General features: G+C 54.7%; 85 protein-coding genes, 1 tRNA gene, 1 pseudogene and 1 CRISPR repeat array (1 of these 88 running past the window's edge). Of the genes and pseudogenes, 45 read left to right on the top strand and 42 right to left on the bottom strand.

Going from position 1 to position 115,343, the window contains the following annotated elements:
• Positions 1–89 precede the first annotated feature (89 nt).
• Genes aroC through Q1K76_RS00015 form a run of 3 tightly spaced genes read left to right on the top strand, consistent with a single transcriptional unit; the run spans position 90 to position 3,471 of the window.
• The gene (gene aroC / locus Q1K76_RS00005; RefSeq protein ID WP_289540319.1) at positions 90–1,163 is read left to right on the top strand and encodes a chorismate synthase; all 1,074 of its coding nucleotides are present in this window, start codon (positions 90–92) and stop codon (positions 1,161–1,163) included.
• Between the two features lie 14 nt (positions 1,164–1,177).
• Positions 1,178–2,536, top strand: a complete 1,359-nt coding sequence (locus Q1K76_RS00010) for a dipeptidase (protein ID WP_300130112.1) — start codon at positions 1,178–1,180, stop codon at positions 2,534–2,536.
• Positions 2,537–2,538: 2 nt separating this feature from the next.
• Positions 2,539–3,471 (top strand): TIGR01212 family radical SAM protein, encoded by a 933-nt coding sequence (locus Q1K76_RS00015; RefSeq protein WP_300130114.1) that lies wholly within the window; start codon positions 2,539–2,541, stop codon positions 3,469–3,471.
• A 12-nt stretch (positions 3,472–3,483) separates the two neighbouring features.
• Here the strand turns inward: Q1K76_RS00015 and Q1K76_RS00020 are convergent, their stop codons facing one another.
• Entirely contained in the window at positions 3,484–5,319 is a 1,836-nt protein-coding gene (locus tag Q1K76_RS00020) for a tetratricopeptide repeat protein (protein ID WP_300130116.1), read from the bottom strand.
• Between the two features lie 345 nt (positions 5,320–5,664).
• Between Q1K76_RS00020 and Q1K76_RS00025 the strand changes: the two genes are divergently transcribed.
• Together Q1K76_RS00025 and Q1K76_RS00030 are read left to right on the top strand one after the other, a co-directional pair.
• Complete coding sequence (locus tag Q1K76_RS00025; RefSeq protein WP_300130118.1) at positions 5,665–9,363, top strand: choice-of-anchor J domain-containing protein; 3,699 nt, start codon at positions 5,665–5,667, stop codon at positions 9,361–9,363.
• A 72-nt stretch (positions 9,364–9,435) separates the two neighbouring features.
• A complete protein-coding gene (locus Q1K76_RS00030; RefSeq protein WP_300130121.1) occupies positions 9,436–11,184 on the top strand; it encodes a choice-of-anchor J domain-containing protein in 1,749 nt (582 codons plus the stop codon).
• A 152-nt stretch (positions 11,185–11,336) separates the two neighbouring features.
• Here Q1K76_RS00030 and queF read toward each other — a convergent pair whose 3' ends face one another.
• From queF to Q1K76_RS00045, 3 genes are all read right to left on the bottom strand, one after another.
• Positions 11,337–11,792 carry a preQ(1) synthase gene (gene queF / locus Q1K76_RS00035; RefSeq protein WP_087408240.1) on the bottom strand — a complete coding sequence of 152 codons (456 nt, stop codon included), beginning with the start codon at positions 11,790–11,792 and terminating at the stop codon, positions 11,337–11,339.
• 9 nt (positions 11,793–11,801) lie between these two features.
• Entirely contained in the window at positions 11,802–12,485 is a 684-nt protein-coding gene (locus tag Q1K76_RS00040; RefSeq protein WP_258326621.1) for a queuosine precursor transporter, read from the bottom strand.
• A gap of 242 nt (positions 12,486–12,727) precedes the next feature.
• Positions 12,728–14,008 carry a hemolysin family protein gene (locus tag Q1K76_RS00045; protein WP_087408238.1) on the bottom strand — a complete coding sequence of 427 codons (1,281 nt, stop codon included), beginning with the start codon at positions 14,006–14,008 and terminating at the stop codon, positions 12,728–12,730.
• A gap of 388 nt (positions 14,009–14,396) precedes the next feature.
• Between Q1K76_RS00045 and Q1K76_RS00050 the strand changes: the two genes are divergently transcribed.
• Positions 14,397–14,669: an HU family DNA-binding protein gene (locus Q1K76_RS00050; RefSeq protein WP_025278206.1), complete on the top strand. Its 273-nt coding sequence runs from the start codon at positions 14,397–14,399 to the stop codon at positions 14,667–14,669.
• Between the two features lie 350 nt (positions 14,670–15,019).
• Complete coding sequence (locus tag Q1K76_RS00055; RefSeq protein WP_087408237.1) at positions 15,020–16,594, top strand: Rne/Rng family ribonuclease; 1,575 nt, start codon at positions 15,020–15,022, stop codon at positions 16,592–16,594.
• A 211-nt stretch (positions 16,595–16,805) separates the two neighbouring features.
• On the opposite strand, the gene Q1K76_RS00060 is transcribed toward Q1K76_RS00055, so the two are convergent.
• Positions 16,806–19,274, bottom strand: a complete 2,469-nt coding sequence (locus Q1K76_RS00060) for a bifunctional UDP-N-acetylmuramoyl-tripeptide:D-alanyl-D-alanine ligase/alanine racemase (protein WP_300130124.1) — start codon at positions 19,272–19,274, stop codon at positions 16,806–16,808.
• A complete protein-coding gene (locus tag Q1K76_RS00065) occupies positions 19,271–20,260 on the bottom strand; it encodes a GSCFA domain-containing protein (protein WP_300130126.1) in 990 nt (329 codons plus the stop codon). The genes Q1K76_RS00060 and Q1K76_RS00065 overlap by 4 nt, the downstream gene beginning before the upstream one ends.
• A gap of 215 nt (positions 20,261–20,475) precedes the next feature.
• Here Q1K76_RS00065 and Q1K76_RS00070 point away from each other — a divergent pair, with 215 nt between their 5' ends.
• The 4 genes from Q1K76_RS00070 (at position 20,476) to Q1K76_RS00085 (ending at position 22,632) form a co-directional block, all read left to right on the top strand.
• On the top strand, positions 20,476–20,880 hold the full coding sequence (locus tag Q1K76_RS00070) for a hypothetical protein (protein WP_143240913.1): 405 nt from the start codon (positions 20,476–20,478) through the stop codon (positions 20,878–20,880).
• Entirely contained in the window at positions 20,877–21,341 is a 465-nt protein-coding gene (locus Q1K76_RS00075; protein WP_300130129.1) for a hypothetical protein, read from the top strand. The genes Q1K76_RS00070 and Q1K76_RS00075 overlap by 4 nt, the downstream gene beginning before the upstream one ends.
• Positions 21,342–21,346: 5 nt before the next feature.
• Positions 21,347–21,844, top strand: coding sequence for a hypothetical protein (locus Q1K76_RS00080; RefSeq protein WP_258326616.1), 498 nt, complete (start codon positions 21,347–21,349; stop codon positions 21,842–21,844).
• A 77-nt stretch (positions 21,845–21,921) separates the two neighbouring features.
• Positions 21,922–22,632 (top strand): DUF3667 domain-containing protein, encoded by a 711-nt coding sequence (locus tag Q1K76_RS00085; RefSeq protein WP_300130132.1) that lies wholly within the window; start codon positions 21,922–21,924, stop codon positions 22,630–22,632.
• An 89-nt stretch (positions 22,633–22,721) separates the two neighbouring features.
• Here the strand turns inward: Q1K76_RS00085 and Q1K76_RS00090 are convergent, their stop codons facing one another.
• The 6 genes from Q1K76_RS00090 to Q1K76_RS00115 form a co-directional block, all read right to left on the bottom strand.
• A complete protein-coding gene (locus tag Q1K76_RS00090) occupies positions 22,722–23,285 on the bottom strand; it encodes a peptidylprolyl isomerase (RefSeq protein WP_087408230.1) in 564 nt (187 codons plus the stop codon).
• 66 nt (positions 23,286–23,351) lie between these two features.
• Entirely contained in the window at positions 23,352–24,050 is a 699-nt protein-coding gene (locus tag Q1K76_RS00095) for a DUF4919 domain-containing protein (protein WP_087408229.1), read from the bottom strand.
• Between the two features lie 201 nt (positions 24,051–24,251).
• Complete coding sequence (gene phoU / locus Q1K76_RS00100) at positions 24,252–24,923, bottom strand: phosphate signaling complex protein PhoU (protein WP_162611673.1); 672 nt, start codon at positions 24,921–24,923, stop codon at positions 24,252–24,254.
• Positions 24,924–25,095: 172 nt separating this feature from the next.
• The gene (locus Q1K76_RS00105; RefSeq protein WP_087408227.1) at positions 25,096–25,656 is read right to left on the bottom strand and encodes an FKBP-type peptidyl-prolyl cis-trans isomerase; all 561 of its coding nucleotides are present in this window, start codon (positions 25,654–25,656) and stop codon (positions 25,096–25,098) included.
• A gap of 22 nt (positions 25,657–25,678) precedes the next feature.
• Positions 25,679–26,257, bottom strand: a complete 579-nt coding sequence (locus Q1K76_RS00110) for a LemA family protein (protein ID WP_087408226.1) — start codon at positions 26,255–26,257, stop codon at positions 25,679–25,681.
• A gap of 18 nt (positions 26,258–26,275) precedes the next feature.
• Complete coding sequence (locus tag Q1K76_RS00115) at positions 26,276–27,820, bottom strand: glycine--tRNA ligase (RefSeq protein WP_087408225.1); 1,545 nt, start codon at positions 27,818–27,820, stop codon at positions 26,276–26,278.
• A gap of 215 nt (positions 27,821–28,035) precedes the next feature.
• Here Q1K76_RS00115 and Q1K76_RS00120 point away from each other — a divergent pair, with 215 nt between their 5' ends.
• The 4 genes from Q1K76_RS00120 to Q1K76_RS00135 all read left to right on the top strand — a co-directional run bounded on the left by Q1K76_RS00120 (position 28,036) and on the right by Q1K76_RS00135 (position 32,816).
• Positions 28,036–30,711 (top strand): DNA gyrase/topoisomerase IV subunit A, encoded by a 2,676-nt coding sequence (locus Q1K76_RS00120; protein WP_300130135.1) that lies wholly within the window; start codon positions 28,036–28,038, stop codon positions 30,709–30,711.
• Between the two features lie 2 nt (positions 30,712–30,713).
• Positions 30,714–31,595 carry a DUF3316 domain-containing protein gene (locus Q1K76_RS00125; protein WP_300130137.1) on the top strand — a complete coding sequence of 294 codons (882 nt, stop codon included), beginning with the start codon at positions 30,714–30,716 and terminating at the stop codon, positions 31,593–31,595.
• 14 nt (positions 31,596–31,609) lie between these two features.
• Entirely contained in the window at positions 31,610–32,644 is a 1,035-nt protein-coding gene (locus Q1K76_RS00130; protein ID WP_258326609.1) for a S41 family peptidase, read from the top strand.
• An 87-nt stretch (positions 32,645–32,731) separates the two neighbouring features.
• A tRNA-Leu gene (locus Q1K76_RS00135) sits at positions 32,732–32,816 on the top strand.
• Between the two features lie 515 nt (positions 32,817–33,331).
• Here the strand turns inward: Q1K76_RS00135 and Q1K76_RS00140 are convergent.
• The 3 genes and pseudogenes from Q1K76_RS00140 to Q1K76_RS00150 form a co-directional block, all read right to left on the bottom strand.
• Positions 33,332–34,648 (bottom strand): annotated as a pseudogene (locus Q1K76_RS00140) (glycoside hydrolase family 125 protein); the annotation flags it as partial.
• A gap of 175 nt (positions 34,649–34,823) precedes the next feature.
• The gene (locus tag Q1K76_RS00145) at positions 34,824–35,774 is read right to left on the bottom strand and encodes an endonuclease/exonuclease/phosphatase family protein (RefSeq protein ID WP_300130139.1); all 951 of its coding nucleotides are present in this window, start codon (positions 35,772–35,774) and stop codon (positions 34,824–34,826) included.
• Between the two features lie 33 nt (positions 35,775–35,807).
• A complete protein-coding gene (locus tag Q1K76_RS00150; RefSeq protein WP_300130141.1) occupies positions 35,808–38,093 on the bottom strand; it encodes a GH92 family glycosyl hydrolase in 2,286 nt (761 codons plus the stop codon).
• A 548-nt stretch (positions 38,094–38,641) separates the two neighbouring features.
• On the opposite strand from Q1K76_RS00150, the gene ruvX reads away from it, so the two are divergent.
• The 6 genes from ruvX to Q1K76_RS00180 all read left to right on the top strand — a co-directional run bounded on the left by ruvX (position 38,642) and on the right by Q1K76_RS00180 (position 46,496).
• On the top strand, positions 38,642–39,058 hold the full coding sequence (gene ruvX, locus Q1K76_RS00155) for a Holliday junction resolvase RuvX (protein WP_087408220.1): 417 nt from the start codon (positions 38,642–38,644) through the stop codon (positions 39,056–39,058).
• Between the two features lie 3 nt (positions 39,059–39,061).
• A complete protein-coding gene (gene def, locus Q1K76_RS00160; protein ID WP_300130143.1) occupies positions 39,062–39,628 on the top strand; it encodes a peptide deformylase in 567 nt (188 codons plus the stop codon).
• 33 nt (positions 39,629–39,661) lie between these two features.
• The gene (ettA, locus tag Q1K76_RS00165) at positions 39,662–41,347 is read left to right on the top strand and encodes an energy-dependent translational throttle protein EttA (protein WP_087408218.1); all 1,686 of its coding nucleotides are present in this window, start codon (positions 39,662–39,664) and stop codon (positions 41,345–41,347) included.
• Between the two features lie 410 nt (positions 41,348–41,757).
• Positions 41,758–43,911: a leucine-rich repeat domain-containing protein gene (locus Q1K76_RS00170; protein WP_300130145.1), complete on the top strand. Its 2,154-nt coding sequence runs from the start codon at positions 41,758–41,760 to the stop codon at positions 43,909–43,911.
• Positions 43,912–44,124: 213 nt separating this feature from the next.
• Positions 44,125–44,691, top strand: coding sequence for a DUF4890 domain-containing protein (locus Q1K76_RS00175; protein WP_300130147.1), 567 nt, complete (start codon positions 44,125–44,127; stop codon positions 44,689–44,691).
• Between the two features lie 1,106 nt (positions 44,692–45,797).
• Entirely contained in the window at positions 45,798–46,496 is a 699-nt protein-coding gene (locus Q1K76_RS00180; RefSeq protein WP_300130149.1) for a hypothetical protein, read from the top strand.
• Positions 46,497–46,588: 92 nt separating this feature from the next.
• On the opposite strand, the gene Q1K76_RS00185 is transcribed toward Q1K76_RS00180, so the two are convergent.
• The 3 genes from Q1K76_RS00185 to Q1K76_RS00195 are packed head-to-tail and all read right to left on the bottom strand — an operon-like array spanning position 46,589 to position 50,158.
• Positions 46,589–47,770: a D-alanine--D-alanine ligase family protein gene (locus Q1K76_RS00185; RefSeq protein WP_300130152.1), complete on the bottom strand. Its 1,182-nt coding sequence runs from the start codon at positions 47,768–47,770 to the stop codon at positions 46,589–46,591.
• Positions 47,771–47,819: 49 nt separating this feature from the next.
• The gene (gene murF, locus Q1K76_RS00190; RefSeq protein ID WP_300130155.1) at positions 47,820–49,382 is read right to left on the bottom strand and encodes a UDP-N-acetylmuramoyl-tripeptide--D-alanyl-D-alanine ligase; all 1,563 of its coding nucleotides are present in this window, start codon (positions 49,380–49,382) and stop codon (positions 47,820–47,822) included.
• Positions 49,379–50,158, bottom strand: a complete 780-nt coding sequence (locus Q1K76_RS00195) for an alpha/beta hydrolase (RefSeq protein ID WP_300130158.1) — start codon at positions 50,156–50,158, stop codon at positions 49,379–49,381. The genes murF and Q1K76_RS00195 overlap by 4 nt, the downstream gene beginning before the upstream one ends.
• Before the next feature lie 135 nt (positions 50,159–50,293).
• On the opposite strand from Q1K76_RS00195, the gene ligA reads away from it, so the two are divergent.
• Genes ligA through dapA form a run of 3 tightly spaced genes read left to right on the top strand, consistent with a single transcriptional unit; the run spans position 50,294 to position 53,815 of the window.
• Positions 50,294–52,297 (top strand): NAD-dependent DNA ligase LigA, encoded by a 2,004-nt coding sequence (gene ligA / locus Q1K76_RS00200; RefSeq protein WP_300130160.1) that lies wholly within the window; start codon positions 50,294–50,296, stop codon positions 52,295–52,297.
• A 12-nt stretch (positions 52,298–52,309) separates the two neighbouring features.
• Positions 52,310–52,888, top strand: coding sequence for a hypothetical protein (locus Q1K76_RS00205; RefSeq protein WP_258326587.1), 579 nt, complete (start codon positions 52,310–52,312; stop codon positions 52,886–52,888).
• Between the two features lie 33 nt (positions 52,889–52,921).
• A complete protein-coding gene (gene dapA, locus Q1K76_RS00210) occupies positions 52,922–53,815 on the top strand; it encodes a 4-hydroxy-tetrahydrodipicolinate synthase (protein ID WP_087408209.1) in 894 nt (297 codons plus the stop codon).
• Positions 53,816–54,078: 263 nt separating this feature from the next.
• Positions 54,079–55,275: direct repeats of the CRISPR family, unit length 36 nt; unit sequence ATCTACAATAGTAGAAATTAAAGTGTCTGTATAGAC.
• Between the two features lie 193 nt (positions 55,276–55,468).
• Here dapA and cas2 read toward each other — a convergent pair.
• The 4 genes from cas2 to cas12a are packed head-to-tail and all read right to left on the bottom strand — an operon-like array spanning position 55,469 to position 61,016.
• Positions 55,469–55,738 carry a CRISPR-associated endonuclease Cas2 gene (gene cas2, locus Q1K76_RS00215; RefSeq protein ID WP_087408208.1) on the bottom strand — a complete coding sequence of 90 codons (270 nt, stop codon included), beginning with the start codon at positions 55,736–55,738 and terminating at the stop codon, positions 55,469–55,471.
• Positions 55,735–56,718: a type V CRISPR-associated endonuclease Cas1 gene (gene cas1, locus Q1K76_RS00220; RefSeq protein WP_300130165.1), complete on the bottom strand. Its 984-nt coding sequence runs from the start codon at positions 56,716–56,718 to the stop codon at positions 55,735–55,737. The genes cas2 and cas1 overlap by 4 nt, the downstream gene beginning before the upstream one ends.
• Positions 56,705–57,271: a type V CRISPR-associated protein Cas4 gene (cas4, locus tag Q1K76_RS11865; protein WP_366944473.1), complete on the bottom strand. Its 567-nt coding sequence runs from the start codon at positions 57,269–57,271 to the stop codon at positions 56,705–56,707. The genes cas1 and cas4 overlap by 14 nt, the downstream gene beginning before the upstream one ends.
• Entirely contained in the window at positions 57,264–61,016 is a 3,753-nt protein-coding gene (cas12a, locus tag Q1K76_RS00225; protein WP_300130168.1) for a type V CRISPR-associated protein Cas12a/Cpf1, read from the bottom strand. The genes cas4 and cas12a overlap by 8 nt, the downstream gene beginning before the upstream one ends.
• Positions 61,017–61,253: 237 nt before the next feature.
• Between cas12a and Q1K76_RS00230 the strand changes: the two genes are divergently transcribed.
• On the top strand, positions 61,254–64,241 hold the full coding sequence (locus Q1K76_RS00230; protein WP_300130170.1) for a DEAD/DEAH box helicase: 2,988 nt from the start codon (positions 61,254–61,256) through the stop codon (positions 64,239–64,241).
• Positions 64,242–64,343: 102 nt separating this feature from the next.
• On the opposite strand, the gene Q1K76_RS00235 is transcribed toward Q1K76_RS00230, so the two are convergent.
• From Q1K76_RS00235 to metA, 4 genes are all read right to left on the bottom strand, one after another.
• Positions 64,344–64,757, bottom strand: coding sequence for a hypothetical protein (locus Q1K76_RS00235; protein WP_298663365.1), 414 nt, complete (start codon positions 64,755–64,757; stop codon positions 64,344–64,346).
• Positions 64,758–64,787: 30 nt separating this feature from the next.
• A complete protein-coding gene (locus Q1K76_RS00240) occupies positions 64,788–66,482 on the bottom strand; it encodes a serine protease (protein WP_300130172.1) in 1,695 nt (564 codons plus the stop codon).
• 250 nt (positions 66,483–66,732) lie between these two features.
• Entirely contained in the window at positions 66,733–68,559 is a 1,827-nt protein-coding gene (locus Q1K76_RS00245) for a U32 family peptidase (protein WP_300130174.1), read from the bottom strand.
• Positions 68,556–69,473, bottom strand: a complete 918-nt coding sequence (metA, locus tag Q1K76_RS00250; protein ID WP_300130176.1) for a homoserine O-succinyltransferase — start codon at positions 69,471–69,473, stop codon at positions 68,556–68,558. The genes Q1K76_RS00245 and metA overlap by 4 nt, the downstream gene beginning before the upstream one ends.
• Positions 69,474–69,764: 291 nt before the next feature.
• Between metA and Q1K76_RS00255 the strand changes: the two genes are divergently transcribed.
• Positions 69,765–69,896, top strand: coding sequence for a hypothetical protein (locus tag Q1K76_RS00255; RefSeq protein WP_300130178.1), 132 nt, complete (start codon positions 69,765–69,767; stop codon positions 69,894–69,896).
• 118 nt (positions 69,897–70,014) lie between these two features.
• Here Q1K76_RS00255 and Q1K76_RS00260 read toward each other — a convergent pair whose 3' ends face one another.
• Positions 70,015–70,308: a Dabb family protein gene (locus tag Q1K76_RS00260; RefSeq protein WP_300130181.1), complete on the bottom strand. Its 294-nt coding sequence runs from the start codon at positions 70,306–70,308 to the stop codon at positions 70,015–70,017.
• Between the two features lie 15 nt (positions 70,309–70,323).
• Positions 70,324–71,940, bottom strand: coding sequence for an ATP-binding cassette domain-containing protein (locus tag Q1K76_RS00265; RefSeq protein ID WP_087408200.1), 1,617 nt, complete (start codon positions 71,938–71,940; stop codon positions 70,324–70,326).
• A gap of 196 nt (positions 71,941–72,136) precedes the next feature.
• On the opposite strand from Q1K76_RS00265, the gene Q1K76_RS00270 reads away from it, so the two are divergent.
• On the top strand, positions 72,137–73,276 hold the full coding sequence (locus Q1K76_RS00270) for a PDDEXK nuclease domain-containing protein (RefSeq protein WP_300130183.1): 1,140 nt from the start codon (positions 72,137–72,139) through the stop codon (positions 73,274–73,276).
• Between the two features lie 98 nt (positions 73,277–73,374).
• Positions 73,375–74,049: a tRNA (guanosine(37)-N1)-methyltransferase TrmD gene (trmD, locus tag Q1K76_RS00275; protein ID WP_258326674.1), complete on the top strand. Its 675-nt coding sequence runs from the start codon at positions 73,375–73,377 to the stop codon at positions 74,047–74,049.
• On the opposite strand, the gene pgl is transcribed toward trmD, so the two are convergent.
• The 3 genes from pgl to gnd are packed head-to-tail and all read right to left on the bottom strand — an operon-like array spanning position 74,041 to position 77,763.
• Entirely contained in the window at positions 74,041–74,772 is a 732-nt protein-coding gene (gene pgl / locus Q1K76_RS00280) for a 6-phosphogluconolactonase (RefSeq protein ID WP_258326573.1), read from the bottom strand. The two genes, trmD and pgl, sit on opposite strands and share 9 nt — an antisense overlap.
• Positions 74,769–76,289, bottom strand: coding sequence for a glucose-6-phosphate dehydrogenase (gene zwf / locus Q1K76_RS00285; protein WP_300130185.1), 1,521 nt, complete (start codon positions 76,287–76,289; stop codon positions 74,769–74,771). Before zwf ends, pgl begins: the two co-directional genes overlap by 4 nt.
• Positions 76,290–76,302: 13 nt before the next feature.
• Entirely contained in the window at positions 76,303–77,763 is a 1,461-nt protein-coding gene (gene gnd / locus Q1K76_RS00290) for a decarboxylating NADP(+)-dependent phosphogluconate dehydrogenase (protein ID WP_298663371.1), read from the bottom strand.
• 251 nt (positions 77,764–78,014) lie between these two features.
• Between gnd and Q1K76_RS00295 the strand changes: the two genes are divergently transcribed.
• Positions 78,015–79,520 carry a potassium/proton antiporter gene (locus Q1K76_RS00295; protein WP_300130187.1) on the top strand — a complete coding sequence of 502 codons (1,506 nt, stop codon included), beginning with the start codon at positions 78,015–78,017 and terminating at the stop codon, positions 79,518–79,520.
• A 127-nt stretch (positions 79,521–79,647) separates the two neighbouring features.
• Here Q1K76_RS00295 and Q1K76_RS00300 read toward each other — a convergent pair whose 3' ends face one another.
• Together Q1K76_RS00300 and Q1K76_RS00305 are read right to left on the bottom strand one after the other, a co-directional pair.
• Entirely contained in the window at positions 79,648–81,090 is a 1,443-nt protein-coding gene (locus Q1K76_RS00300) for a SusD/RagB family nutrient-binding outer membrane lipoprotein (protein ID WP_300130190.1), read from the bottom strand.
• Positions 81,091–81,110: 20 nt separating this feature from the next.
• Entirely contained in the window at positions 81,111–84,323 is a 3,213-nt protein-coding gene (locus tag Q1K76_RS00305; RefSeq protein ID WP_300130387.1) for a SusC/RagA family TonB-linked outer membrane protein, read from the bottom strand.
• A gap of 211 nt (positions 84,324–84,534) precedes the next feature.
• On the opposite strand from Q1K76_RS00305, the gene purH reads away from it, so the two are divergent.
• The 6 genes from purH (at position 84,535) to rodA (ending at position 91,855) form a co-directional block, all read left to right on the top strand.
• The gene (gene purH / locus Q1K76_RS00310) at positions 84,535–86,058 is read left to right on the top strand and encodes a bifunctional phosphoribosylaminoimidazolecarboxamide formyltransferase/IMP cyclohydrolase (RefSeq protein ID WP_289540404.1); all 1,524 of its coding nucleotides are present in this window, start codon (positions 84,535–84,537) and stop codon (positions 86,056–86,058) included.
• A 28-nt stretch (positions 86,059–86,086) separates the two neighbouring features.
• Entirely contained in the window at positions 86,087–87,106 is a 1,020-nt protein-coding gene (locus Q1K76_RS00315) for a rod shape-determining protein (protein WP_087408191.1), read from the top strand.
• 114 nt (positions 87,107–87,220) lie between these two features.
• Positions 87,221–88,066: a rod shape-determining protein MreC gene (gene mreC / locus Q1K76_RS00320; protein WP_087408190.1), complete on the top strand. Its 846-nt coding sequence runs from the start codon at positions 87,221–87,223 to the stop codon at positions 88,064–88,066.
• Positions 88,059–88,577: a rod shape-determining protein MreD gene (locus tag Q1K76_RS00325; protein ID WP_300130191.1), complete on the top strand. Its 519-nt coding sequence runs from the start codon at positions 88,059–88,061 to the stop codon at positions 88,575–88,577. The genes mreC and Q1K76_RS00325 overlap by 8 nt, the downstream gene beginning before the upstream one ends.
• Positions 88,561–90,423, top strand: coding sequence for a penicillin-binding protein 2 (gene mrdA / locus Q1K76_RS00330; protein ID WP_300130192.1), 1,863 nt, complete (start codon positions 88,561–88,563; stop codon positions 90,421–90,423). The genes Q1K76_RS00325 and mrdA overlap by 17 nt, the downstream gene beginning before the upstream one ends.
• Positions 90,404–91,855: a rod shape-determining protein RodA gene (rodA, locus tag Q1K76_RS00335; RefSeq protein ID WP_300130194.1), complete on the top strand. Its 1,452-nt coding sequence runs from the start codon at positions 90,404–90,406 to the stop codon at positions 91,853–91,855. The genes mrdA and rodA overlap by 20 nt, the downstream gene beginning before the upstream one ends.
• Before the next feature lie 513 nt (positions 91,856–92,368).
• Here the strand turns inward: rodA and Q1K76_RS00340 are convergent.
• From Q1K76_RS00340 to Q1K76_RS00365, 6 genes are all read right to left on the bottom strand, one after another.
• Positions 92,369–93,568: a PDZ domain-containing protein gene (locus Q1K76_RS00340; RefSeq protein WP_087408186.1), complete on the bottom strand. Its 1,200-nt coding sequence runs from the start codon at positions 93,566–93,568 to the stop codon at positions 92,369–92,371.
• A 120-nt stretch (positions 93,569–93,688) separates the two neighbouring features.
• Entirely contained in the window at positions 93,689–94,153 is a 465-nt protein-coding gene (locus Q1K76_RS00345) for an energy transducer TonB (protein ID WP_300130196.1), read from the bottom strand.
• A 34-nt stretch (positions 94,154–94,187) separates the two neighbouring features.
• On the bottom strand, positions 94,188–95,462 hold the full coding sequence (locus Q1K76_RS00350) for a M56 family metallopeptidase (protein ID WP_300130199.1): 1,275 nt from the start codon (positions 95,460–95,462) through the stop codon (positions 94,188–94,190).
• Between the two features lie 21 nt (positions 95,463–95,483).
• A complete protein-coding gene (locus Q1K76_RS00355) occupies positions 95,484–95,846 on the bottom strand; it encodes a BlaI/MecI/CopY family transcriptional regulator (RefSeq protein WP_087408183.1) in 363 nt (120 codons plus the stop codon).
• A 315-nt stretch (positions 95,847–96,161) separates the two neighbouring features.
• Positions 96,162–96,512: a hypothetical protein gene (locus tag Q1K76_RS00360; protein WP_087408182.1), complete on the bottom strand. Its 351-nt coding sequence runs from the start codon at positions 96,510–96,512 to the stop codon at positions 96,162–96,164.
• Positions 96,513–96,523: 11 nt separating this feature from the next.
• Entirely contained in the window at positions 96,524–96,844 is a 321-nt protein-coding gene (locus tag Q1K76_RS00365) for a septum formation initiator family protein (RefSeq protein WP_300130201.1), read from the bottom strand.
• A 289-nt stretch (positions 96,845–97,133) separates the two neighbouring features.
• Here Q1K76_RS00365 and Q1K76_RS00370 point away from each other — a divergent pair, with 289 nt between their 5' ends.
• The gene (locus Q1K76_RS00370; protein WP_300130204.1) at positions 97,134–97,685 is read left to right on the top strand and encodes a DUF4251 domain-containing protein; all 552 of its coding nucleotides are present in this window, start codon (positions 97,134–97,136) and stop codon (positions 97,683–97,685) included.
• Positions 97,686–97,908: 223 nt separating this feature from the next.
• Here Q1K76_RS00370 and Q1K76_RS00375 read toward each other — a convergent pair whose 3' ends face one another.
• Positions 97,909–100,806 (bottom strand): pitrilysin family protein, encoded by a 2,898-nt coding sequence (locus Q1K76_RS00375; protein ID WP_087408179.1) that lies wholly within the window; start codon positions 100,804–100,806, stop codon positions 97,909–97,911.
• Between the two features lie 130 nt (positions 100,807–100,936).
• Between Q1K76_RS00375 and Q1K76_RS00380 the strand changes: the two genes are divergently transcribed.
• Positions 100,937–101,626, top strand: coding sequence for a hypothetical protein (locus tag Q1K76_RS00380; protein ID WP_300130207.1), 690 nt, complete (start codon positions 100,937–100,939; stop codon positions 101,624–101,626).
• A 122-nt stretch (positions 101,627–101,748) separates the two neighbouring features.
• On the opposite strand, the gene Q1K76_RS00385 is transcribed toward Q1K76_RS00380, so the two are convergent.
• Together Q1K76_RS00385 and Q1K76_RS00390 are read right to left on the bottom strand one after the other, a co-directional pair.
• The gene (locus tag Q1K76_RS00385) at positions 101,749–102,993 is read right to left on the bottom strand and encodes a hypothetical protein (RefSeq protein WP_300130209.1); all 1,245 of its coding nucleotides are present in this window, start codon (positions 102,991–102,993) and stop codon (positions 101,749–101,751) included.
• Positions 102,980–103,708 (bottom strand): type III pantothenate kinase, encoded by a 729-nt coding sequence (locus tag Q1K76_RS00390; protein ID WP_300130211.1) that lies wholly within the window; start codon positions 103,706–103,708, stop codon positions 102,980–102,982. Before Q1K76_RS00390 ends, Q1K76_RS00385 begins: the two co-directional genes overlap by 14 nt.
• Positions 103,709–104,395: 687 nt before the next feature.
• On the opposite strand from Q1K76_RS00390, the gene Q1K76_RS00395 reads away from it, so the two are divergent.
• From Q1K76_RS00395 to Q1K76_RS00430, 8 genes are all read left to right on the top strand, one after another.
• Positions 104,396–107,380, top strand: a complete 2,985-nt coding sequence (locus Q1K76_RS00395) for a TonB-dependent receptor (RefSeq protein ID WP_300130214.1) — start codon at positions 104,396–104,398, stop codon at positions 107,378–107,380.
• A gap of 22 nt (positions 107,381–107,402) precedes the next feature.
• Complete coding sequence (locus Q1K76_RS00400) at positions 107,403–108,872, top strand: RagB/SusD family nutrient uptake outer membrane protein (RefSeq protein WP_300130216.1); 1,470 nt, start codon at positions 107,403–107,405, stop codon at positions 108,870–108,872.
• 19 nt (positions 108,873–108,891) lie between these two features.
• The gene (locus tag Q1K76_RS00405; RefSeq protein WP_300130217.1) at positions 108,892–109,764 is read left to right on the top strand and encodes a hypothetical protein; all 873 of its coding nucleotides are present in this window, start codon (positions 108,892–108,894) and stop codon (positions 109,762–109,764) included.
• A gap of 19 nt (positions 109,765–109,783) precedes the next feature.
• On the top strand, positions 109,784–111,223 hold the full coding sequence (locus Q1K76_RS00410; protein ID WP_300130219.1) for a hypothetical protein: 1,440 nt from the start codon (positions 109,784–109,786) through the stop codon (positions 111,221–111,223).
• A 220-nt stretch (positions 111,224–111,443) separates the two neighbouring features.
• Entirely contained in the window at positions 111,444–113,105 is a 1,662-nt protein-coding gene (locus Q1K76_RS00415; RefSeq protein WP_300130221.1) for a C10 family peptidase, read from the top strand.
• Between the two features lie 187 nt (positions 113,106–113,292).
• The gene (gene lptC, locus Q1K76_RS00420) at positions 113,293–113,964 is read left to right on the top strand and encodes an LPS export ABC transporter periplasmic protein LptC (protein ID WP_300130224.1); all 672 of its coding nucleotides are present in this window, start codon (positions 113,293–113,295) and stop codon (positions 113,962–113,964) included.
• On the top strand, positions 113,961–115,217 hold the full coding sequence (locus Q1K76_RS00425; protein ID WP_300130226.1) for a hemolysin family protein: 1,257 nt from the start codon (positions 113,961–113,963) through the stop codon (positions 115,215–115,217). Before lptC ends, Q1K76_RS00425 begins: the two co-directional genes overlap by 4 nt.
• Positions 115,218–115,336: 119 nt before the next feature.
• Positions 115,337–115,343 carry the 5' portion of a SurA N-terminal domain-containing protein gene (locus Q1K76_RS00430; RefSeq protein WP_300130228.1) on the top strand. 2,090 nt of this gene lie beyond the right edge of the window, so the window shows 7 of its 2,097 coding nt (coding positions 1–7); the start codon lies at positions 115,337–115,339; the stop codon falls past the right edge of the window.

Here is a 115,343-nt window from a genome sequence, read left to right on the forward strand (position 1 = left end):
AAATCAATTCTATTACTTCATTCTTCCGTATTCCACTTTTTTGTAGTAACTTTGTTTAGTATATATGTATAACCAGCATAGACGGATAGATGAATACGATAGGAAATCTTTTCACGCTCACCTCGTTCGGCGAGTCGCACGGCCCGGCCATCGGGGGCGTTGTCGACGGTATGCCTGCCGGTATATCAGTCGATATGGATTTTATACAGCATGAGCTCGACCGGCGTCGTCCGGGACAGTCGGCTCTGGTGACTCCCCGCCGGGAGAGCGACCGGGTCGAATTCCTGTCGGGAATCTTCGAGGGCAAGACCACCGGTGCCCCTATCGGGTTTGTGGTGTGGAACGAGAATCAGCACTCCTCCGACTATGACAACATGCGGGAGCTCTTCCGCCCCTCGCATGCCGATTATACCTATACCCGCAAGTATGGGGTGCGCGACCACCGGGGCGGAGGCCGCTCGTCGGCCCGCGAGACGATAGCCCGCTGTGTGGCCGGGGCTCTGGCCAAGTTGGTGCTCAAGCAGTTGGGTATCGAGTTGTGGGCCTATACCTCGCAGGTGGGCGAGCTGTCGCTGTCTGGCGACTATCGCGATTACGACCCGGCCGAGATTGAACGGAATGCCGTGCGTTGCCCCGATGCCGGGATGGCTCGGCAGATGGAGCAGCTGATTGCCGAGGTGAAGTCGCAGGGCGATACCGTGGGCGGAGTCATCACCGGGGTTATCCGTCATGTGCCCGTGGGGCTGGGCGAGCCGGTTTTCAACAAGCTGCACGCTGCTCTGGGCAGTGCCATGCTCAGCATCAATGCCGCCAAGGGGTTTGAGTATGGCATGGGTTTCGCCGGGGCGAAATGCCGGGGTTCGCAGGTGAACGACGTGTTCGAGTCGCACGACGGCCACATCGCCACGCGCACCAATTACTCGGGGGGTATCCAGGGGGGTATCTCCAACGGCGAGGATATTTACTTCAGGGTGGCATTCAAGCCGGTGGCTACCTTGTTGCGCGACATCGAGACGGTCGACGTGCAGGGAAACCCCACGGTGTTGAAGGCCAAGGGGCGTCACGACCCTTGCGTGCTGCCGCGGGCCGTGCCCGTGGTCGAGGCCATGGCGGCCATGGTGATGCTCGATTACTATCTGTTGGCACAAAGTCATAAACTATAAAAAACATAACCGATATGGATACACGAAAGTATATAGCCGATCATCGCGATCGCTTCTTCGACGAGCTGTTTTCGTTGTTGCGCATCCCTTCGATAAGCGCTTTGCCCGAACATAAGGACGACATGCTGCGCTGCGCCGAGCGGTGGCGCGAGTTGCTGCTCGAAGCCGGTGCCGACCGGGCCGAGGTGATGCCTACGTCGGCCTCGCCGGTGGTCTTTGCCGAGAAGTTGGTCGACCCGTCTTATCCCACGGTGCTGGTCTATGCCCACTACGACGTGATGCCCGTCGAGCCGCTGGAGTTGTGGCACACCGAGCCTTTCGAGCCGGTCATCAAGGAGGGGCGCCTGTGGGGCCGTGGTGCCGACGACGACAAGGGGCAGGGCTTCATTCAGCTGAAGGCCTTCGAGATTGCCGTGCGCGAAGGGTTGCTGCGTTGCAACGTGAAGTTCCTGATCGAGGGTGGCGAAGAGATTGGCTCGCCCGGTGTCGAGGAGTTTTGCAAAACGCACCTCGACCTGTTACGGTGCGACGTGATTCTGGTCTCCGACACCAGCATGGTGGGGCTCGAAACGCCGTCGATTACGACGGGGTTGCGCGGTCTGGCCTATTGGGAAATCGAGGTGACCGGTCCCAACCGCGACCTGCATTCGGGTATCTTCGGCGGTACGGTGGCCAACCCCATCAACGAGTTGTGCAAGATGCTGGCCGGGGTGGTCGACGGCAACGGGCGTATCGTTATCCCGCACTTCTACGACGATGTAGAGAATGTCTCGGCCGAGGAGCGGGCCATGCTGGGTGCCGTGCCTTACGACGAGACGAAATACAAGCAGGCTATCGATGTCGAAGAGCTGGCCGGTGAGGTTGGATTCTCTCCGCTGGAGCGTACGGCCATTCGCCCCACGTTCGATATTTGCGGTATCTGGGGCGGCTATACGGGCGAGGGTGCCAAGACGGTGCTCCCCTCGAAAGCCTATGCCAAGGTGTCGTGCCGCCTGGTACCCCACCAGAACCACGAGAAGATTTCGCAGATGTTTATCGACTATATCGAGTCGGTGGCTCCCCGCAGCGTGAAGGTGAAGGTTACTCCCATGCACGGTGGCGAGAGCTATGTATGTCCCATCGACCTGCCGGCCTACAAGGCTGCCGAGCAGGGCTATACGCTGGCTTTCGGCAAACAGCCGCTGGCCGTGCGTCGCGGAGGCAGTATCCCCATTATCGCCACCTTCGAGAAGGTGCTGGGCGTGAAATCGGTCTTGATGGGCTTCGGCCTGGAGTCGGACGCCACCCACTCGCCCAACGAGAACTTCCTCATGGAGATGTACGAGAAGGGTATCGTGGCCGTGACCGAGTTTTATAACCGTTTCGGGCATTGAGGATGATGGAGCGGAAGCGCTATCGCGATTTTGCCGATTTCCTGGGCTCTCGCTTCGACGGCAAGGTGCAGAAAATCTCGTTGCATGCCGGCTTTACCTGCCCCAACCGCGACGGCACTATCGGGGTAGGGGGGTGCACCTATTGCAACAACCAGACTTTCAGCCCCGACTATTGCCATACGGGCAAGAGCATTACCTGCCAGATCGACGAGGGTATCGCCTTTTTTGCCCGTAAATATCCCGATATGCGCTATCTGGCCTATTTCCAGGCCTATACCAATACGTATGGAGAACTTGAGGAGCTGAAACGCAAGTACGAGGAGGCGCTGGCTCACCCCGGTGTGGTGGGCATTATCATCGGTACGCGCCCCGACTGCATGCCCGACGACCTGCTCGCCTATCTGGCCGAGCTGTCGCACCGCACCTTCGTGCTGGTGGAGTATGGGGTGGAGAGTACCTGCGACGAGACCCTGCGACGCATCAACCGCGGACACGACTTTGCCGCCTCGGCCGATGCCATTCGTCGCACTGCGTCTGCCGGGGTGCTTGTGGGTGCCCACCTGATACTGGGATTGCCGGGCGAGACCCGGGCACAGATGCTCGACCATGCCCGCCGCATGTCGCAGTTGCCTCTCGATACCCTCAAGCTGCACCAGCTGCAGCTCATCAGGCACACCCGCATGGCTCGCGAGTATGAGGAGCGGCCGCAGGATTTCCACCTCTATGCGGTCGACGAGTACATAGACCTGGCTATCGACTTTGCCGAACTTCTGTCGCCCCGCATCGCCATCGAGCGGTTTGTGTCGCAGTCGCCTGCCTCGCTGCTCATTGCCCCCAACTGGGGGCTCAAGAACCACGAGTTTACCGCCCGTCTGTTGCGTCGCATGCGCGAACGCGATACCTGGCAGGGACGCCTGTGCGAGGAGGGTGTGTGAATAGCCGCAAGATTAAAACCGGGTCAGGAATTTGACCAGGTCCTCTTTTTCGGAGAGTCCCAGCTTTTTGCGCAACCGGTTTCGGCCCGATTCGATGCTGCGCACCTCCTTGAAGGTGATGGCGGCAATCTCCTTGGTCGAGAGGCCCAGCCTCAGCAGGGCACAGAGGTGCTGGTCGTTGGTGGTCAAGTCGGGGTATTGAGCCGACAGCTTTTGGAAGAACGAGTCTTGTACGTTTTCAAATCGGTAGCGGAACTCCTCCCAGCTGCTTTGGGTGTTGTATTGATTGATTTTCGAGATAATCTCTTTGATGTGTTTCCGTTTTTCGGTCTCCTTGACATTGATTTCGAGTAGGAGTCTCTTCATCTCTTCGTTTAGTTTCTCGATGTAGTTTTCGTTCTGTACCGATTGAATCGAGAGCGAGGTCAGCTCTTTTTTCAGTTGCATCAACTGTTCGTCCTGGATGGCAATCTGCTCTTCCAACTGCTCCTTTTCGCCCTCTTTCTGTTGCAATTCGCTCTTGAACTGTTGGTGAGTCTTTTGTATCGAAGCCTCTTTGTCGGCTCGTTTGTGTGCCAAGTTGGTTCGGTAACGGAGCAGAACGACCACCATCACGGCGATAATGATTCCCAACAGCGTGTAGACGATAATATTTCTTTCTCGCGCCTGCTCGGCCGCCATTGCCTCTTGCCGGTTGCGCTCCTGCCCGGCCAGATACATCTCTTCAATATCGGTAACCTGGTGTCGGTTCTCGATGTCGGACAGGGAATCTTTGATCGATACGGCCCGGGCCAGGTTGCGGTAGGCGTTGGCATATTCGTTTTTCTCGGCATAGATTTTGGCAAACAGGTTCAGCAGGGGAACCAGTTCCTTGTCGTTGTGGCAGAGGTCGGCTTGTTGTTTCGCCTTTTGCAGGGCCTCCAGTGCCGCGTCGGTGCGGTTGAGCTGCAGGTATATTTGAGCCAGCAGCCGGTAGGTATAGATGAGAAAGGGACTTTGCCCCTTTTGAAGCTGGTATTTCTCCACCTCTTGTATGATTTTCAGAGCCAGCAGCGGTTCGTTGCGATTGAGATAGATCGAGGCAATGCTCTGTTGCATGAGCATAATCATGTCTTTGTCCTTCTCGGCATCGAGCTGGTGTATGGCCAGGAAGGCGTATTCCAAGGCCTTGTCGTGATTTTGCTGTTTGGCGTAGGTGATAGCCAGGTTGTTGTAGTTGACAAACAGTTTCTGCTTGTCTTTATGAGCCTCGTTGAGTTGTATCGCCTTGTTGAAAAAGGTATCGGCTTGAGCATACTCTTTTTGATGCTGAAACGTGCTGCCCAGGTTGTTGTAGATGATGGCCGTCATATCGTCCATGCGATACTTTTTGGTCTCTTCGAGGGTGTTGAAGTAGATGTTGATGGCCGGGGTCGACATGCCCAACGACTGATAGGCCGAAGCCTGGATAAGAGCCAGATTGACGATGGCCTTCTCCTTGTCGAGCCCGTCGGAAAAGTTCTCCTGCAGGAAGCGCCGGGCCAGTTTGGTGTATTCGATGGTGGGGTTGTAAAGTCGGCTCTCACTGAGCTTGACCGCCATGTCGTACAGGGTGGCTATCGCAGTCGAGTCGGGGAGCGATGCCGTTTGCAACAGGTGTGTTGTTGAGTCGATATAGGCTTGGTTCTGAGAGGCATGGCTCTTGTCTTTGAGGTTTCCGACTGTATATATTTGTTGGGTCTCTTGGAGAAACTGTTTCAGGTTGGATGAGTAGTTTCGAGCCAGGCAGTAGTTGGAGGCAAGACCTATGAATAGAACTCCGCATAAGATAATTTTCAGGGGAAGAGGTTTTCGATAGGGTTCTTTCATGATCGTAGCACTTTGAATGTGTATGACAAAGATACGAAATATTTATAATTTATTATTTTCATTGCTGTGTGGAAAATGAATTTTTATCGCCCTTGAACTCCAGTATGCTTTTTTATTACGCGCGAATCTATTTTAAATGGATATATAAACAACTGATTATTATATAAATGCAGTATTGTGCCGTAGTGTTTTATCGAATCGAATTTAATTTGCAGTAGTTGGCTGGGGGGATAAAACTTTATGGTTTATCAGTTTTTGTCTTCATTTGTAAAAAGACCGACAGATTGGAGAATTTGTCACACTGATTACCTCTATTTGGTTTTTGTTTATTTAATGGTTGTTTTTATGAAAAAGAGTTTACTGATTGTTTTACTTGTGCTATTGAATGTAAACCTTGGGTTTGCCGAATTGCACGAGACTTTCGATGGTGGAACATTCCCTCCAGAGGGTTGGACAACGACTTGCATACCGAGTACGCTGAACGATTATCCTCGATGGAGTTCGACCGCAGATATCGATCCGTTTGTATTGGGATACACCACCGGCGGCTATGCTGCCTATTCCAGGTCGGGTGGTTTCGGCGAAGGACTGGAGACCGACTCGTGGCTGGTGACCCCTCAAGTCGAAATCAAAGCGGGAGAGTATTTGCACTTCATGTTGGGTGCCAATTGGGCATCCGGTATTGAGTCCGAAGAGCGGGCGTTTGAGGTGCTTGTTTCCCAGTCCGATACGGCAAGAGTCAATTTTACCGATACCCTGATGTGCATCTCGCCGCAGAATTTATTGCCGTGGGGCGCCTATGTGTTCGACCTGTCGAAGTATGCCGGCAAGTCTATCTATGTGGCATTCCATGAAAGAGGTCACGGAGGATACTCTTTTGTTTCCAATTTGACCTATGTAGACGATGTGAACATCGATGGAAATCCGGGTGCCGACATGGCTATCTACGTGGTAGAGGGGTTGGGCACATCCTGCGATACGGAACACCCTGTCCAAGTCGAAGTTGTCAATACCGGTTTGTCGGTCACCTCGTATCGGCTGAACTATCGGGTAGGCGATGGCGACGTGGTTTCGGAGGTAGTGACGGAGCCGTTGCTTTCCGGCGAACATAAAACGTATCTCTTTGCCCTGAAAGCTCTGTGTGTAGAAAATGAGACGAGTGTGATAACGGCTTGGGTCGATGGTGTTTCGAACGACTTGAATGTCGAGAACGATACCCTTTCGACCGAGATTGAGGTGAGACCGTCGATTGAGTACCCGTATGAGATGAATACCGAGAATGCCACGACCGATTTCTCGAGTTCCAGTACACCCTCCATGCGATCGGCCTATTGGGCATACAGTGTCGAGAACGAAGGTTGGGTTTCGGTACCGTATAAAGGCAACACGGCGTTGTTGAGAAGCAACTGTATCTCGCTGCCGGCCGGGAGTGTGCGGGTCGAATTTGAATACATGTCGAGTCTCGACTTTACCATGTCGATCAAGACCGGCTATTTCGTAAAGAAAGAGTATGTCGAGGTGGGTGTATCGGACAAGTTGCCGGCATCGGAAACCGAATTTGCCAAAGCGGCGATTGTCTGCTCGATCGAAGAGGCCGGATTGGTTTCGCTGGCTTTGCAGGCCAACACCGAGGCTCAGGTTGTCGTGAAGAATATCCAGATAAAAGACCCCTACGAAGATATTATCGCCGAGCGCATCACCTCGCCCAAGCTGTCGGCCAAGCTGGTCAACAACCAGGTGACGGTTGCGGCCCGGTTCAAGAATGGCGGCAAGATGGCACAAAGCCATATCCCGGTCTATTTCCAGGTCGACAACGGTGAAATCGTATCGGGCGAGATCGACCAGTTGGCTGCCAACGAAAGCAAGGAGTATGTATTTGAAACTACGTGCGACTGGAGCACCCCGGGCGAGAAGGTGGTGAAAGTGTGGTCGGCCATGGCTGCCGATGGCGACTTGACGAACGATACCGTTTCTACCCGCGTGCAGGTGTATACGGCACGTCCCTTCCCGCACGATATGGGATTCAACGACGACTCGGCCGACGTGATTTACTGGTCGTCGTATAACCCCGACCAGGACGGGGTTTACTGGGAACCCGTGTTGAATGCCACGAAGGGCTTGCCCAAGGAGGGGAGCGGTATAGGCTATATCGACTCTTATGCCGGCATCACGCATAACGACTGGTTCATCAGTCCGGCCATCGCGATGCCTCAGGGGAAAGCCCGCATCTCGTTCTACTACGCAACCATCTATTCGACCGGCGAAAGCTCGCTGCAGGTCTATATGGGCCGCAGCGACGACCCCGACGAGATGACTACGCTCCTGTGCTCTTATCCGCTGGATGTGGCCGGGCAGTATCATTACGGGTATGCCAGTTTCGATATACCCGAGGCCGGCAATTACTATTTCGCCTTCTACAACGAAGGTACGGGCCGCAATGTGATTCTCGACGATGTGCGTATCGATGCCGCCGACGATATAGCCATGACCTCGGTTTCGCTCGACTGCCAGAGCGGGTTCAACTTGAGCGAGGCTGCCGTGACCATGCGCTTCGTCAATGCGGGTGTTTCGCCTCAGGAGAACGTGAAGGTCTCGTATACGGTCAATAACAGCGAGACCTCCGTGTCGGAACTGTTTGCCGGTCCGTTGGCTCCGGGCGACACGGCCACCTATACCTTTACCCAAAAGGCCGATATTTCGGCCAAGGGAAGCTACGTCTTTACCTGCTCGGCGAAGAGTTCGGCCGATACCGACAGCTACAACGATGCTCTGCCGAGTGCTACCTTGCAGAATTGGCCCAATGCTACCCTGCCGTACAAGGAGGATTTCGAAGATACCGCAACCGACCAGTACTGGAGTCTGCATTCGTCTACGTCGGCCACTCTGGTGATTGCCCACTCCCAGTGGGGTTCGGGCTCGGCCTACGATGGCACGGGACTGTTGGGTTGCACCGACCAGATGAGTGCCGATGTCGATGCCTGGGCCCGGTCGCAGTGCATAGAGATTCCGGCCGGCGAATATGAGTTCTCGATGTTCTATCGTACGATGTTGAATCAACCCTCGTCGCCGGATAGCCCTCTGTCTTATGTACAGAGATTCAGAGTCTATTTGACGACCGACCCCGACGACATGTCTCAGGCCACGCTGCTGTATGACAACGACAGCGTAATCGTGAAAGACAAGTATTATGCCAAGCTGCTGGTACCGGTGACGGTGGCTGCCGACGGTAACTATTATATCGTCATCAACTGCTATTCGCCCAAGGGTAACGGTTGCCTCTACCTCGACGATATTGAACTGAAGCCCGCCACGGGGGCCCAGACGACTCTCCCGTACAGCTCGGACTTCCTGACGCACGAAGACGAGTGGTACCACTACAGCCCGGCTTCCAACATCGAGCAGTGGTCGGCCCAGACCGAGGGCGACGAGACCTTCATGGAGTCGATGTATATCTGGTACGACTACGACGTGGAGTCGAACGCGCTGCCGGGTCTGCTGGTGGCTCCCTCGGTGGCCTTGTCGGCCGGCGATTCGGTGAAGGTGACGATGGATTACATGATCATGATCGACGACCCCTCGAGCAACCACGGGCAGAACCTGAAGATCTACATGGCCGACAAAGATACCCCTGACTCCTATACCACGCTGGTGGCTGAGGGCGATGTGATAGACGAACGCAGCGAGGTATCGGGTACGGTTTGCATTCCTCACGACGGCATCTACTACTTTGGTGTGAAGGCCGATTGCCCGCCGGAGTTCTCGGCTACCCTGATGCGCATCTACGCCTTCGATATGGAGCGCACTCATACCGTATCGGGTGTGGAGGATGTGAACAACGATGCAGCCTCGTTCTTCTTCGATGGCGAGCGGCTTCACATCGTGGGCGACTATACGGAGGTGGCGCTCTACGACTGTCGGGGTGTTGCGATGGGTACCTATCGCGACGAGTCGATTATCGATTTGAGCAGCCTCTCGTCCGGAGTCTATATTGTCCGACTGCTTACCGGCAACCGGGTAATTTCGGGAAAGATACTTGTTCCATAATTTCAGATAACTAAGCAAGAGAGGGGTATGCTCTCACAGGCATGCCCCTCTCGTATTTAATTGGATTTTCGCATGAATAAGTTTTGTTTTGCAGGGCTCGCCATGGCGTTGAGCCTGGGAGTTTCGGCACAACCGATGTATGAGTTGCCCCGGATAAACACGTTGCTCCGGGAGCGTCCGTTGGATTCGAAAGTCATCTGTTATTCGACGGCGGGTGCCACCCTGCCGTATACCGAGAATTTCGACACCCCCGATGTGTCGACCGCTTTGCCCGCGGGCTGGAGCGTATCCGACGCGAGTGCTACCGCGGCGTTCACCATACAGGTAAATGCGTTGAGCGGAATTACGGCACACTCGGGCAAGTATTATCTGGTTTCGGGTCCCGACAGTCGCGGGAATGCCCGGGATGCCTGGGCCTTTTCGCCGGCCTTGAGTCTGGAGGCGGGCAAGCCGTATTACATCGCCTTGTATTGTTTTGCCCCCGGTTACCAAGGCGTGGCCGACCAGTTTGAGATTACGGTGGGCTCCGAGGCTTCGGCAGCCGCGCAGACGCAGCGCCTGGTCGACCGCACCGGCGAGCAGGCCGAGATATGTACCGAGTGGACCAAGGTAGAAGGGGTATTTACCCCCGAGACGGCGGGCGAGTATTACTTTGCCATACACCATTGTACCCCGGCCGGGACGCAGGGCAATGCGGTCGGCTTCGATGACTTTACGGTATCGAGTGAACCTCTCGTGGAGTTGCCGTCGGTCGAGGCCTATTATACGGGCGGCCTCTGGTCGTTTACGGCCGACACGGTCTATGTGGGCGATTCGGAGCCGTTGAACTACGGGGCTACCGGGCAGAACGTCGATTCGTACAGCTGGGAGTTCGGTACCGATGCCACTCCCGCGTCGGTACAGGCAGCCTCGGCCTCGGTCGTGTATGTCACCGATGGGGTGAAACAGGGTGTAGTGACAGCCACCAATGAGAACGGGACGGCCAGCGATACGCTGGAGACCGGGGTCGTGCACCTGTCGCCTGCCGTGATGGACTATGTGTGCAACCGTCGGAAATCGGACGAGCTGACGACCTATCAGGTGAGCGAGTATGGTTTCATGCTGGGCTTGAACTCGAATTACACGACGATTGCCGAGAAGTTTACCCTCCCCGACAATGCCCGGGGCGAGGTCGACGAGGTGGTCATCTATACCTACCTCTATGCTCTGGATGCCGCGAACCAGGAGAAGAGTTTGATTTTGAGTATCTATGACGAGGGTCCCGACGGACTGCCGGGCGAAGCTGTCGCTTCGTTCTCGGGGCGCCTGGGCGAACTCTTCGGGAGTGAAAACTCGGTGGGCCAGTTCTGTACGGCATTCTTCCCGGCCGTAGAGGTGACGGGCAGTTTCTTCGTGGTGCTGGAATTCCCCGAGATTACACCCGATGCCGACAATATGCTCGGGTTGGTTTCGACGAAGAGCCGTACCCAAGACGACTGCACGGCTTATGCCAACTATCAGGACCGCTGGTATGCGATGAACAGCCTCTATGGCGGCGCCAATCTGTCGTCGATGATTTCGCCCCGCTATCGGTTTGTAGCGGTTTCGGCGGTTCAGAATGTCGCAAACGACTCGGCCCTCTCGCTGAGTATGACGGGCGAGACACTGTATATACGGGGAACCGTTGCCGGTGACCTCTATCGCGTGTTCGACCTGTCGGGCCGTATGGTGGCCACCGGTGCTACGGATGAGGCCGAAACGGTCGTATCGCTGTCGGGCCTTTCGAGTGGCGTCTATGTGGTTTGTGTTGGCGGTAGGCCTGTGGGGAAGATGGTGAGATAGTATTTTTTGACGACCAGTTGCTGTCCTGGAGAGCAGGAGGACAACCGGTCAAATTTCATAACGTGTGGGCCCTGTCGGAGCTGTAAAGGCAACCGATAGGGCTTACACGTGTATACAGGGTAGGGACTCCCGACCAGGCGGGAGGTCTTGTGTTACTGGTGGTTTTGCAACCGTTGGCGAGCCATCTGCTCATACTCGGTGCCGGGGCGTCCGTAGTTGCAGTAGGGGTAGATGCTGATACCGCCGCGGGGGGTGAAGAAGCCGGTTACCTCGATGTATTTGGGCTCCATGAGGCGGATGAGGTCTTTCATGATGATGTTGACGCAATCTTCGTGAAAGGCTCCGTGGTTGCGGAAACTGAAGAGGTAGAGCTTGAGGCTCTTGCTCTCGACCATACGCTCGCCGGGAATGTAGTCGATCTGTATGGTGGCGAAGTCGGGCTGTCCGGTGATGGGACAGAGGCTGGTAAACTCGGGGCAGTTGAAGCGCACCCAGTAGTCGTTTTCGGGGTGTTTGTTGGTGAAGGTTTCCAACACCTCGGGGGCATAGTCTTGCCGATAGGTAGTCTTATGCCCCAGCAAAGTAAGTTGAGGTTCTTTCGATTCCATAAGATTGAATTATTGTAAATCTTTTATCTTGAAGATGTTGTACGATACCTGACGGTCGTACACGTCGCTGCCGTCGATGCGCTTGACCAGGCGCACCACCCGTACGGTCACGGGCAGGATGATGATTTCGTAGGCGGTCTTGAGGCAGGCCTGGGTGACGATGAGCACGGCCAGCTCCTTGACCGGGACTACCCCGCCGAAGGCGATGGGGAAGAAGAGCAGCGAGTCGGCGCTCTCGCCTACGACGGTCGAGGCGATGGCCCGCAGCGAGAAGTGTTTGCCTCCGCTCGAGATTTTCATCCTGCTCATCACATAGGCGTTGAGGAACGAGCCGGCCAGGAATGCGATGAAGCTGGCCAGCAGGATGCGTGGGGTGGACGAGAAGGTGGCCACGAAGGCATCCTGGCCTTCCCAGAAGGGGGCGGCGGGCAGGACGATGGCCAGCTGGATGAAGATGACCGCCAGCAGATTCATGAGGAAGCCCATCCAGATGATGAGCCGCGCCTTGCGGTAACCCCACACCTCGGCGATGCAGTCGTTGATGATGTAGGAGATGGGGAAGACGATGAGTCCGGCGGTTGCGGTGATGCCTCCGAGCGAAACCATTTTCACCTCGAGCAGGTTGGAGCAGATGAGGCACACACAAAATACGATGCCCATCACGAGAAAGGGCAGAGATACGGTACGGTTCATAGGTCTTGTTTTTTACGTGGTGTTCAAGCACACGGGAGGCGCACGCAGGTCCGCCTCACAGGTTCTGCAAAAATTTCGGCTGCAAAGGTACGACTTTTTTGCACATTCGCAAACCGGTTTGTCGGGAGGGGTAGCGAGGATGTGTTGTCGGTCGGGTGCCCCCCGGATACGACACGAGGGGCGAATCCCGGTGTGAGGCCGCGGTTCACCCCTCGGTTGTGGGTATGGCGATTGTGATTCGGTTACTCTTCGGGCTTGGGCTCTTCGTGTTTGTGTACCAGTACCTTGTCGATGCGTGCCCCGTCCATGTCGACAATCTCGAACGAGAAGCAGAGCCACTCGATTTTTTCGCCCTCGGTGGGGATGTGCTGGAGCAGGTCGAGGATGAGGCCGCTCAGGGTGTTGTAGTTGAACTCCTGGTAGCGGTCGGTCATGTCGTAGTGGTCGAGGAAGTCGTAGAACGAGCACTGTCCGTCGATAAGGCACGAGCCGTCTTCGCGGGTGACGATGTCGGCCGAAGGTCCGGCCGAGGCCGAGCCCACCAGGGCCCCCAGAATGTCGCTGATGGTGACGATACCCTCGATGCTGCCGAACTCGTCGGTCACCAGACCGTAACGGTGGTTCTCGTTGCGCAGCCGTTCCATGGCAGTATATACGCTCATGTTCTCGGGCAAGAAGTAGGGAGTCTCGGCCGCCTCCCTGATGTTGAAGGTGGGGTCGTCGATTTTGGCAAAGAGTTCCTTCAGCGACACGATGCCGATGATGTCGTCGAGGCTGTCCTCACAGAGGGGGTAGACGGCGTGCAGGTCGTGGATGATTTTCGACTTGAGGGTGGCGTTGTCGTCCTGTATGTCGAGGCAGACGAGGTCGCTGCGGTGGGTCATGATCGACGAGATGTTACGGTCGCCCAGGTTGAATACCCGTTCGACAATATCCTGCTCGACCTCCTGCACGCTGCCGTCCTCGGTACCTTCGCGCACGATGGCTTTGATTTCGTCTTCGGTGATAGCCTCCTTCTGCGACGAGAGACCCAGAAACTTGCATACACCTGCCGTACTCTTGGTGAGTACCCATACGAAGGGAGCGGCAATGAGCGAGAGCCACGACATGGGGCGCGATACGATTTTGGCAACCCGCTCGGCTGCAACCATACCGATGCGCTTGGGCACCAGCTCGCCGATGATGAGGGTGAGGTAGGTAACGGCTATGACGATAATCGCTTTGGAGACAACCAGCGCATAGGGGGCCAGCACCGGGCTTTGAGCCAATACGCCGGCCAGGTCTTGGGCCAGAGCATCGCCCGAGTAGAGACCGGTGAGGATACCGATGAGGGTGATGCCTATTTGTACGGTGGAGAGGAATCGGTCGGGGTCTTGCGAGAGTTTCAGGGCCGACTGTGCGGCCTTGCTCCCCTTTTTGGCACTGTTTTCGAGTTTGACTTTTCGGGCCGAAACCAAGGCGATTTCGGACATAGAGAGCACTCCGTTACAAAGAATGAGGAGTACTATGATAAAGATTTCCATGTGAGAATTAAAAAATTACAGGTCGAAGATACAAAATATATATGGGAATGCGGCAGGAATATGAGGGTAGGAATTTATTTTTAATTTTATTTAGTTAAATTGGCTATTTCTGTCTCCCTGTTGATTCTCCGAAGGCAGCTTCGCAGCGGTTGCCGCAACCTCTGATGAGTGAAAAACAGCAGATTCGAAAGAATTAAATGGTAAACGATGAAGCGAAAATGAAAAATAAGTGCGATATTTGCACCACTAAACCGGAGAGGCTCCCTCAAGAAGTGTTTATTTGAGAAAAAAAGAGGCTTTTGCTTTTTTAGATGGGCAAAAAGCTATATATTTGCAGTCCAAAAAATTAAAAACAATATATTAGTACATAATTATAATTTATACAAAAATGACAAAGGCTGACATCGTAAACGAAATTTCTAAAAACACAGGTATCGAAAAAGCTGTGGTTCTTGAAACCGTTGAAAAATTTATGGAAACCGTAAAAGGTTCTTTGGCAAAGGGTGAAAACGTATATCTGAGAGGCTTCGGCAGCTTCATCGTAAAGAAAAGAGCCCAAAAGACAGCTCGCAATATTTCCAAAAATACGACGATTATCATCCCGGCTCACAACATCCCCGCTTTCAAGCCTGCTAAAACATTCATGGGCGAGGTAAAATAAAGCACGACACAAACACAATTAAATACTAATCTTTAAAACATATCGTTATGCCGAGTGGAAAGAAAAGAAAAGGCCACAAGATGGCTACTCACAAACGCAAAAAAAGATTGAGAAAAAACAGACATAAGAAGAAATAATGTCTGTCTGCTCTCAATGAATGACAGCACATAAAGAACAAATTTGATGCGTTTCGTTTCGAGGAGGCATTGGATTTGTTCTTTCTGCTTTATCGGCCCCGTTCGTCGTATGTGCGAAAGGGGCTTGTTGAAATTTTTTGGGCGGAAAGACCGGGCGGTTTGCAAACTGCCGGTACCCCCGCCGAACTAACAGTAATCTATAAATCACAAATTATGACCAGCGAACTTGTAGTAGATGTACAACCCAAAGAGATTTCTATTGCACTGCTCGAGAACAAACGGTTGGTCGAGCTCCAGAAGGAGGCTCGGAACATATCGTTTTCGGTGGGCGACATCTATTTGGGTCGGGTCAAGAAGCTGATGCCGGGACTCAACGCTGCGTTTGTCGATGTAGGTTACGAAAAGGATGCTTTCCTGCACTATCTCGATTTGGGTACTCAATTCAACTCGAGTGCCAAGTTCTTGAAACAGTCGCTTGCCGACCGCAAGCGGGTGTTGTCGCTCCCCAAGTTCAATCTGCTGCCCGATATTGAAAAGGACGGCACGATAAACGATGCCTTGAAGGTGGGCCAGGAGGTTCTGGTACAGATTGCCAAGGAACCTATTTCGTCGAAGGGCCCGCGATTGACGGCCGAAATCTCCTTTGCGGGCCGCTTTCTGGTGCTGATTCCTTTCTCGGACAAGGTTTCGGTATCGCAAAAAATCAAGTCGAACGAGGAGAAGCTGCGCCTGCGCCAGTTGATACAGAGCATCAAGCCCCGCAACTTCGGGGTGATTGTGCGCACGGTGGCCGAGGGCAAACGGGTGGCCGAGTTGAACAACGAGCTCAAGACTCTGGTGAAGTGTTGGGAAGATATGCTGGTGAAGTTGCAGAAGGCGCAACTCCCCTCGCTCGTCTACGAAGAGACCGGGCGTACCGTGGGGCTGCTGCGCGATATTTTCAGCCCTTCGTTCGAGAATATCTATGTGAATGACAAGGAGACCTACAAGCAGATTCACAACTATGTGAGTCTCATCGCTCCCGAACGCAAGGATATTGTCAAACTCTACGAGGGCGAATTACCGATTTTCGACAACTTTGCCATTACGAAACAAATTAAATCTTCGTTAGGAAAGACCGTATCTTTCAAAAGCGGAGCGTATGTAATCATCGAGCATACCGAGGCGTTGCACGTAATCGACGTGAACAGTGGCAACCGCTCCAAAGCCTCCTCCGACCAGGAGAGCAATGCCCTCGATGTAAACATGAACGCTGCCGAAGAAATTGCCCGGCAACTGCGGTTGCGCGATATGGGCGGAATTATCGTGATCGATTATATCGATATGGACGAGGCCGAGAATCGTCAGAAACTGTATGATCGCATGCGCGAACTGATGGCCAACGACCGTGCCCGTCACAATATCTTGCCCTTGAGCAAGTTCGGGTTGATGCAGATTACCCGCCAGCGGGTACGTCCGGCCCTCGATATCATTACCAGCGAAGATTGTCCGACTTGCCACGGCAAAGGCACTATTCCTCCCTCCTTGCTCTTTACCGATTTGTTGGAGTCGAAAATCCATTATTTGGTGTACAAGTTGAAAATCAGAAAATTCACTTTACACGTGCATCCTTTCGTAGCTGCTTACATCAATCAGGGAGTCTTCTCGCTGAAGATGAAATGGCGCTGCAAATATACCTTCCAGATGAAGGTGATACCCAATCAGTCGCTCGCTTATCTCGAATATAAGTTCTTCGATGCCGAGAAAAACGAGATTGACCTGAAAGAAGAGATTGAAATCAAGAAATGAGAGACCCGTTCGGGTCTCCCGGTTGTGAGAGGGCTCGCCTGACGGCGGGCTCTCTTTTTTTTGTGCGGGAGGCAGGGCGGTTGGTTCTCTTGTTTGGGAGGGGCTATCTGTGCCGCGTAGGTGGATTTGGGCGGATATAAAGACAGCCCCGCAGGGGTGCTGCAGGGCCGTCGGGGGAAGGAGGGCCGGGGGAGTAGACGAACGGTCTCGTCTATTCCCGGTAATAAATGCGTTTGACACGGGTCGATACCGAGGTGAGTATCTCGTAGGGGATGGTTCCCAAGGTCTCGGCAATCTCGTCGACGGGCAACTGTTCGCCGAATATCTCTACCCGGTCGCCGGGCTGGCAGTCGATGTCGGTCACGTCGATCATGCACACATCCATGCAGATGTTGCCCACGATGGGGGCCCGTTTGCCGTTCACCACCACGCACCCTTTGCCGTTGCTCAGGTGACGGTCCAGTCCGTCGGCATAGCCGATGGGAATGGCGGCGATGCGTGAGTCGCGGGAGAGCACGCCTTTGCGGCCGTAGCCCACGGTTTCGCCGGCAGGCAGCGACTTGATTTGCAGAATGGTGGTCTTCAGGGTGCTCACGGTCTCCAGTCCGCAGGGCTCTGCAATGGGCGACACGCCGTAGAGGCCGATGCCCAGGCGCACCATGTCCATCTGGTACTCGGGGAACCGCAGGATACCGGCCGTGTTGAGTATGTGGCGCAGTATCTTGTGTTTGGAGTGCTGTTGCAGATAGTCGGCACAGCGGGTGAAGGTGTCGATCTGCTGGTGCGAGAACTCGTCGAAGCGGGGTTCGTCGCTGCCGGCAAAGTGCGAGAATACCGAGCGGGCCAGCACTACGGTCTGGTCGTTGAGAATCTCGACTACGCGGGGCATGTCTTTCTTTTCGAAGCCGAGACGGTGCATGCCCGAGTCTATTTTGATGTGCACGGGATAGCCGGCCAAGCCCAGCTTTTCGCCCTCGGCAATGATGGCTTTCAGCAGTTCGAAGCTGTAAATCTCGGGCTCGAGGTAGTAGCTGAAGAGGGTTCGGAAGCTGCTCATCTCGGGGTTCATCACCAGAATAGGCATGGTGATGCCCGCCTTGCGCAGCTCGGCCCCTTCGTCGGCCACGGCCACGGCCAGGAAGTCGGCCCCGCGGTCTTGCAGGGTCTTGGCCAGTTCGTAGGAGCCGGCCCCGTAGCCGAAGGCTTTGACCATGCAGATAACCTTGGTCTCGGGGCGTAACTTCGATTTGAACAGGTTGTAGTTGTGTACGATGGCGTCGAGGTTCACCTCGAGAATGGTCTCGTGCTGTTTCAGCTCGAGGGTTTCGGAGATGAGTTCGAAGTGGAACTCACGGGCCCCCTTGATCAATATCAGCTCGTTGTGGAAGTCGGCCGGGTCGAGTTGCGCGAGGAAACTCTCGGTCGAGGGGTAGAACTCCTTCTTGAGGTTGAAGAGGTAGGCGTTATCCGAGATGACAGGGCCGATGCCGATGAGCCGCTCGATGCCCTTGTGCAGGACGATGTCGGCCACCTTGCGGTAGAGGCTGGCGGGGGGTAGCCCCGTCTGGTAGATGTCGGAGAGGATGAGGGTGCGGCGCATGCCCTTGGCGGCGGCGCGGCGGTTCTGGAAATCGAGGGCGATGGTGAGCGAGTTGATGTCGGAGTTGTAGCTGTCGTTGATGATGAGACAGTTGTTTATCCCCTCTTTCACCTCCATACGCATGGCCACCGGGGTAAGCCGGGCCATGCGCTCGGCAATGACTTCGGGCGGCCGGTTGAAGTAGAGCATCACGGCCAGGCAGTGTATGGCATTCTCGATCGAGGCTTCCTCGACAAACGGTATCGTGAAGCTGCAATGGTATTGCAGGTAGGTATATTCGATTCGGGTCGAGTCGCTGCCCTTGGTAATCTTCGAGATGTAGAGCGGTTTGTCGCGGTCTTTGCGCGACCAGGCTATTTCGCGGCATCCGAAGCAGAGCTTCTCGACGCACTCGCCGATGAGCTCGTTGTCGCCGTCGTAGATGATGCAGTCGCAGGCTTTCAGCAGGATGAGCTTCTCGAGGCATTTCTGCTGTATGGTCTGGAACCCCTCCTGGTGAGCCTCGCCGATGTTGGTGATGAGACCCAGTGTGGGCTTGATAATCTCCTCGAGGTGTACCATTTCGTCGGGTTGGGAGATACCGGCCTCGAAGATAGCCATCTCGGTCTTGGGACCGATTTGCCATACCGAGAGGGGAACACCGATTTGCGAGTTGTAGCTGCGGGGCGAGCGCACGGTATTGTAGTCGGGCTGGAGCAGTTGGTAGAGCCACTCCTTGACCGTGGTCTTGCCGTTACTGCCCGTGACGCCTATTACCGGTATCTGGAAGCGGCGGCGGTGTGCGGCAGCCAGTTGTTGCAGGGCGTCGAGCGTGTCCTTTACGACGATGAAGTTGGCATCGTCCATCTCCTCTTCGCCGGGAATGGAATGTTCGACTACAAAGTCGCGAACTCCTTTGCGATAGAGGTCCTTGATGTAGCGGTGGCCGTCGTTTCGTTCGGTCACGAGGGCGAAGAAGAGGGTCTCTTCGGGGAAGGTGAGCGACCGGCTGTCGGTGAGCAGGGCGGTGATGATATGATCCCGATAGTCCCGTTTCTGGGCTTTGACGATTGTGGCTATTTCGGTAGTCGTGTAGTTCATATCTGTTTGATTCTTGTTTTTAATTCTTCGATTTCATGGGAGACGTCGATGTAGGGATAGGCTTGATGGAAGCGTATGACCCGGTCGAGCGTCTTTTGCAGGAACGTGCGGTAGCCCTCGGTGTCGCCGGTGAGGGGGCGGTGGGCCAGAGCGGTGTATATCTTGTACCATTGCGTGGCTATCTCGCGGCTCTCGGGGGTGAGGTACGACTCGGTGAGCACCTCGCTGATGTAGGCGATGGCCGAGGCCGAGGGGTGCGTCATGTCGGTGTCGTAGAAGCGGTAGTCGCGCAGGTCGTCCATGAGGATTTCGTAGGAGGGGAAGTAGTCGCAAATGCGGCTCTCGCGTTGCAGCCGGTCGATGGCCAGCAGCAGGGTAGCCTTGCTCAACTGGTTGCCGTGAGCTCCGTCGCTGAGGTGGCGTATGGGACTCACCGTGAAGAGCAGGCGGCATTGGGGCAGGGAGCTCTCGATGTAGCGCACGATGGGGAGCCAGCGGGCCACGATGTCGTCGACCGCGAGGAGTTCGCGCGTGAAGGTCGAGGCCGGTTGCTTGTGGCAGTTGGCCACTACCTGGCCGGTTGTGTTGAGCCGGTAGACGTAGGCGCTGCCCCAGGTAACGACGATGCGGTCGGTTGCCGGCAAACGGTCGTGTGCCGCAGCCAGGCGGCGGTTGATGTGTGCCAGTGCGCTGTCGCGGTCGGGGCTCGAGAAGCGGGAGTGGTGGTCGTAGCTGTGCCACAACCCGCCGGAGAGGAACAGGTCGTCGGCTGTGAAGGGTGCGCCCGAGACCATGCGCTCCCAGTTGCGGACAATAGACTCGGGATTGTACAGTGTGCCGAACGGGTTGATGTCGACATCGAATTTGCGCTGTTGCAACCACGCACCCATATTCTCGACAAAGCACGAACCCAGCAGCAACAGGTGTTGCCTGTGGTCCAGATAGCCGAGGTGTCGCGGCGGGTCGATGACGGTTCTGAAATTCATAACTCTCGCTCGATTTTTAATTTCAAAAATAGTTATTTTCTTACCGATATACACACTGTTTTAACATCTGAAAAAATAAAAAAATATAACATGATGGTAAAATAACCACATTATTCTTGTAAAAATACCAAAATTGAATTATATTTGCACTACCTGTTTTGCCGGGTGCGTGTGAAGCGCCCCCGTTTGTAGCTCTTCCTGCAATATAAGAGAGTATGGAATTATATTACAAGGAAGAACGAGATCGCGATTTGTACCGGGCCTACAATGCCGCCCTCAAGTCGCTGGGAAAAGCCGCCCTGGATACCCCTCGCGAGAAGGTAATCCGCCGGGTGGTCTATTCGGTAGCCCCCCGATTCTACATCAGTTACGAAGAGGCTCGCCGCAATGTGAAGCGCATCTTCAGCGGGCAGTCGCCTCGTTGTGCCTCGGCTGTCCGCATTGCGATGTACAACGACCTGGCCAACCTGCTGGCCAGCTACCTGCGCCGTCGGCCCCGGGCTACGTTCAACGAAGCGCTCTGCGCGGTGTTGGCCGAGAAGCCTGCACCCCGTTTCTATCTGTCGGAGCGGTCGGCCCTGCTTATCATTTACCGCATGCAGAGGGGAGGTGCCTCATGAGGCGCCTGGTCCGTTGCGTGTGCCTGCTGATTTTGCTGGCCGAGGCTTCCGGGTGCAAGAGTGTCCGGCAAAGCACGGTGTCGCAGCAGGCGCAGTGGGTGGGCGAGGTCGAGCGGGAGTTGACGGCCGTGGTCGACTCGGTGAGCCGTTACGAACTGGAGGGGAGCTCCCGGTGGGAGTGGACGCAACTCGACTGTTCGCTCGATACCGTGCGTCCCGACGCAACTGCCCCGCGCCTGCGGGTGACCCGCCTCACCCGCACGGCCTCGGTAGCGGCCCGTCGTGAGAGTGCGGTGGGCGACTCGCTGGCCGTGCGGTCGAAGGGGCAGGTGCAGGGGCGGAGCGAGCAGTCTGCGCATGACACGCGCCAAACCCGCACCCCGGGCCTGTCGCTTCTGGGGCTGGTCGGGGCAATCGTTGTAGTTCTATCGATTATTTACATCATAATAAAAAGGAGATGAGAGAGATGAAAGATGAGAAAAAAGTGTGGGAGACGGTACTGTTTTCGTTTTCCGAAGATGAGATTTTGCGTGAGCTGACAGCCGAGAGTTCGTATGTGGCCAAGAGTCTGGTCGGCACTGCCGAGTTGCAACCGGGGTGGAGTCGCTCGATTGTTGTGACCGAGGACGACCGGCTGTTTCTCGACCGCTGGCTTTCCGATGCCCGCGACGCGATGACGCGTTCCCTGTCGGCCTACCTGTCGGGCGAGTTTGCCTCGACCGACAACCGGGTGGTTTTTGCCATCGTGTTGCCCGAGCATCGGGCGCAGGGGCTCGACGAGTCCATTTGCCACCAGCTCGAGCGGGCCATCGTGCACCATGTGCTGGCGCAATGGTTTGCCACCAAGCTGCCCGACGAGAGTGCCCGCCGGCAGTTGCAGTACGAGGGTGCCCTGTCGGCCGTCAAGAGCGACATCGGGCTGGCCCGCAACCGCCGCCCGCATCGCCCGACGAACTATTTTTGAAACTTCGGGCTTGAGGTTGTTGGCGGGCAGGGAGGGATGATGTATCTTTGTGCACTGATTTTAATCTGGATAGAGCGATGATTTGCAAAAACTGCGGAACCGAGTTCGAAGGAAACTACTGCAACCAGTGCGGGCAGAAGGCCACGGTGGGACGATTGACCTGGAAGAGTGTGTGGGATAACCTGTTGCACGGTATTTTCCATGTCGACAATACTTTTGTCAAGACCACGCGCATGTTGATTGTCCACCCCGACCGGCTGCTGAGCGACTACTTTGAGGGGCGTCGCAAGGGATATATGGCTCCCATCCCGCTGCTGGCGGTGTGGTGTGTGATTCTGCTCTTTTTCGGACACATCAAGGGGTTGCCCGGGAGCATCTCGACCCTCGAGACGTCGGCCATGCACAACTGGATCGTCGAGCATTATACCCTGCTCACCATCGCTACGGTGCCGTTCATGGTGTTGGCTGTGAAGATAGCCTTCCGCAAGGCCGGCTCGGCGAGGTACAACTGGGTAGAGTATCTGCTGGGTTGCTGCTACCTGTCGGTGCTGTACATTCTGCTTTCGCTGGTGTTGATACCGGTCGGGTGGGTGTTGGATGCTTCGTATTATCAGGCCTATCAGTGGGGCAGTATGGTGCTCAGTCTGATTCCTACCTATTGGGCCGCCTATTCGCTCTTCCCCGACAAGTTCTGGATAACCCTGAGGCGCACCCTGTGGGCCGCGGTGCTCTATCTGCTGTTTTTTACGGTAATCGGCGTCGCTCTCATTTACCCGTTTGTGGATTAGGCAGCGAGGCGCGATAGAGATACAACGAGGGGGAGACCGGCCGGTTGGCGGGTTCTCCCCCTCGTGTTAGGGTTGGATGCGGGTGCCGGTTAGTGGCAGCCGTCGCAGCAATCGCCGCAGCCGTCGCCGCAACCTCCGTGGTCGTGACCGCAACCGCAGCCGCAGCTGTGGCGGGGGTGCAGCTCCTCGTCGGTGGCGTCGCGTACCAGTTTCACTACACCTACGTAGTGCAGGTTTTCGCCGGCCAGCGGGTGGTTGAAGTCCATGAGCACCTTGTCGTCCGAGACCTTCAGTACCGAGCCGTTGATGCGGTAGCCTTCGGCAGTCATCATGGGCACGGTGTTGCCCTCGAATACGGTCTGGTCGTCGAACTTGCCGTCGACCATGAAAATCTCTTTGTCGAGCTCGATTACATGCTCTTCGTTACGCTCGCCGAAAGCCTCGTCGCTGGTGAGCACGAAGTCGAACTTGTCGCCCTCTTTCAGGCCGTCGAGCCGTTTGAGCATGGCCGGGAGGATATTTTGGTCCACACCGTAAACGAACTGGTCGGGCATTTCGTCGGTGGCACGCATCATCAAAGTCTCTTCAGGTTCGCCTGCGCCTGCATAGAGGTCGTAGGTGAGAACCACAAATTTACCGGGTTTAATTTCCATAAGGTTTTGTATCGATTAAATGGTTAGATATTTGTCGGTTGGGAATCCAGATAACCACTCGCGGGCCTACCGGTCGTAGAACTTGCGGTTATACTCCTTGAGCAGTTTCTTGACGTTGAAGTAGAAGCCCTCGATTTTGAGGGGGTTGCTCTCGATGGAGATGTAGTCGAAGTAGGGCTCGACAAAGATAAATTCGGTGGCGGTGAATCCCTGCCGGTTGACGATGTTGTACTCGTCGGTAGGGCTTATCACGAACCAGGCCGTTTCGGGAGCCTTGCCGTCGCCGGTCGAGAGGATGGCATTGATAATGCCTTTGAGCCTATATTCCCACAGGTCGGCCTCGCGGTTCTTGCCGTTCTGGCGCAGACCGTAGACGAGGAAGTTGATTTGCCGCAGGTCGAAGGGGACATCGGCCAGTATCTTGCGGGCATACTTGATGAGCGAATCGCACTCCGACTCGGTGTGTACCGTTTGCAGATACATCTGCTCGATGTGGTTGGGTACCTCGATGGTGTGGTAGGGATTGTAATCCTCCTGGCTGGCATATCCCAGGTAGAGGTGGCGAAACTCCTGTAAGGTCATGGTGGTGTCGTTGCTGAAGTATTTTTTCAGCAGGTCGGGGTAGTAGTAGGGCGACCGACTGTCGCGCACGGCCTCTTCGATTTTCTCCATATCGGGGATTTCGTACGGGTGTGTCTCGGCCGCGCTGAGCGGCAGAACGCTCAACCCGAGCAGGTATATGAGTATGGCGTAAAAATGTTTCATCGTTTACGATTTATTAGCTGGTGGGCCGTAGCCCCTTCGCCCGGCCCGGGCGATATATGTTTTGTCTATCAGAGTGAGGCATCGGGCTCATTCTGATAGACAAAGATAACCTTTTCTTTCGACAATAGGTCGATTTTTTACCGTAAAAGATGATAAAACATTTTACAGCCTGTACCACTCCCCGCGTGTGCAGGGGCTGAATCAGCCCTGTTTGCCGGCGTGTTTCAAGATCTTGGCATCGAGGTAGAATACAATCTCCTCGGCGATATTGTTGCAGTGGTCGCCTATGCGCTCGAGCCGGCGGATGATGCTGATGAGGTTGAGGCACTCGATGGCCCGCTCGGGGAACTGTTGCAGATACTCGGCAATGATGGGCACGGCGGCGTGGTTGAGCTCGTCGACCCGGTTGTCTTTGTTGAAGACGGCGATGGCTTCGGACGACTTCTCCTCGATGAGGGCGTTTTCGGCCTGGGTCATCATGGCCTTCACGATGTCGAGCATCTCTTTGATGCCGGTCTTTTCGAAGAGTTCCGACTCGATGTTCACCTCGGGGTAGTCGATGACGAAGCGGGCAATGCCGTCGCAGAAGTCGGCTATGCGTTCCAGGTTGTTGCTGGTCTTCATCATGGCCAGCGTGAAGCGCAGGTCGAGAGCTACGGGGTTGTAGAGGCCGATGATGTCTTCACAGTCGCTGTCGATTTTCAGCTCGAAGGCATTGACTCTCTTCTCGCGATAAGTGACCTCGTGGGCCAGCTCCTTGTCCATGGAGAGCAGGGCTTCGCCGGCACGGTTGAGTTGCGAGTTTACCAAGTCCCACATTTCGAGAACCTCTTTTTTCAGGTCGTCGAGTTCTTTTTCGATGTATATCATGATGGTAGTATATTAGACGTAAGTGTTGATAATCTGTTTAATGGAACAAAGAAAAGCGGTTGTTGTTTCCTCCTCGTTACATCGGTTTTACAAATATATGACAAAACGGAGCAAATAGAAAACGGCTGTCCGGAAAAGAGACAGCCGTTTTTCATATGGCGAAAAAGGGTTGCCTTTACTCGTAGTCGTCGTACACCGGTTTCTCCAACCCCGGGATGGCCACCAGCTTCATGTCGAAGACCAGCGTCGAGTAGGGGAGAATCAGCGACGACATGTATTGCGAACCGTAGCCCAGTGTCTGGGGGATGATTACCCGGCAACTGTCGCCCACCTTCATCTGTTCGAGCGCGATAATCCATCCCTTGATGTTCTGGTTCACGCGGGTGCGGTAGATGCTGTCGGTCTGCTGGTACGACGAGTCGAAGGGAGTGCCGTTGTAGAGCATGCCCTTGTAGATGACGTCGACCGTGCTGGTCTGGTAGGGCGACTGGGCGTCGCGGTTGAGGCTCGTGTCGTTGTAGTATTTCATCAGCACGTAGATGCTGCGGTCCCAACTGGGCACCACCTTGGTGTAGACGGGGTTTCCGGCTTCATCCTTGGCCCCGAGCTGTTCGATGAACCAGGCGTCGTTGTTGTTGCGCCACGTTTCATACTGGGTCCAATAGTCCTCGGTCTCCTTACACGAGATAATTCCCACAAGGAGAGCGAGTAATAGAAAAACAGGTAACTTCTTCATAATGAATATTTAGAGCTATTGATTAAAATTCTACGACAGGTGCCTGGGCTGCACTCTCTTCGGCCTTGAACTGCGGCTTGGGGTCGAACCCGAAGAGCTTGGCGGTGATGAGTGCGGGGAATTTGCGAATCTTCTGGTTGTAGGCGTTCACGGCATCGGTGTAGCGCGACCGCTCGGTGGCGATGCGGTTTTCGGTGCCTTCGAGCTGGGCCTGCAGTTCCAGGAAGTTCTGGTTGGCCTTCAGGTCGGGATAGTTCTCGGTGATGGCCAGCAGTTTACCCAATGCACTGGACAACTCGCCTTGAGCGGCCTGGTATTTTTGCAGGTTCTCTTCGGTGAGGTTGGCCGGGTCGACGGTGACTTGCGTCGCTTTGGCGCGGGCAGCAATCACGGCTTCGAGCGTTTCGCTTTCGTGAGAGGCATATCCCTTGACGGTGTTGACGAGGTTGGGCACCAAGTCGGCACGTCGTTGATACTGGTTCTCTACTTTCGCCCATTGCGCGTTTATGTTTTCGTCGGCTTCGACTATGCTGTTGTAGCTGCACGACGAGAACGAGGCAACGATGACGATGGCAAAAATGGCTCGAATGAAATTTCTCATATTCAACAATTTTATAGTTTATTCTGCTACTTTTTTCAATAACGATTTCATGCTCACCTGTTCGCCGATGAGGCTCTGCAGCTGGTCGATGGCCACACGTTGTTGCTCCATGGTGTCGCGGAAACGTACGGTCACGGTGTTGTCTTCGAGAGTCTGGTGGTCGACGGTGATGCAGAAGGGAGTACCGATGGCATCCTGACGACGGTAGCGCTTACCGATCGAGTCCTTCTCGTCGTACTGGCACTTGAAGTCGAAGCGCAGCGAGTTGATGATTTCGCGGGCCTTGTCGGGCAGACCGTCCTTGCGGACCAGCGGCATCACGGCAGCTTTCACGGGAGCCAGCGGAGCCGGCAGGCGCAGCACTACGCGGCTGTCGCCACCCTCGAGCTGCTCCTCGCAGTAGGCGGCGGCCATTACACTCAGGAACATGCGGTCTACGCCAATCGAGGTCTCGATGACGTAGGGGGTGTACGATTCGCCCAGTTCGGGGTCGAAATATTGAATCTTCTTGCCCGAGAACTTCTCGTGGTTGCTCAGGTCGAAGTTGGTGCGCGAGTGGATACCCTCTACCTCCTTGAACCCGAACGGCATCTCAAACTCGATGTCGGTAGCGGCGTTGGCATAGTGGGCCAGCTTCTCGTGGTCGTGGAAGCGGTATTTCTGGTCGCCCAGGCCCAGAGCCTTGTGCCATTTCAGACGGGTCTGTTTCCATTGCTCGAACCACTTGAGCTCTTCGCCGGGACGTACGAAGAACTGCATCTCCATCTGTTCGAACTCGCGCATGCGGAAGATGAACTGGCGGGCTACGATTTCGTTACGGAAAGCTTTGCCTATCTGGGCAATACCGAAGGGGATGCGCATGCGGCCCGTCTTTTGTACGTTCAGGAAGTTGACGAAGATACCCTGAGCCGTCTCGGGACGCAGGTAGACCTTCATCGAACCGTCGGCTGTCGAGCCCATCTCGGTCGAGAACATCAGGTTGAACTGGCGTACCTCGGTCCAGTTTTTCGTGCCGCTGATGGGGCACACAATATCGTAGTCGAGGATGATTTGACGCAGTTCGTTCAAGTCGACGTCGTTCATCGCCTTGGCATAGCGGGCGTGCAGCTCGTCGCGTTTGGCTTTGTGCTCGAGCACGCGGGGATTGGTCTCTCTGAAGAGTTTTTCGTCGAACGAGTCGCCAAACCGTTTGGCAGCCTTCTCGACCTCTTTCTCGATTTTCTCGTCCATCTTGGCGATGCAATCTTCGATGAGGACGTCGGCGCGATAACGCTTCTTGGAATCCTTGTTGTCAATCAGAGGGTCGTTGAAGGCATCGACGTGACCCGAGGCCTTCCAGATGGTGGGGTGCATGAAGATGGCGGAGTCGATGCCCACGATGTTTTCGTGCAACAGCACCATGCTGTCCCACCAGTATTTCTTTATGTTGTTTTTCAGTTCTACTCCCATTTGACCGTAGTCATACACGGCGGCCAGACCGTCGTATATTTCGCTCGAGGGGAATACGAAACCATACTCTTTACAGTGTGATACCAATTTTTTGAAAACGTCTTCTTGTGCCATTTCTTTGTAGGTTTATTGCTTGCTTTTCGTGTTATCTTTGCATTTTTTGGCTCGATTTATCGCTTAATCGGGCTATTTTAGAGCACAAAGTAAATGATTTTTTTCGATTAAATTTGTATTTTTGCAGGGGAATGTAGCAATACATTTCTTTAAAAAATAAAAAGGGCATGCACTTGAGCATGCGCTTTCCCCGTTTCAAAATCCAAAATTTGCCCATGAGCGACGATATAACCACACCGCAGGAAGAAGATATGCCCCAAGTACCCGCTGGCGAAAACGAAGATTCGACAGCGTCGCACTCGACTTACAAAGTACCTACACCGGACAAGCCCGATACCAAATTCCAACTCTCGGGCATGTTTCAGAACTGGTTCCTCGACTATGCCTCGTACGTCATTCTCGAGCGGGCCATTCCGCACCTGTCCGACGGCTTGAAGCCGGTACAGCGGCGTATCCTCCATGCCATGAAACTGCTCGACGACGGGCGTTTCAACAAGGTGGCCAATATCGTGGGCCATACCATGCAGTTCCACCCCCACGGCGATGCCTCTATCGGCGATGCTCTGGTGCAATTGGGGCAGAAGGATCTGCTTGTCGAGTGCCAGGGAAACTGGGGTAATATCCTCACGGGCGACTCGGCCGCAGCTCCCCGTTACATCGAGGCGCGCCTTTCGAAGTTTGCGCTCGACGTGGTGTTCAATCCCAAGACGACCGAGTGGAAACTCTCGTACGACGGCCGCAAGAAGGAGCCGGTGACACTGCCGGTGAAATTCCCTTTGCTGCTGGCCCAGGGGGCCGAGGGTATTGCCGTAGGTTTGTCGTCGAAGATTCTGCCTCACAACTTCAACGAGATTCTGGAGGCGGCCGTGGCCTATCTGCGGGGCGAGGAGTTCCATCTCTACCCCGATTTTCAGACCGGCGGCTACATCGATGTGACCAAATACAACGACGGCGAGCGGGGTGGCAGCGTGAAGGTGCGCGCCAAAATCGAGAAAATCGACAACCGCACCCTCTCGATTGTCGAGATTCCGTACAGCAAAACCACCTCGTCGCTCATCGATTCGATACTCAAGGCGCAGGAGAAGGGCAAAATCAAAATCCGCAAGGTCGACGACAACACGGCGCAGCACGCCGAGATTCTGGTTCACCTCATTCCCGGCACCTCGTCCGATAAGGCCATCGATGCCCTCTACGCCTTCACCGACTGCGAGGTGAGCATCTCGCCCAACTGCTGCGTCATCAACGACGACAAGCCGCACTTCATGAGCGTGAGCGACCTGCTGCGCATCAGTGTCGAGAATACCAAGGAGCTGTTGCACCAGGAGCTGCTCATCCAGAAGGGCGAGGCGCAGGAGGTGCTGCACTTTGCTTCGCTCGAAAAGATATTTATCGAAAACCGCATATACAAGGACCGCGAGTTCGAAGAGAGCCGCACGATGGACGAGGCTATTGCCCATGTCGACCACCGGCTCGAACCCTTCAAACCCTCGTTTATCCGCGAGGTGACGCGCGACGATATTCTCCGCCTGATGGAGATCAAGATGGCGCGTATCCTCAAATTCAACTCCGACAAGGCCGACGAGCTCATTGCCGCCAAGCGTGAGCAGATAGCCCGCATCGACTACGACATCGAGCATCTGGTCGACTACACCATCAGGTGGTACGACTCGTTGCGCGAGAAGTATGGCAGTCGCTATCCGCGCCTCACTCAGGTGCGCAGCTTCGATACCATCGAGGCGACCAAGGTGGCCGAGGCCAACGAGAAGCTCTACATCAATCGCGAGGAGGGTTTCATAGGTACTTCGCTGAAGAAGGACGAGTTTGTGTGCAACTGCTCCGACATCGACGACATCATCCTCTTCTACCGCGACGGCAAGTACAAGGTGGTGAAGGTGAGCGAAAAGATGTTTGTGGGCAAGAATCTGCTGCATATCGCCGTCTTCAAGAAGAACGACAACCGCACCATCTACAACGTGGTCTACCGCGATGGCAAGGCGGGTCTCCACTACATGAAGCGGTTTGCCGTGACGGGCGTGACGCGCGACAAGGAGTATGACCTCACGCAGGGCAAGCCCGGGTCGCGGGTCGTGTGGTTCTCGGCCAATCCCAACGGCGAGGCCGAGGTGCTGCGGGTTACCTTCGTGCCCAAGCCTCGCATGAAGACCCTCTTTGTCGACCGCGACTTCAGCGAAATCGCCATCAAGGGGCGCCAGTCGATGGGCAATATCCTGACCAAAAACGAGATTCACCGCATCTCGCTCAAGGAGCGGGGCGGTTCTACGCTGGGCGGCCGCAAGGTGTGGTTCGACCGCGACGTGCTGCGCCTCAACTACGACGGCCGGGGCGAATACCTGGGCGAGTTCCACGGCGACGACCAGGTGCTGGTGGTGCTGGACAACGGCGAGTATTGTACCACTACCTCCGACGCCACCAACCACTACGACTCCAATATCCTGCGCATCGAGAAGTTCGAGCCCGACAAGGTGTGGACCGTGGCGCTCTTCGACGCTTCGCAGGGGTATCCCTACCTCAAGCGCTTTGTTTTCGAGCCGAGCAGCCGCAAGCAGAGTTTCCTGGGCGACAATCCCGCCTCGCGTCTGTTGCTGATGACCGATACCGCCTATCCGCGTATCGAGGTGACCTTCGGCGAGGGCGATGCCTTCCGCGAGCCGCTGGTGGTCGAGGCTACCGACTTCATTGCCGTGAAGGGTTTCAAGGCCAAGGGCAAGCGGCTCACCACCTATGCGGTGGCCGAGATTCGCGAACTGGAACCGTTGCGTCGCGAGGAGGATGAGACGGCCGAGGGTGAAACCCCGACCGACGAAACCAACCCCGAAAATCGGGTAGATACCCCGGAGGATAATCCCTCGGGACAAATGTCACTGTTTTGATTATGACAACACGTAAGTCACTTTTGTGTGCTCTGTTGGGGGCCGCGCTTTTATTCCCGGGTTGCCTGCGGGCCGGGGAACCGGTCTCGGAACCGTTGCAGGAAAAGCTGCAAGAGGAAGAGCCGTTGCGCCCCGTAGCGACTGCCGTTACCTTCGAAATCGGGCGGCAGAGCGCGCTCGATACCTATCTGTCGCCTATCCGTTATCGGGGGCTCGACGTGGCGTTGGGTTACGAACGGCTGCGGGCGGCGAGTTTCGCTCCCGAAAAATGGTTTACCCGTCACAATGTGCTGGCCAATTTTGCCACGATGACCAACGAGTCGGGCAGTGGTTCCATGCTCTCGTTCTACCTCGACTATTCGTTTGCCATGTTGCGTCGCTGGCAACTGCTCGACGGCCTGTGGCTGGCCGGTGGCGGTGAGGCGGCCCTCACGCTGGGCGGGCTCTACAACCAGCGCAACTCCAACAATCCGGCTACGGCCAAGGCCGCTATCGGCCTGGGTGCCACGGCTATGGCTTCGTATCACCTGCGGGTGGGGCGGCTGCCGCTCACCTTCCGCTATCAGGTGTCGCTGCCGGTGGTGGGTGCCTACTTCTCGCCGGCCTTCGGTCAATCCTACTACGAGATGTTCTACATAGGCAATACCGGCGGTATTGTCCAGTTCGGGGCGTGGCACAACCGGGTAGACCTGCGCAACTACCTCTCGGTAGACCTTCACCTGGGCAAGATGGCTCTGCGGTTGGGATACCGGCAGTTGATGCGCACGACCCACGTCAACCACATCGACACCCAGGTGCTCAACCACATGTTCGTGTTGGGTATCTCGGGCGAGATATTCCGTTCGGCCCCTCCGGCCCGTCGGGTAGTGTCGCTCTATTATTAAAAGGAAAATAGGTTATGAAACGTAAACACATATCGGTAAAAACAGGATTGCTGCTGTCGATTCTCTCGCTCCTTCTGCTCTCGTCGTGCCACAAGGTCGAGGTTTTCGAAGACGACCCCTACGGCAACTTCGATGCGCTGTGGACCATTCTCGACGAGCGGTACTGTTTCTTCGAATACAAGGATATAGACTGGAGCCAGGTGGGCATGAAATACCGCAAGAAACTGACCGAGCGGATGACCTCGGAAGAGCTCTTCGACGTGTGCGGCGACATGCTCATGGAGTTGAAAGACGGTCATGTGAATCTGGTTTCGGCACACAATACGTCGCGCTATTGGGATTGGCTGAACAACTCGCCCGAGAACTATCAGGAGCGGCTCGTCGACGAGTATTACCTCAACTTCGACTACCGTTATACGAGCGGTATCAAATACAAGATTCTGCCCCAGAACGTGGGGTACATGTACTACGGCAGCTTCTCGAGTGCTATCGGCGAGGGTAACCTCGACCAGATACTGGCCTATCTGGCCACTTCGACGGGACTGATTATCGATGTGCGCAGCAACGGTGGCGGTTCGCTGTCGAATGTCGAGACTCTCGTCTCGCGCTTCATCAATCAGGAGACGCTTGTGGGCTATATCTCGCACAAGACTGGGCCCGGGCATCAGGATTTCTCGGAACTCTATCCCATCAAATACAAACCTTCGAACCGCATCCGGTACCAAAAGCCGGTGGTGATACTGGCCAATCGAGGTACATTCAGTGCGGCCAACAACTTCGTGTCGGTGATGAAGGCGTTGCCCAATGTCGTAGTCATGGGCGATATTACCGGCGGCGGCAGCGGGTTGCCCTTTTCGTCGGAGCTGCCCAACGGCTGGAGCATCCGTTTCTCGGCCTCGCCCATATACGACGTGAATCGCGAGCACACCGAGTTTGGAGTGGCTCCTACCGAAGGCTTCAAGATGGATATGGATCTGGAACAGGCCACCCAGGGGCACGACTCCATTCTCGACCGGGCCATCGCCTATATCGCTACGGGTGGAGCGTGAGGGGCGGTGCACCCTTGCCGCGGGTAAACTTTGTAACCCGATTCATTGTATAATAGGTAAACTTCTTGTATATTTGTGCCGTCGTTTGCGGACGTGGCGTAATTGGTAGCCGCGCTAGACTTAGGATCTAGTGTCTTGCGACGTGTGGGTTCGAGTCCCGTCGTCCGCACCAGAGAGGAAGGGGAGAGTTGAGATACCCCTTGTATGTTATAGGAGGATGACCCTTTAAAGTCTTTGACTTTTGGGTCACCCTCTTTTTTTATGGGGTGTGTAGGTCTATGCGATGAGGTGCATGTGCCGGGATATACCGGTGGGCGACAGGGGGAACTGAATCTTCTTGCAGCATGTGGTATCGGGAACAGAATGATGCGACCGGTGTATCACCCGGTGAGGGCATCTGGCCGCTTCGGGTCAGAGGGGGGTATTTGTGCAGGGATAAATGTCGTTGGGGCAGGTACAAAAAAAAATTGATTGTCTCACGACAACCAATCTTTGTTAACCTTAAATCTAATACCATGAAAAACACAGTGCAAATATAGTGCTTTTATATGTTGTACAACATGTTTTTGGCGAAAAAGTTTCTCTGTTTAACTCTTTTTTAAAGATAAGAGCTCTGTTTTAAAAGAAAGAAAGAGAAATGCTCCCGATTTTGGGGTCGGGAACATTTCTCTTAACATTTTCGTGGAGTTATTGGATGTCGATGCTGTTGAGCAAATCGACCTTGCCTTCGTTCACCAGTTTGAGGATGAGTTCGCCAAACAGTGTATTTTGCCAGGCGAACCAGGGACGGGTGAAGTTGTTGGGGTCGTCTTTGTGGAACGACTCGTGCATGAATCCCGTACCGGCGTCGGTCTTCATCAGCATCTCGATGCAGGCTTTGATTTCCTGGTCGTCCTGGCTGGTAAAGGCCTTCATCATGATACTCATGGGCCATACCATGTCGTAGCCGATGTGGGGGCCGCCGATGCCTTCGCCGGCCTTACCTTTGAAGAAGTAGGGGTTGTCTTCGCTCCAGACGAAGCGGCGGGTGTTCTGGTAGATGGGGTCGTCTGCGTCTACATCGCCCAGGTAAGGCATGGCCAGCAGGCTGGGCACGTTGGCGTCGTCCATGAGCAGCTGGTTGCCGAAACCGTCGACTTCGAAGGCGTAGATTTTACCATATTTCGGGTGGTTGTACACGGCATATTTCTGCAGGGCGGTCTCTACCTCCTGAGCCAGGTCGGTGCACTCCCGGGCCAGCGCTTCGTTGTGGTTGACGGTGCGCAGAATCTCGGCCGACTTCCGCAGCGAGGTGACGGCGAAGAAGTTGGAGGGGATGAGGAACTGGAAGGTGGTGGCGTCGTCCGACGGGCGGAAGGCCGAGCAGATGAGGCCCACGGGTTTCACGGGGTTGCCCAGACCCATGTTGGTCATCGTGTCGAGAGCCCGCTCGGTGCGGCGCATGAACTTATAGGGGCCCACGCCCTCTTTGCGTTGTTGCTCCTTGAAGGTGCGCAGGATGTGGGTGATGGCGTTGATCCACTCGTCGCCGAAGACTGAGGCATCGCCCGTCACCTTCCAGTAGTGGTAGGCGAGGCGGATGGGGTAGCAGAGCGAGTCGATTTCCCATTTGCGCTCGTGCAGTTCGGGTTTCATGTCGGTGAGGTCGCTCATCCATTCGCCGCCGGTGGGGCCCATGTTGAAGGCGTTGGCATAGGGGTCGATGTTGATGCACTTGAACTGGCGGTTGATGACGCCGGCCAGCATCTTCTTCAACTGCGGGTCTTCGTTGGCCAGCTGTACGTAGGGCCATACCTGGGCACCCGAGTCGCGCAGCCACATGGCGTGGATGTCGCCGGTGTATACAAAGGTGTCGTCGTTGCCGTCGAAGTGTACGGTGGTGTCGAGCGTGTTGGGGAAACAGTTCTCGAACATCCAGGCGAGGCGGGCGTTGGTGAGCAGGGCCTTCACCCGTTTGATCTGTTTCTCTACGGCACTTGACACGAACAGACGCTCTTGCGGGCGCTGGCTGGTGTACTGCACGCGGGTGTTGTCCTGACGGGCAACAGCCACGGGAGCGGTGGCTGCCTGGGTGTAGGATACCCCGCAACCGAGGGCTACGCACAAGCAGCTTATTTTTGCGATAGTTTTCATAAAAAGTAGGTTAGTGAAAATAATGATTAGTAAATAGAGATTTCGTTTAATGACGGCCCGGTGTCTCGAGCACCACCATCACGGGGAAGTGGTCGGAGGGGGTGCGGGCCTGATAGGCCTCGATGTCGATCTCCTCGGGGTAGTCCTCGACCTGAGCCTTGCCGCTGTCGTGGCGGATGGTGCGGTAGCTGTCGGTGAGCACACCGTACTTCTGCACCTGGAAATCGGGCGACACGAACACGTGGTCGATTCGGCTGCGGGTGTAACTATTGGGGGCAAAGCCGTTGAAGGTGCCGTTGAGGGCATAGCGCAGCCGAGCCGCCTCGAAGGCGTCGCGCAGGGCACCGCTTTCGGTGAGAGCCCGGTAGGAGCGGTGGGTCTGGTCTACGTTGAAGTCGCCGGTGAGAATGACAGGCAGCCCCTGGCCCAGCGTCCTCATTTTCTGTTGCACGAGGTAGGCGCTCTCGACGCGGGCCTCCTTGCCGATGTGGTCCATGTGCAGGTTGAAGAAGAGGAACTCGAGCGAGCTCTCCTTATCCTTGAAGTGACCCCACGTGCAGATACGGGGCAGGACGGCATCCCAGCCCACACTGGGGGTGTCGGGCGTCTGGGAGAGCCAGAAGTCGCCGTGGTCGAGCAGCTCGAAACGGCTGGTGCGGTAGAAGATGGCGGCATGTTCGCCCCGCTCTCCACCGTCGTCACGGCCCACACCTATGTAGTCGAAGTCCGGCAGGCGGTTCTTCAACGTATCGAGCTGATGCTTGAGCCCCTCTTGCGTGCCGAAGAGGTCGAAGTCGTGGAACCGGATGAGGTCGGCCATGACTACACAGCGCTGGCCCCAGCCGTCGCCCTGAGCTGAGTCGCCGGCGTTGGCATTTCTCAGGTTGTAGGAGGCCACGGTAAACGTGCAGCTCCTTTTGGGCTGGCAGCCGTAAAGGCCCAGCGCCAGAACGAGAACCGACACGATTCCCGTCCACTTGACAATACGGTTTGGCATAATGTGAATATTGGTGTTCAAATATACGACATTTTACTCATTCTCCAAAGAGAAGGAATAGGGGGCATCGGCCGGATTGGTTCCTCGCTTGCGATTGGGCTTCGAGTCCATGACGAACTGTACCCGTCCGCCCTGGCTGAGGGTCTCGTGGGTGAGGTAGTTGTGGTCGTAGCCCTTGCCGTTTACCTTCATGGAGCGGATGTAGGGCGTTTCGGCGCTGTTGTCCGGGGCCTCGATGGTGAGCGTTTTGCCGTTCTCGAGATGGAGGAGAGCCTTCTGGAAGAGGGGCGTGCCCAGTACGTACTGGTCGGTGCCGGGGCAAACCGGATAGAAACCGAGGGCCGAGAAGATGTACCAGGCCGAGGTCTGGCCGTTGTCCTCGTCGCCGCAATAGCCGTCGGGGGTGGCGGCGTAGAGCTTGTGCATGATTTCGCGGATGCGGCTCTGGGCTTTCCACGGTTGGCCCGAGTAGTTATAGAGGTAGACCATGTGCTGGATGGGCTGGTTGCCGTGGGCATACTGGCCCATGTTCATCACCTGCATCTCGCGCATCTCGTGAATCATGTCGCGGCTCTCCATACCCAGGTAGCTGGGCATGACGAATACCGAGTCCATCATGTGGTTGAAGACGGAGGCACCGCCCATCAGGTCGATGAGCCCTTGCGGGTCGTGGAACACGCAGAAGCTCCAGTGCCAGCTGTTCCCCTCGCAGAAGTCGCCGCTCCAGTCGGTTGCCTGGAACTGGGGGTTGAAGTGTCCCTGGTCGTCGCGGCCCACCATGAGCCGTTCCTGCGGGTTGTATACCTGGCGGTAGTTGAGGCTGCGCTGTTTGTAGATGCCGATTTCGCTGTCGGGTTTGCCCAGCCGTTTGCCCAGGGTGTAGATGCACCAGTCGTTGTAGGCATACTCCAGCGTGCGGGCCACGCTTTGCCCCACGCCGATGTTGCTGGGCACATAGCCCAGACGGTTGTAGGCCTCGAAGGCCACACGGCCCGAAGCCGTCCCCTCGAGGTGGGCGTTGGCTCCGTGTTTCAGGGCCTCCCACAGTTTCTCAATATCGTATCCGCGTATGCCCTTGACGTAGGCGTCGGCTACAATCGAGGCCGAGTTGTTGCCAATCATGCAGTCGCGGTGGCCCGGGCTGGCCCATTCGGGCAGGAATCCGCTCTCGCGGTAGGCGTTGACCAACCCTTCCTGCATCTTGTGGTTCATCGAGGGGTACACGAGGTTGAGCAGCGGGAAGAGCGAGCGGAAGGTGTCCCAGAAACCGGTATCGGTAAACATGTAGCCGGGCAATACCTGGCCGTTGTAGGGGCTGTAGTGGACGGCCCGGCCCACGGCGTCGATTTCGTAGAAGGTGCGGGGGAAGAGTACCGAGCGGTAGAGGCAGGAGTAGAAGGTGCGGAGGTCGTCGATGCGGGTGTCGTCGATTTCGATGCGCGACAGCACCTGGTTCCACCGTTTCTTACCCAGCTTGACCATGCGGTCGAAGTTGCCGTCGCCCAGCTCCTTCAGGTTCAGTTCGGCCTGCTCGGGGCTGATGAACGACGAGGCCACCCGGGCGTGCACCTGTTCGCCCTGGCGGGTCGAGAATCCCACGATGGCTCCGGCGTGGTTGCCCCGGGCCTCGTTTTGGTTGGTCTTGATGGCGTTGTCGAGAGCCACGGCCGTGAACTTGAATGGCTTGTCGAAGACGATGACAAAGTAGTTTTTGAAATTCTCGGGAACACCGCCCGAGTTGCGGGTCGAGTAGCCTATGATTTTGTTCTCCTCGGGAATGATTTTCACGGCCGAACCCCGGTCAAAGGCATCGACAACGACGTACGAGTTGGCCTCCTCGGGGAAGGTGAAGCGGAAGAGAGCCGCCCGGTCGGTCACCGTCATCTCGGTAGTTACGTCGTGGTCGGCCAGGTAGACGCTGTAATAGTAGGGTTTGGCCACCTCGGCCTTGTGCGAGAACCAGCTGGCCCGCTGGTTCTGGTCGAAGACCACGCCGCCGGTCACCGGCATGATGGAGAATTGTCCGTAGTCGTTCATCCAGGGGCTGGGCTGGTGAGTCTGTTTGAAGCCCTTTATCTTGTCGGCCGTGTAGGTGTAGGTCCAGCCGTCGCCCATATCGCCGGTTTGGGGGGTCCAGAAGTTCATGCCCCACGGCATGGCAATGGCCGGGTAGGTGTTGCCGGTAGAGAGTTCGTATTTCGATTGGGTACCCACGAGCGGGTTCACATAGTCGACGGGTGAAAACTTGGCAAATAGCGGAAGCCCGCAGAAGATAGCACTGATAAAAAACAATTTACGATAGATCGAATGTCGCTTCATGGCGTGATAATTGAAGTAATATAAAATAAGCGAAAAATGTTGTAATTCTCAACGAGCCCCGGTTGTGGGCAGCCGGTGAGGCGGCCGTCCCCTTGGCAGGCAACCGCAAACGAGTGTTCAAAGATAATGAAAGAGACGAACCGAGGCAAATGAAAACGGTGATTTCTGTTTGTTTCAGTCTTTTCCTTGCACTATCTTTTCATAAGATAGGATTCGGCTCGGCATAGTCAAATGTTGAAAACTTTGTTTTCCATTTGCCTCTGCTCTCGCCTTTTCGTATCTTTGTTACACGAAGACAGGAGTCGGCTCAGGATAAAAAATATTTGAAACAGAGTTTCGATATTTTATTCTCCGCTCGCCTTTCACTATCTTTTCATAAGATAGGATTCGGCTCGGCATAGTCAAATGTTGAAAACTTTGTTTTCCATTTGCCTCTGCTCTCGCCTTTTCGTATCTTTGTTACACGAAGACAGGATGCGGCTCGGCCAAGCAAATTTTGCAAGCAACTTTGCTTTGCTCTCGCCTTTCACTATCTTTGCACCAGCATTATGGGCAGAATACTTTCAATAGATTATGGCAAGAAACGCACGGGTATCGCGGTGACCGACCCGCTGCAGATTATCGCCAACGGTTTGACTACCGTCGCTTCGTCGCAACTCATCGAGTTCCTCACGCAATACATGCAGCGCGAGGAGGTCGAGCGGGTGGTCGTGGGGCTGCCGCGGCAGATGAACAACGAGCCGTCGGAGAGCATGCGCTACATCACCCCCTTTGTCAACCGGTTCAAGAAACTGTTCCCGCAGGTGCCTGTCGAGTTTTTCGACGAGCGGTTCACCTCGGTGCTGGCTCATCGGGCCATGCTCGACGGCGGTCTGCCCAAGATGGCCCGCCGCAACAAGGAGCTTGTCGACGAGATAAGCGCTACGATTATCCTCAGAGATTATTTGGAAAGTAAAAAACAATAAGATATGGTATTACCTGTTTACCTGTACGGACACCCCGTCATTCGTAAGGAGACCGAAGAGATCGATGCTTCTTACCCTCAGCTCAAAGAGCTGATTGCCAACATGTATGAAACGATGTATGCCGCCGATGGCATCGGGCTGGCAGCGCCGCAAATAGGCCTGTCGATACGGCTCATCGTCATCGATGCCAGCCCCATGGCCGAGTATTTTCCCGATTGTGAGGGCAAGAAACTCACCCTTATCAACCCCGAGCTCGAAGTGCTCGATGACGGGCCCAAGGAGACCTGCGAGGAGGGTTGCCTCAGCTTGCCCGGCATTCACGAGCCGGTGCCCCGCATCGAGAAGATTCACCTCAAGTGGCTCGACGAGGATTTTGTGGCTCACGACGAGGTGATCGAGGGCTACCTCTCGCGTGTGGTACAGCACGAGTATGACCACCTGGAGGGCAAGGTCTTCATCGACCGCATCTCGCCCATACGCAAGCAGCTCATCAAGTCGAAGCTGGTCAACATCATCAAGGGACGCGTACGTTGCGACTATCGGGTGAAAGCGACACCCGTCAAAAAATAAAACTCATTTCAAAATCTTCTTATCTGCTTTTATATGGCCGACGACAAGAAAGTTATATTCTCGATGGTGGGCGTGAGCAAAATGTTCCCGCCCCACAAACAAGTATTGAAAGACATTTATCTCTCGTTTTTCTACGGGGCCAAGATCGGTATCATCGGTCTCAACGGCTCGGGAAAATCGACCCTGCTGAAAATCATCGCCGGGGTGGAGAAGTCGTACCAGGGCGAAGTGGTATTCTCGCCGGGCTACTCGGTGGGTTACCTCGAGCAGGAGCCCAAGCTCGACCCCGAAAAGACGGTGAAGGAGGTGGTGCAGGAGGGCGTGCAGCCTATCCTCGACCTGCTGGCCGAGTATGAAAAGGTGAACGAGTCGTTTGGCGACCCCGAAGTGCTCGAGGATCCCGACAAGATGGATGCCCTCATGGCTCGCCAGGCCGAACTGCAAGACCATATCGACGCCTCGGATGCCTGGAATATCGACAACAAGCTGGAGCAGGCGATGGATGCTTTGCGCTGTCCGCCCGAAGACCAGCTCGTGAAATACCTCTCGGGGGGTGAACGCCGCCGGGTGGCCCTCTGCCGCCTGCTGTTGCAACAGCCCGACATCCTGCTGCTCGACGAGCCTACCAACCACCTCGACGCCGAGTCGATCGACTGGCTCGAACAGCACCTGCACCAGTATCCCGGTACGGTTATCGCCATCACGCACGACCGTTACTTCCTCGACCATGTGGCCGGCTGGATTCTCGAACTCGACCGCGGCGAGGGTATCCCCTGGCAGGGCAACTATACCTCGTGGCTCGAGCAGAAGACCAAACGCATGGAGATGGAGGAGAAGCAGGCCAGCAAACGTCGCAAGACCCTCGAGCGCGAGCTGGAGTGGGTGCGCATGGCTCCCAAGGCCCGCCAGTCGAAGGGTAAGGCCCGTCTGAACTCCTACGACAAGCTGTTGAACGAGGACCAGAAGGAGCGCGAAGAGAAGCTCGAAATCTTTATCCCCAACGGTCCCCGTCTGGGCAACAAGGTGATCGAGGCTCACGGTGTGGCCAAGGCTTACGGCGACAAGCTGCTCTTCGACAACCTCGACTTTGTGCTGCCGCCCAACGGCATCGTGGGGGTAATCGGTCCCAACGGAGCCGGCAAGACCACCCTCTTCAAGCTCATTATGGGGCAGGAGCAGTGCGACAAGGGTTCGTTCGAGGTGGGCGAGACGGTGAAGATTGCCTACGTAGACCAGACCCACAAGGACATCGACCCCGCCAAGACCGTCTATCAGGTAGTGTCGGGCGGTCTCGACACCTTCCGCATGGGAGGCCGCGACATGAATGCGCGGGCTTATCTGTCGCGATTCAACTTCACGGGAGCCGACCAGGAGAAACTCATCGGGGTGCTCTCGGGTGGCGAGCGTAACCGCCTGCACCTGGCCATGGCGCTCAAGGAGGAGGGCAACGTGCTGCTGCTCGACGAGCCTACCAACGACATCGATGTGAACACGCTGCGGGCACTCGAGGAGGGTCTCGAGAATTTTGCCGGCTGTGCCGTCGTCATCTCGCACGACCGTTGGTTCCTCGACCGCATCTGTACCCACATACTCGCCTTTGAGGGCGATTCGAAGGTATTCTTCTTCGAGGGTTCCTATTCCGAGTACGAAGAGAACAAGAAGAAACGCCTGGGCGATGTGGAGCCCCACCGGGTGCGCTATCGCAAGTTTATGGCATAAATATACGTTTTATATACCGCATAAAGTCACGGCGGGCCGCAAGGTTCGCCGTGACTGTTTTTGGGGGGAGGGGAGGATTTGAGGGGACCGATGGCTGCCTTCACCCTGTGGAGACAGCTCTTTCCGGCCGGCCTTTTCGGGTGGCTGTTCAATCTTTTTTTCACCCGATACGGCCCCGAAAGTCTCATATTATTTAGTCTTATTGTATATTTCTTTTGACTTAATGCAGTTTTTTTACAAAAATTATTTGCAATTCGATAATTTTTTGTAGATTTAGGCATCGAAAAGAATAGTAATAATCATCTAAACATTTTAATTTGAAATATTGAAATCTAAATCTCTATACTATGAACCTAATCCTCAGCTAGATATTTCCCCTTTATTTTAAACCCACCTTAAATTGTTGAATTATGCGAAAATCTATTCTGAAAATGTTCTCCGTGGCTGTCTGCCTGTCAATCGGATTTTTTGTAAATGCGTCCGACTTCTCGACCGATGGTGTATATTACAATGTGCTTTCGGCCGACGACCTTACGGTAGAAGTGGCCCCGGGCCCGATTCCGGCCTATTCCGGAACTGTGCGAATCCCCGAAGAGGTTACTTTCGAGGGTAAAACGTATACGGTAACGGGAGTTGGGGCAACGGCATTCCAAGATTGTGAATCGTTGCTTGGTGTCATCCTTCCCGAGTCGGTTACCGCGATTGGCGAGTCGGCCTTTTCGGGGTGTACCAATATGGTCTCTCTGGACATTCCGGCAGCCGTCTCCTCGATAGGTCCATCGGCCTTTTATAGCTGCCGGGCGTTGGAAGAGGTTGTTTTGCCCACGGGTATCGAAGTGCTTAGCACCTCGATGTTTGCCAGTTGCAGTAGCCTGACGAAGGTGACCGTGCCGTCGACGGTATCGAAAATCGAAGACTCGGTGTTCGAATTTTGCGGCAACCTGTCGGATGTAACCGTACCCGACGGGGTCTCTTTGATTGGTAATTATGCCTTCTCGGGCTGTAGTTCGCTCACCGAGCTGGTGTTCCCGGCCAGTGTCGACTCGATAGGCGAGTATGCCTTGTGGGATTGCAGTGGCCTCACCACCTTTCGCATCCCCGATGGCATTGCCCACATTGCCCCCTCTACCTTCAGCGGATGTAGCGGTTTGGAAGAAATCGAATTTCCGACTTCGATCAGAACCATTGGCAATTCGGCCTTCTACGATTGCACCGGTTTGAAGTCGATTGTGCTCCCTGAAAACCTTACCTCGATAGGCGACGAAGTCTTTTATTATTGCACGGGTTTGGAGTCGGTCGAGATGGGCGAGTCGGTTACCTCGATTGGCGAGTGGGCCTTTTACGAGTGCCGGAGTCTGAAATCCATACAGTTGTCCGATAAGGTGACGGCGATAGGCAACTGGGCTTTTGCCGGTTGCATCGCTTTGACCGAAGTTGACCTGCCCGACCAGCTGACCAGCCTGGAGCATCACACCTTTTACGGTTGTACCCGGCTGAGTTCCATCAATTTGCCTGCTCATATAAAGTCACTGGAGTATTCGTCGCTCGAGAATTGTTCGGCTTTGGCCGGCATCGACCTGCCCGAGGGGCTGGAGACCATCAGCTACAACGTGTTTGTGGGGTGTTCCAAGCTGGAGTCGATAACGATTCCCTCTACGGTTACCTCTATCGGTGCGTCGGCCTTTGCCAACTGTACGAAGTTGGAGTCGATTGTAATTCCCAAGGGAGTAAGTTCGCTGGGTTATTCGGTATTCAACGGTTGCAGCGCTCTGAAATCGGTCGACATTCAGGCACCGCTTACGGCAATCGAGTCGTATATGTTTGTCGATTGCAGCGCTTTGACCTCGCTGCAAATTCCGGAAACCGTTCAGTCGATAGGTGCGCACGCCTTTGAAGGATGCAGCAGCCTCGTAAGCGTGAATATCCCCGAGGGAGTAACCGAAATTTCATCCGAACTCTTCAAGGGTTGTGTGGCCCTTACCTCGATAAAACTGCCTTCGACGGTGAAGGTAATCAGCGACGGAGCCTTCGACGGGTGTACCGGACTGATTATGGCCGAGTTGCCGGAGGGTACGACCATGGTAGGCTTTTCGGTATTCTACGAGTGCACGGGCTTGCGCACGGTTAAGTTGCCCTCGACGATAACGGCGATCGGTTTCGAGGCGTTTGCCGGTTGTCCGTCCATCACATCGGTGGTATCGCTGAGTACCACAGCTCCGGTGTTGAGCGAGTCGGCCTTCGACGAAACCGTTTACAACACCGCCGAGCTGCTTGTGCCCGATGGCTCGGTAGACTCCTACAAGACAAGCGATGGCTGGAAACTGTTCAAGAATATACAGGTAAACAATCCCTCGGGTATCGACAATTGCGCCGATGCTGCCCTGCAGGTGGTAGTCGATGGCAACCGCATTCGCATAGAGGGCGCTGCCGACAACCTGCCGGTCGAGGTGTACAGTTTGGGTGGCCAGTTGGTATATCGGGGTGAAGCCTCGAATATCGAACTCCCGGGTTCTGGCATGTATCTGGTAAAAGTAGCACGGCAGACTGTCAAAGTGGTTTTGTAGATAATTTTTGTTGAATAGGGCGAGAGGGCTGTATCCTATGTTGAGGGTACGGCCCTCTTGGTTATATTGGGCGCCTGTGTGGGGAATGGCTTCATTCCCCGTTTTGCGGCCTTCCCGGGACGGTTTGTCGTGACAATCGAGCCAGTTGTCTAAACTATTTTCAAAAGCCGTATGCTCGTTATTTCTTTGTAGCGAAGGAAAAGGAAAACCAAGATGAACAGTCGATTGAAAATAGGAACTTTGCTGGTTGCACTGTCGACCCTTTGGATGGCAGTCTGGGCCGATGCACCGCTCAAATCATATAAAGATATACCTTCGCCCGAGCGGAATGCTCGCCTCATTACCGAGGCCATGCAGAGCCGGTTGGGGCTTACCGAAAAGCAGTACAAGAAGGTGTACAAGATTCAGCTTGCCGAACAGAAGACCATATTCAAATACAAGCCAACTCCACAGAGGGGTATAGAAAAAGATTTAGGGGAAATGCCGCTCCAGGGCCATCGTATGGAAGGCGGCCGACCGCACAGAGGTGGCGGTTTTGAAGGTATGGGAGGCGGTCGGCCTCCCATGCCTCCTCGAGAAATGGATTGGAATGATGACCGTCCCGACCCTGAAAAGATAGCCAAGAACCTGACGAAAGCGGCTCAGAAGCGCGACAAGAAATTGAAGAAAGCGCTCAGTAAAGAGCAGTATGCCCAATGGAAAACCATGGAAGAGGAACTGCTGAAGCCGTATCTTAATCCCGGGCCCGACAAGCCGGGAAGACCCGAGCCTCGCGAGTAGGTTTCGTTCAAAGGTATAAAGTTCGAGAGAATAAAATAGGTGTTTTAGGTATTCAACGCAATGTCTCCCGGGTGACATCAGTCTTGCACCTCGGGAGATTTTTTTTGGGGGGATAAAAAGCATTTTTCTTTCTTTGAACTTTCGGTAATAGTATCTTTCTTCCTATTTCCCTTTCTCCTTTTTCTTTTGGCAAATGACGAATGGGGGTTATGGTATGCTTCAATACGGCATAGCTCGTGGCCTATCTTTGCAATATTGAAGAGCGGTCTATGATATTTTTTTATATGAGTTCCTATTGTTTACAAATATTTGTATATTTGCAAAAAGCAAGTATGGGATGCGGCTTTGCATAGTCAAATTTGGAAATGTATTTTGATTTGCCTTGCCCACTATATTTGAAATAGAAAAAACATGAGAAACAAAGAGTAATAAAAATATTACATAACATCGCGTAAGCTGATTATTGAGACCCGGTTAAATCTGGAAAATTAAACAAGGGAGTCCTAAATAATTTGGTAAGTGAGTTCTGTATCCTTCCCCGAAGGACATAGACTGCTTTTCCCTTATTTGGACTCCAAGGTTTTCCAGAACCGTACCGGGCAGATAGGTCAAAAGTGAGAGTTGTGTCCTTTTTTCGTATCTGTCATTTCACTATCACAGCTGGTTAATCCCAATCACGTGAGTATTGGGGAAAGAGTTGTGCACCATGAAAATTATACCGGATATTCCTGTTTAGCTCCCGGAACGAGATTGTGTGATAGAAATGTCGTTACTCGGTAAAGAGGTAATGCAATCCTGCATTTCTTTAATCGATAGGTCTCTTGGGGATTGGGAGACATTTTTAAATTATATGTTATGTACACATTGAATTTTCCGAATGGAAATGTGCAGACTTACGCTTCGTATAATGATATGTTAGCAGCTGCACGTCTGATGGGAGGAGAGGCAAAATGTATTAGTGGTAAAACATTTGTCTTTGTCCCTAAAAAGTAAGAGAACAGCAGGTGGGCACAAAAATGCCCACCTGCTGTTGTGAAATTTTAGAACCTGAAAAGAGTTATTGAATTGTGATTTTTATAAGATAATTATTTAATTATAAATAAACTATGATGAATGATGACTTGAAGAAAATAGGGAAAGGCGGAATCGTAGAAGAGGGTGTCTTTGTTCGTTTCCCCGAGTTGGTCCCAGCCGTAGGTGATTGCTTTTGGCGGGAAGATAATGCACACAGGAAGATGCTGTTGGTTGGGGAAAGCAATTATTTCAATGATTCGGATATCCCGTATAGCGATTTTTTGAAGCCACAAGAGTGGTATTGCAATCCTGATGCAAAGTTGATTCCCGAATATCGAAAGTCCGATGTGAGTAACTGGAAAGGGTACAGGACTTTCACCCGGGTATATGATTGTATGAACAGGGTTCTCGACGAGCAGCACATCGCGCACGATAAATATGCCCTTGGCGAATCGGCCTTTTACAATTACTTTTTGCGTCCGGCGCACGATATCGGCCGTCGCAAACAGTTTGTACCCCAACCTGTCGACCTCGATGTGGCGGGGGAAGCGCTGACGGGGATTATCCGGGTTTTGGAGCCCGAGTTGATTGTGTTTCTCAGCAAGTTGGCCTACAATTCTTTTTTGAATTACTGTAAAGAAAAAGCGATTGTGTGGGAGGGAATTGCTATTGAGCTGGTAAATCACCCGGCTTCGTGGCGTTTTCATAATGCCGAAAAATCGGCTTGTTGCGGAAAGATAAAATTCGAGGCCTTGTTGCGTGAATACTGGATAGAATCGCCGGGAGAGTAACGTGCTTGAATAGGGATTTCAATCAAAAAGAGGTCGTGGGGCGTTTGTTATCCCCATGACCTCTTTTTTTTAACAAGGATAGTGATTGTTTCTTATTTCGCTCCCATCTTGCCGCCTTTGAGGCCTTTGCCCAGATTGAAGATATTTTGGTCGTAGCTGACGGTCTTCATAGCCGACTCGCGCTTGCGTTTGAGGGCGAGATCGACCAGACGGTCCATGAGTTGGTCGAAGGGGATGCCCGATGCCTCCCACAGGTAGAACGAGAGGGAGCCGGGGATGGTGTTGATTTCGTTCACGTAGATGTTGCCGCTCTTGCCGTCGATCATAAAGTCGACGCGGGCCACGCCGTGGCACGAGAGCACTCGGAAGGTTTCGCCGGCCAGGAACTGCACGCGGGCGGTCTCCTCGGGGGTGAGGTCGGCCGGGATGCGTTTCTGGGTGGCCTGCATGCCTTTGTTCGACTTGCCGCCGCCCATGTACTTGTCTTCATAGGTGAGGATGTCTCCGCTCTTGATGGGCTCTTCGCACACCGAGGTGCGGTAGTCGTCGCAGTCGCCCAGTACCGAGCAGTTGATCTCTTTCAGCTCTTCGACCATATCTTCGATGACGATGCGGGTCGAGTATTTCTCGGCCACGTCGATTTTGGCGATGAGCTCCTCGCGGTTGTCGGCATGCGAGATACCCACGCTCGAGCCCAGGTTGGCCGGTTTCACGATGACGGGGTAGCCGAGTTTCGATTCAATCTCTGCGATGAGTTGGTCGCGCTGGGCAAACCACTGCTTGTCGGTGAACCACACGTAGTCGACGATGGGGATTCCGCATTTCTCCATAATCATCTTCATGGTGATTTTGTCCATGCCGTTGGCCGAGGCCAGCGTGTTGCAACCGGCATAGGGGATGCCTATCGACTCGAGCACTCCCTCGAAGATGCCGTCCTCGCCGTTGCTGCCGTGCAGCACGGGCACCACGACGTCGAGTTTGGCCCAGATGTCGCTCCCGAAGAGGGGTTTCTTCTTGCGGTAGACGTTGTAGTCGCCGTATTCGGGAATCATGTATACCTCGGTACACATCTTTTGCAGGGCGGCCATGTCGCGGTAGTTCTTCACCGTGAGCAGGGCGTCGCCGCTGAACCAGCGGCCCTGTTTGGTTATGTATATGGGGACGATTTCGTACTTCTCCTTGTTAAAGGCATTGATGGCCTGCAGGGCCGAGATGACGGAGATTTCGTGCTCGGTCGAGCGGCCTCCGAAAAAAACACCAACGGTAGTTTTCATAATCTTTCTGTGCTAACGATATGTTTTGTTGTGTTGTGAATAATCGGGTTTACTTGAAGGTGTCGGGCAGGTCGTTCTCGTAGAGGACGGTGTCGCCGGCTTCGGCTACCTGGGCGAGGCGGGCCTGTGCTTCGGCAAAGGAGTCGGCCACGAAGAGCTTCTCTTCGGGGAAGTTCTCGGCCTGTAATCCGGCCAGAATGGCGTCGCGGTTGTAGCGGCCCACCACCATCACGTAGTCGCAGGCGGTGGCGAGCTGGCGGCCCAGCGTGCGGTTGTATTCGACCTGTTTGTCGCCCAGCTCGATCATGCCCGGGGTGATGGCGATGCGCTTGCCCTGGGTCATGCGGCGCAGCACGTCGAGTGCCATGCGGGCGCCGTCGGGGTTGGAGTTGAAGGCGTCGTCGATAATCGAGATGCCGCCGGGAGTCCGTTTCATGTTCAGGCGGTGTTCCACCTGCTCGATGCGGCTCACGCCGTATTGTATCGACTGCACGGGCACTTGCAGGTGCCGGGCCACGATGACGGCGGCCATGAGGTTCGACAGGTTGCACTCGCCGATGAGTTTCGTGCTCAGTTCGATGCGCTCGCCGCCGCCCACCACGGTGAATCGGGTGGCGTCGCTGTCGTAGCGGATGTTCTCGATGTGGTAGTCGGCTCCGGTGTCGGCGATGGTGTAGCGTTTCACCGGCACGTTGTCGACGGGGCGGTTGGCGATGTAGGGGAAGTCGTTGTTGACCACGGCAAAGCCCGAGGCGGGCAGGGCGTTGACCAGCTCGAACTTGGTGCGCTGCACATTCTCGATGCTCTTGAACGACTCGAGGTGCTGCTCGCCCACGGCGGTGATGATGCCTATCTGCGGGTTCACCAGGTCGCAAATCTCCTTGATGTCGCCTATCTGCTTGGCACCCATCTCGCAGATGAATACGTTGTGGTAGGGCTTCATCTGCTCGCGCACGGTACGTATCACGCCCATGGGGGTGTTGAAGCTGCCGGGGGTCATCAGCACGTTGTACCGCTCGCACAAGATGCGGTAGAGGTAGTGCTTGGTGCTGGTCTTGCCGTAGCTACCGGTAATGCCGATGATGGTGAGGCCGGGCATTTGGGCCAGTATTTGCTTGGCCTCGTTGTAATATTTGCGGTTGATCTGTTTCTCGACGGGTTGCATCAGCCAGTTGGCAATCATCATCAGGTAGGGGGCCAGGATGGCCAGAGCCAGCAGGGCGCGGCTGCCGTTGTCGAGCGTGGTCGTGGCGGCAGCAAGGCCGGCAATGACGAGGGTCAGCAGCAGGGCGGCCACATAGAGGCGGGTGGCCCGGCGGGTAAATACCAGCGGTTTCTTGTACTTGGCCTTCAGGTGGTTCACGCTCTTGTAGAGGGCTACCGTGATGGCGACAATCTGCACGAAGAGCGGCAGAAAGTTGGTCGAGAGCAGCAGGAGCAGAAACAGGTCGACGAGCCGCGATACCGAGGCGAACGATTCGCCTTTGAGCCAACGGTTGTAGCGGTCGTTGCGGTAGGTGTTCTGCTGCATCATCTGCAACTGGAATTTCACTTCGGTTGCGGTGTAGAAGAGCAGGGCCAGGAAGGTGATGATGGAGAGTATCTGAGTCATGATTCTTGTTTTATATCGGGCTGTAAAAAGTTTTGTACCACGGCATTAAACTCGTAGGGCTTGTCGAGGAAGCTGTAATGTCCGGCATCGTCGAAGGCCACGAGCCCGGCATCGGGGATGAGGCGCTCCATGGTGCGGGCGTCGCGCAGGGGGGTGGCGGTATCGTTCTTGCCCCAGATGAGGAGCACGGGGCACTGGATGCGGGGCATCACCGCCTTGAGGTCTTCGTTCACCACCTTGACCAGAATGTTGCGCATGGTGCCGGTGAGGGCGTTGTAGTCGGCCGACCCCGATTTGCGGCGATAGGCCTCGATGGTTTCGTCGGCCCGTTTGCGGCCCACGGCGAGGGGGAGCAGCCGTTTCCACAATTTGAACGAATAGACCTTCACATAGTATTTGAGCGGTCGGCGGGGTTTCACGCCGGCGGCATCGACCAGAATCACCTTGCGGGTGGCGTTGCGCGAGGCAAAGAGTATCGACACCCGGCCGCCGAACGAGTGGCCGATGAGGATGGGACGCTCGATGCCTTCGGCCCGGGCAAAAGCCTCGACCAGGCAAGTATACTCCTCTACGCCCCACACGGCCGGCGGCGTGCTGCTGCCGCCGAATCCCGGGAAGTCGAGGTTATAGACCTTGAAGTGAGGCGTCAACAGCCGTTCGATCGAGGCCACGGTGGTGTGGTTGCACCCCCAGCCGTGCATCAGTATCACGGGCAGGCCTTCGCCTTCGACGTTGTATTGCAGCGTCACTCCACACAAATTTTTTGTTTGCAGCATTTTTTTGCGCTTGATGATTTTACCCGCAAAGATAAGTTATTTATGGCTATCGGCGTATAACATTCTTGGCAAATTATACCCGATTTTCTGGGTAAAAATCTTACATTTGTGTAGAATTAAAAACCTCACTGTTACATGGAATCTCCCCAGGAAAAGATAGCTCGCCTGCGCAAGGAGCTCGACGAGCACAACTATAACTACTATGTGTTGAATGCCCCGACCATCGACGACCGCACCTTCGACGAGATGATGCACGAGTTGCAGCAGCTCGAGGAGGCCTACCCCCAGTATTTCGACCCCAACTCGCCCACGCAGCGGGTGGGCAACGACATCAACCGGGCCTTTACGCAGGTCGAGCACCGCTACCCCATGCTGTCGTTGGGCAACACCTATTCGATCGAAGAGGTGTCCGCCTTCTACGACCGGGTGCGCACGGGGCTGATGGGCGAGGAGTTCGAACTGGTGGGCGAACTGAAGTTCGACGGTACCTCCATCTCGCTCATCTACGAGCACGGCCGGCTGGTACAGGCGGTGACGCGGGGCGACGGCACGCGGGGCGACGATGTGACCGAGAATGTGAAGACCATACGAAGCATCCCCCTGCAACTGCGGGGCAACGACTATCCCGACTCGTTCGAAATCAGGGGCGAGATACTCATGCCCTGGGCCGTGTTCGAGGCCCTGAACAAGGAGCGTGAGGAGCAGGAAGAGCCCCTCTTTGCCAACCCCCGCAACGCGGCGGCCGGTACCCTCAAGTCGCAAAATTCGGCTGTGGTGGCCGCCCGGGGGCTCGATGCCTACCTCTACTATCTGCTGGGCGACAATCTGCCGGCCGATACCCACTACGAAAATCTGCAGCGGGCCCGCGCGTGGGGCTTCAAGGTCTCTGACGCCATGCGCATTCTCCATTCGGTCGACGAGATGAAGGAGTATATCAACTATTGGGACACTGAGCGCAAGCATCTGCCGGTGGCTACCGACGGCATGGTGTTCAAGGTCAACTCGTTGCGCCAGCAGAAGAACCTGGGCTACACGGCCAAGTCGCCCCGGTGGGCCATTGCCTACAAGTTCCAGGCCGAGCAGGCGCTCACGCGGCTCAACTCGGTGTCGTTCCAGGTGGGGCGCACGGGCACGGTTACCCCGGTGGCCAATCTTGACCCGGTGTTGCTTTCGGGTACCATTGTCAAGCGGGCCACGCTGCACAACGAAGATATAATCAACGCCCTCGACCTGCACATAGGCGATATGGTCTATGTCGAGAAGGGAGGTGAAATCATACCCAAGATTACGGCCGTCGATACCTCGGCCCGCGTGCTGGTGGGCGAGAAGGTGCGCTTCATACGCAACTGCCCCGAGTGCGGCACGCCGCTGAAACGCATCGAGGGCGAGGCCGCCTGGGTCTGCCCCAACGAGAAGGGGTGCCCGCCGCAAATCAAGGGACGTATCGAGCACTACATCAGCCGCCGGGCAATGAATATCGACGGCATCGGCAGCGAGACGGTGAACCAGTTCTACAACGCCGGGCTGGTGAAAGATGTGGCCGACCTCTATACCCTGCAAGCCCCGGCGATAGCCGAGCTCGAACGTATGGGCGAACGCTCGGCCCAGAACATCGTCGATGCCGTGCGACAGTCGTGCGAGGTGCCCTTCGAGCGGGTGCTCTTTGCCCTGGGCATACGCTATGTGGGCGAGACCGTAGCCAAGAAGCTGGCCCTGGCCCTGCACTCGATTGACCGGCTGCGCGAGGCCACGGTCGAGGAGCTCACCCAGATAGGCGACATCGGCGAGCGTATCGCCCAAAGCGTGGTGGCCTACTTTGCCGATGCCGACAACCTGCGGCTCATCGAGCGGTTGCGCGGCTATGGCGTGCAGATGCAGATTACCGAGGAGCGGCTCTCGGAGCGGACCGACAAGCTGGCCGGTGCCACGATTGTCATCAGCGGTACCTTTGCCCACCACTCGCGCGACGAGTACAAGGCGATGATCGAGCAGCACGGCGGGGTGAATACCGGCTCGGTATCGGGCAAGACCACCTATCTGCTGGCCGGTGCGAACATGGGTCCGGCCAAGCTCGAGAAGGCCCGCAAGCTGGGGGTGCGCATCTTGTCGGAAGATGAATTTTTGGAGATGATTCGATAAACAGCGTGTGATATGTGTCTTTCGTGGATTACTGGATGGCGAGTGAGGCGCAGGTTGCAGCAACCTGCGCCCGAGAGGTTTCGGGCCTTCGACGAGGCCGATAGGCTGGTCATGTTGGCACTGGGGCGCGATATACCGTCGCTACGGCCCGTGCTGGCCGAACTGGCGGCCGCCGGCAAAAAGATAACATTGGTGGTCGAGGCGCGCAGCAAAAGCGAGCTTCCCGCCTCCATACCGGGGTGCGACCCCGTGTTGTCCCTGCGCAGTTCGTGGTTGTGGCGTAGGCCCACCCGGCAGTTCCTCGAGAACTTCGACCGGCACGACGGCGAGGTGCTCATCGACGTGTCTACCGCCCGGTCGCTGCCGCTGCTTTGCCTGGCCGTGCACTCGCGGGCGACCTTCAAGATAGGGGTGCCCAAGGAGGAGGCCAACCCCTTCCACCTGCAGATACTGGTACCCGCTCATCACCCTGGGAAAGAGGCCGATGGCGATGCTCCGGCTTCGGGGAAAAGAGGTCTCGATGCAGGCGAATTGTTGAAGAATGCGCTTTTTTATTGGAAGAAAATTGGCGTAAAAGAGAATAATCTGTAATTTTGGAAGCGAAAATAAATAGAGGGTAGAAATATGGCAAGAATCAATTTAAGCGGAATGGGTGTGGCACTTATCACGCCGTTCAAAGAAGACGAGAGTATCGACTTCGAGGCCCTTTCCCGACTGATTGAACATCTGATACAAAACGGCACCGACTATCTGGTTGTTTTAGGAACTACTGCCGAGACTCCCACACTCACCGAGGAGGAGAAGGCAGCCATCAAGAGTTTTGTCGTAGAGCGGGTAAAGGGCCGCATCCCCCTGGTTCTGGGGTTGGGCGGCAACAACACGCGCGGCATTGTGGAGCATTTGAAGCACGACGACTTCACGGGCTACGACGCCATCCTGTCGGTTGTACCTTACTATAACAAACCTTCGCAAGAGGGCATCTATCAACATTACAGCGCTATCGCGCAAGCCTCGCGGCTGCCGGTCATCCTGTACAACGTGCCGGGTCGTACGGGTGTGAACATGAGTGCCGAGACCACGCTGAGGCTGGCCAAGGAGTATCCCAACATCGTGGCCATCAAGGAGGCGTCGGGCAACATCACCCAGATGGACGACATCATCAAGAACAAGCCCGCCGACTTCATGGTTATCTCGGGCGACGACGGCATCACCTTCCCGCTGCTCACGCTGGGGGCTGTCGGGGTCATCTCGGTTATCGGCAACGCCTTTCCCAAGGAGTTCAGCAAGATGGTGCGTCTGGCACTCAACGGCGATTTCAAGAACGCCCTGCCCATACACCACCGCTTCACCGAGCTCTTCAGCCTGCTCTTCGTCGACGGCAACCCCGCCGGTGTGAAGTGTCTGCTCAACGCCATGGGCTACATCGAGAACAAACTGCGTCTGCCCCTCGTGCCTACGCGCATCACCACCTACGAGAAGATACGCGCCGTGCTGCAAAGCCTGCACTACATTCCTTAAAACCTCAAAGAACGGTACCCGTGAAATAAAAGGGAGAAGGTGCGGTATATCGGGGCCATACCGCTATTTGACCCTATGTCTGTATGCCCCTGTCGGGAGATTCTTCCCCGGAGAAAATCGGGCAATATTGTCGTTAAGCCATAAGCCCCCAGATGCGGGGTAAAAAAGAAATGCAAGGTCAGATTCTTTGGCCCGTTAAAAACCTTGCATTACGTGTAGAATGCTGCAAACGGTTGTGCCGTATAAATCGCCTGCCCTCCCGTAAGTACAACAGCAAAAATTAAAGTGTCTGTATAGACAATTCGATGAGACCTTTGTACATGAGCTATCTACAATAGTAGAAATTAAAGTGTCTGTATAGACAGCTGGCGCGTTCCAGCTAGCGAAGCCCAATCTACAATAGTAGAAATTAAAGTGTCTGTATAGACGAGGGTTTATATAACGCAGGAATTGACAAATCTACAATAGTAGAAATTAAAGTGTCTGTATAGACGGGATTGCAAGTTCAAACATTAGAACAAATCTACAATAGTAGAAATTAAAGTGTCTGTATAGACCTTTTAACGTGGATTCGCTTCAATTCCCAATCTACAATAGTAGAAATTAAAGTGTCTGTATAGACTTTTATAACCGGGTTTGGTTGTTGCTAATATCTACAATAGTAGAAATTAAAGTGTCTGTATAGACCAAAACCGCGCAGAGTCATGAGTGCAAAAATCTACAATAGTAGAAATTAAAGTGTCTGTATAGACGACCGACAAGTGCACTAAGGTCGTGGCTATCTACAATAGTAGAAATTAAAGTGTCTGTATAGACGTGTCGTCATCCTCTGGAATTTTTGAAAATCTACAATAGTAGAAATTAAAGTGTCTGTATAGACAAAGTCTTTGCTCCATCAAGGAGGCAGAATCTACAATAGTAGAAATTAAAGTGTCTGTATAGACATTCTTTGAGTCTTCCCTCGATTTCTAAATCTACAATAGTAGAAATTAAAGTGTCTGTATAGACCGCGCCGAAATGTGGGAACAACACAATATCTACAATAGTAGAAATTAAAGTGTCTGTATAGACCCCGTTTCTTTTTGTGTCACCCTAGTTCCGTATCTACAATAGTAGAAATTAAAGTGTCTGTATAGACAGTGACAACAACGTAACCATCGAGGTAATATCTACAATAGTAGAAATTAAAGTGTCTGTATAGACAAATAGAAGAAAACGGCATTACCGGTTAATCTACAATAGTAGAAATTAAAGTGTCTGTATAGACCCGTAGTATTTGGCATTAAGGACTTTCATCTACAATAGTAGAAATTAAAGTGTCTGTATAGACTCAAATACCTAAAACGAGTGATAACAACATCTACAATAGTAGAAATTAAAGTGTCTGTATAGACAGTATAGCTTCCTGATCCGTTGCCGGTTACATCTACAATAGTAGAAATTAAAGTGTCTGTATAGACTCTATTCCATACAAATATCGGGTTTATTTTTTAATAATCAAAGTATTATCATAAAATTTTTTGGGGTTATTTTATCCCCCCTCTTTCTCTATGTGTTTGTTTTTAGGGGCTTATAATGCAGATAAACAGGCGTTTATGGGGTTCGATAGCGAAAATGGTGAAACGAACACTTGTCAATGGCGTCATAAAGCGATTAAAAAAAGACGATATCGGTATCGCGGTGAATGGCGTGTCCATATTTTATCAGGTTTTTATTGTCGACTTCGAAAAGGATTACACTGTCTGCCGGAGAGAAATGTTTGGCATAGGCATTTATTTTTATTTTTATGTTGTCGAGAACTCGTCGGGTGTTAACAACCTCGTATACAGAATACTGTAAACGTATGGCACCGTTTTTGGTTAGCATTCTTTGAAATCGGCTTCGGAGTAAATCGTCGGCCAAATCGTAACTTATTATTATCATTTTTCAAAATCAAATATTGGATATTCTTTTTGAGATTTTTTTTGCATAAAGCAGTGGTAATAGGCCTGTATATAAGAGAAAATCTCTTTTTTGTATCCTATAAGCGCTTTATAAAAAACATTATAGTATTTTGCGCAGCAGTCCAATTTTAGATGGTACTCCGATTTTCGATAAATAAAATCGGATTTTACAAATTGTTTGTGATTAAACGCTAATAGGACAGCGTGGTCGATGATACATCGGAATGGCTCTATTAAGTCGCATATAAGTGATTTTCGTTTAAACCAAGCCCTATGGTATACGCCTATGTATAAATCGAATCCAAACATTCGCACAAAACACTCCATGTAATTGAATAAAATGGTATAGCCGATGTCCAGTGTTACATTGATGATGTCTTGTTTGGTTCGCGGCATACGGCTTTTCCAGCCGAGGTCTTGATAGTATGCGCTGAAATAGTTTTTGGAAATAAAACCTTCAAGGCCCAATAGTTGGTTGTATTCGGTAATGTCGTCGATGGTGTTTAATGCCAATCGGCACGAGTCTATTGCCGAGGTGGTCGATGTATCTTTTTTTCGGGTCTTTTTTAAGGCGATTTGTTGGTTGTGGATTTTGTTTTTTATGATGGTTTTGGCTATCGATAAATCGTTGTTGGCGTATTCATATTGCTTTTGACGTAAAAGATAGTTTGCTTCGGCCGAATTGGCCCAGTAAAAAACCGGTCTCAAATTGGGTTTGAGTACCACCAATGCGACATTGAATTTTTTACATTTCTCTATCAGGGGGGTGGTTATTGTGATATGACCTATTATGAACAAGGCTAACAGTTTTTGGAATGGAATTTTGGTGAGTGTGCGGTATACGTCATCTTGTTTCTCTTCCAATAAAAGCTCGCCATTGGATACACGCATATTGCGATTGTGTTCGATACAATTTATTACAAAGATGGTACGGGTTTCTATGTCTTTACTCGTATACATGGCCTAAGTTGGTTTTGTCGCAGAGACTGCAATAGATGCAATGTCGGCATTTGTTGGGATTTACGGTAATCGGTTGTGAGGGATTGAACCTTCGAAATGAGGCTATAAAATATTCCAATTCTTTTCGTTCTTGTTTATTGGGAAGGCTTATAGGGTAGGTTTTGTGAGTAGAGCTTTCGTAAAAAGCCAGTCTTTTCACATCATAGCCCATCTCTTTCATACAGAAATACTGCGCCCATAATTGATATAATTGTCCTCGAAATATCTGTTTCAGAATGTATTTCCGCTCGATTAAGGTTTGGGTCGAGGCTCTGTAAATATCTATCTTTCCATAGATTTGCAGAGTCTCACTCCATACGGTTATTGCTACCATGTCGCGGTTTTGTGCCGAGGCTTTTGGGGCGTCTATGGTTTCGTGAGCAATTTTCCCTTTTACTTGTGGGGAGGCATGATACAGACTTTCGTCCGACTCCATATATACATTGTGTAGATATATGGAGTACGGACAGAAAATAAAGTCATTCAACTGCGAGATGGCAATAGGCTCATTCATAGGTCGTCGTTTCGTCCAAGCCTTGTGCAAACCGCAGCCATTCTTTGTTGGAGAGGGTTAGGGATATGGGGTCGTTTTCGGGAGTCGCTTGTATGCGTCGGGCAAGCATGAGCCCTTTGCGGGCGATGTTGTATGCCCCGTTGGCATCGGCATTGGCCGGCAGGGAGCTGTCGCAGGTGCGGCTGTCGAAAAATGTCCCGTAATGGTTTTCTACGGGCGACACCATGTAGTCGATGTTGGTGCCTGTCACGCTATTTCGCAACTGAATCATCAGCTTGAAGAGTTCGAACAGTTCGGAGAAGAACTTTTTCTCCGACTGGTTGCAGATAGCTTCTTTCAAGTTGGAGGTTATCTCGATGCCCCACGCTTCGAAAAGGTCTCGGAAAGCTTGGGTGAGGTCAATCTCTTCGTTGTCCCATTGGTTGTTTTTGGCGGGGTTCCGGAATGTTCGCACACGGTTCCCGTGAGAGCTCAGGCACCACGATGAGCGAGTTTCCTCGGCCTTTTTATGGAAATTGTTGTAGTCGAATGTCCACTCAAAAGTCCCTTTGTCGGCGCGGTAACGAATCGAGTCGAATTTGCCGAAGAAGGCCCGGCTCTTGTCTACGTTTTCATAGCGGGTATCAAACAGATTGACAAAACCGGTTGTCGGGTCTATCTTGCTGGTGTTCCAGGCCGGGATATAGAAGAGGAAGCCGCTTTGTTTTCCCATTTTTTTGAAACTTTCGAATTTGTTGGTCAGTTGGTAGGCATGAAGCAGTCCGCCCGGTTGGTCGGCTTCGGCTGTTTTGAATACCAGATAGTTGAGCTTGTCAATCAACATCTTTTCAAATTTTTGGTAGACTTGTTTTTCTACCTTCTGTCGGCTGCGTTTGAAGCCGGCATTCAAGTCTTCGAGAACCACGATGGCCTTGTATTTTATCATCAGTTCCGAGACCTTGTGAACGACCTGGCTCAAATACCCTTCTTTGAGCTCCTTGATGTTTTCGATGCTTTGCCAGCTTTGTCGGGCCTTTTGTCGTTCATCTTCTTTCTTTTGCAGCAGGGCATGATAGTCGGTTCTATATTGATGTCCCTGATATTGAGTGACAATCTCGTTCAGGGAGAATTGTTCGCAAATGCGCCCTTGGCTGTCGATTACCACGAGGTAGAGCAGATGCCGTTCCCCGCGGTCTATCCCGATGATGTGCAGGTCGTCGGCTGTGCGTATATAGTCGGTTACCGAGGGGTTGATGTTGGAGGTGCCGGTTGCTTTGAAATTGATTGTGATGGGAACATGAAACTGAAATTGGTCGACCGTATACCGTTTGTTTTTGATTAGGTCGTAGGGGAAACAACTCTCTTCTGTGGGGGCTTGTTTTTTCTTGATGGGTAATCCGGCCGGGTGCTCGGGATGCCGGGCCGAGAGGCTGGCTTTGCGGAAGAATATTTCGGCTTGCCCGTTGAGTTTGTAGACAACATTCATCAGGTTACGTTCGTCGAAGAGCATTTCCCAGTACAACGTGTGCATGTTGGGCTTCCCTTTGCTGTATGTCGAGAAATCTTTGTTGTATATCTGGAACAGAAATATTTTACCGTCGCGCACCAGTTCGTCGATGTATTCGCACGCTACGGGTACGAATGAGAGTTTGTAACCTTGTGTTTCGATTTCGCGGTAGAAGCCGCTCATGTCGGTATAAGAGGAGGTGTCGGAGAATTTGAAATGGAAATTGCGCCACTCCTCGTGCTTCTCGATCGAGTCTTTGAAGAAATCGATGAGGGCATGGCAGTCGTGCAGGTTGAAATTCTCGCCTTTCTTGTGAGTGCCTTGTTGGTAACGGGCCAATAGTTCTTCGCTGGGATTGAATTCGTCGATTCGCGATTTGGAGAAGAAAACTTTGGGCAGCATTTTGTTGGCTCCGGGCAGTAGTTTATACTCCATCTTTTCATAGCAGTCGCCTCGTTCTGTCCCCGGGTATTGGGAGAAGACCCGACGGTGATTCCGGTGCATGATGGCCAGGTAGTACCGGCCGTTACGCCGCAGGATAACCGAGGTGTTGTCGACCTCCTTGTTCAGATCCCAGCCGTTGAGCAGTGTGGGATTTTGAAAGTTGAGTTTGATTTTTTCTTCGGAGTAGGGTTTGCGGGTAAGGTAGTTACGCACCATGTTGTACAAGGGAGTAATGGTGTCGAGTTCGTTCCAAAATTCGGTGAAATCGCCATAGAAGCGTTCGTCTTTTTCGGCCTCTTCGCCCGTGTCGAGCAGAGGTTTGATAAACAGTTGCAGCCCTTTGAGCGCATCGAGTAGTTTCTTGATGCGTGCCACGGCTTCGGCATCTTGGGCCAGGGGGACATCTGTTGCATGGAGGCGATTCTGCATCTCCCGGAAATCGGTATAGGCATTGGCTATGCGGGCAAACCAGTTTTCTTGCTGCGAGGTTTCGGTCTCGACAGCCCCCAGGCTCTCGAAATAACTTTCGATCGAGGGCGATTCTTTGCCGGTTTCGGTCAGACAACCGTTCAGAAAGGCAATCGAGAAGCCGGGATAAGCTTTGAAGGCTTTTTCGATGCGGCTTTGGTATGCTTCGTATGTTTCGCGCCGCTTTTGAGGATTGGCTCTTTCGAGGTGGCGCTTGATGGCTTCGGGCAGTATGCTCCAGCTGCCATAGTGCCGTTGCGATATTTCGGTCAGAAGCGAGTCGTTGCGAATAAAGATTTTTTCGGTGTCGTAGGTATGCAGGTTTTCGAGCAGATATTTCAGAGACCCATCTTTCAGGGTATAGGTCGAGAGGTGATTGTAGCATTGCTCGATAGCCGAGAGCAGTTGGCTGTTGTCGTCGAATTGCCGGGGGAGCCACGATATGGCCTCACGATCGGTCAATATCTGCTTGAAAAGCATCTTGAATTTGGGCAGCTTTTCTTGTTTGTGTCGCTGATTGTACAGGTTGATATACTCGTTGAGGCCTTTGATTTTTTCGCCGGTTTCGGTGGCTTTTCCTCCGATTAAAGCGTTATATACGTCGATATGTTTTTGGGTGAGTAACAGATTGAAATAGTCGAGGGAGAAGATATCGTGGAGCCGCTCTACTTGCAGGTATTCTTCGAAATTGTGGTACAGTTCGTCGAAACAAGAGGCCAATTCGCTGGCTGCAATCCGGTCGAACACTTTCATGTTGTCGACGAATTTGGGAAGGTTCTCGTTGATTAACCGATAGGCGATAGCCGTAGATTTCTCGTCCGGCGAATACATGTTTTGGCGGTTCTCGTGGAACCCGGTAAAGTAGACGGTAAAGTTTTGAAATTCAGAAATCAGACTCGTTTTCTCGGCAGCGTCTTCCCCGTCCCGGACGAATTGGATAAGGTCTTCCTGTATCAACTCTTTTTTATCGATGCGGGAAAAATGTTTGTCTTTGGTGAGACTGTCGGCAATCTGTTTGCGCAGAGCGTCCTGTATTTTTTTGAAAGTTTTCTTCTGTTGCTCGCTTTTTGCCCCGATTTGATAGTAGAAAAAAAACTCTTCGAGCGAGTTGTGTTTCCCTATGCTTTCGGTTTGCAAGCAGGTGTCGGAGAGAACGCGGTCGATAAATGCTTTGTGGTATTCGTCGATGATGGCTTTTACTTTTACGTAGCTTTCGGCCCGGTGCCGGTCTTCGTCGAGTATCCCGCTGGCTTCGATGTTCTTCAAGGTGTTACCTATGGGTATCAGTTTGAACCGTAGCGTTTTTGAGAGAGGGAATAAATTTGTAAAATCAGATAATGTTTTCATGGCTATTTCTGTTAAAATGAATAATCTCAAAGATAATAAAATGGCATTAAAATAGGGTTCGGAAGATGAAAAAATACAATGCCCCGGTTGAGCCATTGTATTGAGTCGTGACGTTGTAGCTGCTTGGACTCTCTGGTGAAGCTGTCGTTCGAAATTTTCTGTACAAATCCCTTCCCGTTTATTTGGGCTGCTGGCGGCGATTGGGTATTTTTGTAGGGAGAAAAGCGAGGAATAGCGATGAATCACCCCGAGAGAGAAGCGTATGAATTTGACCCGTTGCGCCGCATCGGGGCCGAAGTGATAGCGGTAGGCGAGGAGGGGTTGCGGGTGCGCCTCGACGAGCCGGACCTGCCGGCCGAGATGCGGGTGCTTGTGCACCGGGCCGGGGTGAACGGCGAGTTTGACGAGACGTTGCGTCTGGTCGAGCCGGGCTCGCGGTTGAATCTGGTCGATGTGGCGGTGGTCGACGATGCGCTGCTGCCGCACTATCTGGTTTTGGAGCCCGACTACCTGGTCGATGTGAGTGCTCTGGCCGAGTGTGTGCAGGAGTATGGGGCGGGGTGGCAACGCTACTTCTGGAACCGTATCCGGCCCAAGGCGGTGACCGACTCGATACTGCTGGGTAACTCGGTGAACCTGATGTTCGACGAGCTGGTGACGGCCGACGATTGCCGGGCGGTTACCTTCGAGTTGCTGATGCCCAAGTTGTTCGCCCGCTATCCTACCGAATTTGCCGCTACCCAGTCGATAGACCGCTCGTTTTTCCAGACCCTTCGCCAGCAGTTCGACACGTTGCAGCTACTCATGGAGCATGTGTTGCCGGCCCAGTCGATAGACCGCCGGCGGGCCATGGTCGAGCCTGCATTTGTGTGCGAGGCGCTGGGGTTGCAGGGGCGTCTCGACTTTCTGCAGCGCGAGGGCGGGCTGTGCGGCATCGAGTTGAAGGCGGGGCGTCCGCCCTTCCCCGAGGAGAACTGTACGAAGATAGCCCCGCCGCACCGGGCCCAGTCGGTGCTCTACCAGTTGATGATGCAGAGTGTGCTGGGGGTGCGCCTCGACGAGCAGCGGTTCTACCTGCTCTATGCCCGCAGCCGTTACCCCGACGGGTTGTTGCGGCCGGTGGTGGCTACGCCCGACGAACTGCGCGCCCTCGTCAATCTGCGTAACAAGATTGTGGCGGCCGAGCGCGATGTGGCCCGTTACGGGGCCTCGCAGGCCGAGTGGCTCACCAGCCAGTTGAGTGTGGAGAATCTGATTCCCTTTCCCAGCCGGTTTACCGACCGCTACATCCGCCCCGAGATTCAGCAGGGACGTGCCCGCCTCGAGCGCCGTCCCGACAATCTGCTGGCCCTGAGTTATTTCTACCGGTTCTATGCCTTTGTGGCGCGCGAGCACTACCTGTCGAAGGTGGGGTATGCCTCGGGTTCGGGCATCTCGGGGGCTGCTTCGCTGTGGCGCATGTCGCGCAGCGAGAAGGAGCAGGAGGGGTATATGTTCACCGGGTTGAGGCTGGTGCGCAACGATGCGGCGGCCGAGACTCCCGAGGTGGAGTTTGCCCTCTCGGGCGAGCGGTTGCTACCCGATTTCAGGGAGGGCGATATTGTGCTCTTCTACCGATGTGATGGTGAGGCCGACCAGGTGTCGACCTGCCAGATATTCAAGGCGACCGTGGCCACGCTTTCGCCCGAACGCATCGTGCTGCGGCTGCGCGACAGTCAGCTCTTTGCCGGGGCCCTGCCGGCCGAGTCGCTCTATGCCATCGAGCACGACTATGTCGACTCCTCGTTTACTACCCAGTACAAGGGCCTCTATACGCTGCTGGGGGCCTCGCCGCACCGGCGCGGGCTGCTCACGGGCGATGCCAACGAAAAGCCGCAGCGCAACGAGTTGCGCCGGCTGACCTACGATTACGACAATCCGCACCTGGCGCGCATCCTCACCCGGGCGGTGCAGGCCGACGACTACTTTCTGCTGGTGGGGCCGCCGGGCACGGGCAAGACCTCGATGGCCCTGCGCCACATGGTGCGGGAGTTCATGGCCATACCCGACTGCCAGATATTGCTGATGGCCTATACCAACCGGGCGGTCGACGAGATTTGCGACAAACTCGACTCGATTGCCGAGGTGGACGACTACATACGGGTGGGGCAAACCCTCTCGTGCGATGCGGCCTATCGGTCGCACCTCTTATCGGAGCGTATGAAGTTGTGCCGGAACCGCGAGGAGGTGAGCCGTACCATCGGTGAGTGCCGCATCTTCGTGGCCACGCTGTCGTCGCTCTCGAGCAAGACCGAACTCTTCAGCCTCAAGCGGTTCGATGTGGCCATCGTCGACGAGGCTTCGCAGATACTCGAGCCCCAGCTTGTGGGGGTGCTCTCGGCCGCTACGCCTACGGGGCGCGATGCCATAGGCAAGTTTATTCTCATCGGCGACCACAAGCAGCTACCCGCCATCGTGGTGGAGCCGCCCGAGGAGTCGGCCGTCACCGACAGCCGTTTGCGGGCCGCCGGCTTCACCGATTGCCGGGTGTCGCTCTTCGAACGCCTCTACCGCTCGTTGCCCGAGGGGTCGCCCTTTGCCGACATGCTCGATTGCCAGTGGCGCATGCACCCCGACATTGCCTCCTTTGCCAACCGCTATTTCTATCACGGCCTGCTGCACAACGGTACGGCCGACCATCAGGTCTCGCCGCTGCCGTTTACCCGCAGGGGCGACGATGAGTGGGAGCAGCTCGTGGCCACGCGGCGATTGGCTTTCCTGCCCACCGCTACGGTGTATGCCGGCAAGAAATACAACGACGAGGAGGCCCGCAAGGTGGCCCAAATCGTGCATGCCCTCTATCGGCTATATGGCCGCAACGGACTCGAGTTCGGTCGCCAGTCGGTCGGTATCATCACCCCGTACCGGCACCAGATAGCCCGTATCCGTCAGGAGCTCGACCGGTTGCAGGTGGCGGCATTCGACGCGATACGCATCGATACGGTTGAGCGGTTCCAGGGGTCGCAGAGCGATTGCATCGTCTACTCGTTTTCGGTGAACGACGAGCGGCAGCTCGAGTGGCTGCCCAGCTACACCGAGGAGGCGGGCCAGCTCATCGACCGCAAGCTGAATGTGGCCCTCACCCGGGCCCGGTGCCAACTCTTCGTGTTGGGCAACAGCGCGTTGCTGTCCCGCAATCCGCTATACCGGCAGTTGGTGGAGTTTCTGGAGCAAGAGCACGATTAGACAGAAAACAGGACTCTCACCCCGAAGCGGGGGAGACAGAGATAAAAAAACAGCCCGACGGACACATGGTCTGCCGGGCTGTCTTATGGGGTGAGGTTTATATTATTGTATTGGGTTGGCGCTGAGACTCAAGGCCAGTGTGGATCCCACATACGAGATGCTCGCCGTCAGGTCATACTCGGCAGTTGTCTTTTTATAGATGCCATATCCGCCTTCGTCTACGAATCCGGCAGCCTCCAGTTTGGCGCAATAGTTGGTTTTAACCGACTCTTCGCACTCATAGTCCATGATGATGTATTGCAACATTCCCATCGTCTCGCTGTACCGGTGGTTGTCCAGTTCACCCTCGTAAGCCGGGAAGTTGGCCAGAAACGGATAGTTGGCCACCTCCGACTCCCAAGTCGTTTCGGATAGTTGGCCACCCAGATTCTTGTCGTCGTCTTTACTCTTGTCGTCGCAGCCGATTACTGCCAGCATCAGCAGCAACAGCGGACATAGCCATAAAATCTTTTTCATGTTTCTATCTATTTTGGTGTATGTGATTCGTTAAAAACTGATACCTATCGAGCAGGCCAGACCCGAAAGAGTCTTCGACTTCATGCGGTATTCCTGGTCGTCAAACGGTTTCATCTTCTTGCCCAGATAGCCCAGGTTGATGAATACGTAGTTTTGATACCCGAACTTGTAGGCTACCTCTACACCGGCGCCGAATCCGTAGTCGATGCCGGTCAGGTCGGAGCCGAGATAGAGACCGCCCAGCACCTTGGCGTAGGGTACGAGGTAGATGGGACCGCACTTGACGGGCAGTTGTCCGCCCAGGTTGAAATCGATGTCGAATACATTCTGGGTACCGGGTTTGATCACTTCGTTCAAATCTTCCCACTCCGTCTTCTCGGTGTTGATTTTCAGGAGCGACCCCGTAATCTCGTAGGTTACGAAGGTGAGTATGGTACGCTTGAAGGCCAGGCTGTATGACAGGTCGAATGCGTTGTTAAGCGGGGAGATGAGGCCCAGATAGACCGACGTACCGAAGCCGTAGCTCTTGGAGATGCCGTTGGGCTCGATGTTGCTGGCCTTCACATTCTCGGCATCGACCAGCCGCCAGCGCCCCTGCTCCATCATCCATTGGGTAGAGATGCTTTTGTTGCCTGCGGTGTAGACCACCTCGGCCTTCCGGGCGAGGGTATCGAGGCCGGCTACCGTAGAGAAGGTGTAATTCTTGCCTGAGAACTGGCGGCAGATGATGTCGGCCAGTCCGATGCGGATACCTTCGAGCGGACTCCCTTGCTCGAAGCACGATTCCATGGCGTCGGTCGCGGCGTCGGAGGCGGCGATGACCAGGTCGTAGAAGGTGTCGGCCGAGATGTTCGATACATATTGATACGAAACGAAGGGCATCATGGCCTGGTAGGACGATTGGGCGGCCCGGAGCATCCCGGTGGCCCGTTTCGAAACCTCGTCGCGGGTGAGCAGGAGCTGGGTATTGCTCGGGTAGTTTTGCAGCAGGTCGTCGATGGCACGTGCCGGTATGGCGAAGTTGGTGTTTTCGCGGCCGGCGGCTTTCCAGGTGTTGATACCAATCACGGCGTAACCGGTGGCAGCCTGTTCGTCACGGATGAGCAGTGGCCCGCCCGAGCTACCGGCATCGACCTGCGCCGTGTGTTGTATCAAGGGGAGCTCTTTGCTGTTGGTCAACGACTTGATGAGGGCATTGGCATTCGACACGATGCCTTGTCCGAACTGCCACGAGGGGCGGTCTTCCAAGGCCGGGAAGCCGGCCGTGAATACGGTTGTGCCGTCGGTTATGCTCTGGTCGGTAGTCTCGAGGGCAGGCACGTTGGCTCCTTCGGGTAGGGCGATAAAGGCCAGGTCGAAGTCGTCGTGTACGCCTACTACCGGGCACGCGTCGAATCGCTTGGTGCTGTTGTCGGGCAGTGAAAACTCGATGTCGACCCGGTCGGCCTGTTCCACCACGTGGCGGTTAGTGATGATGTACAACCGGTTGTTGTGTTTGTCGCGGTAGGCAAAACCGGTACCGAACGAGCCCTTCCCGTAGTTCTGGAGTACGTCGGCTGCCGCATGGAACCCGTCGCCGCGAAGCGATTTGCTGAAGTCGGCCAGGAAGGTTTGTGTGGTTTCACTGAGTTTGGGGCGTACGATGGCCACCGTTTCGCGCAGGTTTTGAGCCGATGCGGCAAATGCCAAAATCAACGACAAAAAAGTCAAAAACTGTTTTTTCATAGAAGTGTGTTCTTGATGGTGGTAAGAAGATTTTTACAAAGATATGAATTTCTGGCTGATAAAAAAAGACTTTATCCCGATAGATTGTGTTTTTATAATATTAAGTCTGGGCTAAAGATGAAAGTGGGCATGTGGTAAAAAATCTGAAAAAGGAGGAAAGCACGACGGCCTGTCTCTGGATGAGACAAGCTGCCGTGTTATATATGGTTTATTATGAGGCGGTTGTCTGGGTTCGAGCAGGGGCGAATACCTATTTTGCCTCTCGCTGTATGGTCATCTGGCACGCCTGGCAGTCGAAGTGCAGGGCCAGTCGTTCGCCCTTGTAGAGCAGGGTGAGCGGTTCGGGCAACTCCTTGCCGGCGGGAGTCTTCCTGCAATATCCCAGCATGTAGCGGATGCAGTGGCGCGTGAACATGAGGGGTACCCCTTCGACGGGTTTCGTCTCGAAAGCGGGTGCTATGCTCGTGACGCCGTGGTCGCGGTAGAACTGCTCGGCCAGGTGGTTCGACACGTTGCCCAGGTAGTTGATGGCGTTTTGCGGGAATCGGGCCGTGAGCTCCTCGGGCCGACGGCGTTCGGGTCGGCAGGCGATGCGGCGGGCGCGGTCGAGCCATTCGACGCCCCGTTGCCGCAGTTTCGACAGGGTAGAGGCGGGGATGAAGAGGCTCTCGTCGAGGGCGATGTCGATGCGTGTGGCAGTGTAGACGGAGGTGCCCAGTTTGCCCAGTTGTTTCTGTTGCGTCTCCTGCTGCGGGGTGCGGGCCGGTTGGTGCTGCGCCTCTTCGCGTACGGTCACCGAGAGTCCGTTCTCGTCGGTGAGGGTGAGGGCAAAACCGTCGGGCACGGTATAGAGTCGCATGGTTACCCCGATGCGGCGGTCGGCCGTGGGGCGGGCAAGCTGTTTCTCAAATTCGAAATCGAGGTTGCGATAGAGTACCGTGCGGGGTGCGATGTCGATGCGCGAGGCGGGGTAGATGCGGTTCCCTTCGGCCCGGTTGACCCGTACTCCTTCGAACTCGCCCCGGCTGTTGACGAAGCAGAGCCCGTCGCCGTTGTGCAACGAGGTGGTCCCGGCCACGACAAACGAGTTGCGGTCGGTCTGTTTTACCTGGCCTACACGTTCGCCCAGCGACTTGGGGGTGTCGGGCGAGGCGATGGGGGCGGCGGTGCGTCCGTCGAGAAAGTAGTGGGTAAAGCCCCGGTTGAAACTCTTTTCGAGCCGGGGGGTAAAGTCGATAATCGAGCTGCCGGTCGAGGAGCGGCGGTACTCGGGCCGCCGCTCGAAGATGCGGTCGAGCGTCTGCCGGTAGTAGGCGGTGCAGTTTTTCACGTAGGCCATCTCCTTGAGCCGTCCCTCGATCTTGAGCGAGGTGACGCCGGCATCGAGCAACTCTTCGAGGCGGTCGCTCTGATTGAGGTCGCGCAGCGAGAGCAGGTGCTTGTCGCGGGCTACGATGTGGCCGCGGCCGTCGACGAGCGTGTAGGGCAACCGGCAATACTGGGCACACTCGCCCCGATTGGCACTGCGGCCGCACAGGGCCTGGCTCAGGTAGCACTGCCCGCTGTAACTTACACAGAGGGCCCCGTGTACAAATACCTCGAGCGGAACCTGCACCGTAGCGCTGATGGCTCGTATCTCGTCGAGCGAGAGCTCCCGGGCCAGTACCACCTGCGAGAATCCGCACCGTTCGAGAAACTGCACCTTCTCGGGGGTGCGGTTGTCGGTCTGCGTGCTGGCATGCAGGGCAATGGGCGGAATGTCGAGCCGGGTGATGCCCATGTCCTGCACGATGAGGGCATCGACCCCGATGTGGTAGAGCTGGCGGATGAGCCGTTCGGCCTCGGCCAGTTCGTGGTCGTAGAGCAAGGTGTTGAAAGTGATGTAGATGCGGGCATCGAAACGGTGGGCAAAGTCGACGAGCCCGGCCAGGTCGTCGAGGCTGTTGCCGGCCGCGGCACGGGCTCCGAACCGGGGTGCACCTATGTAGACGGCATCGGCCCCGTGGAGGATGGCCTCTTTCCCTATCTCTGCATTTTTGGCGGGAGCCAACAGTTCTATGCGGCGAGCGTTTGTCATCGAATATCGTTCAGATTATAAGGAGTTTGTTGATATACAAAGTAGTTGAGCCAGTTGGTAAAGAGCAGATTGGCGTGTCCCCGCCAGGTGACCACGGGCGGGCTGTCGGGGTTGTCGCCGGGGTAGTAGTTGCGGGGCAGGGCGATGTCGAGCCCCTTGGCCCGGTCGCGCCGGTACTCGATGTCGAGCGTGAGGGCCGAGTATTCGGAGTGGCCCGTGATGAAGAACTCGCGACCGCCGCGTGCCATGACCATGTAGACCCCCGCCTCTTCCGACTCGGAGAGGATGGTGAGCTCGGGGTTCCGCTCGATGTCGCTGCGGCGCACCTCGGAGTAGCGGCTGTGAGGCACCTCGAAGCGGTCGTCGAAGCCGCGGAAGATGGGATTCTTCTCGTCGTGTTTGTGGTGGGTGAACACGCCGAACAGCTTGTGGGGCAGTGCATGCTTGGGTATGCCGTAGAAGTGGTAGAGCCCCGCCAGCGCCGCCCAGCAGATGTAGAGTGTGGAGGTGACGTGGGTACGGGCCCAGTCGAAAATCTCGGTCAGCTGGTTCCAGTAGTCAACCTTCTCGAAGTCGAGCCGTTCGACCGGTGCGCCGGTGATGATCATGCCGTCGTAGTTGTGGGTGCGTATCTCGCTGAAATCCTTGTAAAAGGTGTCGATATGCTCGACGGGGGTGTTGTGCGAGATGTGGCCCGAGACGTTCATCAGGTCGAGCTCGATTTGCAGCGGGGTGTTCGAGATGAGCCGCAGCAGGTCGGTCTCGGTGACGATCTTCAACGGCATCAGGTTGAGAATGAGTAGCCTGAGCGGGCGAATGTCCTGCGTGGAGGCACGCAGGTCGTCCATGACGAAAATGTTTTCGGCTTTGAGTATCTCGACAGCCGGCAGCGATGCGGGAATCTTTACGGGCATGGTTTCTCCTTTCGGTTGGTTGGCAGCTTTTCTGTCAGTACAAAAGTATAAAAAAATGGCGGGCTGATAAAATCTTTGCCGATTCGGGGATAAACTATTGAAATTTATTTTGTTAATAGTTGTATAGGTCGAGGGTTAATTGAGCGTGAAATATAAAATACATAAAAAAGCAACATATTTTTTATGTTGTACAACATGTTTTTCTCGGAAATGGTATTATCTTTGTCCTTGTAAAAAGAGTAAAGAATAAATCGTTCCCCACAACGGGTGGAGAACACAAAAGGCTGAATTATGATGAAAGAACAAATGACAGTAGAGATGCTTCGGTATCAGATAGCGAAGTATCGTGCCATCGGAAATGGCGCCATGTGCCAGGAGTTAACAGCCCTGTTGCAACAAAAACTGGCAACTGCGGTTGCCTGATTTTTAGAAAAGTTTGAGGCTCCCCACCCAGAGGTGGGTCGTATGAAATACGACGAGAGCGAAAGACCGGGTTTCCCCGATTTTCCGCTCTCGTTTTTTTATGTCGTTTCCGGCCGGGTTAGCAGGTGTAGTCGACGCAGGCGCGGTCGGCCTTGTGACCGGCCAGCAGGCCGGCGGCAGCTACATGAGCCGGGTGTTTGGCATAGGTTTCCACGTCGGCCATGCAGTCGACGGTAGCGGTGAGCACTACGTCCCAGTTCTCGGCGGGATTCTCGTTGATACCCACTTCGATGCTGCGGAGCACGTCGATAACGGCGGGCAATTCGAGCAGGGCGTTTTTGAATCGGGTGGCCACCTCTTTGCGTTCCTCGGGTGTGCCGGTGAGTTTGAAAGTGACAATGTGTTTTACCATAACCGAATATCTTGTTTATAAGTTGTACAATCGTTCGCGGGCGGCCTGCACCTTTTCGTCGGTGATGTAGTCGTCGTAGTCCATCATCTTGTCGATGATGCCGCCGGGGGTGAGCTCGATGATGCGGTTGCAGACCGTCTGGATGAACTCGTGGTCGTGCGACGAGAGCAGCACGTTGCCCTTGAAGCTCTGCAACGTGTTGTTGAAGGCCTGTATCGACTCGAGGTCGAGGTGGTTGGTGGGCGAGTCGAGTATCATGGTGTTGGCATTCTTGAGCATCATGCGGGCAATCATGCAGCGCATCTTCTCACCACCCGAGAGGACCGAAGCCTTCTTGAGCAGCTCCTCGCCCGAGAAGAGCATGCGGCCCAGGAAGCCTTTGAGGTAGAGCTCGCTGGTGTCTTCGGAGAACTGGGCCAGCCAGTCGATCAGATTCATGTCGGTGTTGAAAAACGAGCTGTTGTCGAGCGGCAGGTAGGCCGTGGTGATGGTCTGTCCCCACTCGTAGGTGCCGGCATCGGGTTTCATCTCGCCGTTGATAATCTCGAAGAGGGCAGTCATGGCACGCGGGTCGTGCGAGATGAAGGCCACCTTGTCGTCCTTCTCGATCGAGAAGTTCACATCCTTGAAGAGCAGCGTGCCCTCGATCGACTTTTCGAGCCCTTTCACCTCGAGAATCTTGTTGCCCGGCTCGCGCGAGGGGGTGAAGATGATGCCCGGGTAGCGGCGCGACGAGGGTTGAATCTCCTCGATGGTAAGTTTCTCGAGCATCTTCTTGCGACTGGTGGTCTGTTTCGATTTGGCCACGTTGGCGCTGAACCGCTGGATAAACTCGAGCAGCTCCTTGCGCTTCTCCTCGGCCTTCTTGTTCTGTTGCTGTTGCTGACGCAGGGCCAACTGGCTCGACTCGTACCAGAAACTGTAGTTACCGGCAAAGAGTTGCACCTTGCCGAAGTCGATGTCGACCGTGTGGGTGCAGACCGAGTCGAGGAAGTGACGGTCGTGCGACACCACCAGCACGGTGTTCTCGAAGTTGGCGAGGTAGTTTTCGAGCCACATCACCGTCTCGAGGTCGAGGTCGTTGGTAGGCTCGTCGAGCAGCAGGTTGTCGGGGTGGCCGAAGAGGGCCTTGGCCAGCAGCACGCGCACCTTCTCCTTACCGCTCAAGTCCTTCATCAGCATGTAGTGCTTGTCTTCCTTGATGCCCAGGCCGCTCAGCAGGGTAGCGGCGTCGCTCTCGGCGTTCCACCCCTCGAGCTCGGCAAACTTCTCTTCAAGCTCGGCGGCGCGGATGCCGTCGGCATCGCTGAAGTCGGGTTTGGCATAGAGGGCATCCTTCTCCTGCATGATGTCCCACAGCACGGTGTGGCCCATCAGCACGGTATTGATGACGGTAAACTCGTCGAAAGCAAAGTGGTCCTGACTCAAGACCGAAAGTCGTTCGCCCGGCCCCAGGGTGACGGTGCCGTGCGTGGGCTCGAGCTGGTTGCTCAAGATGCGCATAAGGGTCGATTTCCCGGCGCCGTTGGCTCCGATAATGCCGTAGCAGTTGCCCGGGGTGAACTTCAAATTAACGTCTTGGAAAAGAACTCTTTTACCAAATTGAATACCTAAGTTGTTTACCGTAATCATCTTTTACCTGTTTTTCAGGGCGCAAAGGTAGCGCTTTTTTTCGAGATATAAATCATGTTCAAGCGAATAGCTCGAAATAGGGAAGAATAAATAAGAACAGATAGTGGTCGAATCGTATATAAATGATATATTTGTAACCTCCGTTGGGGGAATGAAAAGAGTGTAAATCGAATTTTTTGAGGGCGTGCAAGCAGGTATGGAAATGAATAAATTGTCTGAGGCCAAATATGGTGAAGCCGTTCGAGCGATTAAAATTGCCATATTGCAGAGCCAATATCGGGCTGCCAAGCTCGTGAATAGGGAGCAGTTGGTTTTGTATTATGATATTGGCCGTTATATTTCTCAAAATTCTCGTAAGGAATATTGGGGGACAGGGGCTATTGCATTTATCAGTAATAGATTGCAGATGGAGCTGCCTGGGCTCCGGGGCTTTTCGGAACGTAATTTGAAGAATATGCGCACGTTTTATGAAGAGTGGCAATCATTGGATTCTAAATCGGCAGTTGTAACTGCCGATTTACCAGAGGAAGGTTGTACAGAGGATGACAGTTCCGCAGAAATTCGGCAATTACAACTGCCGAACTTCAAAGATTTTCCGGTAGAGGAATTTTTCAAAATCGGTTTTACTCATCATATAGCCATCTTGTCGCAAGTTAAGTCCATTGAAGAGCGTTATTTCTACATAAAGCTAAGTGCTCGAGAATACCTGAGTGTCGATTCATTAAAACGGTTAATACGTGAGGATGTTTATCACAAGCAAGGTGCGTTGGCCAACAACTTTATGGAAAAGTTACCGACGGCCGAATTGGCTCGCAGGGCCGTAATGACGTTCAAAGATGAGTATCTGCTTGATTTTATCAATGTGGAAGAGCTCGGCGCTCGAGACATTGAGGATATAGATGAAAGAGTTGTAGAGAATAAGATTGTTCAGAATATCAAGAATTTCATTATGACCTTTGGTCGGGACTTTGCTTTTGTGGGAAATCAGTTTCAGGTCGAAGCGTTGGGCCATACGCATGTGATAGATTTGCTCTTTTTTAATCGGGAACTTTCGGCTTTGGTGGCTGTTGAACTGAAGACAGGGCCATTCAAAACGGCGTATCTCGGTCAGTTAAACATGTATTTGCGGGTATTGGACGATTTTGTGCGTAAGCCGAATGAAAATCCTTCGATAGGTATCGTGCTATGCAAAAGTGCCGATAAAGCGTATGCCGAATATGCGATTCGGGATTACGATAAGCCTATGGGAGTTGCTACCTATAAAACGGCATCGGATATGCCCGAACGGTTGAGAAAGGCTCTGCCCGATGTAGAGGATCTCAAAAAGTTGTTGTAAGAAATATGGCTTGATTGCATCGGGTGCGAGATTGCCCTTCCCGAGTTTGCGAAACCGGGGGAAAAGGCTACCTTTGCAGACAAATTGTGAGTGTTATGATGCGCATCGATATTATCACCGTACTGCCCGAATTGTTGCAGAGCCCGTTGAACTACTCCATTCTGAAGCGGGCGCAAGATAAGAAACTGGTCGAGATTGTGGTCCACAACCTGCGGGACTATTCGCTCGACAAGCACCGCAAGGTCGACGATTATCCCTTTGGGGGCGAGGCCGGTATGGTGATGCAGATCGAGCCGGTAGACCGGGCCATCACCCAGTTGAAGAGCGAGCGGGAGTACGACGAGGTGATTTTCACCACCCCCGACGGCGAACAGTTCGACCAGCCCATGGCCAACAGCCTCTCGATGGCGGGCAACCTCATTATTCTGTGCGGCCACTACAAGGGCATCGACTACCGCATACGCGAGCACTTCATCACCAAAGAGATTTCGATAGGCGACTATGTGCTCACCGGCGGCGAGTTGGCGGCGGCCATCATGTGCGATGCCATCGTGCGGCTTATCCCCGGAGCCATCGGCGACGAGCAGTCGGCCCTCTCCGATTCGTTCCAGGACAACCTGCTGGCCCCGCCGGTCTATACGCGCCCGGCCGAGTACAAGGGGTGGCGTGTGCCCGATGTGCTGCTTTCGGGGCATCAGCGCAAAATCGATGAGTGGAAACACGAACAGTCGCTCGAGCGCACGCGTCGTCTGCGCCCCGACCTGTTAAAGTGACAGTTCCCGGCTGTGTAGTTCGATCTCGGTGAAGATAGTGGCCCGCGACGTGTGCGAGAGTATGTAGGTGGCGGGTGTCACCGTGGGTTCCTGGCGGGTAACCAGCCGGTGCAGCAGCTCTTTTTTCCGTTCCCCAACCAATGCAATGAGTATTTCGCGGGAGGCGAGTATCACCTCGCCGGTCTGCGTCACCCGGTATTGTCCGGTGACGGGTTGTTGCGATACGGCATAGAGGTCGTCCGAGCGTAGCAGGTCGGTGTCGTTGCCGAATATCGAGGCCACATGCTCGTCTTCGCCGATGCCCAGCAGGGTGCAGTCGAACCGTGGTACCCCCTCGTGGTCGGGCAGAAGCCCGGCAATGAGGCGGGCATATCGTTCGGCCTCCCGGGCGGGAGGCTCCTCGCCCCGGATGCGGTGGATGTGTTCGGGTGGTATTCCTACGGGGGTGAAAAACAGGTGATTGGCCCAATAGAAATTACTCTCCTCGCTGTCGGGCGACACACACCGCTCGTCTACCCAAAAGAAGTGCACGTTTTTCCAGCGCACGGGGTCGTTGTAGCGGCTGCGCCACAACGCAAAGAGCTGCTGTGCCGTCTCGCCGCCCGAGAGGGCCAGGTAGAAGGGTTTGCGGGTGCGGGCCGCTACCGAGACGAGCAGAGCTTCGGTGAGGGCGATGAGCGATTTGGCGGCATCGGGGTAGAATTGTACGGGGGTCGAGTTCATGGGCGACGGGTATTACAAAGGGTACAGGCATTTTCTTCGAGCAGACAGGGATCGGGCAGGATGCGGTCGACCACCTCGCGGGGTATTTTGCAGCCGGCGGGGTAGGCGATGAGGCCTTCGTCTCCGTCGCGCTCCCAGCTCTCGAGCAGCGGAGCCAGGAAGTGCCAGCTCAGCTCCAGGGCGTCGCTGCGCGAGTAGAGCAGCGAGTCGCCTCGCATGGCGTCGAGCAGCAGCCGTTCGTAGGCGCCGGGCAGGCGGGTCTCGATAAGCGACGAGTAGAAGAAGTCCATGCTCACCTGGCTCACCTCGAAGTTGGTGCCGGGTTGTTTCAGCCCGAAGCGCAGGCGGATGCTCTCGTCGGGTTGCAGGGTGATGACCAGCTGGTTGCACGAGTTGCCGCAGCACTGCCCCGGGAAGAAGGTGCGGGGCGTGTTGCGGAAGTGGATGACCACCTCCGACCGCTTCTCGGCCAGCCGTTTGCCGGTGTAGATGTAGATGGGCACGTCGGCCCAGCGCCAGTTGTCGATGTAGAGCTTGAGGGCTGCGAAGGTCTCGGTGGTCGATTGCGGGTCGACACGGGGTTCGTCGCGGTAGGCGGGTACCTTTTGACCGTCGACGGTGCCGGTCGCATATTGCCCCCGCAGGGTGTGGCGGGCGATGTCGTCGGGCGAGAGCGGCCGCAGCGAACGGAACACCTTGGCTATTTCGTCGCGAATGGCCTCGGGCTCGAAGGTGGCGGGCGGCTCCATGGCGATGAAGGCCATGATTTGCAGCAGATGGCTCTGCACCATGTCGCGCAGGGCTCCGGCCGAATCGTAGTAGAGACCGCGTTGCTCTACCCCCAGCGTCTCGGTAGCCGTGATTTCGATGTGGTCGATGTAGTTGCGGTTCCACAGCGGTTCCCAAATGCTGTTGGCAAAGCGCAGCACCAGAATGTTCTGCACCGTCTCCTTTCCCAGAAAGTGGTCGATGCGGTAGATTTCGCGCTCGGGGAAGATGGCGCAGAGCAGCCGGTCGAGCGCGCGGGCCTCGGCCTCGTTGCTGCCGTAGGGCTTCTCGATGATGATGCGTCGCCACCCCTCGGCCGACCGGTTTTGGTGCCGGGCCTCGATGGAGGAGGCGATTGTCGGATACATCACCGGCGGTGTGGCCAGATAGAAAAGCAGGTTGTCGTCGATGCCGGCGGCGTTGCGCAGTTGCTCAATCTCCCGGAACAGCGCTTCGTAGGCTTCGCCCCGGGTGGTGTCGCACACGATGTAGTAGACGCTGCGCAGGAAATCGGTCAGGTGCGGGTTGTCGATGGCATAGGTGGTGCGGTTTTGAATCATCGAGTCGAGGAGCGACTGGCGGAACTCCTCGGTATTCTGCCGGGTGCGGGCCACCCCCACGATGAGGAATTTCGCGGGGAGGAGTTTTCGCTCGAAAAGCTCGAAGAGGGCGGGGATGAGTTTGCGGTGAGTCAGGTCGCCCGAGGCGCCGAAAATCACCAGAATCTGACTGTCGGGTATTTTGTTCATAGCGGTTGTTTCGTTAATCGGGTTGGGTAGATTGGGGCGTGTGGGTCGGCTCGCGGCGGAGCCAGTCGGTGTGGAAAAGTACCCCCTCGGGGGCATCGACCCGTTCGTAGAGATGGGCCCCGAAGTAGTCGCGCTGGGCCTGTATGAGGTTGGCGGGCGACTTGGCACACCGCCAGCCGTCGAAGGCCGTAAGTGCTGCCGTCAGAGCCGGCAGGGCTACTCCGGCCGAGAGTGCCGCCCCCACCACTCGGCGCCAGGAGGGGAGGCAGAGGCTTATCTTCTCGCGGAAGTAGGGGTTGAAGAGCAGCGGTTCGTAGTGGCCGGCCTGCCGGTATACGGTGGCAATCTCGCGGAGAAAACGCGATTGGATGATGCACCCCTTGCGCCAGATGGTGGCCAGGGTCGAGAGGTTGAGGTGCCAGTCGTACTGCACGGAGGTCTGGTAGAGCAGGTCGAACCCCTGGGCATAGGCCATGATTTTGGCGGCGTAGAGGGCATGGTGCAGGTCGTCGACATCGAGGTCGAGGAGGGGAGCCGGGTCGATGTCGGGGTAGAGCCTGTGTGCCCGGGTGCGCTCTTGCGCCCGGTCGGAGAGGAAGCGGGCAAAGACCGACTGGGTGGTGACGGAGAGCGGGGTGGCGCTGTCGAGGGCCGCTTCGACGCTCCATTTGCCGGTGCCTTTCTGGCGGGCCCGGTCGGCAATGCGGTCTATCAGATAGCCGCCGTCCTCCTCCCGATAGCGCAGGATGGGGGCGGTAATGCCGATGAGGTAGCTCTCCAGCACCCCTCTGTTCCACGCCTCGAAGGTGTCGGCCATCGCCTCGTGGTCGTTTTTCAGTTTGATGCGCAGCAGCGAGTAGGTCTCGGCGATGAGTTGCATGTCGCCGTATTCGATGCCGTTGTGTACCGTCTTGACAAAGTGTCCCGAGCCGTCGGGGCCTGTCCAGGCACAGCAGGGGGTACCGTCGTCGAGTCGGGCAGCGATAGCCTGCAACAGCGGCAGCACCTCGCCGGCCACCGCTTCGTCGCCGCCCGGCATGATCGAGGGGCCGTGCAAGGCTCCCTCTTCGCCACCCGAGATGCCGCATCCTACCAGGTAGATACCCTTCTCGCGCAGCGTCTGTTGCCGACGTCGGGTGTCGCGATAGTCGGAGTTGCCGCCGTCGATGACGATGTCGCCCCGCGACAGCAGCGGGAGCAGGGCGGCGAGGGTCTCGTCGACCGGTTCGCCGGCCCGAATCATCAACAGAATTTTGCGCGGCCTCTCGAGCGACTCCACCAGCTCGGCCAGCGAATAGGTGGGGTAAAACCGTTTCGCCTCGCCCTGGCTGGCCAGAAAGCGGTCGACGACCTGCGGCGTGTGGGGGTGCAGCCGGTTGTAGAGCGACACCCGGTAGCCTTTCGACTCGAGGTTGATGGCCAGGTTCTCGCCCATGACGGCCAGTCCCACGAGACCTATATCCGATTTTTTCATATTTGACGTGTGGTTAAAATGATTGTCTATTAAACACTTCTCAAAATCTTTTGTTCAAGGAGAAAAGGGGCGCTTTTATCTCCCCGCCGGAGGGTGTGGTGTTGTAGGTCTCGCGCTTTTTATTTATCTTTGTACCACGAAGAGAGGATGCGGCTCGGCATAGTCAAAGTAAAAACTGCGATTCCCTTTGCTCTTGCTCTCGACTTTCACTATCATTTATCTTTGATCCGTTTTTTCGAAAAGAGAGTTTTATGGTTATCAGTCCCGAAAATGTTTTGTTGGTAGGAGCCGTTTTGTTGTTCCTGAGTGTGCTTGTAGGTAAAACCGGTGCCCGGTTCGGAGTGCCTGCCCTGTTGCTGTTTCTGGGGGTGGGCATGTTGGCCGGCTCCGACGGGTTCGGCATCCACTTCGACAGTGCGCCGGCGGCCCAGTTTATCGGTACGGTGGCCCTGTGTATCATCCTGTTTTCGGGCGGTATGGATACCTCGTATCGCGAGATAAAGCCGGTACTGGCCCCGGGTGTGACGCTGGCCACGCTGGGGGTGCTGATGACGACGGTCATCACGGGACTTTTCATCTATTCGCTCTCCGATTTCCTGCCCGGCGATTTCCAGCTGGGGCTGCTCGAGTCGATGTTGCTGGCGGCCGTGATGTCGTCGACCGACTCGGCTTCGGTCTTTTCGATTCTGCGGTCGAAGGGCATTTCGCTGAAAGAGCGGCTGCGCCCCACGCTCGAGTTGGAGAGCGGCAGTAACGACCCCATGGCCTATATGCTCACCCTGCTGCTTATCCAGATTATCGAAATCGGTACGGTCGACTGGGGCGATGCCATTCTGCTGCTGGTGTTGCAACTGGTTGTAGGGGCGGCATTGGGTTTCGCGCTGGGGTATGCCATCGTGTGGGTGATCAACCGCATCGACGTGCCCAACGAGTCGCTCTATCCCGTGTTGCTGCTGGCCTGTGTCTTCTTTGTCTTTGCCTTTACCAACCTGTTGCAGGGCAACGGTTATCTGGCTGTCTATATCGCCGGGTTGGTGGTGGGCAACCGCAAGTTGGTGCACAAGCGTAGTCTCACCACCTTTTTCGACGGTTTTACCTGGCTGTTCCAGATTGTGATGTTCCTCACGCTGGGGTTGCTGGTCAACCCCTCGGAGCTGCCCGCCGTGGCCGGTGTGAGTCTGCTGGTCGCCCTCTTTATGATAGTGGTTTCGCGTCCGCTCTCGGTCTTTGTGAGTCTGCTGCCTTTCCGCAAGTTCACGACCCGGGCCCGCTTCTATGTGTCGTGGGTGGGATTGCGGGGAGCCGTGCCCATCATCTTTGCCACCTATCCGCTCATGTCGGCCGAGATACCCAATGCCCGCATGATTTTCAACGTGGTCTTTTTCGTGACTATCGTCTCGCTGCTGGTGCAGGGCACCACCGTGAGTGCCATGGCCCGTTGGCTGGGACTGATTGGCAAGAGCGAGGAGAAGGAGATTTTCAACGTGGCGCTGCCCGATGAAATCAAGTCGGCCATGAGTGAGATAGAGCTGACCGAGGAGGCGTTGGCGGGCGGCAACAAGCTGCTGAACCTCTCGCTGCCCGACAATACGCTGGTGGTGATGGTGAAGCGGGGCACGCAATATTTCGTACCTAAAGGGCATACTCAGCTCGAGTCGGGCGATCGGCTGCTGGTCATCTCGGATAACGACGAGGAGCTGCGCCGCAGCTATGAGAGCCTGGGCATCAGCCGCTATACCATGCGCAAGAACCGATAAATGCCGCGGCTTGTCTCGAGGATAACCGCGATAGGATAAACGACCGGCTCCGCCCCCGGGGAGATTTCCCCGGAAGCGGAGCCGGCTGCTTTTGAAAGGTTGACAATGACAGACTTTGTTCGATTCGCTATCGGCTGCCTCCGGCCCACCACACCGGTTCGGTGGTGACGTAGTCGCCGTTGCCGTAGGCCTGGGCCACATGGTCGTTGCTCACCACGTCGCTGTTGCCGTAGGGGAGCCGCAGCGGGAAGGGCAGGGGATTGGCGAGCGGCAGGAGGTCACTCTCGCCCATGGCCAGGAGGCGCCGGTAGTCGTGGTAGGTCTCCAGCACCTCGCCCTCGTAGCAGGCCAGATACTTCTGGTTGATGATTTCGCCGAGGGGGTCGGCCTCGAAGCGGGGCAGGACGACATTCTGGAAATAGTCGTCGGCCTCACTGGCCGAGAGACCCACCTGGGCAAAGGCGGCCACCACGGCGTTGTAGAGCGAGCCGATGGCATCGCCGGTCTGGCCCAGCCGGGTTTGTGCCTCGGCCTTGACAAACTGCAACTCGTGATAGCTGAGCAGCAGGGTGGGGCGTGTAGGCGAGAGCAGGCCCGATATGCCGTAGTAGCCCTGCCGTTGCTCGGGCGCACCGTTGTGGGCGAACACCAGTTGGCCGGTACCGGGATAGGCTTTGAAGAAGAGGCTTTCGCGCGGGTCGTTCCGCTCGACGAGCTTCTGGTGCAGGCTCTCGCTGGCCCCGAAGTAGCGTCGGTTCAGGTAGAAGGCATAGAAGGGGTTGATCGACGAGCTGCCGTCGTAGGGGTAGGCCAGTTGTTCGTCGGATGAGACAAAGGAGCTGTCGGCATAGTCGATTACCTGGTCGTAGCGTGGTTCGCGGAAGGAGAGGCGGAGGGCATAGCGGGCCTTCAGACCGTAGGCCGCCTTGATCCAGAGTTCGGTCTGTCGGTCGGCATCGAGCGAGCCGTAGATGAGGTCTTGCGTCCCCACCGGAGTGAGGGTAGCCAGGTCCTCTTTCCGCAGGTTGTCGATAGCCTCGTCGAGCAGGTCGAAGACATCCTGGTAGATGGACTCCTGACTGTCGAGCTTCGGTTGGTAAACGGCACCGGGCTGCAGGGCTTCGCTCCAAGGAATATCGCCCATGAGGTCGGTGAGGGTAGCCAGGTTCAGCGCCGTGAGCACCTGAGCCATACCCAGCAGATGGTTCGAGCCCGCCTCGGCACCGCCGGCTGCGCAGCGTTCGCGGATAATCCTGAGGGCGAGCAGGTTGCGGTAGGTGGCATTCCAGGCGTTGTTGAAGGTAGCGGCCGAGTAGACCTCGGCGAGACGCATCTCGGCGTTGTACATCTGGTTGAAGATGCCCGCCTGCTGTTCCATGTAAACAGCCGTATAGAAGGCGAAGTCGCCCGAAACGACACTGACGGCCGAAGCCGTTTCGGCATCGGTGAGGAGGTAGCGGGCCGGCACCTCTTCGGGGTCGTTTTCGTTGCGGTTGAGGCGGTCCATCACGTCGTCGGTACAGGCGGTGAGCAGGCTGGCGGCGCAGAAGATATAGATGAGCTTTTTCATATCCATGTCGTGTTTGAAGGTTAGAAAGTTACAGTGAGTCCCCCTCCGTAGCTCGAGGTCTGGGGCAGGGAGAATCGCTCGAAGGTACCGCTCATGTTGTTGTTGCCCTGCGACGACTCGGGGTCGAGGTTGGGCATCTTGGCCCACAGCAGCACGTTGCGGGCAAAGGCAAAGAGCGAGATGTCGAATATTCCGACGCGGGGGAACTGGTATTTGACGGTGAGGTCGCGCAGTTTGAAGAACGAAGCGTCGTAGATGTACGACTCGTCGATGTTTCCCAGCACGTCGGCATAGAGGGTCTCGTAGGCTCCGGCATCGTCGGCTCCGCCCCGCACGATGTCGTTGGGGGTGCCGTCGGCCTTATAGCCGGGATAGACGAAGGGGGTGGTGCGCTCTTCGGTCTTCTTGCTGATGCCGTAGAGGTCCATCAGGCCGTTGGTGCCCGAATACATGTCGCCGCCGTGCCGCCATGAGAAGGTGGCCGAGAGCGAAAGCCGCTTGTAGCGGAACGAGGTGTTGATGCCCATCGTGAAATCGGGGGCGCACTGCCCGATGACCTGCGGGTTGCCCGAAGCCATGGGCATGCCGTAGGTAGCGCTGTTGGGGTCTTCGTCAACCAGGATGCGGCCCTGGCTGTCGCGCTTGAAGGCGGTACCGTAGATGACCGGGTAGTAGTCGCCCACACCGGCCCGGACCTGCGGCGTGACGAAGCCGCCGAGGAAGATGTTGGTCACACCAGGAGCCAGCTCGTCGACCCGGTTGCGGATGACGGTGAAGTTGACCCCCAGGTCCCAGGTGATGTCGGCCGTGGAGTAAATCTCGCCGTTCAGCTCTATCTCGTGGGCGTCGGTGTGTATCTTACCGCCGTTGGTCACGTATTGGGCGGCGCCGGTCGAACCGGCCAGCGGCACGGGGAATATCTGGTTCTTGATGTTCTGCCGCGAGAAGGTGTAGCTGGCGGCAAGCCGGTTGTGGAAGAGCCGCAGGTCGAATCCCGCTTCGAACGAGTTGGTGTTCTGTGGCGTCAGGTCGGGGTCGTACAGCTCGGCATAAGGCACATAAGCGGTAATGCCGTTGAGGGGGTAGAGTATGGGCGGATTGCTCCAGAAGCCGCCGGTATAGCTGGGGGTGACGTAGTAGTTGTTGTAGTAGCGGCCGGCCTGCCCTACCTGGGCAAACGAGCCCCGCACCTTGGCAAAGGTGAGGACGGGGTTTCCCCGCAGAGGTTCCAGTTCGGTGAGCACATAGGCTACCGACACCGAGGGGTAGAAGAAGGCGCGGTGGCCGCGGGGCATGGTCGACACCACATCTTCACGGCCGGTGACGTTGAGGTAGGCCTGGTCGCGCCACGAGAGGGTGGCGTTGCCGAAGAATCCCACCGTGCGGGCCCGCAGTACCGAGGTCGATGCGCTCTGTATCGCGGTGTTCTGTATCGTGGGGTTGCCGCCGAAGTTGAAGCTCTGGCCGTAGTCTTCGTAAAAGGCTTTGTTTTCCTGGTTGATTTCGTTGCCCACCATGGCCGTGAGGTGCCAGTCGTCGGTGATGTTCATCTCGTAGTTGACGGTAAAGAGCGAGTTGAAGATGACGTTGGTCACGCCGTTCGACTCGATGCTGCCGGCCTGCCCCTGCGAACCGTATTCGTAGATGTTTTTGTAGCGCGAGGTGTAGGCGTCGATACCGATTTGCCAGCGGGTCGAGAGTTTTTTGTCGCTGCTCCAGTCAATCCGGGGGGTATACTCGACAAAGGTGTTGCCGAAGAAGCGGTGCGTGTTCTCGTTGAACGAGTTGTGCCGCGTGGCCCAGTAGGGGTTGTTGAAGGTGAGCGAGCGGTAGTTGATTTGGGTATAGGGGTCTTCGGGCAGCGCGTAGGGAATGCCCCGCAGGTTGTAGCTGGGCGGTGCGCCGTAGACGGCACCCAGCACGCCGCTGTTGGCGGTGGGGGCCTTGTCGATGTTGTTGCGCACGAAGTTGGCCGAGAAGCCGGTCTTCCACTCTTCGCTAAGGTTGACCTCGGCCATGCCCCGCACCGAGTAGCGGGTGAGGCCGGTCGAGGGAATCACGCCGTCCTGTTGGGCGGTGCCGATACCGAACGAGTAGTTACCCTTCTCGAACCGCTGGCTGATGTTGAGCGAGGTGTTGAAGGTGACCCCCGTGCGGAAGAAGTCGCCGATGTTGTCGTAGACGTCGGGGGCTACCCAGGGATTTTCGCCCGCCTGGGCCAGCTGGGGCACATAGTAGAGGCCTTGGGTCCCCGAGGTGTCGTAGTTGTTCAAGGCCGTGGCCACGTTGCCGCCATAGGTGGGGTCGTCGGGCAGAGCATCGATGCGGGGGCCCCAGCTCATCGACGAGGTGGGGTCGAACCGTTGGGCCTGCTGCGAGTCGCTGTAATAGCCTTGGGCCCACTGCTTCTGCACCTGCGGGCGGCGCGACAGCGTCTCGGCACTGAGGTTGGTGGTGAAGGTGACGTGAGGTCGCCCGATCGAGAGCCCGCGCCCGCTCTTGGTGGTGATGACCACCACACCGTTCGAGGCCCGGATGCCGTAGAGGGCGGCCGCCGCCTGCCCCTTGAGCACGTTGATGCTCTCGATGTCGTTGGGGTCGATGTCGATGGAGCGGTCGGCAATGTCGGTGCCGCTCACGCTCTGGCCGGTCGAGAAGTCGGGGGTCGACTGGATGGGCATGCCGTCGACCACATAGAGCGGGGTGTTGTTGCCGGTAAAGGAGCGGGCTCCCCGGATGACCACTTGCGACGAGGCCCCCGGCATACCGCTCGAGGGTACAATCTCCACGCCCGACAGTTTGCCATGCATGGCGTCGGAGAGGCCGGTGGTACCCGCCTTGTTCAGTTCGTTGCCTTTCAGGTCCTGGGCGGCATAGCCCAGCCCCTTGCGGTCGCGCTTCATACCCAGGGCGGTGACTACCACCTCGTCGATTTTGTGGTCGGCATTCTCGAGTACGATCTCCATGCGGTCGGCAATGGGAACCTGCCGGGTAGCCATGCCCACGTACGAGACGGTCACCTCGCGGGCCGAGTCGGGAACCCGGAGGGTAAAGTTGCCGTCGAGGTCGGTACTGGTGCCTATCGAGGTACCCGGTACGAGTATGGTGGCCCCGATGATGGGTTCGTTGTCGTCGGCAAAGATAACCTGGCCGGTGATGGTACGCTCTTGTGCCCCGACGACGGAAACCGCACAGGCCAGCAGCGCCAGAAATAGACTTAGTTTTTTCATAATCGTTCTCTTTTTTCGGGTTAAAGAGTATGTTTTTTTGAGAAAGGATAACGAGCGCGCCTCCCCTTTTGTTCGATATTCGTAGGCGATAACCTTGTTAAAAGAGAGTCCTATAAAAAGATTTGGCTCTTGATGAAAAACTTTCGCCGATTATGCAAGGCAAAACCTATATATTTTTGTATTTTTGTGGCAAATTTATATGGTGTAATGCTTTATGCTTGAAAATAAGAAAATTAAAACAGCTCTTGTCTCGGTTTTTCATAAAGATGGCTTAGACGAAATTTTGAAACTCTTACATGCCGAAGGAGTAGAATTTATCTCGACCGGCGGCACGCAGTCGTTTATCGAATCGCTGGGAATCCCTTGCGGTGCAGTCGAGGACCTGACCGGTTATCCCTCTATTCTGGGCGGTCGGGTAAAGACCCTTCACCCCAAAGTGTTCGGCGGAATCCTCAACCGTCGGGAGAATGAAACCGACCAACAGCAAATCGCTCAATACGAAATACCTTCGATCGATCTGGTAATCGTCGACCTCTATCCGTTTGAAGAGACGGTAGCTTCGGGTGCCGACGAGAGCGCCATCATCGAGAAGATAGATATAGGCGGTATCTCGCTCATCCGGGCCGCTGCCAAGAATTACAAGGATGTAGTCATCGTGGCTTCGAAAGCCCAATATGCCCCGCTGCTCTCGCTGCTGAAAGAGAAGGGTGCCAACACCTCGCTCGAAGACCGCCGCTGGTTTGCCAAAGAGGCATTCGCTGTGTCGTCGGGCTACGACAGCGCCATCTTCAACTACTTCGACGGTGGCGAAGGCTCGGCCTTCCGCTATGCCGGCAACCACGCCAAGGTGCTGCGCTACGGCGAGAATCCCCACCAGAAGGGTGTATTCTATGGCAACTTCGACGAGATGTTCGAGCAACTCCACGGCAAGGAGATTTCGTACAACAACCTGCTCGACATCGATGCAGCCGTTTCGCTGATTTCGGAATTTGACGAGACCACCTTCGCCATTCTGAAACACAACAACGCCTGCGGTCTGGCCTCGCGCGACACGCTGCTCGAGGCTTGGAAAGATGCCCTGGCCGGCGACCCCGTATCGGCTTTCGGCGGTGTGCTCATCACCAACCGTCCGGTCGACAAGGCTACGGCCGAGGAGATGCACAAAATCTTCTTCGAGGTGTGCATCGCTCCGGCTTACGACCCCGAGGCCCTCGCCATTCTGGAGCAGAAGAAAAACCGCATCGTGCTCGTGCAGAAACCCTTCCAGGCTCCTGCCCGTCAGTTCCGCTCGCTGCTCAACGGCGTGCTGGTACAAGACCGCGACCTCTATCGCGAGAAACCCGAGGAGCTGCGCCAGGTAACCGACAAGGCGGTAACTCCTGCCGAAGTCGAAGACCTGCTGTTTGCCAACAAGATTGTAAAACATAGCAAATCGAACGCCATCGTACTGGCCAAGAACCGTCAGCTCTGCGCCAGCGGTATCGGTCAGACCTCGCGTGTCGACGCCCTGCGTCAGGCCATCGAGAAGGCCCGTTCGTTCCACTTCGATTTGCAGGGAGCCGTGATGGCATCCGATGCCTTCTTCCCCTTTGCCGACTGTGTGGAGATAGCCCACGAGGCCGGGGTAAATGCCGTGATACAACCGGGCGGTTCGATTCGCGACAACGAGTCGGTCGACTATTGCAACAAGAACGGCATGGCTATGGTGATGACCGGCATACGGCACTTCAAACACTAATATTAAACATTAAAAAAGAATAGTCAATATGGGATTGTTTTCTTTCACGCAGGAGATAGCCATCGACTTGGGTACGGCCAATACGGTGATTATCCACAACGACAAGATTGTGGTCGATGAGCCGTCGGTGGTTGCGTTGGACAAGCGTACCGACAAGCTGCTGGCAGTCGGGGAAAAAGCTCGTTTGATGTATGAAAAGACTCATGAGAACATACGCACGATACGCCCCTTGCGCGACGGTGTGATTGCCGACTTCTACGCTGCCGAGCAGATGATTCGCGGCATGGTGAAGATGGTAAGCTCGAAGAGCCACTGGTTTTCGCCCTCGCTGCGTATGGTGATAGGTATCCCTTCGGGTAGTACCGAAGTCGAGATTCGTGCCGTGCGCGACTCGTCGGAGCATGCCGGCGGCCGCGACGTCTACATGATTTACGAGCCTATGGCTGCCGCCATCGGTATCGGTCTCGACGTGTTGGCTCCCGAGGGCAACATGATTGTAGATATAGGTGGCGGTACGACCGAAATCGCCGTGATTTCGCTGGGCGGTATCGTGTCGAACAACTCGATACGGGTAGCCGGCGACGACCTGACGAGCGATATTCAGGAGTACATGGGTCGCCAGCACAATGTGAAGGTGGGCGAGCGTACGGCCGAGATGATCAAGATCAACGTCGGTTCGGCTCTGACCGAGCTCGACAATCCCCCCGAAGATTACGTGGTGCACGGTCCCAACCGCATGACGGCCCTGCCGATGGAGGTACCCGTTTCGTATCAGGAGATTGCCCACTGTATCGAAAAGTCGATTTCGAAAATCGAGGCTGCCGTACTCAACGCCCTCGAGCATACCCCCCCCGAACTCTATGCCGACATCGTGCGCAACGGTATCTGGCTGGCCGGTGGCGGTGCCCTGCTGAGAGGCTTGGACAAACGGTTGACCGACAAGATAGGTATCCCCTTCCGCATTGCCGACGATCCCCTGCATGCTGTGGCCAAAGGCACGGGCGTGGCTTTGAAGAACATAGACCAGTTCTCGTTCCTCATCCGATAAGAGCGGACGACGAGAGGGCCGGGTTGTCCCGGCCGGGTATGACAAGTATAGAGACGAGTTACAGAGGCCGAAAAAGCCTTTGTAACTCGTTGTTGGTAGACAAACGAGGAAACAATGCGCAATTTGATCGATTTTTTGTGGCGACATAGCTCATGGATTGTTTTTGCATTCTATGTGGTGCTCAGTTGCGTCTTGTTGTTCGGGCGCAATCCCTATCAGCGCAGTGTCTACTTCTCGTCGGCCAACCGGGTGGCGGTGGTGGTCTACGACTTGCAGTCGGAGGTCACCTCGTATCTGGGCTTGCGCCAGGCCAACCGCGACCTGCAGCTGCGCAACGGTGAGCTCGAGATGGAGGTGGTCAACCTGAAGGAGCAGCTCAACAGCTACCGGGCTGCAGCGGGCAAGGATACGATTCCGGCCGACTCGGTGCTGCACGACTACGATTTCGTGGTGGCTCGCGTGGTGAACAACAGCGTGGCCCAGACCAACAACTACATCACCATAGACAAAGGGCGTGCCGAAGGCATAGAGCCCGAGATGGGGGTGGTCGACCAGAACGGTGTGGTGGGCATCATCAACGTGGTGGGCGAGCATCATGCCGTGGCTATCTCGGTGCTGAATCCCAAGTTGCGCCTCAGTTGCAAGGTGAAGGGGAGCGACTACTTCGGGTCGCTGGTGTGGGACGCCGTGAGTCCCCGCTATGCCGTGCTCGAGGAGATGCCCCGTCATGTCGAGTTCGCCCCGGGCGACACGATTGTGACCAGCGGCTACTCGTCGGTATTCCCCGAAGGGTTGATGATTGGAGTCATCAGCGACTACAAGAAGCAGCGCGACGACAACTTCTATGCGCTGCGGGTGAAATTGAGTACCGACTTCAGCTGTTTGGGATATGTGCGCATCATCTCGAACCGCATGAAAGAGGAGCAAGACCAACTGGAAAAGGAGGCCCGCTATGAGTAACTGGCTGCGATACCTGTTTCTGTTTATCGTCATGGTGCTGTTGCAGGTGACGATTGGCAACGACATACATCTGTTTGGGGTAGCCATACCCTTCTTTTACATCTACTTTATTTTGCGGCTGCCCTTGTCGCTCTCGATTAACTGGACCCTCACGCTGGCTTTTGTGCTGGGTCTCACAATCGACATCTTCAGCAACACGCCGGGTATGAATGCCCTCGCGTGTGTGGTGATGGCGGCTTTGCGCAAGCCGGTGTTGAGCCTCTATACGCCGCGAGGCGAAGATTATGCCGAGGCGATTCCGTCGATTCGCAGCTTCGGCATGTCGCTCTATGTGCGGTATCTCCTCACGCTTTCGCTCTGTTTCTGCGTGGTGCTGTTTCTGGTCGAGTCGTTGAGCCTGCTCAACGTCGGGCGGCTTATCCTTCGGGTCGTAGCCAGTACCGCACTGACGTTTCTGGTGGTTTTGGGAATGGACAGTTTAACGAAGACCGGACGTGAGAAAAGATTATAAGCTGGCCAAACGCAAATATGTAATCGGGGGCATCGTGCTGGCGGTAGCCTGTATCTACATCGTGCGCCTCTTTTCGTTGCAGGTACTCAACGACGATTACAAGCAGTATGCCGACGGCAATGCCTTCTTGAAAAAGACCCAATATCCCTCGCGAGGCCTCATCTACGACCGCACCGGCAAGCTGCTGGTGTTCAACCAGCCGGCCTACGACGTGATGATGATTGTGCGCGAGGTGCGTCCCTTCGATACGCTCGACTTCTGCCGCACGTTGGGTATCACCCGCGAGCAGTTCGACAAGCGCATGGAGGACATGAAGAACCCGCGGCTCAATCCCGGATACTCCTCCTATACGCCCCAGACTTTCATGACACAGCTCTCGGCCCAGGATTATGGCCGCCTGCAGGAGAAGCTCTACCGATTCCCCGGCTTCTTCATCCAGAACCGCATGCTGCGCCAGTATGCTTACCCCGTGGCGGCCAATGTGCTGGGCAATATCCGCGAGGTGTCGCCCCGCGACATCGAGCGCGACGACTACTACAAGCGGGGCGACTACACGGGCGACCTGGGTATCGAGCGGTCGTACGAGCAGGTGCTGCGCGGCGAGAAGGGGGTGGAGATTCTCTTGCGCGATGCCCACGGCCGCATCAAGGGACGGTATGAGGATGGCCGCTACGACGTGGCCCCCGTATCGGGTAAGAACCTGAAGCTCTCGATCGACATCGAGCTGCAGGCCTATGGCGAGAAGCTGATGCAGAACAAGATAGGTGCCATCGTGGCCATCGAGCCCTCGACGGGCGAGGTGCTGGCCATGGTCTCGAGCCCCACCTACGACCCCTCGATGCTGGTGGGGCGCGAACGGGGCAAGAACTACCTGAAGCTGAATCGCGACAAATACAAACCGCTCTACGACCGGGCGCTGATGGCCGCCTATCCGCCGGGCTCTACCTTCAAGCCCACACAGGGGCTCATCTTCCTCAACGAGGGTATCATCACCGATAACACGCTCTATCCCTGCTACCACGGTTTCGTGGCGGGACGGTTGAAGGTGGGATGCCACGGGCACGCTTCGCCTCTGGCGTTGAGGCCGGCCCTGCAAACCTCGTGCAACGCCTTTTTCTGCTACGGGTTGCGCTCGATGATCGACAACCGCACCAAGTACAAGTCGGCCGCCGAGGCCTTCAACATCTGGAAGGATTATCTGGTCTCGATGGGCTACGGCTACCGGCTGGGCATAGACCTGCCGGGCGAGAGTCGCGGTTTTATTCCGAACAGCAACTACTACAACAACATATACGGCGAGAACCGCTGGAGCGCCCTCACCATCATATCGGTGGCCATCGGGCAGGGCGAGGTGCTGGCCACCCCGTTGCAGATTGCCAATCTGGCGGCCACCATCGCCAACCGGGGCCATTACTACACGCCCCACCTCATTCGCGAGATACAAGACTCGATCATCAGTGCCGAGTATACCACCCCCAAGCACACGATGGTCGACGCGCACTACTACGACTATGTGGTCGAGGGTATGCGCATGGCGGTGACCGGCGGTACCTGCCGCATCGGGGCCATTCCCGGAGTCGAGGTGTGCGGCAAGACGGGTACGGCTCAGAACCCTCACGGCAAAGACCACTCGGCCTTCATGGGGTTTGCTCCCATGAACAACCCCAAGATTGCGATTGCCGTGTATGTCGAGAATGCCGGCTTCGGGGCCACCTACGGCGTGCCTATCGGGAGCCTGATGATGGAGATGTATCTGAACCGGGAGATTGCCCCGGAGCGGAAATATCTCGAAGAACGTATGTTACAGTCCAATACGATTATTTACAGTGGAGTCAAGAAGCACTAACATATGGCGTTCGATCGACTGGATGACGGTGATTCTCTACCTCATCCTCATCTTTTGCGGCTGGGTGAGCATCTATGCCGCCAGCTACGACTTCGACAATGCCAGTATTTTCGATTTTGCCGAGCGGTCGGGCAAGCAGCTCATGTGGATAGGGCTCTCGCTTATGCTGGCCTTTATGATTCTGATGGTCGACTTCAGGGTCTATGAAGCCTATGCCTACCTCTTTTACGGCATTCTGATACTGCTGTTGATTGCCACCATATTTCTGGCTCCCGACATCAAAGGGTCGCACTCGTGGCTGGTGCTGGGGCCGGTGAGTTTGCAACCGGCCGAGTTTGCCAAGTTTGCCACGGCGCTCGCCCTGGCCAAGTCGTTCGGGACCTACGGCTTTTCGCTGAAGAACCGGTGCGACCTCATCCAGGCCATCTGCATCATCGTGCTGCCTATTGTCCTGATTATTGCCCAGAAGGAGACTGGGTCGGCTCTGGTCTTTGCTTCGCTCATCTTTGTGCTTTATCGCGAGGGCCTGTCGGGACTCTTCCTCTTCTACGGGCTGTGTGCCATCGTTTACTTTGTGGTGGCGGTCAAGTATTCGGGCCTCATGTGGGGGAGTGTGGCGGCCGGCGAGGTGCTGGTGTTTATCCTCATCTTCCTGGTGGTGGCCGGTATGCTGTTGCTCTATCAGAAGAACGGACGGGCTGCCCGGTATCTGCTGTGGGGCTATCTGGCCGTAGGGCTGGTGTGCGGTGTGCTGCTCTACTTCGACGTGCCGGTCAATCTGCTCTATGTGTGCATAGGGGCTACGGTGGCTACGACGGTGTATCTGCTGGTGCTTTACTTCTCGACCCGCTCGTTGCGCGTGCTCACCATACTGGCTACGGCGCTCGTGTCGGTGGTTTTCCTCTTCTCGGTCGACTATGCCTTCAACGAGGTACTGGAGCCTCACCAGCAAAAGCGTATCAAGGTGGCACTGGGTATGGAGGAGGACCTGCGGGGTGCCGGCTATAACGTGAACCAGTCGAAGATTGCCATCGGGTCGGGCGGCTTCTGGGGGAAGGGTTTCCTCAACGGTACGCAGACCAAACTGAAGTATGTGCCCGAGCAGGATACCGACTTTATCTTCTGTACCATCGGCGAAGAGGAGGGATTCTGGGGAGCTGTGGGGGTGATTCTGCTCTTTGTGACCCTTATCTTCCGTCTCATTGCTATCGGTGAGCGACAGCACTCGGCCTTTGGTCGGGTCTACGCCTATTGTGTGGTGTCGATACTCTTTTTCCACCTGGCGGTGAATGTGGGTATGGTCATCGGGTTGTGCCCGGTGATAGGGATACCTTTGCCCTTCTTCAGCTATGGCGGCTCGTCGTTGTGGGGATTTACCATTCTGCTCTTTGTGCTGTTGCGTATCGATGCGTCGCGCACCGAGCGCCATTAGTCCTGTCGGTTCCCGGTCATGCCCTTTTTGCCAGGCGTTGGTTGTGAGTCGCAATAGTTTCTGTACAGAATTTTTTTTGAGAGTTGGGATGGCCCATTCTATCGGAGTTGTACCGTATTTTTGAGCTTCAAAAATAGGAGATTGAGAATGTTAATTTTTAACCCCTCTTATGCACTTTTTAGAAATTAGTTTTATATTTGTAAGGTGAAGTTTGCATTATAGAGCTGATAAAATAGTTTAGGTAATTGGGAAAGGGGACAAAAAATCCTACGAAGATAGGATGATGGCGTTTGCAGCTTCTCGAGAGTTTTGGTTGCACAGATGCAGATCGGGAGTATAGAGGAGTTCCCCGTTTTATGCCATCGAATAGAGGGAAACCGATCGGCTCGCCTCGAGCAGTGTAAACGATAAAAACCGGCAGGCAGGGTTGCTTGCCGGTTTTTGTTTTCAGTCGTTTTGTGTTGCTGTTGAGTAGCTTTTTGTATTGTCTTTGATTGGGGGCTCTTTGCGGGGTCAGATAATCTGGTCGTGAATGAAGAGTCGGTAGGTGACGGTTTTTCCGTCGGCCTTTCGTACCGTATACCGGGTTTCGCCTTTGAGACCCAAACCGTTTCGTTGCTCCTCCCAGGTTATCTCTTTCACCGGCCGACCGTTTATGGCTATGATGGTGTCGCCTATTTCGATGCCGGCCCGCTCGGCGATGCCGCCTTGATAGAGGCCGTTGACAATCCAGCCGTCACCGATGTCGGTGCGGTCGACGGTAGCCATGTGCGAGAGCGACGACCGGGAGTAGGTGCCTTCGTTTTGGTTGCGTTTTACCCAAACCGAGGCGTGGAGCGGGTCTATCACTATATCGTAGAGCGACCAGATTTCGTTGCCGATGATACCCACATAGGGGCGGTTGGACGATAAGGCCCCTTTCTGGTTGAGTGAGCAGTCGATGACCAGATTGTCGAGCGTATCGGCCAAGCAGAAGCGGGAGGCTCTTAGCGTGATGTCTTCGGAACCGCCACCCACGCCGCCGGCTTGTGTGCGGAAATAGGCTTTGGGTACCTGGTCGAGGTGAAGTGCCGAGGAGCTCTCGTTGGTGAGCGAGACGGTGGAACCACTGCCCAAATCCATACGGAACCAGCCTTCTACCACGTTTGCCGAGTCGATTTGCAGGCGTGCCTTCACGTCGATGCGGTTCTCTTCGAATCGGGTTTCGAGCTTGTGGTAGCCGGCAAGCGAGTCGGGCGGGAGGGGCTCGGCCAAAGGCGCGATGTAGCTCTCGCTGAAGTTTATCATCAAAGGAGCCTGCAACAGGTGGGTGTTGCCCAGCAGACCGTCGATGTATCGCCCCAGAATATCGCGTAACCCGATGATGGGGGTTATCTTGTTCTGGTAGTCCAGTTTGCCGCACCTGATTTTAATCGGGTCGATGAAGATGTCGACCCGCTGCGGGTCGCTGTTGCCGGCACCGCCCATGCGGGCCGTACCTTTGCGTCCGAAGGCTTCTTGCAGGTGGTTCAGCTCCAGAAAATCCTTATCGAGATAGAGGAAGTCGGCCCCGGTATCGTAGATAATCGTGACCGGTACGGTATCGTTCAGCGTGGCCTGCAGATAGAGGTGACTGTCGAAGATAAAGGGTATGGCTCCGTCGGGTCGTGCGGCATGACTTTTGGGGAGACACAGAGCCCCCAAAAGGAAGATGAAGCAACTTGTTTTTCTCATAGTGGAAACGAATTGGGGTGTGGTTCGAAATCGGGTATGGCATGGTCGGGGTACGGTTGGTTGGGACCAGCCCCCGAGCCATACTTGGTTTTTGCGATGAATCGGTTTTTAGCGGTTGGCTTATGACAGCTTGAAGCTGACGGGCAACGTGTAGCGCACGTTCACCGGCTGGCCGTTCTGCATGCCCGGTTTCCAGGCAGGGAGGGCACGCACCACGTCGATAGCGGCCTGGTCGAGAAGCTTGTCGATGCTGCGAACGACTTGAATATTACCCACTTTCCCCGTTTTGTCGACCACGAATTGCACAACCACACGCCCCTCGATTTGGCCGTCGATGGCGTGTTGGGGATACTCGAGATTTTCGCTGATAAACTTGAAGAGGGCTTGTGTGCCGCCGGGAAACTCGGGCATCACTTCGGCAACTTCATATACCGAGTCGGTGGGCATTGGGGCCGGAGCGGCCGTTTCGGTGGTGGCCCCGGATTCGTCGGGAGCGGCCGTTTCGGTTTGTTGAGGGTTGGCATTACAGCTGGCCAACAGGAGGCTTACGGAAGCCAGGGCAGGAAATAACAGTTCTTTTTTCATTGCAGTAAAGTTTTATTTAAGGTATACAAATTGGTCAGGATAGTTTGAAGACAATCGGTAAGGTATATCGCACGTTCACCGGTTTGCCGTTCTGCCTGCCCGGTTTCCAGGCGGGGAGGGCGCGCACTACGTCGATGGCGGCCCGGTCGAGTGCCGGGTCGATGCTTCGTTTGACTTGAATATTGTCCACTTTCCCCCTTTTATCGACAACGAACTGGAGGATTACGCGACCTTCGGTCTGGCTGTCGATAGCCTCCTGGGGATATTTGAGATTGTCCCGGATAAACTCGAAAAGGGCTTGGGGCCCACCGGGAAATTCGGGCATCACCTCGGCCACCTCGAATACGGGTTCTTGCTCGGGCACCTCGCGGGGGGTGGCCGTTTGGGGCTGGGCTTCGCCTGTCGTGGACTGTATCGGATTGTCGTTTTGTACTTTATGACCAGACGATTGTCGGCAGCTTTGGCTCCCGACAACGAGCAAGAGGCAGAGAGGCAGCACGAGGAGGTAGCGATACCGCGACCGTGTCGGGGAGGCCCGGCGGTTGATCATGGCGATACGCTCTTTCAGAAACGAATGGCCGAAAGGTATGGCCGAGGCTTGCGGCCGGTTGTCGCGGGCCAAGTCGAGCAGCAGGTATTGGTAGGTGCGCTTCTCAGGCTCGTCGGCCAGTGCGGCGCGGTCGGCCAGGTATTCGAGGTTGAGCCGTATCTCTTTCAGCAGCAGCCAGGCAAGCGGGTTAATCCAGCAGAACGCGGCCACCACCTCGCCCAGCAGAATGTCGAGGGTGTGCATTTGCCGGATGTGCGCCTTCTCGTGTTTGAGAATGGTCGCCCGGGCATCGGGTGTACCGGCCATCGAGGCCGGCAGGAATATCCAGTGGAAGAACGAGCAGGGTTGCATCGGCTCGGGGCAGACGACAATGCGCCAGGCTCCCTCGCGGTACAACCGGCCCCGCCGGCGCAGCCCCACGATGGAGAGCAGCCGTATGACCATGCGCAGTCCCAGCAGCAAGGCTATGCCGCCATAGAGCCAGGCTCCCAGCCGATAGAGGTCGAAGCTGACCGGGGTTTGGGCCGCAGCGGCCGGCGCTATCGATAGCTCGGGCAGTGTGAATTGCAGGGTATGGGGTATGGCGTCGGCCACGGAGGGGAGGCGATAGAGCGGGTAGGTGAGGGTAAACAGCAGGATACCCAACAGCAGCGCCCGCCTCGTGACCAGGTGGGTATTGCGGGCCGAAAGGGCCTTGTAGGCTATGAAAAGCAGCGAGAGTGCGATGTGCACTTGCAGCAGGTAAAGCAGGAAATCCATCGTGCCGTTTTTTTAGTTGGTTTACTCTTTTTCGTGTTCGATCATGGCGATGATCTGGCGCAGGTCCTCTTCAGAGAGTTTGTTCTCTTGGGCAAAGAAGGTGACCATCTCTTTGTAGGAGTTGGAAAAATAGCTCTTGACGATTCCCGAGAGGAACCGCTTTTTATAGTCGTCCTGACTGATGTGGGGCGTATAGAGATAGGTGTTGCCTATCTTCTCGCTTGCCAGGTAGCCTTTGCGCTCCAGGTTCTTCACGACCGAAGCCACGGTGGTGTAGGGCGGGCGCGGTTCGGGCAGTTCTTCCAGAAAGTCTTTGATGATACCCCGTCCCTTTTTCCAGATGACGAGCATCACCTCTTCTTCTTGATGAGTCAGTTTCTCCATTGCTCTGTTTAATCTTAACTACGATTACTTCGCAAATCTACGAAAATTTCGTAGAATAACAAACAAAATAATGGATTTTTTATGGTGCGTATGTTTAATGAGTTGATTTCGTTCTGATTATATTCCTACTTGGGAATACCTCCGGGAAAGGGGATGCCGGATATATTGGGGCGAACGGATGGAGAAGATGGGGGCAACTGGAGAGCGTTCGGGCTGCGACGGTGTACCGCTGTCAGGTAGACAATATGGCACGAACCATCGTTCCGAGTCGCGAGAATCGGAAGGGGGGGAGCGTCTGTGACAGCGCGGTGAGTATCAGTCGTTGCCCTCTTTCTTGGCCACTCGGGGAATGAGAATAGCCGTATAGAGTTGCAGGGCGGCCCCCACGGTGAGCAGCATTACCCAGTCGGGATCGTTGCGAAACATGAAATAGGACGAGGCTACCAGGAAGAGCGACGAGAAGGTCTCGATGTGGAAAAGCCGTTTCAACCGAAAGTTCTTGCCCTTGTAGCGGAAGGTGAGTCGGCAGACGGCCATACCGGCGGCACCGCAGGCATAGAGGTAGGGGACCCACGGCAGTTTGATCATGAACAGAGGCAGAGCTGCCCCGATGATGACAGCGATGGAGGAAACCATAAAGAGCATGTCGCGCGTATGCTGTTTCATGTCGGTAGTATTTAGTGGGTTTGTTTTTTCGGTTCTATGATGTAGATATCTTCGCTGGGTTTACTCATATAATACTGTTCGCGGGCAATTTGTTCGACCTCGTTTTTATCGGTTTTCAACCGTTCGATTTGCTGGTTGTAGTAGTCGGTCGTATCGTTCTGTGCCGCAATCTGTTGCCGCAAGTCGTTGATTTGCCGGTCGTAACGTACCCGCTGGATGCAACTGTTTTCGTCGATAAAGAGAATGAAAATGACAAATACGACCAGAAACGCCTTCCCCAGAGAGAAGTGCTTGCGTACGAATTCGAATATTTTCTTTTTATCTATTTTCATCGAAGCGAAATGAGTATCACCCTATTTTCGGGTAAAAGTACGAAAAATTTTTGGTTCGACCAATCGGCTGGGCTATTCCTGTGAGAAAGAATATTTGGCAGGGTCGAGACCCACTCCTGAGGCATGATCTCGGCTTTCGAGTAAGCATATCTTATTTGAAATTAAAAATGTATAATTTACAGGCCTCTTATGCCTTGTTAATCAGTTGATAACCGTTATTATGGTATACATTTTGCTATCTATGAACCAAACGAAAACCCCGCTTGTCGGGGATTGAAAGGAGAGAACGATGAAAAGAATTGCATTTGTTTTGGCGATGTTTCTGCTGGTATGGGCAGGAAGCGCCTCAGCTCAAGAGCGGGAATTGACCAAGGAGGAGAAAAAGGCTCTGCAGGAGCGTATCGACAGTCTGCAACATGCCGATGCCGAGCGGGCCATTTACGAGAAGGCTTTCACGATGGAGGCCGACCAGGTGATTTTCAAGCACGGAGAGACGGCATTCGTGGCTTCGAATACCAACTTTGTTTCGATTGACGGGGACCGTGCCGTGGTACAGACGGCATTCAACATACCCGTCAGCGGCCTTAACGGCCTGGGCGGTGTGACCGTAGAGGGCAGTTTCTCGAACTACGACCTGCGGAAAGACAAGAAGGGGAACCTGTTCCTTTCGCTCAATGTCATGGGAACCGGTATCTCGGCCCGGGTGGATATTACGCTCTACAACGGCAGCAATCAGGCCATTGTCAACATTGTGCCCAATTTCCACTCCAACAACATTACCCTCAAGGGCATTATCCTGCCGCTCGACAAGAGCCGTGTGTTCAAGGGTTCTTCCCTGTGATGGCGACGGGTGGGGCTGAAGTTGCAGTTGCAGCCCTTGTCCCGGCATACATCTAATTCATGCCCGCCCCGACGGAAGGAGCGGGCATTTTTTGTCTCTTGAGGATTGGCTTGTAAGCTGTAGCCGGTCTCGGCCAGAGAGCCGGAAGATTGGTATCGCCTGAAAAAAGGAAAGGCCCCTGCGATGGCAGGAGCCTTTGCCCGTATGGTTTGCGGCCGGTTGTTTAGAAGCCCGATTCGGAGAAGAGTTTCGATTCGGAAACCTTCACTACCTTGCCGTATTTCTCGAGCGCTTTCACATCGAAATCTTTGGGGTTGCCCACGATGGCCATCACGATGGGTTTACCCTTGATATTCTCGTTGTAGAAGTTGACGATGTCTTCGAACTTGAGCGTTTCGATTTTCTTCATCTTGTCGATGGCGGGGTCTTGGGTATAGCCCATGCGTTTCCAGGCCTCATATACGGCGCTGGCCGAACGGAAGCCGGGTTTGGCACTGAGGATAGACTCCTTGATGTTGGTCTTTACGACGTCGAAGTGCTCGGGCATCGAAGGCATGTCGGTGAGCAGGTTCATGTAGATGTCGATGGCATCGAGGGTCTTGTCGCCCTGGGTACCTACGAAACCTTGGAAGAGAAAGTTGCGACGGGCAACCGAGGGGGTCGAAATCACACCGTAGGCGCTGTAGGCCATGGCCCGTTTTTCACGAATCTCGTCCATGACGAGGCTACCGAATCCGCCTCCGAAGTAGTCGGAGAAGGCTTCGATGGCAATGTCGTCCTTCACGTCGAAGGGTTTACCCTCGATGAAGAAGTAAATCTTACTTTGTGTAGCCTTGCTGTTGGGCAAGAAGAAGATGGTGTTCTCGGCATACTTCTCGCGGGTGCGCAGTTCGGGCGACGAGGAGGGCATCTCCTCGGCTTTCAACGGCAGGTTCTTGCTCAATACGTCGTACACCTCGTCGAAGGGAGCGGTACCCGTGTAGTAGATTTCGCACTCGTAGTTGGTAGCGGCCTGGAACTGGGTGGTGAGGTCGGTAATCGAGAGATCCAGCAGGTCGCGGGTAGGAATGCGTTGCAGGTAGTCGGAGCTGTCTTTGTAGAGCACATACGAAGTGAGGGCTCTCTCCAGCGTGCTGATGTCGCTGTTCTCCATCTGACGCGAACCGAATGCGCTACCGATAAGGCTTTGCAGCTGCTTGTCGTCGAGTTTGGGGAAGAGAATCTGTTTCGAGAGCAACTGGCAGGCTTTCACGAGGTCTTTCTCGTAGCCGTTCATCATCACATACATGTAGTTGTCGTCGACGGCGTAAGAGCAGTTGACGTTGAGTTCGCCCATGGCCCGCTTGATAGCCAGCGGCTCGACGTCGGGCAGCATACCGGCATTGTTCATCAGGGCAACGGCATATTCGAGTTTAGGCATGCGGTGAGTCCCTACGCCATATTTCAGCGTCATGGTGAAGACTTCGTTCTCGGGATTGAAGTTGTAGAACAGTTTGCTGCGCGTGTTGATGCGCTTCTGCTGTATCGAGTTGAAGTCGCAATATTTCACCTCGGGCAGCGGGGCGGGCAGACTTTCTACCCATTTGGCATACTCCGACATTTCGCCCTTCTTCGTCTCGATAGGTTTGTAGGCCGGTTTTTTCAGCTTTTTGCCTTTGCTGTCGAGGTTCTTGGCTTCCTGAATGTTGAGGGCCAGGTAGTTGTCGGTAAAGTATTTCTTGGCCGTAGCCTTTACCTCGTCGAGGGTAACGGCATTTACGCGCTCTTTGTAGTTGAGTATCTCCGAGGGGTCGGAACCCGTGTTGAAGAGTGAGGCCAGAATGTAGGCTTTCGTCTCGTTCGATTCGAGGCTCAGCTCATATTCGCGAATCATGTTCTGCTTGATGGAGTTGAGGATGGTCTCGTCGAACTCGCCGTTTTGCAACTGTTGCAGCGACGAGAGCAGAATCTTCTCGACAGCCTTGTGGCTGTCCCAGCGGTTCTGGTTGGCGTCGAACGAGGGGATGGCGTTGATCATGACGACACCGGCATCGCGCATGGCGTTCTGTCCGGCACCTACGCTCATGATGTCACCGTCGAGTTGCAGCTTGTCGAGGATACCGGTCTTTTGCGAGTTGGAGAGCAGTTCGCAGCAGATTTGCAGAGGTATTTCGTCCTTGTCGTTCGAGGGTACACCGTTGTAGATGAGGGCCAACATGGGGTAGTAGTATATCTTGGCGCTCTTCTCGGTGCGGCCTTTGAACTGGGGCACGGGTTGTTTCTCGCGGTGGATTTCGGCCCGGCGGGGGATACGCTCGAATTTCTCGCGAATCAAGGGGATAGCCGTCTTGGTGTCGACGTTACCCACGAGGATAATCGACATGTTTTGCGGGCCGTACCAGGTGTTGTAGAACTCGATGAGCTTGCTCAGCTGGGGGTTCTTCAAGTGCTCGGGCAGACCGATGATGGGGCGGGCATAGGGGTGGGAGCCGAAGGCCTGCTCGTTGATGAACTCGCCCAGGCGCGAACCGCGGTTGTCGTTGTACATGTTGTACTCCTCATATACGGCCTCGAGCTCGGTCTGGAATCCACGGAATACGGGATCGATGAGGCGCTCGGAGTAAACTTCGAGCCACTTCTCGAGTTGCGAAGGGGGGAACGAGTTGTGATACTCGGTCTGGTCGAAGCCCGTGCTGGCGTTCAGCCCTTCGCCGCCCATGTGGTCGATGAGCTGCGAAAACTCGTTGCCGACAGCATACTGGGCAGCTTCGCGAGTAAGTTCGTTGATCTCCAGGTCTATGGCGTCACGCTTGGCCTGGTCGGTCGTAGCGGCACGCTCATCATACTTGGCGATGATTTTCTCGTAGATAGGTTTCTCTTTTTCCCAATCGAGGGCGTCGATTGTCTGGGTGCCTTTGAACATGACGTGTTCGAGGTAGTGGGCCAGACCGGTATATTGTACCGGGTCGTCGACCGAGCCCACTTTGAAGGCAACCATACCGAATACATCGGGTTTGCTCTTGTCTTCCCAGATGTAAACCGTAGCGCCGTTCCGCAGGGTCATTACACTCAATTGTTGCGCTTTACCGGGGAGCCATAAGAGGCATAGTGCGATAAGGCACAATAGATGTTTGATTTTCATATTGTTAAGTTTTTGTGTGATTAAAATGTCAAAATATTCCTAACCATGTGAGCAAAAGTAGCATAAAATTACTAACTTGTGGACGTTTTTTCGACAAATTTAATTTTTTAATGTCTATAAATTTATTCATATGAGAAAGTTTTTATTTGCCGGAATGGTGGGATTGTTCGCCTCATTATGGCTTAGTGTCAGTGCTCAGGAACCCACGACCATGTGGCCCTATCTGTTTACCGATTTTACCGAAGCCACGCTCCATTTCCGCTCTGGTGAGACGGGCCAGGCGAAGGTCAATATCCACTTGTTGCATAACGATTTGCACTATTTGAATGGTTCGAAAATATTTACTACCGACAATCAGAACGATGTGGCCCGTGTCGTGCTGCCCGACAACCGGGCCTTCGTGCGGTGTGAAAATCTTTACATCGAGGTGTTGGGCGAGACTCCCCAGGCTATTCTGGGCCGCCGTACGACCGGCGACTTCGATCGCTTGGCGCAGGGGACGGGAGCCTATGGTACGTCGTCGTCGACTTCGGCCGTAGACAATCTGTCGAGTCTGCAGATAGGCGGTCTCACCAATCTTAATTACGACCTCATCCGGGTCGAGCGTGAGAATGGCCAGACGCTGCCGCTTTCGGTACGTTTCTGTTTTGTCATCGACGGTCAGCTCTATAACGCCAACAAGCGCACCATCTCCAAACTGTTGCCCGAGGCCGACCAGAAGGAGTTCAACACCTTCTTGAAAAAGAACAAGGTGAAGTGGAACCGGGAGGAGGGTCTGCAGAAGGTGCTCGAGTATATCTCGCCGTTGCTGGCCAAGTAGCGGTGGCGCCTTGTGTCGGGGTGGAGCCTGGCTCCTCCCCAATACAAACTGAATGGAACAACAAAAAAGCGGAACAGGGGATGCCCCTCGTTCCGCTTCTTGTTTTTTATGGATAGTAGATTTTATTCAAACTTGCGTTGCCAGAACCACATCTCGTTGAAGGTAAGGCTCAGTGAAATACGGAAGTGGTCTTCGCTGATGAGCTTGGCCGGCGAGCACTGGCGGTTGATGTATTCGAAGGCTACGTTTACGACCGACTTGTCGGTGGCCAGAGGGAATCCGAAACCGCAGGTGGCACCTATCTCGTTCAGGTCGTTGCCGTTTATCTTCAGGTAGGAGCGGTTGTAGAACAGACCGGCCCGGTAGTTGATGCGTTGCAGATAGTTGCCGCCCATGCTCTTGGGGCGGAATTCGGCACCCAGAGCTACCTTCAGCCGGTTGTTGAATTGCCCGGTCGAGGTCTGCAACTGCCCGGCGTTGAGGTTGATAAACTTGGCATCGGCCCAGTTCTGGTAGGTGACGTCGGCCGCTACGGTGAGTCGTTTGTCGTAGTTGTAGCTGATACCTCCACCATAGGTCGAGGCCAGCGAGTAGTGGCTCTTCATGTTGAGGGTGTCGGCGTCGATAATCGAGCTCGAACTCACATCGTAGGTGCTGGTGTAGGCTTTACCCAGCAGCGCTTTGCCCGGTGAGTAGACGGCACCGAGCGTGATGGTGTGCTTCTTGTTCCACTCGATGGCATATTGTGCGCCGAACTGCAGGTGGTAGTCGCGCACCTTGAGGTCGGTCTCGAATATACCGGTACTTCCGCTCGTGGGAATTACGGTGTTGGCGTTGGTGAGGTTACCGAAGAGGTAACTCACGTTGGCACCGATCGAGAAGCCCTTGAACAGATTTCCGCTCACGCCCACATAGGCTTGCGAGATGTTGCCTTCGCCTGTACGGCTGTCGGAACCGTTGGCTATGGAACTGGCAAACGAATAGCCTACGTTGGAGTAGGGGAGCAACCCGATGCTACCGGCCATGTGGCGGCCCAGAGGGAATTGCATGACGATGTAGTCGAGCGACCCGCTTTGCGAGGTTTCGCTCAGTTCGCCTTCGTGAGTCGTGACGGCCTGGTAGGTAAGGCCTATGTCGAAGAGAAAGGTGAGCGAGTCCATACTGACGTAGGAGGCGGGGTTCATTACGTTGATCTGCCGGTTGTTGTGCAGGGCATAACCTACGCCGCCCATAGCTCGTTGGGCTCCTATGGCATTGTCGCCGAGTATACCGTATCCGAATCGGGAATAGGGCGAGGTGGTGCCGTTTTGGGCCCATGCGACAAGTCCTATCGCCAAACTTATCAAGAGAATTTTATATTTCAGCATTTTCCTGTAATATTCTGTTTAAGCCGGTTAATACCAAATTTTCGTTCACAAAGATGCGACTTTTTATTTTTGCAGCCAATTTTAAGGCATCTCCCCCTGTTAAAAAAACGAAAAGGTCGGGGTAAATCTCGTTGAGACGGGCCATGTAGCCTTCGATTTCATAGGCCACGCCCAGCGTGGCGCCGGCCCGCATGGCCGTCTCGGTGCTGAAGCCAATCTCGGGAATCTCGCCCGAGTCGCTCACCAGGGGCAGCTTGCCGGTGTGCTCGTGCATGGCGAGCAGCCGCAGCCTGATGCCGGGGGCTATGTTGCCGCCCACAAAGGTGCCGTCGGCCGTGAGCAGGTCGTAGGTGACACAGGTGCCGGCATCGACGATGAGCACCGGCCGGCCGGGACACTCCATCGAGGCTCCCACCACGGCCGCAATGCGGTCGAGGCCCAGGGTGTGCGGGGTGTGATAACCTATGCGCACCGGTATCTGCGACGTGTGGTCGAAGCGTACGAAGCAGCGCACCCGTTGCTGCAAGAGCTTCAGAGCTTCGGGGTCGGGGTCGGTAACGGTCGAGAAGATAGCCGCATCGACTGCGTGGGTATCGAGAAACCGCGTCACTTCATCGGGGCCCCATTTCGGGTAGAAATCGACATTTTGTAATTGGCCGGCCCGAAAAAGTGCCATTTTGGTTACCGAATTTCCTTGATCGATAATAAGATTCACTGCTCAAAATTTTAGACAAAAATACAAAAGAGAATGCGTATGGAGGCACTTGCCGCTCATTTTTTTCATAGAATTATACCAACGGGGCTATTTTGTCTATCGCCTGTTGCTTTTTCCTCCTCGATTTGTCGGGAGGGCAGGCGGGCAATTGTAGATACTAATCTGTTAATAGAATAAACTTTTTGAGTTAAATTTTCGATAAGATTAGCGCAGTTTGGTGATAATACGGTGGTAATGGTCGTGTGTTTAATGTTTATTAACAAATGGATTATTCTCCGGTTTGTGCATATTTGTGGCAGAAAAAATGCCTCTTCTATATGGTTGTATCTTAATAAGTTAGTTGTGCTGTGAAAAAATGTATACGGGCCATTTCGGGAGAGCTGGACAATGGCTTTGTCAAAAAGAAAGGCGATGTGGGTAATTTTCTTTCAAATTGAATTTCATATTGTCGTTTTTTTTCTATCTTTGCATGCTGAATACTTCAATAAGAAGTGTGAATGAGAGTGATTCTCATAGGTTCAATTTAAGGTTTATATTATAATAAGGTTTAAAAGAAGAGGAGTTTTAAGAGTTAGTTTAATTGCAAGGAGTGTAATGTAAAAGTCCGGCCGTAACACGCCGGGTGTGTAAAGAAAGTAAAAGAAAGAAGAAGGAATAAATCGTTTATTTAAATTTAATTTCAGTCGTATGAGAAAATTAACATTGTTATTGTGCGCTCTGTTGGCTGGCATTTCGTTAGCGGTGGCTCAGACGAGCATCTCCGGTACGGTATTGACAGCAGAGGACGACGAGCCGGTTATCGGTGCGTCTATCTTGGTGAAGGGCACGAACGCTTCTACCATTACCGATAATGACGGTAAGTTTTCAATCAAAATTCCCGAAGGAGCCGGGCGAACCCTGGTGATTACCTACATCGGAATGGAGAGACAAGAGGTATTTGCCCGTAATGGCATGGTAGTAAAATTGACTTCGAGCGATCAGGCTCTCGACGATGTGGTTGTGGTAGGTTACCAAACCATCCGTAAAGAGGCCAAGACCGGTTCTATCGCCACGGTGAAAGGCGACGACCTGGCTTCGATTCCCGAAACCTCGGTCGATAAGATGCTCTCGGGTAAGATGGCTGGTGTGTCGGTTTCGTCGACCAACGGTCAGCCGGGTTCTGCCGCTACGATTCGTGTGCGTGGTACCAGTTCTATCGGTGCCGGTAGCGACCCCTTGTATGTAGTCGACGGTATTCCCGTAGAGAGCGGTAATACCGGTGCTCTCTCCAACAGTATGAACGCCATCGCCATGATCAACGCCAGCGATATTGCCTCGGTAACCGTGTTGAAGGATGCTGCCGCAGCCTCTATCTACGGTTCGCGTGCTGCCAACGGTGTGATCTTGATTACCACCAAATCGGGTGAAGCCGGTAAGTCGAAAGTTACTGCCCGCGCTCGTTATGGTGTCACTACGCTGGCCAACGACAACGACTTCGGTATGGCCAACCTGCAAGAGTATATCCAATATCAACGCGATGCCCGTATCAACGCCGGTTACGACGTAGATAACCCCGCATCGGAATATTACTTCCCCCTCTCGCTGGCTGCCAAAGGCGGTACGAACTGGATGAAAGAGTTGACCCGCAACGGTAGCTTGCAAGAGTATGAGCTGATTGCTTCGGGTGGTACCGGTAAGACTACCTATTATACTTCGTTGTCGTACAACAAGACCGAAGGTATCGTTCCCACCGTAGGTTTCGAGAAGATGCAGGTTCGTGCCAACCTCGATACCGAGCTCAACAAATGGTTGAAAGTGGGTACCCGTATCAACGCCGGTTACATGAAAGTTTCGGACGTAACGAACAGCTTGATCGGCGATAGCGGTCTGGCTCCCTCGAACCCCTTCTATTCGGGTATGGCTCTGGCCCCGACGATGCCGGCTTACAACGAGGACGGCAGCTACAACTTCGACCTCCCCTTCGTGTTCAATATCAACCCGCTGGCTGCTATCAAAGGCTCGGACAAATATGACAAGCAATACAAATTCAACGGTACGGCTTATTTGGAGTGGAAACCCATCAAGCAATTGACCTTCCGCACCAACAACTCGGTTGAGTATGCCTATACCAACAGCCGCCAGTTCTCGCCGTCATTCATCAACAAAACTTCGTTTGGTGCATCGCTGAATACGGCCGATGTGCAATATCGTCTGTTGACTACCTCTAACACGGTTACTTACGACGACCTCTTCAACGACGTTCATTCGTTGAACATCATGTTGGGTCAAGAGGCCAATACCTATGAATACTCCCACAACCAAGCTATATCGTATCACGTAAACGAGCAACGTCCTTACCACTCGGTAGGTGTTTCGGTCGAAGACCAAACGGCCCACGACGGTCTTACTCAAACGGCCATGGTTTCGTTCTTCGGTGTAGCCGAGTATAGCTACGACGGTCGCTACTACATCAAAGGTTCGCTCCGTACCGATGGTAGCTCCAAGTTCGGTCCCGATCGCCGCTGGGGTACCTTCTGGGCAGCCAGTGCATCGTGGAACATCCACAACGAGGCTTTCATGCAAGATATCAAGAATGTACTGAATGTATTGAAACTGCGTTACAGCTACGGTGTGAACGGTAACGACAACATCGCCGCTTATGCTCACTACGGTCTCTACTCCGACATCGTTTACAACGGTATCACCGGTCAGCTCCCCTCGCAGCTGCAGAACCGTAAACTGACTTGGGAAACCAACAAGACTCACAACATCGGTGTTGACTTCCGCTTGTTCGACCGCTTGAGCGGATCGATCGACTGGTATACCCGTCGTACCGAGGACATGTTGATTGCCTCGCCGCTGCCCTATACCACCGGTTTCTCTTCGCAAGCTCAAAACGTAGGTCAAATCCGCAACAGCGGTATCGAGGTTCAGTTGGATGCCGACATCTTCAACACCAACGACTTCAAATGGTCGGCCGGTGTGAACTTTGCCGCCAACCGTTCGAAAGTGCTCGAACTGGCTCCGGGTCAGGACTTCATCGGAACCTCGCTGCGCTATGTAGTAGGTGAGCAACTCTACACCTACTGGTTGTACGACTACGCCGGTGTGAACCCCCAAAACGGTAACGCTCTGTGGCGTAACGAAGAGGGCCTGTTGACCGAAAATTCGCAAGAAGCTCGTCGTATCAATGCCGGCTCGCCCGAACCTCTGTGGACCGGTGGTTTCAACACCGAGCTCTCTTGGAAAGGTCTCTCGCTGGGTATCCAACTCGAAGCCCGTTACGGTAACAAGGTGTTGAACCAAGACCGTTCTTTGTTCGAATCAGACGGTTACTATGGCGACCAGAACATCTGGAAAGGTGCCTTGAACTATTGGAAACAACCGGGCGACATGAACGTATTGCCGAAACCGGTATACAACAACTCGAGCAACAGTATGCAAACCTCTACCCGTTATCTCGAGGATGGTAGCTACCTGCGTATCAAAGACATTACCCTGGCATACAACTTGCCTTCGAAGTGGACCAAAAAGGCCCTCATGAGCGGAGTGCGCATCTATGCCAGCGCCCTTAACCTCTATACGTTCCACAACATGAACTACTGGGATCCCGAGCACGGTACCACCGGTGCTACCGTCATCAGCTACCCGATGACCCGCTCGATGATCGTAGGTGTGGACATTACTTTCTAACCCTTAAAAAAAGATTGAGACAATGAAAAAAATATTTTTATCGATAGCAGTTTTGGCGCTGGCTCTTACTTCCTGCGATGACTTCTTGACCAAAGAGCCGCCCATGGATCAATCGGACGAACTGGCTCTCTCTACCTTTACGGGTATCGACGGAGCTACTGCCGGTAACTACCGCGCCGTTATTTCGTGGTATGGTGCCACGTTCCCCCTCACTTTCGACGTGATGTGCGGCAATGGTATGGTAGGCCCTGTAAACACGGGCCGTATGCGCCAGGAGCCGGCATGGAACTACTCGTCGACCAGCACGCTGGGTTTGTGGTCCGGTGCCTACAACGCCATTTTGGGTTGTAACAAAGTGTTGACCGCCATCAACGAGGGTAAATTTGACCGTGCGGGTGTGACTGACGAGCAAATCAACAACGTGAAAGCCGAGAACCTCTTCCTGCGTGCCTTGGCCTACTTCGATCTGGTTCGTGTATATGCTCAACCCTATGGTTATATTAAGGAAAAAGGTATCACCGGAACCGAGGCTCTGGGTGTACCTATCGTACTGGAGGATGACCTGTCGGCCCGTCCCGCTCGTAGCACGGTAGCCGAGGTATACGAAAACCTCATTATCCCCGACCTGCAAGAGGCCGAGCGCCTGATGAGCACCTCGTATGTACGTGCTGGTGTAAAAGATATGGTTGCCACCGTTACTACGCCGGTTATCCAAGCCCTCATGGCTCGTGTATATCTGACTCACGAAGACTGGCAGCTGGCTGCCGACTATGCCAACAAGGTAATCCGCAACGGTCGTTTCAGACTGCTCTCGGGTAACAACTACGTTTCGATGTGGGATGGCAGCCTCGATGTAGCTCCCCAATCGGGCAGCGAGGTTATCTTCGAGGTTTACATCTCGCAAAGCGACGGTTCGAGCAGTGACCTGGGCGACTACCTCACCGCTCCTGAGGCTGCCGGTGGTGCCGGTTATGGCGACGTGCGCGTATCGAACGACCTGCTTTCGCTCTACGACGAGAACGATGTTCGCTACACGGGCTTGACCAAAACCAATCCGCAATATCCCGGTTATCGCTGGTCGACCAAATATCCCGGTAAATCGGGTCAGTTGGCCTACAACAACGTGCCTATCATCCGTATCTCCGAGATGTATCTGATTCGTGCCGAGGCTCTCTACCGGGGTGCTACGATTAGCGGTGTAACGGCTCTCGACGACCTCAACCAGGTGGCTACCAGCCGTGGTGCCAATGCCTACAGCCAGGTAACGATTGATAACCTCTTCAACGAGCGTCGCAAAGAGTTCCTCTTCGAGGGTCACGTTTACTTCGACATGAAACGTCTGCAACGGTCGTTGACCCGTACCGACTACGACCTCGATCCCACGACGAAGGATATTCCTTTCCCCAGCTACCGTTGGGCATTCCCGATTCCCGAGAACGATATCTTGAACAACAAGAATATGGTTCAAAACCCCGGATATCAGAGCAAATAATTTTTAATAGAGAAGAATTATGAAAATCAATAAATTTATATATGTAGCTGTTGTAGGGGCGCTGTTTGCATCGTGCCAATCGGTAGAGACTCCTATGTTCAGCGACAAGGACGCTTTCGTAGCGTTTGACAATGCCTCGACTACTATCGAGGAGAACGCCAATAAAGAGATCCAGATTCCGGTATCGCTGGTGGCTTCGAAGGCCCTCGATGTATCGGTGAATTTCGAAATCGACACGACCGCCTATGCCGGCAAGAATGCCGCCAAGGAGGGTGTGAACTATCGTCTGAAAAATACGTCGACGACCCTGACCTATACCAGCACGGGTGAATTGGTAGGATACATTACGGTTGAACCCATCGACAACTCGACCTACGACGGCGATGTTTGCTTCGATATCCGGTTGTCGTCGCCCAGCGGTTGCAGCCTGGGTGCCAACTACACCACCTCGGTAACGATTGCCGACGATGACCACCCGCTGGCTGCTGCCGGTATCCTGGGTACTTATTCGGTAAGAGGTGAATCGCCTTTCGAAGGTGAAGAGGGTGTCGTATATACCTGGACTTGCGAGGTACAGAAAGATGCCGACTATGTAGACCGTGTATGGTTCACGCAACTTGTTCCGACGGTGAGCGGTGCTACTTACAAATCGGTAATGGGTACCGTAAGCGAAGACTTCAGAACAATTACCATCAACGGTTCGCAGGATATGGGTACATATTCGACTTACACGCTGCAACTCGACTTTAACGGTGCTGGAGCTACTGCCGCACAGGTATCGAACGGTACGATTTCGATCTCTTCGCCTGTCTTGGCTGTCGCATATCAGGATGGATCTAGAATAGGCTATCTGACCGGTGTACGGACCTGTACAATGACCAAAGTTGAATAAACGATAAAAATATAGAACAATGAAAAAGTATATTATAGGATTATTCTCAGCAATCTGCCTCATGGGGGCAGGTTGCACCGAGTTTGAAGATTACGAGCCGGTAGCTATGGGCGATGGCCCGTCGGTGACGGTTGCTCTCGAGAAGACTGCTATCGATGCCTTCAACTTGACGGTTACTCCGGCCGAGGGTGCGGTTTACTATGCTTACATCGTAACAAACCAGGCTCAGACCATCGACGCCGAGACTCTGTTGGAGAAGAAATATGAAGGGGCCGAGTTGCTGAAAGCTGCCGATACGCCTGCCGTAACGAAATCTTTCACCAATCAGGCAATAGGCAAGACCTACTACGTATATGCCGTAGCTTCGAATAAGGATGGCCTTTGCGGTGCCGTAGCTTCGGCTACCATCGACCTGCCTGATACCGAGGCTCCCTATCTGGTAAGTGTACCCGATGGTAACCTCTACAAGGCTACGAACAATGGCCGTTCGGTAACGCTTACGTATAACGAGACGGTAACTCGTGGCGAAGGTGCCATCACCTACAACGTGACGAAGGGCGACCTTACCTCGTATGCCAGCGGTACCATCGAAACGGTGGTTATCAACGGTGAGTCGGTTACCATTACGTTGCCCGAATCGGTTGCATTCGATGCAAACGAGGCTAAATCGTATGTATTCCTCGACTTCGCTGCCGGAGCATTTGTCGACGGTGCCGGTAACCAATCGGCTGCTCTGAAGGGTGGTGTAGACCAGGAGACTCAACTCGTAGGTGCTCCTTACTGGGAGTATGTACCGGGTGGCAGCACGGGTGACAGTGAGTTTACGGGGACCTTTGGTTTCTTGTTCTATCAATATGACTTTGACACTAAACAACCGGGTCAAACGCCCTATGGCTTCGATACCGAGTTTGAATTGAAGCATGAGGATAATCCCGATACGATAGTCATCAAGAATTTCTATTTCGAAGCTTCGGCATTTACCGCTGGAGAAAACTCGTTGGAGGCTGTCGTAGAGGGTAATGACTTCAAGATTGCCGATATGTTGCCTATGGGTATCGTTCCTATGAATGGCGGCATTCAAGGCCTGCTTTGCTTTGCCGGTCTGCCCGAGAGTGAATCCGATGTCTTTGAGTGGGTTAACTTCAAAGAGACCGTTGCTTCTGGCTCTACGGGATATGTAGCCGATCGCTGGTGCGGTTTGTATGTATTCGACTATGCCTATATCGATGATCCTACTAACGAGAACTTTAGCTTGGGATGGATTGACTTGTGGAACTTGGCTGTATTTATGAAAGGCTCTATTCAATCTTCGCCTTCGACTGGAATGAATGCCACAGCTCCTGTATTGAAGAAACTGAATGCCCGCCAGGTTGACTGGTCGCAACTGAGACCTTTGACGGGTGCTGAGAAAATGAAAGCTCAGGCTGCTGTTAAACATATGCAAGCAAAGCGTTTCTAACAGAAATCTTTAATCCTATATGAGGCAGGTCGGTACCTAAAAGTACCGACCTGTTTTTGTATACTTTGGCATAGTTGTTGTTTGAAAAGGGGGAGGAAAAGAAACATTTTGTATGTTTAAAAACATAGAAATTGTTAAAGTGTTGCAGATTTCGGGGAAAATGTCTATTTTTGTCAGCCGTTGTACAAGTGTATCTGTAAAACGAAACCAAAAACCGATTATGAAATATAGATTATTAGCTTTCGTAATGCTGCTCTTCTCGTTTGCTGGAGGAAGTTTTGCAGCAGTAGTGTCTGAGAAGACCGCGGTAGATACCGCAACCAAGTTGTTAACCGTGCGTGGCGGCTCGTCGTTCAAAGGCGGAAATGCCACAGTAGAAACCGTTTCGCAAGAGGGTGTTCCCATGTACTACATCGTACGTTTTGAAAAAGGGGGATGGGCTTTGATTTCGGCTGAAGATACGGTAGACCCGTTGCTGGGCTATTCGTTTGACAGTGAGTATGTGTCGGACTGTCAGCCTGCCTGGGTACAAAGCTGGTTGAAAGATTATACCGATCAGATTAAGTTGGCGCGCAAGTCGCCCGCCTTGCAGCGTCACTATCGCTGGGCCGGCGATGTGGTAACTCGTGCCAGAGAAGACCGCATAGAACCGCTGGTGCCGGTGAAATGGAACCAGGGTGTACCTTATAACGCCTATTGCCCGGCTGCAACGGGTGGCCCCGGTGGCCGTGCCTATGTAGGTTGTGTGGCTGTGGCCATGGGGCAGGCACTCTCGGTTATACGTTATCCCCTGCGTGGTACGGGAACGAAATCGTACTATTCGAATCAGGCCGGTACGGTATTGAGTGTGAACTTCGATAACGAGCCCGACTACGATTGGGATGCCATTCTCTCGGGTGCCAACAACTACGACGAGGTGGCTCGTCTGCTCTACCACTGCGGTGTACTCATCGACATGGAGTATAGCGCCGAGGGGTCGGGTGCCATTACCAATAACATTCCCGGTTACTTCAAGACCTATTATGGTTTCCCCGAAACCTGCGTATGCTATTCGCGCGATACCTATCCCGGTGGCGATGCTGCCTGGCACACGTTGATGCAAAGCGAGCTGAAACGCGGCCGTTGCGTAATCTATGCCGGAAACGAAGGTAACAAGGTGGGTCACTGCTTCAACCTTGACGGTTGGGATGGCTTCGAACAGTATCACATCAACTGGGGTTGGGGTGGCCAGAACAACGGTTTCTATACCCTCAATAACCTGGGCGACGATATTCAAGGTTCTTACCCCGACAACCACCGTGCCGTAGTAGGAGTGGCTCCCCTGTCGGAGGCTCCGTATGACATTCGCCTGAGCACGACCCGTGTGAAAATCGGTACGCCTGCCGGTACGCCTGTAGCCGATGTAACGGTTTATAGCGATGTGCCCGATACCGAGTATAACTTTGAGTTGAAAGGCCAGCAGCAGTTTGGCGGCGGTTATGCCGAACCCAGCTACGAGGTGCGCGAAGGCAAGCTCTACACGACGAAACTGATCGAAGACAAGGCTATCCACAAAACCGTATATATCAAGGCTATCCACCCCGAGAGCGGCAACTCGTACGAGAAGAAATTCGACCTGCAGCTCTCTACCTCGGGCATCGACGAGGTACTGGCCGAGAACGTGAAACTCTATCCCGTGCCTGCCGACGACGTGCTCACGCTGGAGACCCCCGAGGCCGAGGGCCGATATGTGGTTTACAGCGTAGCCGGCACGCAACTGTTGCGCGGCCAGGTGAGCGATACCCTCACGACCATCGACGTGTCGGGCCTCTCGCGTGGTAGCTACATGCTGCAATACTCGACGGCTCAAGGTGTGGTGAACAAAGCCTTCATCGTGAAATAAAAAACATTGACCATAGTGAAGCGAAGGGTCGTGCCCCACGGGGTGCGACCCTTCTTTTTGTCTCGGCCCGGCAGCGAGGGGCGAGGCGGGAACAGCCCGGGAGCCTGGGGGGGAGAGGCATAATTTTTGCGGGAATATTTGGAGTGCCCTGCAACTATTTATAATTTTGCGACATAGTTTCAGTAGAATGACAACAGACAAGAACAGCGACCGGTGGTTTCTGCGCGTTTCGCGCTGGGGGCTCGTGTGCTTTGTGGCTTTCCCCCTGCTGTGGTGTGCCTGCTCGGGCTCGAAAAACGAGGTAGTCGAGGGCTTTGACGACGTCTCGGAGGTGCCCACGTTGCGCACGCTCGGTGTAGAGACGCTCATCTCCGACTCGGGTATTACCCGCTACCGCATCAAGGCCCCCGAGTGGCTCATCTACGAGAATGCCAAGGAGCCCTACTGGTTTTTCCCGAAGGGGTTGTATGTCGAGAAGTTCGACTCGGTATTCGCCACTGAGGCCCTCATCCAGGGCGATACGGCCACCTATTTCAAGAATCAGCAGTTGTGGCGTCTCGACAAGAACGTACGCATCGAAAATACCAAGCAGGAGGTGTTCCTCACCTCGCAGATATTCTGGGACCAGCGCAAGCGCGAAATCTACTCCGACTCGTTTATCCACATCGAGACCCCCGACGAGGTAATCGAGGGCTACGGCTTCAACTCGAACGAGCAGATGACCCGCTACCGCATACGCCGCACGAGCGGCATATTCCCCATCAAGCGCGACACTGTCGCCGCCGACTCGGCACGGACCGATAGCGTGAAGCCGAAGCCTGTACCGGCCGTGCGTGCCAAACAAATGAAAAAATCATGAATTGGATTGTAATCATTATCATAGCGTTGCTTTTCTCGGCCTTCTTCTCGGGCATGGAGATTGCCTTCGTGTCGTCGAATAAGGTGCGGGCCGAGTTGGATATGAAACAGAAGGGGCTGCTGTCGAAGATGCTGAGCCTCTTCTATGGCAATGAAGAGCAGTTTATCTCGACCATGCTGGTGGGCAACAACATCGCGCTGGTCATCTACGGTATGGGCATGGCCGCCCTGCTCGAGCCGGTCATCGCGCTGGTGTGGGATCAGGAGGCTTTCGTGGTGCTCATGCAGACCCTTATCTCCACGCTGCTCATTCTGTTTGTGGGCGAGTTCATGCCCAAGACCATCTTCCGTGTCGACCCCAACGCCACGATGCGATTCTTTGCCCCGCTCGTGTGGCTTATCTATGTGATTCTCTATCCCATCTCCAAATTCACCTCGATGGTTTCGAAAGGGGTGATGCGTATGGCCGGGGTGCGGATAGCCCACCATACCAACACGCTGATGAGTAAGATCGAGCTCGATTCGTTTATCCAGAAGAGTATCGACGAGAGCGACTCGAAGGCTCCCGTAGAGCCCGAGATGAAGATATTCCAGAATGCCCTCGACTTCTCGAACGTGCACCTGCGCGACTGCATGATACCCCGCACCGAGCTCGTGGCGGTCGACATCGACGAGGTGACCGACGAGGAGCTGCTCCACACCTTTGTGAGCACGGGTATCTCGAAGGTGGTGGTCTATCGCGAAAACATCGACAACATACTGGGTTATATACACTCGTCGGAGATGTTCCGCCAGCACGACGATTGGCGCAAGAGCATTCGCCCGGCGGTCTTTGCCCCCGAGAGCATGCTGGCCAACAAGCTGATGCGCAACCTCATGCAGCAGAAGAAGAGCCTGGCCATCGTGGTCGACGAGTTTGGCGGTACGGCCGGACTGGTGACTCTCGAAGACCTGGTGGAGGAGATTTTCGGCGACATCGAGGACGAGCACGACACGCAGAACCTCGTGGCCCGTCGGGTGGGCGAGGACGAGTACGAGTTCTCGGGCCGCATGGAGATCGGGCGCATCAACGAAGAGTTCGGGCTTGACATCCCCGAGTCGGACGACTACCAGACCGTGGCCGGTTACATTCTGTACCACTACCAGACCCTGCCCCGCCTGGGCGAGACGGTAGAGATTAAGAACTATCGGTTTACGATTTTACGTCGCAAGGCTACGAAAATAGAGCTTGTGCGCATGAAAATAGAGAAATAAGATATTTTTTTTAGTTATTCTGTGCCGAGATAAATTCAAATTTTTGTATCTTCGTGCCCTTAGTAAAAGAGGATAAAAAAATAATAAAATATAAAACTAAAATTCATACAAAGTAACAAATGGCTA

Origin of the sequence: uncultured Barnesiella sp., from assembly GCF_946496565.1 — a bacterium.
GTDB lineage: Bacteria > Bacteroidota > Bacteroidia > Bacteroidales > Barnesiellaceae > Barnesiella > Barnesiella merdigallinarum.

Coding starts and splice junctions, on each gene's coding strand:
- aroC (WP_289540319.1), top strand. CDS start 90: ATGAATACGATAGGAAATCTTTTCACGCTCACCTCGTTCGGCGAGTCG.
- Q1K76_RS00010 (WP_300130112.1), top strand. CDS start 1,178: ATGGATACACGAAAGTATATAGCCGATCATCGCGATCGCTTCTTCGAC.
- Q1K76_RS00015 (WP_300130114.1), top strand. CDS start 2,539: ATGATGGAGCGGAAGCGCTATCGCGATTTTGCCGATTTCCTGGGCTCT.
- Q1K76_RS00020 (WP_300130116.1), bottom strand. CDS start 5,319: ATGAAAGAACCCTATCGAAAACCTCTTCCCCTGAAAATTATCTTATGC.
- Q1K76_RS00025 (WP_300130118.1), top strand. CDS start 5,665: ATGAAAAAGAGTTTACTGATTGTTTTACTTGTGCTATTGAATGTAAAC.
- Q1K76_RS00030 (WP_300130121.1), top strand. CDS start 9,436: ATGAATAAGTTTTGTTTTGCAGGGCTCGCCATGGCGTTGAGCCTGGGA.
- queF (WP_087408240.1), bottom strand. CDS start 11,792: ATGGAATCGAAAGAACCTCAACTTACTTTGCTGGGGCATAAGACTACC.
- Q1K76_RS00040 (WP_258326621.1), bottom strand. CDS start 12,485: ATGAACCGTACCGTATCTCTGCCCTTTCTCGTGATGGGCATCGTATTT.
- Q1K76_RS00045 (WP_087408238.1), bottom strand. CDS start 14,008: ATGGAAATCTTTATCATAGTACTCCTCATTCTTTGTAACGGAGTGCTC.
- Q1K76_RS00050 (WP_025278206.1), top strand. CDS start 14,397: ATGACAAAGGCTGACATCGTAAACGAAATTTCTAAAAACACAGGTATC.
- Q1K76_RS00055 (WP_087408237.1), top strand. CDS start 15,020: ATGACCAGCGAACTTGTAGTAGATGTACAACCCAAAGAGATTTCTATT.
- Q1K76_RS00060 (WP_300130124.1), bottom strand. CDS start 19,274: ATGAACTACACGACTACCGAAATAGCCACAATCGTCAAAGCCCAGAAA.
- Q1K76_RS00065 (WP_300130126.1), bottom strand. CDS start 20,260: ATGAATTTCAGAACCGTCATCGACCCGCCGCGACACCTCGGCTATCTG.
- Q1K76_RS00070 (WP_143240913.1), top strand. CDS start 20,476: ATGGAATTATATTACAAGGAAGAACGAGATCGCGATTTGTACCGGGCC.
- Q1K76_RS00075 (WP_300130129.1), top strand. CDS start 20,877: ATGAGGCGCCTGGTCCGTTGCGTGTGCCTGCTGATTTTGCTGGCCGAG.
- Q1K76_RS00080 (WP_258326616.1), top strand. CDS start 21,347: ATGAAAGATGAGAAAAAAGTGTGGGAGACGGTACTGTTTTCGTTTTCC.
- Q1K76_RS00085 (WP_300130132.1), top strand. CDS start 21,922: ATGATTTGCAAAAACTGCGGAACCGAGTTCGAAGGAAACTACTGCAAC.
- Q1K76_RS00090 (WP_087408230.1), bottom strand. CDS start 23,285: ATGGAAATTAAACCCGGTAAATTTGTGGTTCTCACCTACGACCTCTAT.
- Q1K76_RS00095 (WP_087408229.1), bottom strand. CDS start 24,050: ATGAAACATTTTTACGCCATACTCATATACCTGCTCGGGTTGAGCGTT.
- Q1K76_RS00105 (WP_087408227.1), bottom strand. CDS start 25,656: ATGAAGAAGTTACCTGTTTTTCTATTACTCGCTCTCCTTGTGGGAATT.
- Q1K76_RS00110 (WP_087408226.1), bottom strand. CDS start 26,257: ATGAGAAATTTCATTCGAGCCATTTTTGCCATCGTCATCGTTGCCTCG.
- Q1K76_RS00115 (WP_087408225.1), bottom strand. CDS start 27,820: ATGGCACAAGAAGACGTTTTCAAAAAATTGGTATCACACTGTAAAGAG.
- Q1K76_RS00120 (WP_300130135.1), top strand. CDS start 28,036: ATGAGCGACGATATAACCACACCGCAGGAAGAAGATATGCCCCAAGTA.
- Q1K76_RS00125 (WP_300130137.1), top strand. CDS start 30,714: ATGACAACACGTAAGTCACTTTTGTGTGCTCTGTTGGGGGCCGCGCTT.
- Q1K76_RS00130 (WP_258326609.1), top strand. CDS start 31,610: ATGAAACGTAAACACATATCGGTAAAAACAGGATTGCTGCTGTCGATT.
- Q1K76_RS00145 (WP_300130139.1), bottom strand. CDS start 35,774: ATGCCAAACCGTATTGTCAAGTGGACGGGAATCGTGTCGGTTCTCGTT.
- Q1K76_RS00150 (WP_300130141.1), bottom strand. CDS start 38,093: ATGAAGCGACATTCGATCTATCGTAAATTGTTTTTTATCAGTGCTATC.
- ruvX (WP_087408220.1), top strand. CDS start 38,642: ATGGGCAGAATACTTTCAATAGATTATGGCAAGAAACGCACGGGTATC.
- def (WP_300130143.1), top strand. CDS start 39,062: ATGGTATTACCTGTTTACCTGTACGGACACCCCGTCATTCGTAAGGAG.
- ettA (WP_087408218.1), top strand. CDS start 39,662: ATGGCCGACGACAAGAAAGTTATATTCTCGATGGTGGGCGTGAGCAAA.
- Q1K76_RS00170 (WP_300130145.1), top strand. CDS start 41,758: ATGCGAAAATCTATTCTGAAAATGTTCTCCGTGGCTGTCTGCCTGTCA.
- Q1K76_RS00175 (WP_300130147.1), top strand. CDS start 44,125: ATGAACAGTCGATTGAAAATAGGAACTTTGCTGGTTGCACTGTCGACC.
- Q1K76_RS00180 (WP_300130149.1), top strand. CDS start 45,798: ATGATGAATGATGACTTGAAGAAAATAGGGAAAGGCGGAATCGTAGAA.
- Q1K76_RS00185 (WP_300130152.1), bottom strand. CDS start 47,770: ATGAAAACTACCGTTGGTGTTTTTTTCGGAGGCCGCTCGACCGAGCAC.
- murF (WP_300130155.1), bottom strand. CDS start 49,382: ATGACTCAGATACTCTCCATCATCACCTTCCTGGCCCTGCTCTTCTAC.
- Q1K76_RS00195 (WP_300130158.1), bottom strand. CDS start 50,158: ATGCTGCAAACAAAAAATTTGTGTGGAGTGACGCTGCAATACAACGTC.
- ligA (WP_300130160.1), top strand. CDS start 50,294: ATGGAATCTCCCCAGGAAAAGATAGCTCGCCTGCGCAAGGAGCTCGAC.
- Q1K76_RS00205 (WP_258326587.1), top strand. CDS start 52,310: ATGTGTCTTTCGTGGATTACTGGATGGCGAGTGAGGCGCAGGTTGCAG.
- dapA (WP_087408209.1), top strand. CDS start 52,922: ATGGCAAGAATCAATTTAAGCGGAATGGGTGTGGCACTTATCACGCCG.
- cas2 (WP_087408208.1), bottom strand. CDS start 55,738: ATGATAATAATAAGTTACGATTTGGCCGACGATTTACTCCGAAGCCGA.
- cas1 (WP_300130165.1), bottom strand. CDS start 56,718: ATGTATACGAGTAAAGACATAGAAACCCGTACCATCTTTGTAATAAAT.
- cas4 (WP_366944473.1), bottom strand. CDS start 57,271: ATGAATGAGCCTATTGCCATCTCGCAGTTGAATGACTTTATTTTCTGT.
- cas12a (WP_300130168.1), bottom strand. CDS start 61,016: ATGAAAACATTATCTGATTTTACAAATTTATTCCCTCTCTCAAAAACG.
- Q1K76_RS00230 (WP_300130170.1), top strand. CDS start 61,254: ATGAATCACCCCGAGAGAGAAGCGTATGAATTTGACCCGTTGCGCCGC.
- Q1K76_RS00235 (WP_298663365.1), bottom strand. CDS start 64,757: ATGAAAAAGATTTTATGGCTATGTCCGCTGTTGCTGCTGATGCTGGCA.
- Q1K76_RS00240 (WP_300130172.1), bottom strand. CDS start 66,482: ATGAAAAAACAGTTTTTGACTTTTTTGTCGTTGATTTTGGCATTTGCC.
- Q1K76_RS00245 (WP_300130174.1), bottom strand. CDS start 68,559: ATGACAAACGCTCGCCGCATAGAACTGTTGGCTCCCGCCAAAAATGCA.
- metA (WP_300130176.1), bottom strand. CDS start 69,473: ATGCCCGTAAAGATTCCCGCATCGCTGCCGGCTGTCGAGATACTCAAA.
- Q1K76_RS00255 (WP_300130178.1), top strand. CDS start 69,765: ATGATGAAAGAACAAATGACAGTAGAGATGCTTCGGTATCAGATAGCG.
- Q1K76_RS00260 (WP_300130181.1), bottom strand. CDS start 70,308: ATGGTAAAACACATTGTCACTTTCAAACTCACCGGCACACCCGAGGAA.
- Q1K76_RS00265 (WP_087408200.1), bottom strand. CDS start 71,940: ATGATTACGGTAAACAACTTAGGTATTCAATTTGGTAAAAGAGTTCTT.
- Q1K76_RS00270 (WP_300130183.1), top strand. CDS start 72,137: ATGGAAATGAATAAATTGTCTGAGGCCAAATATGGTGAAGCCGTTCGA.
- trmD (WP_258326674.1), top strand. CDS start 73,375: ATGCGCATCGATATTATCACCGTACTGCCCGAATTGTTGCAGAGCCCG.
- pgl (WP_258326573.1), bottom strand. CDS start 74,772: ATGAACTCGACCCCCGTACAATTCTACCCCGATGCCGCCAAATCGCTC.
- zwf (WP_300130185.1), bottom strand. CDS start 76,289: ATGAACAAAATACCCGACAGTCAGATTCTGGTGATTTTCGGCGCCTCG.
- gnd (WP_298663371.1), bottom strand. CDS start 77,763: ATGAAAAAATCGGATATAGGTCTCGTGGGACTGGCCGTCATGGGCGAG.
- Q1K76_RS00295 (WP_300130187.1), top strand. CDS start 78,015: ATGGTTATCAGTCCCGAAAATGTTTTGTTGGTAGGAGCCGTTTTGTTG.
- Q1K76_RS00300 (WP_300130190.1), bottom strand. CDS start 81,090: ATGAAAAAGCTCATCTATATCTTCTGCGCCGCCAGCCTGCTCACCGCC.
- purH (WP_289540404.1), top strand. CDS start 84,535: ATGCTTGAAAATAAGAAAATTAAAACAGCTCTTGTCTCGGTTTTTCAT.
- Q1K76_RS00315 (WP_087408191.1), top strand. CDS start 86,087: ATGGGATTGTTTTCTTTCACGCAGGAGATAGCCATCGACTTGGGTACG.
- mreC (WP_087408190.1), top strand. CDS start 87,221: ATGCGCAATTTGATCGATTTTTTGTGGCGACATAGCTCATGGATTGTT.
- Q1K76_RS00325 (WP_300130191.1), top strand. CDS start 88,059: ATGAGTAACTGGCTGCGATACCTGTTTCTGTTTATCGTCATGGTGCTG.
- Q1K76_RS00340 (WP_087408186.1), bottom strand. CDS start 93,568: ATGAGAAAAACAAGTTGCTTCATCTTCCTTTTGGGGGCTCTGTGTCTC.
- Q1K76_RS00345 (WP_300130196.1), bottom strand. CDS start 94,153: ATGAAAAAAGAACTGTTATTTCCTGCCCTGGCTTCCGTAAGCCTCCTG.
- Q1K76_RS00350 (WP_300130199.1), bottom strand. CDS start 95,462: ATGGATTTCCTGCTTTACCTGCTGCAAGTGCACATCGCACTCTCGCTG.
- Q1K76_RS00355 (WP_087408183.1), bottom strand. CDS start 95,846: ATGGAGAAACTGACTCATCAAGAAGAAGAGGTGATGCTCGTCATCTGG.
- Q1K76_RS00360 (WP_087408182.1), bottom strand. CDS start 96,512: ATGAAACAGCATACGCGCGACATGCTCTTTATGGTTTCCTCCATCGCT.
- Q1K76_RS00365 (WP_300130201.1), bottom strand. CDS start 96,844: ATGAAAATAGATAAAAAGAAAATATTCGAATTCGTACGCAAGCACTTC.
- Q1K76_RS00370 (WP_300130204.1), top strand. CDS start 97,134: ATGAAAAGAATTGCATTTGTTTTGGCGATGTTTCTGCTGGTATGGGCA.
- Q1K76_RS00375 (WP_087408179.1), bottom strand. CDS start 100,806: ATGAAAATCAAACATCTATTGTGCCTTATCGCACTATGCCTCTTATGG.
- Q1K76_RS00380 (WP_300130207.1), top strand. CDS start 100,937: ATGAGAAAGTTTTTATTTGCCGGAATGGTGGGATTGTTCGCCTCATTA.
- Q1K76_RS00385 (WP_300130209.1), bottom strand. CDS start 102,993: ATGCTGAAATATAAAATTCTCTTGATAAGTTTGGCGATAGGACTTGTC.
- Q1K76_RS00395 (WP_300130214.1), top strand. CDS start 104,396: ATGAGAAAATTAACATTGTTATTGTGCGCTCTGTTGGCTGGCATTTCG.
- Q1K76_RS00400 (WP_300130216.1), top strand. CDS start 107,403: ATGAAAAAAATATTTTTATCGATAGCAGTTTTGGCGCTGGCTCTTACT.
- Q1K76_RS00405 (WP_300130217.1), top strand. CDS start 108,892: ATGAAAATCAATAAATTTATATATGTAGCTGTTGTAGGGGCGCTGTTT.
- Q1K76_RS00410 (WP_300130219.1), top strand. CDS start 109,784: ATGAAAAAGTATATTATAGGATTATTCTCAGCAATCTGCCTCATGGGG.
- Q1K76_RS00415 (WP_300130221.1), top strand. CDS start 111,444: ATGAAATATAGATTATTAGCTTTCGTAATGCTGCTCTTCTCGTTTGCT.
- lptC (WP_300130224.1), top strand. CDS start 113,293: ATGACAACAGACAAGAACAGCGACCGGTGGTTTCTGCGCGTTTCGCGC.
- Q1K76_RS00425 (WP_300130226.1), top strand. CDS start 113,961: ATGAATTGGATTGTAATCATTATCATAGCGTTGCTTTTCTCGGCCTTC.